This is a genomic window from Mesorhizobium sp. M0898, assembly GCF_040319695.1.
In the GTDB taxonomy this organism is placed as follows: domain Bacteria; phylum Pseudomonadota; class Alphaproteobacteria; order Rhizobiales; family Rhizobiaceae; genus Mesorhizobium.
On the sequence record NZ_JAMYOE010000001.1, the window covers coordinates 1 to 111,335 of the forward strand.

The 111,335-nt window shown below is 61.8% G+C and carries 110 protein-coding genes and 2 pseudogenes (1 of these 112 running past the window's edge); 52 read left to right on the plus strand and 60 right to left on the minus strand.

The genetic code is table 11. From position 1 onward, the window contains the following. The first annotated feature begins 311 nt into the window (after positions 1–311). From NKH90_RS00005 to NKH90_RS00015, 3 genes are all read left to right on the plus strand, one after another. The gene (locus NKH90_RS00005) at positions 312–2,051 is read left to right on the plus strand and encodes an adenylate/guanylate cyclase domain-containing protein (RefSeq protein WP_352766593.1); all 1,740 of its coding nucleotides are present in this window, start codon (positions 312–314) and stop codon (positions 2,049–2,051) included. A gap of 167 nt (positions 2,052–2,218) precedes the next feature. After that, positions 2,219–2,470: a PepSY domain-containing protein gene (locus tag NKH90_RS00010; protein ID WP_023675031.1), complete on the plus strand. Its 252-nt coding sequence runs from the start codon at positions 2,219–2,221 to the stop codon at positions 2,468–2,470. Positions 2,471–2,596: 126 nt separating this feature from the next. Beyond that, positions 2,597–3,073: a hypothetical protein gene (locus NKH90_RS00015; protein ID WP_352448896.1), complete on the plus strand. Its 477-nt coding sequence runs from the start codon at positions 2,597–2,599 to the stop codon at positions 3,071–3,073. Between the two features lie 11 nt (positions 3,074–3,084). On the opposite strand, the gene NKH90_RS00020 is transcribed toward NKH90_RS00015, so the two are convergent. Both NKH90_RS00020 and NKH90_RS00025 read right to left on the minus strand, forming a co-directional pair. After that, positions 3,085–4,977: a L,D-transpeptidase family protein gene (locus NKH90_RS00020; RefSeq protein WP_352816394.1), complete on the minus strand. Its 1,893-nt coding sequence runs from the start codon at positions 4,975–4,977 to the stop codon at positions 3,085–3,087. A 219-nt stretch (positions 4,978–5,196) separates the two neighbouring features. Continuing rightward, positions 5,197–5,943 (minus strand): 3-oxoacyl-ACP reductase family protein, encoded by a 747-nt coding sequence (locus NKH90_RS00025; protein ID WP_352816396.1) that lies wholly within the window; start codon positions 5,941–5,943, stop codon positions 5,197–5,199. 98 nt (positions 5,944–6,041) lie between these two features. Here NKH90_RS00025 and NKH90_RS00030 point away from each other — a divergent pair, with 98 nt between their 5' ends. Continuing rightward, positions 6,042–6,656, plus strand: coding sequence for a TetR/AcrR family transcriptional regulator (locus NKH90_RS00030; RefSeq protein ID WP_352816398.1), 615 nt, complete (start codon positions 6,042–6,044; stop codon positions 6,654–6,656). A gap of 34 nt (positions 6,657–6,690) precedes the next feature. On the opposite strand, the gene NKH90_RS00035 is transcribed toward NKH90_RS00030, so the two are convergent. Next, the gene (locus NKH90_RS00035) at positions 6,691–7,599 is read right to left on the minus strand and encodes an alpha/beta hydrolase (RefSeq protein ID WP_352816401.1); all 909 of its coding nucleotides are present in this window, start codon (positions 7,597–7,599) and stop codon (positions 6,691–6,693) included. A 47-nt stretch (positions 7,600–7,646) separates the two neighbouring features. On the opposite strand from NKH90_RS00035, the gene NKH90_RS00040 reads away from it, so the two are divergent. Next, positions 7,647–8,099, plus strand: a complete 453-nt coding sequence (locus tag NKH90_RS00040) for a MarR family winged helix-turn-helix transcriptional regulator (protein ID WP_352448891.1) — start codon at positions 7,647–7,649, stop codon at positions 8,097–8,099. A gap of 27 nt (positions 8,100–8,126) precedes the next feature. Here the strand turns inward: NKH90_RS00040 and NKH90_RS00045 are convergent, their stop codons facing one another. Then, positions 8,127–8,738 (minus strand): pyridoxamine 5'-phosphate oxidase family protein, encoded by a 612-nt coding sequence (locus NKH90_RS00045; RefSeq protein WP_352816404.1) that lies wholly within the window; start codon positions 8,736–8,738, stop codon positions 8,127–8,129. A 159-nt stretch (positions 8,739–8,897) separates the two neighbouring features. On the opposite strand from NKH90_RS00045, the gene NKH90_RS00050 reads away from it, so the two are divergent. Then, on the plus strand, positions 8,898–9,326 hold the full coding sequence (locus NKH90_RS00050; RefSeq protein ID WP_023675023.1) for a nuclear transport factor 2 family protein: 429 nt from the start codon (positions 8,898–8,900) through the stop codon (positions 9,324–9,326). Between the two features lie 24 nt (positions 9,327–9,350). On the opposite strand, the gene NKH90_RS00055 is transcribed toward NKH90_RS00050, so the two are convergent. Next, positions 9,351–9,704, minus strand: a complete 354-nt coding sequence (locus NKH90_RS00055; RefSeq protein WP_023717628.1) for a gamma-butyrobetaine hydroxylase family protein — start codon at positions 9,702–9,704, stop codon at positions 9,351–9,353. Between the two features lie 198 nt (positions 9,705–9,902). Between NKH90_RS00055 and moaA the strand changes: the two genes are divergently transcribed. Both moaA and NKH90_RS00065 read left to right on the plus strand, forming a co-directional pair. Continuing rightward, on the plus strand, positions 9,903–10,898 hold the full coding sequence (gene moaA, locus NKH90_RS00060) for a GTP 3',8-cyclase MoaA (protein WP_352816408.1): 996 nt from the start codon (positions 9,903–9,905) through the stop codon (positions 10,896–10,898). A gap of 95 nt (positions 10,899–10,993) precedes the next feature. Next, complete coding sequence (locus tag NKH90_RS00065) at positions 10,994–11,428, plus strand: hypothetical protein (protein WP_352682769.1); 435 nt, start codon at positions 10,994–10,996, stop codon at positions 11,426–11,428. A gap of 51 nt (positions 11,429–11,479) precedes the next feature. Here NKH90_RS00065 and NKH90_RS00070 read toward each other — a convergent pair whose 3' ends face one another. Further along, positions 11,480–12,208: a DUF1579 family protein gene (locus NKH90_RS00070; protein ID WP_198023531.1), complete on the minus strand. Its 729-nt coding sequence runs from the start codon at positions 12,206–12,208 to the stop codon at positions 11,480–11,482. A gap of 196 nt (positions 12,209–12,404) precedes the next feature. On the opposite strand from NKH90_RS00070, the gene NKH90_RS00075 reads away from it, so the two are divergent. The 11 genes from NKH90_RS00075 (at position 12,405) to NKH90_RS00125 (ending at position 20,473) form a co-directional block, all read left to right on the plus strand. Continuing rightward, entirely contained in the window at positions 12,405–12,761 is a 357-nt protein-coding gene (locus NKH90_RS00075; protein WP_352448884.1) for a hypothetical protein, read from the plus strand. Between the two features lie 122 nt (positions 12,762–12,883). Next, the gene (locus NKH90_RS00080; RefSeq protein ID WP_352816412.1) at positions 12,884–13,804 is read left to right on the plus strand and encodes a DMT family transporter; all 921 of its coding nucleotides are present in this window, start codon (positions 12,884–12,886) and stop codon (positions 13,802–13,804) included. 58 nt (positions 13,805–13,862) lie between these two features. Continuing rightward, the gene (gene mobA / locus NKH90_RS00085; protein WP_352471892.1) at positions 13,863–14,492 is read left to right on the plus strand and encodes a molybdenum cofactor guanylyltransferase MobA; all 630 of its coding nucleotides are present in this window, start codon (positions 13,863–13,865) and stop codon (positions 14,490–14,492) included. After that, positions 14,489–14,998 carry a molybdopterin-guanine dinucleotide biosynthesis protein B gene (gene mobB / locus NKH90_RS00090; RefSeq protein WP_352471893.1) on the plus strand — a complete coding sequence of 170 codons (510 nt, stop codon included), beginning with the start codon at positions 14,489–14,491 and terminating at the stop codon, positions 14,996–14,998. Before mobA ends, mobB begins: the two co-directional genes overlap by 4 nt. Before the next feature lie 212 nt (positions 14,999–15,210). Further along, a complete protein-coding gene (locus NKH90_RS00095; protein WP_352471894.1) occupies positions 15,211–15,993 on the plus strand; it encodes an ABC transporter substrate-binding protein in 783 nt (260 codons plus the stop codon). Positions 15,994–16,111: 118 nt separating this feature from the next. Continuing rightward, positions 16,112–16,825 carry an ABC transporter permease gene (locus tag NKH90_RS00100; RefSeq protein WP_352471895.1) on the plus strand — a complete coding sequence of 238 codons (714 nt, stop codon included), beginning with the start codon at positions 16,112–16,114 and terminating at the stop codon, positions 16,823–16,825. Next, the gene (locus NKH90_RS00105; RefSeq protein ID WP_352815594.1) at positions 16,822–17,649 is read left to right on the plus strand and encodes an ABC transporter permease; all 828 of its coding nucleotides are present in this window, start codon (positions 16,822–16,824) and stop codon (positions 17,647–17,649) included. The genes NKH90_RS00100 and NKH90_RS00105 overlap by 4 nt, the downstream gene beginning before the upstream one ends. 64 nt (positions 17,650–17,713) lie before the next feature. Beyond that, positions 17,714–18,583 (plus strand): NAD(P)-dependent oxidoreductase, encoded by an 870-nt coding sequence (locus NKH90_RS00110; protein WP_352815596.1) that lies wholly within the window; start codon positions 17,714–17,716, stop codon positions 18,581–18,583. A gap of 9 nt (positions 18,584–18,592) precedes the next feature. Further along, entirely contained in the window at positions 18,593–19,297 is a 705-nt protein-coding gene (locus NKH90_RS00115) for a DNA alkylation repair protein (protein ID WP_352816415.1), read from the plus strand. Beyond that, positions 19,257–19,838 carry a GNAT family N-acetyltransferase gene (locus tag NKH90_RS00120; protein ID WP_352816418.1) on the plus strand — a complete coding sequence of 194 codons (582 nt, stop codon included), beginning with the start codon at positions 19,257–19,259 and terminating at the stop codon, positions 19,836–19,838. The genes NKH90_RS00115 and NKH90_RS00120 overlap by 41 nt, the downstream gene beginning before the upstream one ends. 62 nt (positions 19,839–19,900) lie before the next feature. Next, entirely contained in the window at positions 19,901–20,473 is a 573-nt protein-coding gene (locus NKH90_RS00125) for a DUF3299 domain-containing protein (RefSeq protein ID WP_352816421.1), read from the plus strand. A gap of 11 nt (positions 20,474–20,484) precedes the next feature. On the opposite strand, the gene NKH90_RS00130 is transcribed toward NKH90_RS00125, so the two are convergent. From NKH90_RS00130 to NKH90_RS00145, 4 genes and pseudogenes are all read right to left on the minus strand, one after another. Then, on the minus strand, positions 20,485–20,976 hold the full coding sequence (locus tag NKH90_RS00130; RefSeq protein ID WP_023675006.1) for an Lrp/AsnC family transcriptional regulator: 492 nt from the start codon (positions 20,974–20,976) through the stop codon (positions 20,485–20,487). Positions 20,977–21,177: 201 nt separating this feature from the next. After that, a pseudogene (locus tag NKH90_RS00135) lies at positions 21,178–21,795 on the minus strand (uracil-DNA glycosylase family protein); the annotation flags it as partial. 13 nt (positions 21,796–21,808) lie between these two features. Next, entirely contained in the window at positions 21,809–22,420 is a 612-nt protein-coding gene (locus tag NKH90_RS00140; RefSeq protein WP_352540524.1) for a glutathione S-transferase, read from the minus strand. A 41-nt stretch (positions 22,421–22,461) separates the two neighbouring features. Further along, a complete protein-coding gene (locus tag NKH90_RS00145; RefSeq protein WP_352540525.1) occupies positions 22,462–23,085 on the minus strand; it encodes a thermonuclease family protein in 624 nt (207 codons plus the stop codon). Positions 23,086–23,160: 75 nt separating this feature from the next. On the opposite strand from NKH90_RS00145, the gene NKH90_RS00150 reads away from it, so the two are divergent. Next, positions 23,161–24,675 carry a sensor histidine kinase gene (locus NKH90_RS00150; protein ID WP_352540526.1) on the plus strand — a complete coding sequence of 505 codons (1,515 nt, stop codon included), beginning with the start codon at positions 23,161–23,163 and terminating at the stop codon, positions 24,673–24,675. Between the two features lie 4 nt (positions 24,676–24,679). Here the strand turns inward: NKH90_RS00150 and NKH90_RS00155 are convergent, their stop codons facing one another. Further along, a complete protein-coding gene (locus tag NKH90_RS00155) occupies positions 24,680–25,678 on the minus strand; it encodes a nicotinate-nucleotide--dimethylbenzimidazole phosphoribosyltransferase (RefSeq protein ID WP_352540671.1) in 999 nt (332 codons plus the stop codon). Positions 25,679–25,875: 197 nt separating this feature from the next. On the opposite strand from NKH90_RS00155, the gene NKH90_RS00160 reads away from it, so the two are divergent. Both NKH90_RS00160 and NKH90_RS00165 read left to right on the plus strand, forming a co-directional pair. Then, positions 25,876–26,109: a DUF1289 domain-containing protein gene (locus NKH90_RS00160; protein WP_352471906.1), complete on the plus strand. Its 234-nt coding sequence runs from the start codon at positions 25,876–25,878 to the stop codon at positions 26,107–26,109. A 13-nt stretch (positions 26,110–26,122) separates the two neighbouring features. Continuing rightward, complete coding sequence (locus tag NKH90_RS00165) at positions 26,123–26,827, plus strand: TIGR02281 family clan AA aspartic protease (RefSeq protein ID WP_352540527.1); 705 nt, start codon at positions 26,123–26,125, stop codon at positions 26,825–26,827. An 8-nt stretch (positions 26,828–26,835) separates the two neighbouring features. Here the strand turns inward: NKH90_RS00165 and dusA are convergent, their stop codons facing one another. Both dusA and NKH90_RS00175 read right to left on the minus strand, forming a co-directional pair. After that, on the minus strand, positions 26,836–27,828 hold the full coding sequence (gene dusA, locus NKH90_RS00170; RefSeq protein ID WP_352816427.1) for a tRNA dihydrouridine(20/20a) synthase DusA: 993 nt from the start codon (positions 27,826–27,828) through the stop codon (positions 26,836–26,838). 183 nt (positions 27,829–28,011) lie between these two features. After that, the gene (locus NKH90_RS00175; RefSeq protein ID WP_023674997.1) at positions 28,012–28,683 is read right to left on the minus strand and encodes a GntR family transcriptional regulator; all 672 of its coding nucleotides are present in this window, start codon (positions 28,681–28,683) and stop codon (positions 28,012–28,014) included. 140 nt (positions 28,684–28,823) lie between these two features. On the opposite strand from NKH90_RS00175, the gene NKH90_RS00180 reads away from it, so the two are divergent. The 8 genes from NKH90_RS00180 to NKH90_RS00215 all read left to right on the plus strand — a co-directional run bounded on the left by NKH90_RS00180 (position 28,824) and on the right by NKH90_RS00215 (position 37,644). Further along, on the plus strand, positions 28,824–29,411 hold the full coding sequence (locus NKH90_RS00180) for an amino acid synthesis family protein (RefSeq protein ID WP_352540529.1): 588 nt from the start codon (positions 28,824–28,826) through the stop codon (positions 29,409–29,411). Further along, positions 29,404–31,203, plus strand: a complete 1,800-nt coding sequence (locus NKH90_RS00185) for an alpha/beta fold hydrolase (RefSeq protein WP_352540530.1) — start codon at positions 29,404–29,406, stop codon at positions 31,201–31,203. The genes NKH90_RS00180 and NKH90_RS00185 overlap by 8 nt, the downstream gene beginning before the upstream one ends. A gap of 5 nt (positions 31,204–31,208) precedes the next feature. Continuing rightward, the gene (locus tag NKH90_RS00190) at positions 31,209–32,267 is read left to right on the plus strand and encodes an LLM class flavin-dependent oxidoreductase (protein WP_352540531.1); all 1,059 of its coding nucleotides are present in this window, start codon (positions 31,209–31,211) and stop codon (positions 32,265–32,267) included. Next, positions 32,264–33,739: an aldehyde dehydrogenase gene (locus tag NKH90_RS00195; protein ID WP_352816432.1), complete on the plus strand. Its 1,476-nt coding sequence runs from the start codon at positions 32,264–32,266 to the stop codon at positions 33,737–33,739. The genes NKH90_RS00190 and NKH90_RS00195 overlap by 4 nt, the downstream gene beginning before the upstream one ends. 83 nt (positions 33,740–33,822) lie before the next feature. Next, positions 33,823–34,842, plus strand: coding sequence for an ABC transporter substrate-binding protein (locus NKH90_RS00200; RefSeq protein WP_352816435.1), 1,020 nt, complete (start codon positions 33,823–33,825; stop codon positions 34,840–34,842). 66 nt (positions 34,843–34,908) lie between these two features. After that, on the plus strand, positions 34,909–35,769 hold the full coding sequence (locus NKH90_RS00205) for an ABC transporter permease (protein ID WP_502896503.1): 861 nt from the start codon (positions 34,909–34,911) through the stop codon (positions 35,767–35,769). A 1-nt stretch (position 35,770) separates the two neighbouring features. Then, positions 35,771–36,571 (plus strand): ABC transporter permease, encoded by an 801-nt coding sequence (locus NKH90_RS00210; protein WP_352816438.1) that lies wholly within the window; start codon positions 35,771–35,773, stop codon positions 36,569–36,571. Then, positions 36,568–37,644, plus strand: a complete 1,077-nt coding sequence (locus tag NKH90_RS00215; protein ID WP_352816441.1) for an ABC transporter ATP-binding protein — start codon at positions 36,568–36,570, stop codon at positions 37,642–37,644. Before NKH90_RS00210 ends, NKH90_RS00215 begins: the two co-directional genes overlap by 4 nt. A gap of 498 nt (positions 37,645–38,142) precedes the next feature. Here the strand turns inward: NKH90_RS00215 and NKH90_RS00220 are convergent, their stop codons facing one another. The 4 genes from NKH90_RS00220 to NKH90_RS00235 all read right to left on the minus strand — a co-directional run bounded on the left by NKH90_RS00220 (position 38,143) and on the right by NKH90_RS00235 (position 42,330). After that, complete coding sequence (locus tag NKH90_RS00220; RefSeq protein WP_352816444.1) at positions 38,143–39,180, minus strand: phosphatidylglycerol lysyltransferase domain-containing protein; 1,038 nt, start codon at positions 39,178–39,180, stop codon at positions 38,143–38,145. Positions 39,181–39,448: 268 nt separating this feature from the next. After that, positions 39,449–40,171 carry a glycosyltransferase gene (locus tag NKH90_RS00225; protein WP_352448862.1) on the minus strand — a complete coding sequence of 241 codons (723 nt, stop codon included), beginning with the start codon at positions 40,169–40,171 and terminating at the stop codon, positions 39,449–39,451. Between the two features lie 108 nt (positions 40,172–40,279). Continuing rightward, complete coding sequence (locus NKH90_RS00230) at positions 40,280–41,053, minus strand: glycosyltransferase family 2 protein (RefSeq protein WP_352502417.1); 774 nt, start codon at positions 41,051–41,053, stop codon at positions 40,280–40,282. 113 nt (positions 41,054–41,166) lie between these two features. Continuing rightward, positions 41,167–42,330 carry a glycosyltransferase family 4 protein gene (locus NKH90_RS00235; protein WP_352816447.1) on the minus strand — a complete coding sequence of 388 codons (1,164 nt, stop codon included), beginning with the start codon at positions 42,328–42,330 and terminating at the stop codon, positions 41,167–41,169. A gap of 221 nt (positions 42,331–42,551) precedes the next feature. Here NKH90_RS00235 and NKH90_RS00240 point away from each other — a divergent pair, with 221 nt between their 5' ends. Beyond that, the gene (locus NKH90_RS00240; RefSeq protein WP_352815625.1) at positions 42,552–43,532 is read left to right on the plus strand and encodes a glycosyltransferase family 2 protein; all 981 of its coding nucleotides are present in this window, start codon (positions 42,552–42,554) and stop codon (positions 43,530–43,532) included. A gap of 30 nt (positions 43,533–43,562) precedes the next feature. On the opposite strand, the gene NKH90_RS00245 is transcribed toward NKH90_RS00240, so the two are convergent. From NKH90_RS00245 to NKH90_RS00295, 11 genes are all read right to left on the minus strand, one after another. Then, a complete protein-coding gene (locus NKH90_RS00245; protein ID WP_352471922.1) occupies positions 43,563–44,258 on the minus strand; it encodes a sulfotransferase family protein in 696 nt (231 codons plus the stop codon). 14 nt (positions 44,259–44,272) lie between these two features. Further along, positions 44,273–45,052, minus strand: a complete 780-nt coding sequence (locus NKH90_RS00250) for a sulfotransferase domain-containing protein (protein WP_352471923.1) — start codon at positions 45,050–45,052, stop codon at positions 44,273–44,275. A gap of 301 nt (positions 45,053–45,353) precedes the next feature. Beyond that, on the minus strand, positions 45,354–46,532 hold the full coding sequence (locus NKH90_RS00255; RefSeq protein WP_352816451.1) for a glycosyltransferase family 9 protein: 1,179 nt from the start codon (positions 46,530–46,532) through the stop codon (positions 45,354–45,356). Beyond that, positions 46,522–47,709: a glycosyltransferase family 9 protein gene (locus tag NKH90_RS00260; protein WP_352816454.1), complete on the minus strand. Its 1,188-nt coding sequence runs from the start codon at positions 47,707–47,709 to the stop codon at positions 46,522–46,524. The genes NKH90_RS00255 and NKH90_RS00260 overlap by 11 nt, the downstream gene beginning before the upstream one ends. Before the next feature lie 9 nt (positions 47,710–47,718). Continuing rightward, positions 47,719–48,900 carry a glycosyltransferase family 9 protein gene (locus NKH90_RS00265; RefSeq protein WP_352816457.1) on the minus strand — a complete coding sequence of 394 codons (1,182 nt, stop codon included), beginning with the start codon at positions 48,898–48,900 and terminating at the stop codon, positions 47,719–47,721. Between the two features lie 6 nt (positions 48,901–48,906). Further along, positions 48,907–50,694: an ABC transporter ATP-binding protein gene (locus tag NKH90_RS00270; protein WP_352685742.1), complete on the minus strand. Its 1,788-nt coding sequence runs from the start codon at positions 50,692–50,694 to the stop codon at positions 48,907–48,909. 237 nt (positions 50,695–50,931) lie between these two features. Next, complete coding sequence (locus NKH90_RS00275; protein ID WP_352502411.1) at positions 50,932–51,474, minus strand: class I SAM-dependent methyltransferase; 543 nt, start codon at positions 51,472–51,474, stop codon at positions 50,932–50,934. A gap of 462 nt (positions 51,475–51,936) precedes the next feature. Then, positions 51,937–52,191 (minus strand): DUF6894 family protein, encoded by a 255-nt coding sequence (locus NKH90_RS34765; protein WP_352977186.1) that lies wholly within the window; start codon positions 52,189–52,191, stop codon positions 51,937–51,939. 215 nt (positions 52,192–52,406) lie between these two features. Then, positions 52,407–52,631: a hypothetical protein gene (locus NKH90_RS00285; RefSeq protein ID WP_352502409.1), complete on the minus strand. Its 225-nt coding sequence runs from the start codon at positions 52,629–52,631 to the stop codon at positions 52,407–52,409. Between the two features lie 261 nt (positions 52,632–52,892). Next, positions 52,893–53,438 (minus strand): hypothetical protein, encoded by a 546-nt coding sequence (locus NKH90_RS00290; RefSeq protein ID WP_352816459.1) that lies wholly within the window; start codon positions 53,436–53,438, stop codon positions 52,893–52,895. A 6-nt stretch (positions 53,439–53,444) separates the two neighbouring features. Continuing rightward, a complete protein-coding gene (locus tag NKH90_RS00295) occupies positions 53,445–53,972 on the minus strand; it encodes a hypothetical protein (RefSeq protein WP_352816462.1) in 528 nt (175 codons plus the stop codon). An 87-nt stretch (positions 53,973–54,059) separates the two neighbouring features. Between NKH90_RS00295 and NKH90_RS00300 the strand changes: the two genes are divergently transcribed. Next, positions 54,060–55,316, plus strand: coding sequence for a methyltransferase family protein (locus NKH90_RS00300; protein ID WP_352816464.1), 1,257 nt, complete (start codon positions 54,060–54,062; stop codon positions 55,314–55,316). Positions 55,317–55,349: 33 nt separating this feature from the next. On the opposite strand, the gene NKH90_RS34770 is transcribed toward NKH90_RS00300, so the two are convergent. After that, a complete protein-coding gene (locus tag NKH90_RS34770; RefSeq protein ID WP_502893790.1) occupies positions 55,350–55,922 on the minus strand; it encodes a DUF982 domain-containing protein in 573 nt (190 codons plus the stop codon). Between NKH90_RS34770 and NKH90_RS00310 the strand changes: the two genes are divergently transcribed. The 4 genes from NKH90_RS00310 to otsB all read left to right on the plus strand — a co-directional run bounded on the left by NKH90_RS00310 (position 55,908) and on the right by otsB (position 61,898). Then, the gene (locus NKH90_RS00310; protein ID WP_352540549.1) at positions 55,908–56,969 is read left to right on the plus strand and encodes a glycosyltransferase family 4 protein; all 1,062 of its coding nucleotides are present in this window, start codon (positions 55,908–55,910) and stop codon (positions 56,967–56,969) included. The two genes, NKH90_RS34770 and NKH90_RS00310, sit on opposite strands and share 15 nt — an antisense overlap. Positions 56,970–57,017: 48 nt before the next feature. Further along, on the plus strand, positions 57,018–59,180 hold the full coding sequence (locus NKH90_RS00315; RefSeq protein WP_352540550.1) for an amylo-alpha-1,6-glucosidase: 2,163 nt from the start codon (positions 57,018–57,020) through the stop codon (positions 59,178–59,180). Between the two features lie 178 nt (positions 59,181–59,358). Further along, positions 59,359–61,140, plus strand: a complete 1,782-nt coding sequence (locus tag NKH90_RS00320; protein ID WP_023674969.1) for an alpha,alpha-trehalose-phosphate synthase (UDP-forming) — start codon at positions 59,359–59,361, stop codon at positions 61,138–61,140. Continuing rightward, the gene (gene otsB / locus NKH90_RS00325) at positions 61,137–61,898 is read left to right on the plus strand and encodes a trehalose-phosphatase (protein WP_031211298.1); all 762 of its coding nucleotides are present in this window, start codon (positions 61,137–61,139) and stop codon (positions 61,896–61,898) included. The genes NKH90_RS00320 and otsB overlap by 4 nt, the downstream gene beginning before the upstream one ends. A gap of 17 nt (positions 61,899–61,915) precedes the next feature. On the opposite strand, the pseudogene NKH90_RS00330 reads toward otsB, so the two are convergent. Next, a pseudogene (locus tag NKH90_RS00330) lies at positions 61,916–62,125 on the minus strand (ABC transporter ATP-binding protein); the annotation flags it as partial. On the opposite strand from NKH90_RS00330, the gene NKH90_RS00335 reads away from it, so the two are divergent. After that, positions 62,121–62,513 (plus strand): MmcQ/YjbR family DNA-binding protein, encoded by a 393-nt coding sequence (locus NKH90_RS00335; RefSeq protein ID WP_352613817.1) that lies wholly within the window; start codon positions 62,121–62,123, stop codon positions 62,511–62,513. The pseudogene NKH90_RS00330 and the gene NKH90_RS00335 overlap by 5 nt on opposite strands. 193 nt (positions 62,514–62,706) lie before the next feature. Continuing rightward, on the plus strand, positions 62,707–64,164 hold the full coding sequence (locus NKH90_RS00340) for an NCS1 family nucleobase:cation symporter-1 (protein WP_352474257.1): 1,458 nt from the start codon (positions 62,707–62,709) through the stop codon (positions 64,162–64,164). A gap of 29 nt (positions 64,165–64,193) precedes the next feature. Here the strand turns inward: NKH90_RS00340 and NKH90_RS00345 are convergent, their stop codons facing one another. The 5 genes from NKH90_RS00345 to tpiA form a co-directional block, all read right to left on the minus strand. Further along, positions 64,194–64,733 carry a DUF1697 domain-containing protein gene (locus NKH90_RS00345; protein ID WP_352795444.1) on the minus strand — a complete coding sequence of 180 codons (540 nt, stop codon included), beginning with the start codon at positions 64,731–64,733 and terminating at the stop codon, positions 64,194–64,196. Positions 64,734–64,743: 10 nt separating this feature from the next. Then, positions 64,744–66,372, minus strand: coding sequence for a CTP synthase (gene pyrG, locus NKH90_RS00350; RefSeq protein WP_352448839.1), 1,629 nt, complete (start codon positions 66,370–66,372; stop codon positions 64,744–64,746). Positions 66,373–66,519: 147 nt separating this feature from the next. Further along, on the minus strand, positions 66,520–67,641 hold the full coding sequence (locus NKH90_RS00355; protein ID WP_352685756.1) for a L,D-transpeptidase: 1,122 nt from the start codon (positions 67,639–67,641) through the stop codon (positions 66,520–66,522). Positions 67,642–67,840: 199 nt separating this feature from the next. After that, positions 67,841–68,293, minus strand: a complete 453-nt coding sequence (secG, locus tag NKH90_RS00360; protein WP_352474262.1) for a preprotein translocase subunit SecG — start codon at positions 68,291–68,293, stop codon at positions 67,841–67,843. Between the two features lie 163 nt (positions 68,294–68,456). Further along, on the minus strand, positions 68,457–69,224 hold the full coding sequence (gene tpiA, locus NKH90_RS00365) for a triose-phosphate isomerase (protein ID WP_352474263.1): 768 nt from the start codon (positions 69,222–69,224) through the stop codon (positions 68,457–68,459). A 142-nt stretch (positions 69,225–69,366) separates the two neighbouring features. Here tpiA and NKH90_RS00370 point away from each other — a divergent pair, with 142 nt between their 5' ends. Genes NKH90_RS00370 through NKH90_RS00390 form a run of 5 tightly spaced genes read left to right on the plus strand, consistent with a single transcriptional unit; the run spans position 69,367 to position 74,798 of the window. Further along, positions 69,367–71,259, plus strand: a complete 1,893-nt coding sequence (locus tag NKH90_RS00370) for a SurA N-terminal domain-containing protein (RefSeq protein ID WP_352816471.1) — start codon at positions 69,367–69,369, stop codon at positions 71,257–71,259. Further along, positions 71,256–72,266: an anthranilate phosphoribosyltransferase gene (trpD, locus tag NKH90_RS00375; protein ID WP_352474265.1), complete on the plus strand. Its 1,011-nt coding sequence runs from the start codon at positions 71,256–71,258 to the stop codon at positions 72,264–72,266. Before NKH90_RS00370 ends, trpD begins: the two co-directional genes overlap by 4 nt. Before the next feature lie 5 nt (positions 72,267–72,271). Further along, positions 72,272–73,084, plus strand: a complete 813-nt coding sequence (trpC, locus tag NKH90_RS00380) for an indole-3-glycerol phosphate synthase TrpC (RefSeq protein ID WP_352474266.1) — start codon at positions 72,272–72,274, stop codon at positions 73,082–73,084. Positions 73,085–73,086: 2 nt separating this feature from the next. After that, on the plus strand, positions 73,087–73,593 hold the full coding sequence (moaC, locus tag NKH90_RS00385; RefSeq protein WP_352474267.1) for a cyclic pyranopterin monophosphate synthase MoaC: 507 nt from the start codon (positions 73,087–73,089) through the stop codon (positions 73,591–73,593). Beyond that, positions 73,593–74,798 (plus strand): molybdopterin molybdotransferase MoeA, encoded by a 1,206-nt coding sequence (locus NKH90_RS00390; protein WP_352816474.1) that lies wholly within the window; start codon positions 73,593–73,595, stop codon positions 74,796–74,798. Before moaC ends, NKH90_RS00390 begins: the two co-directional genes overlap by 1 nt. A 7-nt stretch (positions 74,799–74,805) precedes the next feature. Here NKH90_RS00390 and NKH90_RS00395 read toward each other — a convergent pair whose 3' ends face one another. Beyond that, positions 74,806–75,636, minus strand: coding sequence for a hormone-sensitive lipase (locus NKH90_RS00395; RefSeq protein ID WP_352816477.1), 831 nt, complete (start codon positions 75,634–75,636; stop codon positions 74,806–74,808). 93 nt (positions 75,637–75,729) lie between these two features. Further along, on the minus strand, positions 75,730–76,977 hold the full coding sequence (kynU, locus tag NKH90_RS00400) for a kynureninase (RefSeq protein WP_352816480.1): 1,248 nt from the start codon (positions 76,975–76,977) through the stop codon (positions 75,730–75,732). A 447-nt stretch (positions 76,978–77,424) separates the two neighbouring features. Here kynU and lexA point away from each other — a divergent pair, with 447 nt between their 5' ends. Next, positions 77,425–78,159, plus strand: a complete 735-nt coding sequence (lexA, locus tag NKH90_RS00405) for a transcriptional repressor LexA (RefSeq protein WP_023674949.1) — start codon at positions 77,425–77,427, stop codon at positions 78,157–78,159. Here the strand turns inward: lexA and NKH90_RS00410 are convergent. Beyond that, positions 78,153–80,618, minus strand: coding sequence for a ComEC/Rec2 family competence protein (locus NKH90_RS00410; RefSeq protein ID WP_352816483.1), 2,466 nt, complete (start codon positions 80,616–80,618; stop codon positions 78,153–78,155). The genes lexA and NKH90_RS00410 overlap by 7 nt on opposite strands. 96 nt (positions 80,619–80,714) lie before the next feature. On the opposite strand from NKH90_RS00410, the gene gltX reads away from it, so the two are divergent. Both gltX and gltA read left to right on the plus strand, forming a co-directional pair. Then, the gene (gene gltX, locus NKH90_RS00415) at positions 80,715–82,136 is read left to right on the plus strand and encodes a glutamate--tRNA ligase (protein WP_352474272.1); all 1,422 of its coding nucleotides are present in this window, start codon (positions 80,715–80,717) and stop codon (positions 82,134–82,136) included. 179 nt (positions 82,137–82,315) lie between these two features. Beyond that, entirely contained in the window at positions 82,316–83,644 is a 1,329-nt protein-coding gene (gene gltA, locus NKH90_RS00420; RefSeq protein ID WP_023674946.1) for a citrate synthase, read from the plus strand. A 111-nt stretch (positions 83,645–83,755) separates the two neighbouring features. Here gltA and lpxB read toward each other — a convergent pair whose 3' ends face one another. From lpxB to NKH90_RS00485, 13 genes are all read right to left on the minus strand, one after another. Further along, the gene (gene lpxB / locus NKH90_RS00425; protein WP_352816486.1) at positions 83,756–84,922 is read right to left on the minus strand and encodes a lipid-A-disaccharide synthase; all 1,167 of its coding nucleotides are present in this window, start codon (positions 84,920–84,922) and stop codon (positions 83,756–83,758) included. Continuing rightward, a complete protein-coding gene (locus NKH90_RS00430; protein ID WP_352816489.1) occupies positions 84,912–85,814 on the minus strand; it encodes an LpxI family protein in 903 nt (300 codons plus the stop codon). The genes lpxB and NKH90_RS00430 overlap by 11 nt, the downstream gene beginning before the upstream one ends. 6 nt (positions 85,815–85,820) lie before the next feature. Then, entirely contained in the window at positions 85,821–86,654 is an 834-nt protein-coding gene (lpxA, locus tag NKH90_RS00435) for an acyl-ACP--UDP-N-acetylglucosamine O-acyltransferase (protein WP_352474276.1), read from the minus strand. 13 nt (positions 86,655–86,667) lie between these two features. Then, positions 86,668–87,132 carry a 3-hydroxyacyl-ACP dehydratase FabZ gene (gene fabZ, locus NKH90_RS00440; RefSeq protein WP_352502391.1) on the minus strand — a complete coding sequence of 155 codons (465 nt, stop codon included), beginning with the start codon at positions 87,130–87,132 and terminating at the stop codon, positions 86,668–86,670. Beyond that, the gene (gene lpxD / locus NKH90_RS00445) at positions 87,125–88,183 is read right to left on the minus strand and encodes a UDP-3-O-(3-hydroxymyristoyl)glucosamine N-acyltransferase (RefSeq protein WP_352816493.1); all 1,059 of its coding nucleotides are present in this window, start codon (positions 88,181–88,183) and stop codon (positions 87,125–87,127) included. Before lpxD ends, fabZ begins: the two co-directional genes overlap by 8 nt. Before the next feature lie 179 nt (positions 88,184–88,362). Further along, on the minus strand, positions 88,363–90,717 hold the full coding sequence (gene bamA / locus NKH90_RS00450; RefSeq protein WP_352816495.1) for an outer membrane protein assembly factor BamA: 2,355 nt from the start codon (positions 90,715–90,717) through the stop codon (positions 88,363–88,365). Positions 90,718–90,934: 217 nt separating this feature from the next. Further along, complete coding sequence (gene rseP / locus NKH90_RS00455) at positions 90,935–92,077, minus strand: RIP metalloprotease RseP (protein ID WP_352816498.1); 1,143 nt, start codon at positions 92,075–92,077, stop codon at positions 90,935–90,937. 103 nt (positions 92,078–92,180) lie between these two features. Then, entirely contained in the window at positions 92,181–93,014 is an 834-nt protein-coding gene (locus tag NKH90_RS00460; RefSeq protein ID WP_352448820.1) for a phosphatidate cytidylyltransferase, read from the minus strand. 3 nt (positions 93,015–93,017) lie between these two features. Further along, entirely contained in the window at positions 93,018–93,740 is a 723-nt protein-coding gene (locus NKH90_RS00465) for an isoprenyl transferase (RefSeq protein ID WP_023674936.1), read from the minus strand. 32 nt (positions 93,741–93,772) lie between these two features. Further along, complete coding sequence (gene frr / locus NKH90_RS00470) at positions 93,773–94,327, minus strand: ribosome recycling factor (RefSeq protein ID WP_084640965.1); 555 nt, start codon at positions 94,325–94,327, stop codon at positions 93,773–93,775. Between the two features lie 91 nt (positions 94,328–94,418). Continuing rightward, positions 94,419–95,141, minus strand: coding sequence for a UMP kinase (gene pyrH / locus NKH90_RS00475; protein ID WP_023674934.1), 723 nt, complete (start codon positions 95,139–95,141; stop codon positions 94,419–94,421). A gap of 131 nt (positions 95,142–95,272) precedes the next feature. Then, positions 95,273–96,379 carry an aldo/keto reductase gene (locus NKH90_RS00480; protein ID WP_352816501.1) on the minus strand — a complete coding sequence of 369 codons (1,107 nt, stop codon included), beginning with the start codon at positions 96,377–96,379 and terminating at the stop codon, positions 95,273–95,275. 54 nt (positions 96,380–96,433) lie between these two features. Then, complete coding sequence (locus NKH90_RS00485) at positions 96,434–96,862, minus strand: nuclear transport factor 2 family protein (protein ID WP_352816504.1); 429 nt, start codon at positions 96,860–96,862, stop codon at positions 96,434–96,436. Between the two features lie 114 nt (positions 96,863–96,976). On the opposite strand from NKH90_RS00485, the gene NKH90_RS00490 reads away from it, so the two are divergent. After that, on the plus strand, positions 96,977–97,927 hold the full coding sequence (locus NKH90_RS00490; protein ID WP_352816507.1) for a LysR family transcriptional regulator: 951 nt from the start codon (positions 96,977–96,979) through the stop codon (positions 97,925–97,927). Here the strand turns inward: NKH90_RS00490 and tsf are convergent. From tsf to NKH90_RS00515, 5 genes are all read right to left on the minus strand, one after another. After that, positions 97,917–98,840, minus strand: coding sequence for a translation elongation factor Ts (gene tsf, locus NKH90_RS00495; RefSeq protein WP_352471655.1), 924 nt, complete (start codon positions 98,838–98,840; stop codon positions 97,917–97,919). The genes NKH90_RS00490 and tsf overlap by 11 nt on opposite strands. 119 nt (positions 98,841–98,959) lie before the next feature. Further along, positions 98,960–99,757 carry a 30S ribosomal protein S2 gene (rpsB, locus tag NKH90_RS00500; RefSeq protein ID WP_031211288.1) on the minus strand — a complete coding sequence of 266 codons (798 nt, stop codon included), beginning with the start codon at positions 99,755–99,757 and terminating at the stop codon, positions 98,960–98,962. A gap of 204 nt (positions 99,758–99,961) precedes the next feature. Further along, positions 99,962–100,240: a DUF4031 domain-containing protein gene (locus NKH90_RS00505; RefSeq protein ID WP_352682960.1), complete on the minus strand. Its 279-nt coding sequence runs from the start codon at positions 100,238–100,240 to the stop codon at positions 99,962–99,964. 42 nt (positions 100,241–100,282) lie between these two features. Then, positions 100,283–101,581 carry a lysophospholipid acyltransferase family protein gene (locus tag NKH90_RS00510; protein WP_352816510.1) on the minus strand — a complete coding sequence of 433 codons (1,299 nt, stop codon included), beginning with the start codon at positions 101,579–101,581 and terminating at the stop codon, positions 100,283–100,285. A 135-nt stretch (positions 101,582–101,716) separates the two neighbouring features. Continuing rightward, a complete protein-coding gene (locus NKH90_RS00515) occupies positions 101,717–102,544 on the minus strand; it encodes a cell envelope integrity EipB family protein (RefSeq protein WP_023674927.1) in 828 nt (275 codons plus the stop codon). A 138-nt stretch (positions 102,545–102,682) separates the two neighbouring features. On the opposite strand from NKH90_RS00515, the gene NKH90_RS00520 reads away from it, so the two are divergent. The 4 genes from NKH90_RS00520 (at position 102,683) to NKH90_RS00535 (ending at position 105,697) form a co-directional block, all read left to right on the plus strand. Further along, entirely contained in the window at positions 102,683–103,147 is a 465-nt protein-coding gene (locus tag NKH90_RS00520; protein WP_352448812.1) for a RidA family protein, read from the plus strand. A gap of 14 nt (positions 103,148–103,161) precedes the next feature. Next, on the plus strand, positions 103,162–103,890 hold the full coding sequence (locus NKH90_RS00525; protein WP_352816512.1) for a glycerophosphodiester phosphodiesterase: 729 nt from the start codon (positions 103,162–103,164) through the stop codon (positions 103,888–103,890). Between the two features lie 40 nt (positions 103,891–103,930). Continuing rightward, positions 103,931–105,145 carry a GNAT family N-acetyltransferase gene (locus tag NKH90_RS00530; RefSeq protein ID WP_352766614.1) on the plus strand — a complete coding sequence of 405 codons (1,215 nt, stop codon included), beginning with the start codon at positions 103,931–103,933 and terminating at the stop codon, positions 105,143–105,145. Between the two features lie 120 nt (positions 105,146–105,265). Further along, positions 105,266–105,697, plus strand: a complete 432-nt coding sequence (locus tag NKH90_RS00535; protein WP_023674923.1) for an HIT family protein — start codon at positions 105,266–105,268, stop codon at positions 105,695–105,697. Between the two features lie 96 nt (positions 105,698–105,793). Here the strand turns inward: NKH90_RS00535 and clpA are convergent, their stop codons facing one another. The 3 genes from clpA to NKH90_RS00550 all read right to left on the minus strand — a co-directional run bounded on the left by clpA (position 105,794) and on the right by NKH90_RS00550 (position 109,199). Further along, positions 105,794–108,262, minus strand: a complete 2,469-nt coding sequence (gene clpA / locus NKH90_RS00540) for an ATP-dependent Clp protease ATP-binding subunit ClpA (RefSeq protein WP_352816516.1) — start codon at positions 108,260–108,262, stop codon at positions 105,794–105,796. 6 nt (positions 108,263–108,268) lie between these two features. Next, positions 108,269–108,595, minus strand: coding sequence for an ATP-dependent Clp protease adapter ClpS (clpS, locus tag NKH90_RS00545; protein ID WP_023717744.1), 327 nt, complete (start codon positions 108,593–108,595; stop codon positions 108,269–108,271). A 274-nt stretch (positions 108,596–108,869) separates the two neighbouring features. Then, on the minus strand, positions 108,870–109,199 hold the full coding sequence (locus NKH90_RS00550) for a phasin family protein (protein WP_352471661.1): 330 nt from the start codon (positions 109,197–109,199) through the stop codon (positions 108,870–108,872). A gap of 298 nt (positions 109,200–109,497) precedes the next feature. Between NKH90_RS00550 and NKH90_RS00555 the strand changes: the two genes are divergently transcribed. Then, on the plus strand, positions 109,498–110,886 hold the full coding sequence (locus tag NKH90_RS00555) for an SPOR domain-containing protein (RefSeq protein WP_352613750.1): 1,389 nt from the start codon (positions 109,498–109,500) through the stop codon (positions 110,884–110,886). A gap of 48 nt (positions 110,887–110,934) precedes the next feature. Here the strand turns inward: NKH90_RS00555 and NKH90_RS00560 are convergent, their stop codons facing one another. Then, positions 110,935–111,335, minus strand: the 3' portion of a protein-coding gene (locus NKH90_RS00560) for a DnaJ domain-containing protein (RefSeq protein ID WP_352816520.1). 298 nt of this gene lie beyond the right edge of the window; the window shows 401 of its 699 coding nt (coding positions 299–699); its start codon lies off the right edge, out of view — the gene reads right to left on this strand; it ends in the stop codon at positions 110,935–110,937.

Below are 111,335 nucleotides of genomic sequence, written 5' to 3' on the forward strand. Positions count from 1 at the left end.
GCAAGCTCGAAAGCGCTTGACCTCAACATGCCGAATAGAGAAGTGCTTCAGGACTGCTGCAACCCGGACTTTTTCAACACTATCGACCCTGTGCTGCCCTTAGATGCTTCTGCTGGAAGGTCGTGATTGAGCCCGAAGCCGACAATCAGAAGCGGAATTGCCTTTCAATAAGTTGTCCATGCCGGCAGCCGAAATTTCCGCAGCCATCAGGAACCTATCGTGTAATCATCTTCCCATTTCCGTCCGCGCAAGTTCGATGCTTCGGCGGTGCGGATGTGTTATCTAGTTGCTTGTAGGAGTGGGGAGCGCCGATGGAACAGAAACTCTCCGTCATCATGGCCACTGACGTAGTCGGCTACAGCCGGCTGATGGAAATTGACGAGAAAGGTACTTTGTCGGCCCTGAAGAAGCATCGTCAGGAACTATTGGACGTCAAGGTCGCATTGCGTCATGGCCGCATCATCAAGCTCATGGGCGATGGCATGTTGGTGGAGTTCCGCGCCGTCGAGGAAGCGGTTCTCTGCGCGGTCGAAATCCAACGGGAGATGCGGACGAGGAACACGAACGTCCATCGCGATCGGCAAATAGAATTTCGCATCGGCATTAATATCGGCGACATCCTGTTCGAAGACGAAGACGTCTATGGTGACGGCGTAAACGTGGCGGCGCGCATCGAGAGCATCGCCAGGCCTGGGGGCGTCGCGGTCTCGGCATCGGTGCGCGATACTGTGGGCAACCGCCTGTATATCAGCTTCGAAGATGCGGGCGAGCAGGCGTTGAAGAACATTGAACGTCCGCTCCGGATTTTCAATGTCATCATAGATGATGACACGCCATCCAAGCACACGCCCACCGCCCTCATGGCACCGCCGTCGCTCAACGTTCAGGATAATCCTGCTATCGCGTCGAACAGAACGCTTCTCTATGTCTCGAGGTTTGTGAATTTGAGCGGCGATCCCGACCATGAGTATTTCGCCGCCGGCATAACCGAGGATATCGCTGCCGCATTGTCGCGCTTCTCCGGGTTAAACGTGATCGTTCGCTTGCCTCGTTCAGAGCCGCAACAGAATGCTCCGGCCACGCATTACACTCTTGAGGGGAGCGTGAGGCGGCTCGGCAATCGCGTCCGGGTCAATGCCAATCTGACCAATGCGTTACACGAACACATCTGGGCGGAGAAATACGATTTCGACCTTGTCGATATGTTCTACATCCAAGACGAGCTGTCCCAATCCATTCCGGCCGCCCTTAACATCAAGATCGAGGAGGCCGAGCGCCACCGTGTTCTCGGCAAACCGCTAACCGCACTGAGGGCATATGACTTTTACCTGCGCGGCAGGCATCTTGAGATGAGCTTGAATCCGGATGACGTCAGACTTGCCAGAGAGATGTTCGTCGCCGCGATCAACGACGATCCGGGCTACGCGCGCGGATACCTGGGACTCGCCTGGCTCGAGATACACAGGCTGAAATGGAATGAGCGCGTCGATCTGGAAACCACGCTGGCAAGTGCATTCGCTTCGGCGAGCAAAGCCCTTGAACTCAGTCCCTACGACGCCAACGTCCACTGGGCGCTGGGCGTCGTTTACCTCTGGCGGGGGGAAGCTGAAAGAGCAATAGGCTGTTACGAACGTGGCCGCGAGCTTGCGCCCAACAATTGCGATCTCCTCGCCGAATATTGCGATGCCTTGGGCTATCTCGGGCGTCTCGAGGACGCGACCAGAATCGGAGAACTGGCTTTACGGCTCAATCCCAGCCGACCCGACTGGTACCTTTGGAACATTGCGGCCAGCAAATACCTTTCCGGAAACTACCTCGAAGCCCTGTCCCTTTTGGAAAAGATGGCAGACATTGGTTCCGCCTACCGCTTGCTGGCGGCAACATATGCCCAACTTGGTCGCTTGGAGGACGCCCGTCGCGCCGCTAGCGAACTTCTCAAGCTCAATCCGGAATTCTCGATCGAGCGATACAGCTCCCGCGCGCCATATCGGGATAAGGCTCTCCTTGCCCGATACATCGAAGGGTTGCGGCTCGCTGGCCTCCCGGAATGAAACGCTGGGCATTCGTAGGTAAATCACCGATTTTAAGCAGTCGTCTTGTTCTTTCGGCGGCCATAAATCAGGCATGGCCGGCGCCTCCTTGTAGCGCAACGCCCGGCGCTCCGGGAACAAACCTGCATGGAAACGAGTTTCTGCTCATCGAGATGTGAGGGAAAGCCATGTCCAGACTTGTTTTGGCGGCCGCCGTGCTGCTTGTCGGCGGATCGGCCTTTGCCGCGGACGAAAATCCGGTGCCGCCGCAGAATGCCAAGAAGCTGTCGGAAATCATCGCCAAGGTCGAGCAGCGCGACGACTTCCGCTACATCAAGGAAATCGATTGGGACAGCGATGGCTACACCGTCATTTATTACACGAGCGACAAGGCCAAAGTTGAAATCACCTATGATCCGGTGACAGCCGCGCCGAAATGAAGCTGGCCGCCAACGGTCCAGATTCTAATAATGGCGCGCCTCGAAGGCCTCCGGCCTTCGGCAGACGCTTGCGTAGATATGACTTTGATGGCTGACTGGGTGCTATCATTGCGCGCGGGGGTGGGCATGGCGACGGTAAAGCACGTATTGAAACGCTTTCTGATGATGCTCGCGGGTTATTTCATAGCGGTACTGGTTGGGCTGATCGCGGTGGCGGCGATCTATGGCGGGCTGAGTTCGCTGCCAAATGCGCCGAATTATTTCGACGTCATGGGTGTCACCCCCGTTGCGGTGCTTCTGTTGCCGCCGCTCGGTATGTTCATCTATTTTCTGACGATCGTGCTGACCGGCCTGCAGACGCTGATCTTCGCACTGATTGCCGAGTTTTTCTCGCTGCGCAGTTTTTGGCTACACATGGTCTTCGGCGCGGCGGCCGCGGTTGGCGGCTTCGCCTTGATCTGGCCCAGTGTACCGGATGACACGAACCCGGAGCGCTGGGCCGATATCGGCATCATTGCCGCCGCAGGCGTTGTCGCGGGCCTGGTCTATTGGCTCATCGCCGGACGCGATGCCGGTTTCCGGCGTCCACTGTTTCAGCGCTAGAACCGCATTCGTCAGCTTGCCGGCGAACGCACCGCTTCCGTGCTGTCGAGCGCCTGCTGCAGCCTTGTATCGCGGCCGTAGACGTCGTTGAAGTATTCGACCTTGCCGGACAGGTCCGGCCATGCGGTGAAATAGGCGACATAGACCGGGATCTTGCGTGTCACGTCCTCGGTCGAATGTCCGTGTTTCAGTTTGTCCTCGATGTAGTCGACCGAGGTGCCGAGCACGGCAGCGGCCATGCCGCGCGGATCCTGCAAGCGAACGCAGCCATGGCTGAGCGCACGCATGTCGCGCTGGAAAAACGACTTCTGCGGCGTATCGTGCATGTAGATTGCATGCTTGTTGGGGAACAGTATCTTCAGCTCGCCCAGCGCATTGGCCTCGCTCGGCAGCTGGCGCACGCCGTAGGGTATCTTTGCGCCGTAGGCGCCCCAATTGACCGAGGACGAGGGAATGCGCTTGCCGCGGGCATTGACCACCTCGTAGCCGGCGCGGTCGAGATAGCCAGGATCCCGGCGCAGCCGCGGCAGCATCTCGTTGACCAGGATCGACTGCGGCACGCCCCAATAGGGATGGAAGTCGACCTGCTCTATCTGGTCATAGAAGAAAGCAGTCTGGTTGGTGGGCCTGCCAACCACGGCGCGGGTCTTCAGCTTCTCCTCGCCATCATCGATATAGCTCGCGGTGAAAGCCGGCTGGTTGATGAAGACGCGCGGGCTGCCAAGGTCGGAAGGCAACCAGCGCAACTCTTCGAGCGCAACCCGAACCTTCTGAACTTTGTCGGCCTTGGATGTTCCGGCCAACGATGCAACGGTACGCGGGCCGATGACGCCGTCGCCTTTCATGCCGGCCCGTTTCTGCACCGCCTGGATCACCGGCACCAGCTCCGGATCGTAGACCTCGCTGGTAGCGAGCCTCGCCAGGACCTCGCCATAGGCGCCGCCCATCTCGTCATCGAGATTGCGCGCGATCTTTGTCAAAAGCTTCGGCAGCTCGGGGCTGGTCTGCCCCGGCTTCAACAGCAGATCGGGATCGATGGTGATTTCGTCTTCGGCGCTGGCCTGGAGCGCTTCCAGTTCGACGCGCAGCGCCTGATACTCGGAATTCTGTGGATGCCGTGACTCGAGATAAGTGCGCACTTGCTGGGTATGGGCCAGCGTCTTCAGCACCCCTTCCATGTCGAGCGGCTTCGGCGGAAAATCGTAGTAGCCGGTCATGCGGTTGGGATCGACGCGGCCGCTTTGTGCGTCACGGGCGTAGCGCAGGACACGCGCCGACAGCGCCATCTCGAAGCGGACCAGCTCTTTCAGGCGCTCATCGACATTGCCCGCCGATGTGCCTGCTGCCGGAACTTCAACGGTGTAGTCGGCGGGCGTCAGGCCGTAGCTCGCGGCCTCGCCCAGCACCCGCACGGCATCCTGGGCACGGCTGCTGGGACTGGTTCCCGTCACCCAGATGAAATCCGGATTGGCCGAGTAATAGGCGATCAGCGCCTTGGCGACGTCCTTCTCGGCGTAGAGGTCATAGCCGTCGAGGCCGGCAATGGCTTCGCGGAATGCAGCCCCGGTGGCCGCCGGCTCGAAAGCAGCGTCCTGAGGCGTTGCTGGTTCAGGCGCTGCCGACAGTGCCGAAAAATCGACGCGCACCAGCGGATCGCTCTTGTAGGTATAATAGGACGGGCCGCTGATTTGCGCACCACCACCGGAAGCGGCCGGCGCCTTGGGCTTCGGCTTGTATTTTGACGGTGGCGGCGGAAAGTCACTTTTCGGCGGTGCGTGTTTGACGCCGCCGCCGAAAAGCATGTCGAAGAACCCTTGCGCTTCAGCCTTCGGCGCCCCGAAGGCCAGCATTGCCGCGGCCACCGCAAACGGCAGCACGGTTGCTTTGTTTCCAAGGACTTTCATGGATCACCCGCTCCGGTTGAACCGGATCCCGTTCCGCACCGCTTTCACGGTCTCGCCCACCGCATGGCGGATGTAAGGCGTGACTACACTGATTCATACTGATTTCGTTAAGCTTTCATAAATTTCGGAACGTCTGTTGCAGAAGGGTTTCACAAGATCGTGACGGGTCGAGTCAATCCGTCATCGCCCCCGTTAATGATAGCGCCCGTGAGCCAAGCCTCAAGCGTTGGCGCCGCCGTCGATGGTCAATGCAGCGCCTGTCACGAAGCGCCCTTCGGGGCCGGCAAGCCAGGCGACCATGCCGGCGATCTCGTCGGCCGTGCCGAAGCGAGGCATCGCCATCTTCTGACGCTGATGCTCGGCGTGCGGGCCGGCTGCCGGATTCATGTCGGTATCGGTCGACCCCGGATGGACGACATTGGCGGTGATGCCGCGCGGACCGAGATCGCGTGCAAAGGCCTTGGTCAGGCCAACCAAGGCAGCCTTGCTGGCCGAGTAGGCGCTCAGGCCGGCGTCCGTGGCACGCTCGGCCAGATTGCTGCCGATCGAGATGATCCGGCCACCCTCGCCCATATGCGCTGCTGCCGCCTTGGCGGCGACGAACGGGGCTCTGAGGTTGACCTCCATCGTCTCGTCGAAATCGGCAAGCGACAGGGCATCGATCGGCGCAGCGCGCCAGATGCCGGCGCTGTTGACCAGGATGTCGAGCCGTCCGAAGGCTGTTGCTGCCTCATCGACTGCCGCCTCGATCGCCCCAGCATCGCGATTGTCGGCCTCGATGGCAAAGGCCCGGCCGCCGGCCGCCTCGATTTCCCTGACCACCGCACACGCCCCTTCCTCGCCATTCACATAGGTGATCGCCACGCCTGCCCCGTCGGCCGCGAGCCTTCTTGCGATCGCCGCACCAATGCCGCGGCTGCCGCCGGTGACGAGGGCGGCCTTGCCGTTCAAGTTTCTGGATGACATCTGCTTCTCCATTTTGTAGTGATTGATACATAAATATCTGCCAGCCTTGCTGAACCACGTCAACCGAATTATGTATCGATCAATACAGAAAGGATGCCATGCCGGAACGAGGCCGCCCCCGCACCTTCGATCGAGCCGCCGCCTTGCGGCGCGCAATGGAAGTGTTTTGGGCCAAGGGTTATGAGGGCGCGTCGATAAGCGACCTGACCGCTGCAATGGGCATCAACTCTCCCAGCCTCTATGCCGCCTTCGGCAGCAAGGAAGCACTGTTTCTCGAGGCAACCGAGCTTTACACGCGGGTCGAGGGAACCGAGATCTGGTCCGCGCTGGAAAAGGCGCCGACCGCGCGCGAGGCCGTCGAACGGTTCCTGCGGCAGACTGCCAGGGCCTATTCACAGACCGGTCGTCCGCAAGGCTGCCTTATCACGCTCGGCGCATTGCACCAGGATTCAAGCCGCGGCGCCATCTGCGATGATCTGCGCCGTCGCCGCGCCGAAAACCGCGAAGCCTTGCTGACACGCCTCGAGCGTGGCGTCGCCGAGGGAGAGTTGCCGGCCGATTTCGACTGCGGTACGGCCGCGACCTTCTACGCGACCGTGCAGCACGGCATGTCGATCCAGGCGCGCGACGGCGCGTCGCGCTCGGCTCTTCTGGCGACGGTGGCCGGGGCAATGGCGGCTTGGATAGCGATGGCCAGCACCGGGGCAGCGTGACGGTCGAACCCGGCTGACAAGAACGATATTCAGGTCACTGCAGAGACGACTCCAGCCTGCCGGCAACGAAGCCAACGGCACGCTCCGCCACACCCCTGTCGGCGAGAATGCGGCGGTGGCCGAGCCCGTCGGCCCAGTAAAGCCGCACATGGTCGCCGGCGCGCGTGTAGAGCCTTGCATGCTCGGCGGACACTTCGCGGTCGTCCGGCGCGTGGATCACCAGCGTCGGCAGCGGCGTGCTTGCGAGCTGGCGGTCACCGGTGAACTCGTGCAACGGCCGGCCGGCGATGCGCTCGACCCGGTCGGCCATGGCGGCCTGCGAGCGCGAGCCGACATTCAGCATGCGGCTGAAATCAGCGAAGATCGCCGGCAGCGAGCTCGGCGCGGCGATAAGCACCAGCCGCCCGGCCGCCAATCGCGGGATGTTCCTGATCGAACCGGCGACGGCGTTGGTGGCAACGGTACCACCGAAGGAATGGCCGACAATGGCCGCGAACGGGCCGAACCATTCGCCGGCAACCCGTGCCGCATCGACCGCACTGACCAGGGTAAGCCGGCGGCCCTGCGACTGGCCGTGGCCCGGCAGATCGAGCGAGACCACCTTGTAGCCGGCATCGCGATAGGCTTCGATCAGCGTGCGCATGTATTCGGTGCGCGAACGCCAACCATGGATGACGAGCACGGTGCCGGCAGTCGCCCTGCCCGGCTCGGGCCGGAATTCATGCACCATGACGCAGCCGGTTCTGGTCTTTAGCCGGTGATGGCGTGCCTGGGTCATGAAATCGGCGGCGCGATCAATTGCGCGGCGCTCGCCTTTGCTCAAGCTCTTCTCGTGCGGCGTGCGGCAGAACAGCTCGAATGCAGCACGCCCGGTGAGTCGCGGTGCCACATGCTCAGCCACGCCGAACGTGCCGCGGATGACCTTCAGTCCAAATGATGCCATAGTGGCGATCCATTCATTGGTTCAAGCATGAACATAATAGTTCAAACATGAACATTAAGCAAGACCTGCCCTGGGACAACCCGCGTTTTCGCAACTGGGTCGCGGTGGCGCGCGCCTGCCATGTGGTGGAACGCACCCTGGCGGTGAAGCTTGCGCCGCTCGACCTGAAGCCGGCGCAGCTCGACGTGCTGATGAACCTCTACCGTCATCCCGGCATGTCGCAGCACGACCTTGCTCGTCGGCTGCTGGTCGGCCGCTCCAACATCACCATGCTTTTGCCTCAGCTGGAGACCCGTGGCCTGCTGCGCCGCGAGGGCGACGAGAAGGACAAGCGCGTGCTGAGGCTGACCTTGACAGAGGCCGGCGAGGCACTGCTGATGCAGGCGCTGAAGGTCCATATGGCGCTGATCGAGAAGGCGATGAGCCAGTCGACGCCGGAACAATGTGACATGATCGGCGAACAGATGCGTAGGATTGCCGAGGTTTTGAAGACCGCCTGACAGCCCAGTGCTCCACCACCAAATGCTTCACCACATCGATTTTTTCGCGCGCTCGGGCCATTCCTTGTCGTAGACCTCGCCGTCAATGTTCTTGCGGCTGGTGATTTCCAGGATTTGGCCGGGAGTCGGCAGCGATCTCGGGTCGACATGCCTTGCCAGATTCCACAGTTCCGATCGGTGGATGGCGCGGGCGCACTGGAAATAAACCGCATCGATCTCGATGATCGTCACCGAGCGCGCCGGCTTGCCCTCGACAGCGAACGAGGCGCAGAGCCCGGTATCGGTGGTGATGTGGGCGCGGCCATTGACGCGCAGCGTCGTGCCGGAACCCGGCACCAGGAACAGGAGCGCGACGCGCGGATCGCGAAGGATGTTCCTTAGCGAATCGGCACGGTTGTTGCCGCGCCGGTCCGGCATCATCAGCGTTTTCGGATCATGGATGCGGACGAAGCCGGCGAGATCGCCGCGCGGCGAGCAGTCCAGCCCTTCTGGCCCGCAGGTTGCGAGCGCGGCAAACGGCGAAGCCTCGATGATAGCTGCGTATTCGCGAATCAGCTGGTCGAGTTCCTTGACCACTGACGCTTCACCAGGCAGGCCATAGAGCGCTTCGAGCTGTTCGACGCTGGTGATTATCGACATGTTTTCGTCTCCAAACCGTTGCCGGCGCTACTCCAGATGCATGACGTTTTCACGACAAGTGCCCGTTTGCCGGTCATCAGGAAACGGGTGTCGAGGCAACGCAAACAAGGGCAAACCGCTTTACCTGCATGATCGTGCCAACGGATACGGAGGTCAAAAATGGATAAACCGCTCGACCGGCGACGCACCGCCATGGAACTTATTGAAAACATGTTCAATGTTGAAATGCGTTTCCTGCAATCAGGGTCGGAGAGCCTCGATGTGCTTGCCGGCGCATTTCATGCCGAGATTGTCGTGCATGAGCCGCGCTCCCTGCCCTATGCCGGTGACTGGAACGGCCTCGACGGCGTTGGCGCCCTTTTCCGCAAAATGCGGGAAATCTGGAGCGACGTGGCGGTGGAGGACCTTCAGGTCGCCCAAAACGATGACACGGTGTTCATGAGCTGCTCGCTTTCGCTGACATCGCGGGCCAATGGTGCAACCATCAAACAGCCGTTTGCCGAAGTCTTGCGCTTCAAGGATGACCGGCTGATCGAAGGCACGCCGTTTTATCACGACACCAGCGAGATACTGGCGATCCTGCGTTGACCTGAGAGTCCTGCGGGATCCCATTCAACGGTCGCGGCTCAGCCCCTTCTCTTCCAGTTCGGCGAGATAGGCGGCCCAGCGTGCATCCTTCTCATGACCCAGCGTATGCAGGTAATTCCAGGTGAAGATGCCGGTATCATGGAAATCGTCGAAGGTGATGCGCACGGCATAATTGCCGACCGGCTCGATCTTCAGAATCGCTACATTGCGCTTGCCGGGAACGGTGACGCGCTGTTCGGGCGAATGGCCCTGCACCTCGGCCGATGGCGAGGCGACGCGCAGAAGCTCAGCCGGCAACTCGAACGGCTGATGGCCCGGAAAGGTGACGGAAAGCAGCTTGCGGTCCTTCGAGACCCTGAGTTCCTTTGGCGCTGTCATGCTGGTGGATCCTGCGGAGAACTGCCCTTCCTACGCCGCTTCGCGTCGAGGGAAAAGGCCGTTTCAGAACTTCCGACATGATCTGTCGGCGTCGGAATGTTACCGAAGATCACGAGCTTCTATCTTGAATGCCAAGTTGGTTCGTATCACATAGCCATATATAACGAAGCCGTTCACGGCCACGGGAAGCGCATAAGCATGGATATGATCGATCCTTTCGGTCGCACGATCACCTACCTGCGCGTGTCGGTCACCGACCGCTGCGATTTCCGCTGCACCTATTGCATGGCCGAGGACATGACGTTCCTGCCGAAGAAGGACCTGCTGTCGCTGGAAGAGCTCGACCGGCTCTGCACGGTCTTCATCGAAAAGGGTGTGCGCAAGCTCCGCCTCACCGGCGGTGAGCCGCTTGTGCGCAAGAACATCATGCACCTGGTACGCCAGCTTTCGCGGCATCTCGAGAGTGGTGCACTGGAAGAGCTGACGCTGACCACCAACGGATCGCAGCTTTCCCGCTTTGCCGCCGAGCTCGCCGACTGCGGCGTCAAGCGCATTAACGTCTCGCTCGATACCCTCGATGCCGACAAATTCCGCCAGATCACCCGCTGGGGCAATCTGGACAAGGTCATGGACGGCATCGACGCCGCGCAGGCGGCCGGGCTGAAGGTAAAGCTCAATGCCGTGGCGTTGAAGGACTTCAATGACGCCGAATTGCCTGAAATGCTGCGCTGGGCGCATGGCCGCGGCATGGATCTGACGATCATCGAAACCATGCCGATGGGCGAGATCGATGCCGACCGCACCGACCAGTATTTGCCGCTGTCGCTGCTGCGCGCGGCTCTCGAACGCCAGTTCACGCTAAGCGACATTCCCTACAAGACCGGTGGCCCGGCCCGCTATGTCCAAGTCGCCGAGACCGGCGGGCGGCTGGGCTTCATCACACCGATGACGCATAATTTCTGCGAAAGCTGCAACCGGGTCCGGCTGACCTGCACCGGCACCCTTTACATGTGCCTCGGCCAGGAAGATGCGGCCGACCTGCGCGCGCCGCTGCGTGCGTCGGAAGGCAACGAGCTGGTCGCCGATGCCATCGACGAAGCAATCGGCCGCAAGCCCAAAGGCCACGACTTCATCATCGATCGCCGCACCAACCGTCCGTCGGTGTCGCGGCATATGAGCGTCACCGGCGGCTGATTTTTCGCCGATTTCGTGCAAGAATAATCGCCTTGGTATCGGCGCGAGGCAAGGCGTGCAGCGGTTTTTTTGCAGTCCTGACGTTTTTCGGAGTGATGGCGGGGACCACGGCAGTTGCCGCGCCATTTACCTATACGAACGAGCGCTTCGGTACCATCTGCACCTTTCCGGATGAAATCTTCACTCTTCGCCAGCCTGAGCCGGACAATGGCGATGGACAACAATGGCTCACTGCCGATGGCGCCAGCCTGATCTGTTCGGGTATCCTCAACATCGATGACGACACCCCGACAGCCTTCGTCTCCGCCGAGAGGGCCGGCAAGGAACCTGGCTACAGGATCACCTACAGCAAGACCGGCAAGGACTGGGCGGTGCTGTCGGGCATCAAAGGCGAGAACATCTTCTACGAACGCCGCCTGTTCGGAAAAGACGGTGTCATCCGCACGGTCTGGATCGACTACCCGCCAGCCCTGAAATCGAAATACGACCCGCTCGTCGATGCGATCGCCGGCAGCCTCAGGGGACCGTGAGCATCCGGCGACGTCAGAACTTATTGGCAGCCTATTGTTTTTGCTAGCGAGTCACGGTTGTTGGCGCGTGTAGTCATATCGTACGGCAAGCCATTTTTTGCCGCTGCCATTGGCCTGGAGGAAATGTTGCTCGGCCACTTCGTGATTGTCGCCGTCCCTGGAAATGACGAAATCGGAGGCCGTGAACCGCCCTTCGACCTCGGGGCCGAAGCCGACGAAACCAAGCGGCTGGAACAGGAGTGAAATCTTGCCGTCCTCCTCACCACCAAAACTCCAGGCGGGCATGATCCCTGCCGGGAAACGGGTGTCCATGGAGACATACTTCCAGCGGCCCTCCACTCGGTCATAGCTCAAATAGGCTATCCGCTGGAAGTCCGGCATTTTCGACCCGGGCGCCGGGCGCATCACCTCCTGCATGAAGGGACCGATCATCGTGCGCTCGGCCACCAGCCCGGTCATGACGATCGGCTGCGCACCGGGCGTTGGCCAGATCGTGTTGACGACGGACCATTTCCCGACGCGGCGAGCGAGCTCATCCGCTTCGTGACCCGGCGTGGACATCCGTTCGACTGCCGACGCCGAAGCGCCGTTCTCGGCGAACGCAGGCGCTATCGCCATGAGGATGACGGCCAGGGCAGAAGAGAACCGGAAAGCCGACGAAACATGCCGCCTGCTGCCTGTGCCAAGCCAGTCCGCATTGCCTCGTGCATTCATCATGGACCATCTCCCCAACACGATCAGAAGCTTACAATGACCAATTTGGTGAATCTTGCCGAGCAAATTTGATCTCGTCGAAATATTTCCTCGAGCCGCAATGTGATAAATTTGCCCTCCGGACCTATCCTTTAGAACGGCACCTTTTTTGGGTCACACCCAGAAAAGGTCTCGTCCGCAAACGGTCACCGGATTTACCGCAAGCCCATTCGGGCCTAGCCTCTGCTCTGGAGCGGTTCTTCGCCCAGTGGGGGAATACGATATGCGCAAACTCATTCTTTCTCTTGCATTGCTCAGCCTCGCGGCCCTGCCCGCGGCGGCTCAGTCGATCGGCGGCACCTATGCCGTGGCCGGCACCAATTTCGATGGGTCGTCCTATGGTGGCGACGCGACGATCACTCTGACCAGCGAGACGACCTGCACGATCCATTGGGAGACAGGCGGCTCGTCCTCGGACGGTATCTGCATGCGCAATGATGATGCCTTCTCCGCCGGTTATGTCATGGGCAAGGCGGTCGGTCTTGTCGTCTACAAGGTGCAGGACGACGGCTCGCTGCGTGGCCTGTGGACGATTGCCGGCAAGGAAGGCAACGGCACCGAGGTACTGACGCCCAAATAAGCCCTGCCGCTCTTGCGCGACAGACGTTACGGGCCATAGAAAGGCTGTGGCCCAGCCCTTTGACGTTGCTGTTTTGCGGGTGCCTGCTAGACGCTTGCTGCAGGACTCACCCGGTAATCGCCTTGCCTCTTTCGCCAAACCTGCGCGGCGCGTTGTTCATGATGGTGGCCATGGCTGGTTTCACCCTCAACGACGCTATCACCAAATTCTCGTCGGAATCGATGAACATGGCGCAGGTCATGCTGATCCGCGGCGCCTTTGCTTCGCTTTTCGTTGGCCTGCTTGCGTGGCAACGCGGCGCGCTTGCCCGGCCAGGTTCGATGCTGCAGCCGACCGTTGCGCTGCGCGTCGCCGGCGAGGCCGGCGCCACGGTGTCCTTCCTGGTTGCTCTGGCGCATCTTCCGATCGCCAATGTCTCCGCCGTGCTGCAGGCGCTGCCGCTGGCGGTGACGATGGGCGCAGCGCTTGTGTTCAACGAGGGCGTCGGCTGGCGGCGCTGGCTGGCTATTGCCGTCGGTTTTGCCGGCGTGCTGATCATCGTACGGCCGGGCTTCGAAGGGTTCAGCGTCTTTTCTCTGCTGGCGCTGGCCAGCGTGGCATGCTGTGCAGTGCGCGATCTCGGCACGAAGCGGATACCGCAGGCAATTCCGACATTGCTGGTGTCGAGCGCCACCGCCCTTGCCATGACGTTTCTGGGCGCGGCATTGCTTTCACCGATGGGCGGTTGGACACCGATGACAGGACAAAGCACGGCGTTCCTGGCGCTGGCGGCGGTGCTCGTGCTCATCGGCTACCACTTCATCATCACGGCGATGCGGGTGGGCGATATCTCCTTCATTGCGCCGTTCCGCTACACCGCCCTGCTCTGGTCGATCCTGCTTGGCTTCACGATCTTCGGCGATGTCCCGGATCTGCCGATGATCCTCGGTGCCACGATCATCATCGGCTCAGGCCTCTATGCACTCTACCGCGAACGGATCGTCGGCCGGCGAAAGACAGCCGCCGAAAGCACTGGACCGGACATGGCGCCGGACGGCATATAGAGTGACTGTCGACGACTGTCTGATTTGAAAACTGGATTTTGGGTCTAGGCAGCAAACGATGGGCCGAGATATCGCAGGGATCATTCTAGCCGGCGGCCGGTCGAGCCGGATGGGCGGCGGCGACAAGACGTTGCTTGCGCTTGGCGACGGTACCCTGCTCGACCATGTCGTTTCGCGCCTTGGCCCGCAGGTCGGACCGCTTGCGCTAAACGCCAATGGCGATCCGACACGGTTTGCCGCGACGGGGCTTCCGGTGCTTGCCGACACCGTCAAAGGTTATGCCGGGCCGCTTGCCGGGATCCTGACCGGCCTCGAATGGGCTTCCGACACGACCTGCCAGGCGCTGGTCACGGCTGCCGGCGATACGCCTTTCCTGCCGAGGGATATGGTCGAGCGGCTGCTCGCGGCAGCCTATGCGCGCTCCGGCTCGATCGCCGTTGCCTGTTCCGGCGGCAAACGACATCCGACCTTTGCACTCTGGCCGCTAGGGTTAGATCAGGCCTTGCGACAATTTCTCGTCGAGGAAGACAACCGGCGCGTTGCGGCGTTCATCGACCGGCACGGTTTTGTCGAGGTGGAATTTCCCATCCTGAAATCCGGCGGGGCCGAGATCGATCCGTTCTTCAACATCAACACTCCCGACGACCTTGCCCAGGCCGCGCATCTGTTGCGGAGCATCGAGCCATGAAAAGACGTGTCTTCGGCATCACCGGCTGGAAGAACTCCGGCAAGACGACATTGACCGAAAAGCTGGTGGCCGAGTTCGTCCGGCGCGGCTGGAAAGTGTCGACGGTAAAACACGCCCATCATGATTTCGACATCGACAAACCCGGAGCGGACAGCTTTCGCCACCGGCAGGCGGGAGCAGTGGAGGTCGCGGTCGTGTCGGGCAGGCGCTGGGCGCTGATGCACGAATTGCGCGGCGAGGACGAGCCGACGCTGGACGCGATCCTGTCACGGCTGGCACCCTCCGATATCGTGCTGGTCGAGGGTTACAAGCGCGAGGCGCACAAGAAAATCGAGACGCGACGGCTCGAGGCCAAGGACCGGACACCGCTCTCGGCAGGCGATCCACACATTGTCGCCATCGCGTCCGACTTCCACATTGTCGGCGAAGACCTGCCGGCCTTCGATCTCGACGACACGAATTCGATAGCTGACTTCATCGAGCGCGCCACCGGCCTGACGCGCTGAGATCGCGGCCGCAGGGGGCTTCCGGCCACTTTCTCTCCATTCAGGCGTTTGACCCAGCGTCACCGTTTTCTGAACATGACCTTCCCTCAAGCGACGGTTTTGCAGTTGCTTTTTCTTGGGAAAGAATGGGAGTATCGCGCCAGCGGGCGGTCAAAAGCACCGCCCACAGAGCCGTTCGGGAACGACGGCCGGGACCAACAGAGAGGACCATTATGCGTATTGCACTGCGTATCGCGCTCGCCGCTTCGGCTGCGCTGCTGACGCTTGGCGTTGCCCAGGCGCAGGAAAAAACCTTGAGGATCGGCACCGAGGGAGCGTATCCGCCATTCAACAACCTCACCGCCGACGGCCAACTCGTGGGCTTCGATATCGACATCGCCAAGGCGCTTTGCGACGAGATGAAGGTGAAGTGCACCTTCGTCGCGCAGGACTGGGACGGCATCATTCCAGCCCTTCAGGCGGGCAAGTTCGACGCCATCGTCGCGTCGATGTCGATCACGCCGGAACGCGCCGAGAAGGTCGACTTCACCCACAAATATTACAATACGCCGCCGGCGATCGCCGCGCCCAAGGACACCGACATCAAGGGTGTCACCAAGGAAGATTTGGCCGGCAAAACGATCGGCGTGCAGGCGTCCACCACGCATTTCAACTATTCGACCAAGACTTATACCGACAGCACCGTCAAGCCGTACCCGACCGCACAGGAATACCAGCTCGATCTGGCCAATGGCCGGCTCGATGCCGCCAACGACGACGTCGTCGTGCTGCAGCAATGGCTGGATTCGCCGGACGGCGCCTGCTGCAAGCTGGTCGGCACAATCAAGCCGGTTATCGAAATCCACGGTCCGGGCGCCGGCATTGCCGTGCGCAAGGGCGAGACCGATCTGGTCAACCAGTTCAATGCGGCGATCGACGCCATCCGCGCAAACGGAAAGTACAAGGAAATCAACGACAAATACTTCAAATATGACGTTTATGGCGGCGAGTCCTGATCGACCGACATAGGATGACGTGAACGGCGGGAGATTCCCGCCGTTCTTATAAGGACGCCGCGCGCGAGGGGTGATGCGGTACGGGTCTCGAAGAGCCTCAAGGAGAACAGGCAGGCGGATGCAGAGCGCACTGACGCTTCTCAGTTGGGGACCCGAAGGCTGGCTCGACGACATCGCCGCGGGTGTATTTGTCACGGTATGTCTTGCGCTGGCCACTCTGCCTTTCGGGCTGACGCTCGGCTTTTTCGTAGCGCTGGCCAAACAATCGGAAGAGCCGTCGCTGAGACTGGCCGGGAACATCTACACCACGATTTTTCGCGGAATACCCGAGCTGCTCACCCTATTTCTCATCTTCTTCGGCATCCCATTGATCCTGCAATACATTGTCCGGCTGGTGAGCCCTGGCACCTCCGCCGACGTCAACAGCTTCGTCGCCGGCATGATCGCGCTGTGCTTCATTTTCTCCTCTTATTCCAGCGAGGTGTTTTTATCCGCATTCCGCGCCATTCCAAAAGGGCAATATGAGGGAGGCTATTCGGTTGGCCTGTCCAGCGGCCAGACGATGCGGCTGATCGTGTTGCCGCAGTTGATCCGCATCGCGTTGCCCGGACTTGCCAATCTCTGGCTTATCCTGCTCAAGGACACCGCGCTCGTCTCGGCCGTCGGGCTCAACGAGATCCTCCGGCAGAGCGGGGTTGCCGCTCGCGTCACCAAGCATGCCTTCCTGTTTTACGGTTTTGCCGGCCTGATCTATCTCCTGCTGGCGATCGTCTCCTCCTTCGGCATCAATGCGATCGAACGAGCGGTCGGCAGCAGCGAGGTCAAGAGATGAGCCTGGCCACCGACACGCTGAAGGTCGACCGGCCGCCGCCGCCCGCACGCGGCTGGTCGCGCCAACGCGTCCTCGGCCATGTCCTGGTCGGCCTGTGGATCGCTCTCGGCATCGGCATGGTCGTCTACCTGGTCGCTGCGTGGAACCCGGAGTTCTTCCAGAAATATGCACCCGGCTACATATCCGGCCTCGGCATCACCCTGTTGCTGGTTGCCATCTCGATTGTGCTTGGCGCGATCCTGTCGGTGCCGATCGCCTATGCACGTATGTCGAAGAACCCGATCCTCTCGGGGTTTGCCTATGCCTATGTCTATTTTTTTCGCGGCACGCCGCTGTTGGCGCAGACCTTCCTGGTCTACTACGGATTGGGCTCCTTCCGGCCGGAACTCGAGATGGTCGGCCTGTGGGGTTTCTTCCGCGAGGCGTTCAACTGCGCGATCTTCGCCTTTTCGCTGAATACGGCCGCGTACCAGGCCGAGATTTTGCGTGGCGCGATCGAGAGCGTACCGAGGGGTCAATGGGAAGGTGCCGCCTCGCTCGGCCTGCACAAAGTGCAAATCCTACGGAAAATTATCCTGCCGCAGGCGCTGATCGTGGCGCTCCGCCCGTATGGCAACGAGATCATCCTGATGATCAAGGGCTCGGCGATCGTTGCCATCATCACCGTCTATGATCTGATGGGCATCACGAAGCTCACCTATGCGCGCACTTTCGACTTCCAGTCCTTTATATGGGCGGCGATCATCTATCTGATCATTGTCGAGATCCTGCGTCACGCGGTCGAATGGATCGAACGGCGCATCACCATCCACCTGCACCGCTGACTCCCATCGCATTGCCTGATCCGGTAAGAAGACCGCAAAGCAGGCTTCTAGGGGATTCGAAAACATGGCTTCGGTGGCATTTCTTGGTCTTGGCGTCATGGGTTATCCGATGGCCGGACATCTCAAGAACAAGGGCGGTTACGATGTCACCGTCTACAATCGTACCAGCGCCAAGGCCGAGCAGTGGGTTGCCCGGCACGGCGGCAGCTTCGCTGTGACGCCAGCGGAGGCGGCGGAGGGCAAGGACTTCGTCTTTTCCTGCGTCGGCAATGACGACGATCTGCGCTCGGTGACGACCGGCGCCGGAGGCGCCTTCAATTCCATGAAGAAAGGCGCCATCTTCATCGACAATACCACAGCATCGGCGGAGGTCGCGCGCGAACTGGCGCAGCAGTCGCAAGCGCTCGGGTTTGCGTTCCTCGACGCCCCGGTCTCCGGCGGCCAGGCAGGCGCCGAGAACGGAATGCTGACCGTGATGGTCGGCGGCGAGCCCGACGCCTTCGACAGGGCCAAGCCAGTCATAGATGCTTATGCCCGCATGGTCGGATTGATGGGACCGGCCGGGGCTGGCCAGCTCACCAAGATGATCAACCAGATCTGCATCGCCGGCCTCGTTCAGGGCTTGGCCGAGGGCATCCATTTCGGCAAGAAGGCAGGGCTCGACATCGAAAAGGTCATCGAGGTGATTTCCAAGGGTGCGGCCGGTTCCTGGCAGATGGAGAACCGGCACAAGACGATGAATGCCGGCAAATATGATTTCGGCTTCGCCGTCGACTGGATGCGCAAGGATCTTGGCATCTGCCTCGCCGAGGCCGACCGCAACGGCGCCAAACTGCCGGTGACGGCACTTGTCGACCAGTTCTACAAGGACGTGCAAGCGATGGGCGGCAAGCGCTGGGACACGTCCTCGCTGCTGGCGCGGCTGGAGAAATAGGATTTCACTGTGGCCGAGCTTTCGCCTCAATCCAGCGCCGATGAAATTGTCGCTCATCTGCGCTCGATCGCCTCGGAGAAAAATCGACTTGGCATGCTGCGCTACGGCATCAAGATCGAACGTGCGCTAGGTATCTCGCATGGCGTGCAGCGGCAGATTGCCAAGAAAATCAAGCGCAACCATGAGCGTGCCTTTGAGCTTTGGCAGACAGGCATCATGGAGGCGCAGTTCATCGCTTCCGTGACAGCCGATCCGGAGCGGTTCTCCGGCGCGGATGCAAGACGATGGGCGGCGACTTTCGACTCGTGGGATATCGTCGACGGGGTCTCCGATCTCTTTGTCGACACGGATTGCTGGAAGGAATTGATCGCCGAATTCGCGGTCGACGAACGGGAATTCGTTCGACGCACGGCTTTTGCGATGATGGCCTGGTCGGTAGTCCACCGGAAGAAGGAACCCGAGACGACCTTCCTCGAATTCCTGCCGATCATCGAAGCGCATGCGACCGACGGCCGCAATTTTGTGAAGAAGGCCGTGAACTGGGCGCTTCGTTCGATCGGCAAGCGATCGATGAATTTGCACGGCCCTGCCCTTGCCCTGGCGCTAAAACTGGCGGCCTCGACAGACAGGACCGCACGCTGGATCGGCAAGGACGCCGTGAAGGAACTTTCCGATGCCAAGACGCTCGAGCGGCTCGCCGCCAGAAAAGCTTGACCTGAGCGAAGCGCGCTTCACGGAGGTGACGCAATCGACGCGCGCCGATTTCGAAAACCTGTTCGAGCAACCCGGCGGGCCGAAATACTGCTGGTGTATGGCTTGGCGCAATCTCGACCGCCGCGAGCATGTCGAGAACGACGAGAAGAAACGCGCGATGATGACGCTGATCGACGCCGGCACGCCGGTCGGCATTGTCGCCCAGATCGATGGCCGGACCGTCGGCTGGTGCTCGATTGCGCCGCGCGAGACCTACCGCAAGCTGTCACGGCAGCAGGACGATAGCGAGATGGGCATCTGGTCGATCGTCTGCTTCTATGTACCGAAAGCGCTGCGCGGCGGCGGGCTGGCAAGCGCATTGCTTGACGCGGCCATCGATCACGCCTTTGCCAAAGGCGCCAGGACGATCGAAGTCTATCCCGTCGACCAGGCTTCGCCGAGCTACAGCTTCATGGGTTTTCGCGACATGTTCGTCGCCCGCGGCTTTCGCGAGATCGGCATGACCGGCTCGCGCCGGCATGTGATGCGGCTTGAGCGTTGACCTGTGAGGCAGCGGCAGCTTTACTCGATGTCCGCAGATCAAGGCTCAACGGCGGAGCAGCGATGAGCAACCGTTTTAAATCAGGCACGATCATGGCAACTGCCTTGTTGGCGTCCGCGATCGCGGCAAGCGCTTCCACTGGGACCATGCACATTTTCTGGAAGGATCTGCGCCCGGCTACCCAGGCAGCCGCCGAAAGCGTCGGACTGCCGATGATCGCGGCCAAAATGCCGGATCGTGGCGAGACGCTCTCACTCGACTTGCAGGACAAGACCGTGCAACTCGCAGGCTATGCGCTGCCGGTCGACCGCGATGGTGATCTCGTCTACCAATTCCTGCTGGTGCCGTGGACGGGAGCCTGCAGCCACATGCCGACGCCGCCGCCTAACCAGATCGTCCTCGTCACGCCTGCACGGCCTTACAGGATGTCCGAGGCCTACCAGCCGGTTTCGGTGACCGGCGCATTACGGCCGGGCATGGAGAAGAGCCAGCTTTTCATCCTCGACGGCGTCAGTGTCATCCAGTCGGGCTACACCGTGCGCAAGGCCGAGGTGGTTAACGTCGGCGCCGTGCCGGACACGATCACGCTGCCGGTCAACTCGCCCTGGAGTTTCCTCAACAAAAAGAAGAACTAAACAGAAGAATCTCAGGCGGCGTTCGCGCCGGACTCCTTGTCGAGCATCATGTAATCCAGCGGCATCTCGGTCGTGTATTTGATCTGCTCCATGGCGAAGGAAGACGACACGTCGCGGATCTCGATCTTGGCGATCAGCCGCTTGTAGAAGGCGTCGTAGGCGGCGATATCGGGCACCACGACGCGCAAGAGATAGTCGACGTCGCCGCTCATGCGATAGAATTCGACCACTTCCGGGAATTCCTGGATGACCTCCGAAAAGCGCCGCAGCCATTCATGGCTGTGCGAATTGGTGCGGATCGAGACGAACACCGTTACCCGCACGTTGACCTTTTCATGATCGAGGATGGCGACGCGCCGCTTGATGACGCCCTCTTCCTCGAGCTTCTGGATGCGCCGCCAGCACGGCGTCGTCGACAGGCCGACCTTCTTGGCGACGTCGGCGACTGCAAGCGTCGCATCCTCCTGCAGGAGGCGGAGAATTTTTCTATCAAGGCGGTCCATTGGGTGCTCCCCTGATGCAAGTCGTCCAAGTGCGCAGCGGCCTTGGCACAACGACATGCATAAAAACAAGAATTTAACGCGCGTCCCCTCATGCGCGGCGCGCTTCGAGGAATGGATTACCATAATCCCTCTTGCTCGAGCCTATTACAAGAAAGAAATTCTGCCGCATAGTGCGAAAGCGAGTGATTTCTTGCTGAATGCCTAGCCGAGGCGATAGCGGATTTCCGATCTCAGAAAGGGCAGCAAATCCATTTCAAACCATGGATTGCGCTTCAGCCAGCCGGTGTTGCGCCAGGACGGGTGCGGCAGCGGCAGGACTTTCGGGTCGGTTGCCGCCGCCCAGATGGCACGCCAATCCATGACCGTTTCCGTCAGCGAGGGACGGCGCGCCGTGCCCATATGCCAGCTTTGCGCGTAGATGCCGATCATCAGCACCATATCGACTTGCGGCATCAGCGCCATCAGCGATGTGCGCCAGGCCGGCGCACATTCGCGGCGCGGCGGCAGGTCGGCGCCCCTGGCGTCCTGACCGGGAAAGCAAAAGCCCATCGGCACGATGGCGAATTTGTCCGTGTCGTAAAATTCCTCGCTGCCGACGCCCAGCCAGCTTCGCAGCCGGTCGCCGGAGGCGTCGGTGAACGGCATCCCTGTAATGTGAACCTTGGTACCCGGCGCCTGGCTGGCGATCAGGATACGCGCACTCGACGATGGCCTGAGCACCGGACGCGGCTGGTGCGGCAACGGCCTGCCGGCCGGGTTATCGACGCAGATGCGGCAGGCGCGTACCCTCGCCGCCAAGGCTTCCAGCTCTTCGCTCATTCGGAACTCGTTGTCAGGCGGCGGCACTCGGCCGGCTGGAGATTTCCCGATGCCAGCGCAGCACGTTCGTGCACTCTTCGGGTACCTTGATGCGAGCCGGCTTCATGAAGTCGATGGCGACCAGCCCGGTGATGTCGGCGATCGAATAGGCATCGCCGGCGACGAATTCCCTGCCGGCGAGCTCAGTGTCCAGAAATCTCAGGAATTCGATCGCCTTCGGCTTGTTGGCCTCGCCCCATTCGGGGATTTGCGGGATCTCCCATTCCCTCATTGCGGGGTGGATGTGCCGGAACGCCGCAGCGACGCAGCCGAACAGATTGAACTCCACACGTCTTTGCCACATCTCGACGATCGCCTTGCCGAGCGCGCCACGCCCGAACAAAGCCGGCTCGGGGTGCAGTTCCTCGAAGTAACGACAGATTGCGACGGATTCGGTGATGACTGTGCCGTCGTCGAGCTCGAGCACCGGCAGACGCTTCAGCGGATTGCGCGAGCTAACCGGCTGCTCTTTGTGCTCCAGCGCGCCCATGTCGACGGGCACCAGCGGAACCTGAAGTCCCTTTTCGGCCAGAAAAATCCGAACCCGGCGTGGATTGGGCGCCCGCCCGCCGTCGAACAGCTTCATCTCTATCCTCCTCGTCCGTCTCGACGAACTATAGGCACAGCTCACCAGAAGCGAAAAATTTCGCGCAAGGCGTCGCCGATCGACGCCAAGGTACCGTGCTTTCTTTCAACCAGCTCGTGGCCGTGGCTCTCGCGCCAGTTCTCCGGCTCGTCGAAAGTTCCGCCCCAGATGCCGGCTTTGCCCGCGCGCGCAGCAGCTTCCTCGGTCTCGAAATCGCCAAAGGCGACCGCCCAGCCGGCCTCGACCTGTGCGCGGTTGAGATCCTTGCCGCCGGCCTTGCAGTCGCCGAGCAGCCTGCCGTAGCGGTCGCGCTGCCAGCCGCTGCAGGAGACGGCTTTGCCGGCGATCAACCGCACCAGGGACTGCCGCGCGAGCTTGCCGCAAGGATAGTCGGCACCGTCCTTGCGACAGATCTGCGAATATTCCGGCGCGTCGATGCCACGCATGCGGATGCGCTCGCCGCCGAGCGTGATGCTATCGCCGTCATTGACGGTGGCCGCGCCCTCCGTCTTGCGCGTCTCGATCCGGTCGAGGCGCGCCGCCAGGAGGATCGCCAGGCCGAGCACGATGAGTGTCAGCCCATAGTCCATCAGTCGGCGCCACAGGCTTCGCGGACGCGGCGCATAGTATCGCTGGCGCGGCCATCGCGACCACGAACGGCTCATATGGCAAACCGTTGGTTAATCATTCGAACGTAGCTTAACGATTTGAAATTGCTGCCCGCGTAAATTGAAGACTTCATGCCCCTGCAACGCTCGACCATGGCAGACAAGTTTATTGTGGACCGCAGGAAACGCCATCGCAACAGCGATGTCGCGCGCGCGGTGCGCAAGACGCGCGACCGTCTTTCGCAGCAAGCCGGAAATCCCGACTTCGACCGCGAGCTGTTGAAGCTCCACGCGCTTTCGATGACCGGCGGCGTGATCGTCATTCCGCTGCTCATCCTGGCAACGGCCGCGGCAGGCTTGTTCGCGGGCATCGGCAAGGAGATCGGCGTCTGGGCGCTGTTCACATTCATCTGCTATACCATCGTTGCATTCATGGCCAGACGCGTCACTCAAGCGTCCGAGCTCAACCCGCTGGAAACGCATAGGGATTTCCTGATCGGCCATTTTCTGTGCGGGCTTGGCTGGGCCTGGTTCGCATGGCTCGGCTGCGAAACTTGCCAAATGGATCAGTTCCAGGTCGCCAAGGCGGTGGTGCTGCTGCTCGCCATGTCGGCAACCGCGATCCTGGCCTCGTCCCTGCGCGGTGCGCTGTTGGCGACCTTCGCCCTCCCGGTCGCCATCTATGCTTATGCCAGTGCGAAATTATGGATGCCGGTCGAGGCGATCATGGCAGGCTTGCTGATCGCCTCGTTGCCTTTCTTCGCCTATGTAGCGCGCCAGCTCAACCGTTCCTCGCTGATGCTGCTGTCGTTCCGCTCCGAAAAGGATGCGCTGATTGCCGAACTGGAGACGGCGAAATCGATGTCGGACGAGGCACGGCGGCGGGCGGAAGACGCCAATCTGGCGAAATCGCGTTTCCTGGCCTCGATGAGCCACGAACTGCGCACGCCGCTCAACGCCATTCTCGGCTTTTCCGAAGTGATGGCCAACGAGGTGCTCGGCCCGATGAGCAACCCGACCTATCGCGACTATGCCCGTGACGTGCACGACTCCGGACAGCATCTGCTCGACCTGATCAACGAAATTCTCGATTTGTCGCGCATCGAAGCGGGCCGCTACCAGCTCAACGAGGAACCGATGATGCTGCTCTCCGTCGTCGAGGATTGCTGCCACATGATGGAGCTGAAGGCGCGCAACAAGGACATCCGCATCGTCCAGAATTTCGAAAACGCCTTGCCGCGCTTGTTCGCCGACGAACGCGCGGTGCGGCAGATTGCGCTCAACCTGTTGTCCAATGCCATCAAGTTCACCGCCACCGGCGGCGAAATCCGCGTGCGCGTCGGCTGGACGGCGGGCGGCGGGCAATATCTCTCCGTCAAGGATAATGGGCCGGGCATACCGGAAGACGAGATTCCGATCGTGCTTTCGGCCTTCGGCCAGGGCTCGATCGCCATCAAGAGCGCCGAACAGGGCACCGGGCTTGGCCTGCCGATCGTGCAAGGCTTGCTGGCCATGCATGGCGGCGAATTCCAGCTCCATTCCAGGCTGCGCGAAGGCACCGAGGCGATCGCCATCTTCCCGCTGAGCCGGGTGATGGAGGAACTGCCGGCGCTGCCGACCAAGGCGGTGGCCTCGCGCCGGCGCTGAATGCTCAACCGCGGACCGCCGCTGCCATGCCGGAGCTGGTCAGCGCGGCCGCCTTGATCAGGCCGGCGGCAAGAGCCGCCCCTACCGCCTCGCCTTGACTGACGCCCAGATCGAGCAGCGGGCGAAGGCCGAGGCGCTCGGCGGCCTTGGCATGACCAGGCTCCGGCGACAGGCTTGCGAGGAGACAATGATCGAGCGCGGCGGGGTTGGCGGCATGTAGGACACCAGCGGCGGCAGTCACCGCAAACCCATCGAGCAGCACCGGGATCTTCTGCATCCGCGCCGCCAGAATGGCGCCGCAGATCGCGGCGAATTCCCGCCCGCCGACCCGGCGCAGCGCTTCCAGCGGGTCCTTGAGGCTCGCGCCGTGAAACGCGACCGCGGCATCGACCACCTCCGCCTTGCGCCTCTGCATCGCCGCGTCTGCCCCTGATCCAGGTCCGACCCAGTCGGCGCCGGTGCCGCCGAACAGTGCCGTGCAAAGGGCCGCAGCGACAGTCGAATTGCCGACGCCGAGGTCGCCAAGGCAAAGCAGGTCGGTGCCGCCGGCAATCGCTTCCATGCCGAAGGCCATGGTAGCGGCACAACCGCGCTCGTCCAGTGCCGCATCCTCGGTAATGTCGGTTGTCGGGATGTGCAGAGCCAGATCGAACACCTTCAAGCCGAGATCGTTGGCGATGCAGATCTGGTTGATTGCTGCACCGCCGGCGGCGCAGAGCTCGACTGCATTTGCCGTGGCGGCGGCCGGGCGCGGCGAAATGCCGTGGCGGGTGACGCCATGATTGCCGGCAAAGATCGCCACCAATGGCCGCGTCACCGCCGGCGGCGCGCGGCCGCTCCACCCGGCAAGCCAGGCGGCGATGTCCTCGATGCGGCCAAGCGACCCTTTGGGCTTGTCTGCCTTGGCAAACAACTGGCGCACGCGGGCCTTGGCCGCCATATCTCCCGGCGGCAGGCTCACCAGGAGGTCGCGAAAATCGTCGAAAGGCAGCGTGCTGGTCATGTCGATGGCGATCGTCCGTGTGAATTGGTGAGCGGCATAGCCGCCTTGGCCAGCCGGCACAACCTCAAGCCGGCACAAGCTCCAGGCCTGGTACAACTTCGAGGTATTGACGCGAAAGCACCCGTTGGCGGCGCTTCCCGGAGGGCTTGTATTGACTTTGTCGTTGCACCATGTGGAGGCTAGCCAAGGAAATCCTTATGACGGCCATTGAATCCCCGTGCATCCTGGTCTGCTCGATCGATATGAAAACCGGCTTCTGTTTCGGTTGCGGGCGCACGCGCGCGGAAATCGCCGCCTGGATCGACATGACCCCGCAAACCCGCCGCAGCGTCATGGCCGAGCTGCCGGCAAGGCTGGAAACGGTCGAGCGACGCCCCCGCCGGGAAACCCGTCGCAGCCGCATGGCACGCGAACGCGACGCCCTCTCGTGAACCGGCCGCAGAGATGAACCGACTGCTGTGGATTCTGATCGTCGCGATCGGGGCAGGTGTACTCCTGCTCATGCTCAACGATTCCGCCGGCAGTACATTCGGCATTGAGAATTACGATTTCAGCCAGCTGATCTGGCTTAGCGCTTTAGCGGCGCTCGTCGGCGCCGGCCTGCTCAGATCGGGCAGGCCGTTAGGCACCATGGCCCGCAGCCTCGGCGCCTGGGGCGCAATCGTGCTGGCGCTGATCGCCGGCTATCAGTACCGCTATGAGTTGCAGGATTTCGCCAGCCGCGTCACCGCCGGCCTTGTTCCCGGCAGTCCGCTGGCGCTGGGCGTGGAAGAAGGCCATGCCACCGTCACCCTGGACAAGGCCGGCAGCGGCCATTTCGAAGCGCGCGTCACGATCAACGGCACGCCGATCCTGACGGTTGTCGATACCGGCGCGACCAGCACCGTTCTGACCGCCGAGGACGCGCTGGCGGTCGGGTTCAATTCGGCGGCTCTCCGCTTCACCATACCGATCTCTACCGCCAACGGCATGACACGCGCGGCGGCGGTGCGAACCGACGAACTGTCGATCGGCGGCATCGTGCGCAAGGACATGCCCATCATGATCGCCGCACCCGGCACGCTCGGCCAGAGCCTGCTCGGCATGAATTTCATCGGCTCGCTATCGGGCTTCGACGTACGTGGCGATCGCATGATTTTGCGGGATTGAGTTTTTCCTCAGGCCGCCTCTGCGGTCCGGCCGAAATCGACCTCTGCAAAAGCCGCCTTGAGCACCTGCGGTCCGGCACCCGGCCCTGTCGCATCGGTGGACAGGATCTGCCGATAGCGGCGTGCACCGGGCAGGCCGTGAAACAGCCCGACCATGTGCCGGGTGACATGCCCGAGGCGTCCGCCCTGCTCGATATGGCGTGACGCGTAATCCGCCATGGCATCGATCAGTGCGACAAAATCGAACGACTCAGCTGTGCTGCCGTAAAACGCGGCATCGATGCCGGTGAGTATCCCTGGCGTGTGATAGGCGGCGCGGCCGAGCATGGCGCCATCGACATGGTCGAGATGCGTCAGCGCCTCTGCGAGAGATTGAATACCGCCATTGATGCCGATGAATTTGTTTTGTTTTCTGGCTTTCAGCCGATAGACGCGGCCATAGTCGAGCGGCGGGATGTCGCGATTTTCCTTTGGGCTCAGTCCTTCCAGCCAGGCCTTGCGGGCGTGCACCCACAGCGCGTCGGCGCCGGCCGCGAAAACACCATCGGCCAACGCATCGAGTGCCGGTTCCGGATCCTGCTCATCGACGCCGATGCGGCACTTGACGGTGACCGGTATTTTCACCGCCGCCTTCATTGCCGCGACGCAATCCGCGACGAGCACGGGCGTCTTCATCAGGCACGCGCCGAAGGTGCCCGACTGGACGCGGTCGGACGGGCAGCCGACATTGAGGTTGATTTCATCATAGCCGAAGGCTTCGCCGATGCGCGCCGCCTCGGCCAGCTTTCCCGGATCGGCGCCGCCGAGTTGCAGCGCCAACGGATGTTCGTTGTCGTCGAAGCCAAGCAGCCGCTCGCGTGCGCCGTGGATGACCGCATCGGCCACCACCATCTCGGTATAGAGCAGCGCCTCGCGCGTCAGCTGGCGATGGAAGAACCGGCAGTGCCGGTCCGTCCAATCCATCATCGGCGCCACGGCAACTTTGTGGCGTAACATGTTCATTTTACTACTTTTCTGTCTCAGTCCGTTCGAATGACAGAGCAATTTGGCAAAAGATGCACACCTAACTGACCCGATATACGATTTTGCCGCCGCAACTGAAAGCAAATTGGCATGTCACACATGTCACTGTACGCACCAGTTAGATGCCTGCCGTGGAACGATGAACCGCCGGCGGCATACCAGTCAGCCAAGGCGAAGCGTGTTGCGGGCGATCTGCCACGCGGATTCGACATGCCGCCGCGCCGCCTCCTCCGCCTCGTCCGGCTTGCGCGAGCGGATTGCATCCATGATTTCGGTCATTTCGGCGATCGCCGGCTCGCGGCGGTTCTCCGACGCGATCGTCATTGAGCGGAGCTGGTTGATGCGGACATTCAGCCCCGTCACGATTTCCCAGGCAATGCGCTTGTCCGCCGCCTCGAACAGCGTTTCGTAGAACTTGGTCGTTGCCCGCATCACCTCGACAGGCGCACCGGACGCCCACGCCTCAAGCAGGTTCGTCAAGGCGGCATCGAGCGAGGCGATCTGCGCGTCCGTGGCTGTCAGGGCGCAAGCCCGCGCCGCGATGCCCTCGAGCAGCGCCCGCAATTCATAGATTTCGTCGGTGCGGCCGAGATCCGGCTTGGCCACGGCGGGTCCGTGGCCCGGTATCATCTGCACCAGGCCTTCCGCCTCCAGCTGCCGCAGCACCTCGCGCACGACGGAACGGCTTACCCCGAGCTGATCGCATAGCGGCCGCTCGACCAGCCTTTCGCCAGGCTGGAAATGGAAGCCCATGATCGCCTCACGCATGCGCTCCAGCGCCAGCGTCCTCAGCGTCTTGGCAGAGCGGTCGATCCGCAGCGTATCGCCTGACATTTTCTCTCCCTACCCCGATCCGGCCACAAAACAGATTCCATAGCCGATTGACAAGGCTTCTGGTGCTCCATAGTATGGTATACCATAAGATGATGTAAAGATTTCGGCGTTCCACAGCGCCGCGGCGACCGAGGACTTTCATGAAACCAGCCATTCGAAAGATCGTCACCTACATCGAGAACACGCTAATCGAGGGCGGCAAGGAAGCCCCAAAACCGCTGCGTCTGATCGGTGTCGCCGCTGTGCTGACAAATCCTTGGGCCGGCCGCGGTTTCACCGACGACCTGTCGCCGGAGATCCGCGCCATTGCTCCCGTCCTCGGTGAACTGCTGACCCACGAGATTATCGCCGTTGCCGGTTCCGGCGAGGCGATAGAGGGCTACGGCAAGGCCGCGGTCTGCGGCACGGAGGGCGAGATCGAGCATGCATCGGCGCTGATCCATACGCTGCATTTCGGCAACCATTACCGTCGCGCGGTCGGCGCCAAGACCTATCTCGCCTTCACCAATCTGCGCGGAGGGCCGAACACCCCGATCATGATCCCGCTGATGGACAAGAACGACGAAGGCCGCCGCTCCCACTATCTGACCGTACATTTCCAGATCGGCGACGCGCCCGCGCCCGACGAGCTGGTGGTGGCGCTTGGCGCTTCGATTGGCGGCCGCCCGCACCATCGTATCGGCGACCGCTATCAGGACCTCAAGGAGGTCGGAGACCTGCATGGCTGACGTCGCTGCCACCGCATGGGTCCGGGACACGGCTCCGGACGGCACCGGCTTCATCCGCGCCGGCTCCGGCGCGCCGGTTCTGCTCATTCACGGTGTCGGCATGAACGCCGCGATCTGGCACGATCAGATCGCGGCGATGAAACACCATCATGACCTGATCGCCATCGACATGCTCGGCCACGGCGTTTCACCGCTGCCGCCGGAAGAAGCCAGCCTGTCGGATTTCGCCGATCAGGCGGTTCGCCTTCTCGACCATCTCGGCGTGGCGTCGGTATCGATCGTTGGCCATTCGATGGGCGCGCTGGTCGCTCTGGAGATCGCCCTTCGCACCCCATCGCGCGTTCGCTCAATCGTCTGTCTCAATGCGGTATTCCGCCGCCCCGCGGCCTTGGCGCAGGCCGTACGCGAGCGTGCGGCCGCGCTCGGCACCCATGGCAACCCTTCCGCCATTGCGGCTACGCTTGCCCGCTGGTTCGGCGACCCGCTGCCGGCGAATCTTATCGGGGCGGCCTCTACCGCGCGCGCCGCCCTTGAAAGGGTCGACCCCGAAGGCTACGCGCGCACCTATCGCCTCTTTGCCCATGCCGACGCCGAGCATGCCGATGCCCTCCCCGGTCTTGCCGCGGCGGCCCTGTTCATGACCGGGTCGCAGGACAGCAATTCGACCCCGGCCATGTCGGCGGCGATGGCGAGGCTTGCGCCGCACGGCCAATGCCTCGTGCTCAATGGAGAAAGGCATATGATGGCAATGGCTTCACCTGAAAAAGTGACCAAACACATCATGGAATTTCTCGACACGGCAGGAGACGCTGGCGTGAAGCCGGAGACGGATGCAGTCTTTGACAGCGGCGAATTCCGGCGCGCGCTCGGCTCGTTCCTGACCGGTGTCACCATCGTCACAACGATCGGAGCGGAAGGCGAACCGCGCGGCTTCACCGCCAACTCCTTCACCTCGGTCTCGCTCGAGCCGCCGCTGGTGCTTGTCTGCATCGCCAAGAGGGCCCTGGGGCACAGTGCTTTTTCGACATCGAGAGGTTTCGCCATCAACATCCTGTCGGAGGACCAGAAGGCCCATTCCGGCATCTTCGCTTCCAAAGCAGCGGACAAGTTCGCGGCCGTGGCCTGGCAGCCGGGCCGGACCGGCAATCCGCTGATCGACGGCTCCGTTGCGGTGTTCGATTGCGGCATGGAGCAGCTGGTCGATGCTGGCGATCACTCGATCCTCATCGGCCGCGTCCGCGACTTCAGCCACAACGGAGCCCAGCCCCTCGGTTATTGCAGAGGCACCTACGTCACGCCCGGCCTCAGCCAGGAGGCGCTGGCGGCGGCGCCCCCCGATACGGAGGTCGGCGCCATTCTCGAGCACGAGGGCCGTGTGCTGTTCTTCGCAACGGCCGACGGGTTTCACGAATTGCCTGCGGGGCGCGGACTGGGCACGCCCAACGATGCGCGCAGCCTCAAGGGGCGCCTTGCCGCCAGGGCCATAGACGCCCAGCTCGGCTTCCTGTTCGCGGTGTGGGACGATGCCGCCGAACCCTGGCGCACGCATGTTTATTATCGCGGAACGGCCGAGGGGTCCTATTCCGACGATCGCCAGATGCGGCTTGTCGACATCGAGCAGATCGCCGATCTGGAGATCGCCGATCCCGCGGTGCGTTCGATGCTTGCCCGCTATGCGCGCGAACGCACGGAAGATGCATTCGGCGTCTATGTCGGCAACGAGGTCGAAGGCGAAGTCCGGCCGCTCGCCAAGCCCTCGCCTTCTCAAATTCCTCTTTCCGGCCGCGGGTGAAACCGATGAAGTTTTCGCTTTTCGTGCACATGGAGCGATCGGATCTGGCAAAGCCGCATTCCGAGCTTGTCGGCGAGCTGGAGGAGCTGGTTCTGCAGGCGGAAGAGGCAGGATTCGAGACTGCCTGGATCGGCGAGCATCACGGGATGGAATTCACCATCTCGCCGAACCCGTTCATCAACATCGCCTGGCTCGCCGCCAAAACCAGGCGCATCCGGCTCGGAACAGGAACCATCGTCGCGCCGTTCTGGCACCCGATCAAGCTTGCCGGCGAAGCAGCGATGGCCGACGTCGTCACCGGCGGCCGTCTCGACATCGGCATTGCGCGCGGCGCCTACGCTTACGAATACCAGCGACTTTTCCCAGGCCTCGAGGCCTGGGTCGCCGGGCAGCGTATGCGCGAGATGGTGCCGGCGATCCGGGGCCTTTGGGATGGTGATTTCGAACTCGCCGGCGAGTTCTGGTCGTTTCCTTCAACCACCTCGTCGCCCAAGCCGCTGCAAAAGCCTTATCCGCCGATCTGGGTGGCCGCACGCGATCCGAACTCGCACGACTTTGCGGTTTCGAGCAAATGCAACGTCCAGGTGACGCCGCTTGCCTCCGGCGATGGCGAAGTGGCCAGCCTGATGGAGCGTTTCAACGCGGCGTGCAATGCCCACCCCGACGTACCAAGGCCGGAGATTATGCTGCTGATGCATACTTTCGTCGCCGAGGATGCAACGGAGGCTGACCGGCTCGCGCAGGATCTGTCGCAGTTCTACTGCCAGTTCGGCGCCTGGTTCCAGAACAAGAAGCCGGTGCACCAGGGCATAATGGAAGCGCTGACCGAAGACGAGATCGCGGCCATGCCGCAATATGCGCCTGACAAGATCAGGCAGAACCTGGTCATTGGCGAAGCCGACGAGGTGATCGCCAGGCTGAAGGCCTACGAAGCGCTCGGCTACGATCAGTATTCGATCTGGATCGACAGCGGCCTTTCCCATCGGCGCAAGAAGAAATCGCTGCAGCTCTTCATCGACAGGGTGATGCCGGCCTTTTCCGAACCGAAAGCCGGATTGCGATGAGCACCACTCAATTCAGGAACTATATTGACGGCAGCTTCGTCGAAGTGGCGGCGACCTTCGACAGCATCGATCCCTCGACGGGCGCGCCATGGGCGAAGATGCCCGCTGCATCGTCTGATGACGTCGACCGCGCCGTCGAAGCTGCTCACCGGGCGCTTGGCTCCGGCACGTGGCCGGCAATGACGGCAACGGCACGCGGCAAGCTTCTGGTGCGGCTCGGCGATCTGGTGGTCGCCAATGCCGACCGGCTGGCGGAACTCGAGACGCGCGATACCGGCAAGATCATCCGCGAGACCCGCGCCCAGATCGCCTATGTCGGCGACTATTACCGCTATTATGGCGGGCTGGCCGACAAGCACGAGGGCTCGTTTGTTCCCATCGACAAGGCCGACATGGAAGTGACCATCCGGCCGGAGCCAATCGGCGTCGTAGCCGCCATTGTGCCGTGGAACTCGCAGCTCTTCCTGTCCGCCGTCAAGCTCGGGCCGGCGCTGGCGGCCGGCTGCACCATCGTTCTGAAAGCATCGGAAGACGGCCCTGCCCCGTTGCTGGCCTTCGCTGAACTCGTCCATGAGGCGGGATTTCCCGCCGGGACCGTGAACATCCTGACCGGCTTCGGCCACGATTGCGGTCACCGGCTCACCAGTCATCCGCTCGTCGCCCGCGTCGCCTTCACCGGCGGTCCCTCGACCGCTCAGCAGATCGTCAGGAATACGGCGGAAAACCTCGCCTTCACGACGCTCGAGCTCGGCGGCAAAAGCCCGGTCGTGGTGTTTGCCGATGCCGATCTGGACAGCGCCGCCAACGCGGTCGTTGCCGGCATCTTCGCTGCCACCGGCCAGAGCTGCGTCGCCGGCTCGCGGCTGCTGGTCCAGCGCTCCGCGAAGGACGAATTCCTCGCCCGGCTCAAGCGCAAGGCCGAGGCGATCAGGATTGGCGATCCGCAGGATCCCGCGATCGAAATGGGACCGCTCGCCACCTCGCGCCAGCGCGAATGGATAGAGAAGATCATTGCTGAAAGCCTGGCCGCGGGCGGGCAACTGGTCACCGGCGGCATCCGCCCCGCGGGCATGGCGGACGGCTTCTATTACGCGCCGACGATTATCGACGCGCCTGATCAGACGCTTGCCTGCGTGCGCGAAGAGCTCTTCGGCCCGGTGCTCTGTGTGCTAGCCTTCGACAGCGAAGCTGAAGCGCTTTCGCTCGCCAACGACACGAAGTTCGGCCTGGCGTCCGGCGTGTTCACCACCAATCTGGCAAAAGCCCACCGCATGGCGCGCGGCATCCATGCCGGCGTGGTCTGGATCAACACCTATCGGGCGGTCTCGCCGCTGGTTCCGTTTGGCGGCTACGGCCAATCCGGGCTCGGCCGCGAGGGCGGCCTCGATGCGATCCGCGACTACACGCGTTCGAAATCGGTGTGGATACGCACCTCCGACGACCCAATTCCCGATCCTTTTGTCATGCGGTAGCCGCCGCTGGCCGGAGATGCGCGATCAAGGCGAAAACGACCGATCGCGAACAGACACCAACGAAAACAACAGAGGAGAACGACATGAAACTGATCATCACCGGCTTCCTTGCCGGATTTATTGCAACGACAGTTCTGGCAACGACGGCCGCAAAGGCCGAGGACATGGTCTTCACCAGCTGGGGCGGGACGACCCAGGAAGCGCAGACCAAATCCTGGGCCGAGCCGTTCACCGCTGCATCCGGCATCAAGGTCATGCAGGACGGCCCGACCGACTACGGCAAGCTGAAGGCGATGGTCGACAGCGGCAGTGTCAACTGGGACGTCGTCGACGTCGAGATGGATTTCGCCATCAAGGCGGCCAAGGACGGTCTGCTCGAGCCGATCGACTTCAAGGCCGTGCCGAAGGCCGACCTCGATCCGCGCTTCACCACCGATCATGCCGTCGGCAGTTTCTACTATTCCTTCGTGCTCGCCTGGAACAAGGGCGCCGTTTCGGGTGAACCGGCCGGCTGGGCCGACATGTTCGACCTGACGAAGTTCCCGGGCAAGCGGACCTTCTACAAATGGTCGGCGCCCGGTGTCATCGAGATCGCGCTGCTGGCCGATGGTGTTCCGGCGGACAAGCTCTATCCGCTGGATCTCGATCGCGCCTTCAAGAAACTCGACACCATCAAGTCGGACATCGTCTGGTGGGGCGGCGGGGCGGAGTCGCAGCAATTGATCGCATCCGGCGAAGCAACATTCGGCCAGCTGTGGAACGGCCGCGTCTTCGCACTGGACAACGATGGCGCCGATGTCGGCGTCTCCTGGAACCAGAACCTGACCGCAGCCGACGTTCTGGTGGTACCGAAGGGTGCCAAGAACAAGGATACGGCGATGAAATTCCTCGCCGCGGCGAGCAGCCCCGCCGGCCAGGCCAAATTTGCCGAAGCCAGCGGCTATGCGCCGATCAACACCAAGGCCAAGGCAGAGATGCCGGCCGATGCCGTGAAATCGCTGCCGGACGCTCATGTCGACGGACAGATCAATCTCGACATGAACTACTGGGCCGCCAATCGCGACACCATCGCCGCGCGCTGGTATGCCTGGCAGGCGAAATAAGCCCGCCCCTGAACCGCAATGGACGAGACGGTTCGCGCCGTCTCGTCCCGTAGCCGGGTCGCTGTCATGTCGGTCGAAACACGCCGGAACTTTGGAACGGTGCGGGTGCCGGCAGGTCTCAATGGCCTGCTGCCGGCCCTGATTCTGATTATGCTGTTCTTCGTCGTCCCCGTGCTGGCGCTGCTTTTGCGCAGTGTCACGGAGCCCGAGCCAGGCTTGCAGAACTATGCTGCCCTGCTCGGTGACGGCACCTATGCGCGGGTGTTCTTCAACACATTCCTGGTCGCGGCGTTGGTCACCATCGTCACGGTCCTTGTCGCCTTTCCGGTCGCCTGGATGCTGGCGATCATGCCTTCGGGACCGGCCTCGATCATCTTCGGCATCATCATTCTGTCGATGTGGACGAACCTGCTCACCCGCACCTATGCCTGGATGGTGCTCCTGCAGCGTACCGGCGTCATCAACCGGACGCTGATGACCATCGGCGTCATCGACCACCCGCTGCCGCTCATCAACAATCTCACCGGCGTCACCATCGGCATGGTCTATATCATGCTGCCCTTCATGATCCTGCCGCTGGTCGGCACGTTACGGGCGATCGATCCGATGACGCTGCGTGCGGCGTCGCTGTGCGGCGCAAGCCCTTTCCAGGCGTTCCGCCGCATCCTCGTGCCGCTGTCGTTGCCCGGCGTCGCCGCCGGTGGCCTGATGGTCTTCGTCATGTCGCTCGGCTACTTCGTAACGCCGGCACTGCTCGGCGGCACGTCGAACATGATGCTTGCCGAAATGATCGCGCAGATGGTCCAGTCGCTGCTCAACTGGGGGCTCGGCAGCGCCGCGGCCTTCATCCTGCTTGTCGTCACCATGGCTCTCTACGCGCTGCAACTGCGCCTTGCCGGTGCCAGGCGCATGAGCGGAGGCATCTGAGATGCTGCTCGACTATGACCGCATGGGTGGACTGCGGGTTGCCCTGCTCGGCTTGACCGCGCTGGTCGCCGGCTTTCTTCTGTTGCCGGTGGTCTTCATTGTCCTGCTCTCCTTCGGCTCGTCGCGCTGGCTGGCCTTTCCGCCGCCCGGCTGGACGCTCAAATGGTACCAGGAGCTTTTTGCCGATCCGGCCTGGCTCGGCGCCGCACTGACCAGCGCCCGGATCGCCACCATGACGGCGATCCTGGCAGTGGCGATCGGCCTGCTCGCCTCCTTTGCCCTGGTTCGCGGACGGTTTGCTGGACGTGAGATCGTGCGTGGCCTGCTGCTGACGCCGATGGTGCTGCCCGTCGTTGTCTTCGCCATCGCCATCTACGCGTTCTTCCTTCGCCTTGGCCTCGGCGGCACCACCATCGGCTTCGTCATCGCCCACACCGTGCTGGCGCTGCCCTTCGCCATCATTCCGATCGCCACCGCGCTCGAAGGGTTCGACAAGTCGATCGAGGACGCGGCAATCGTCTGTGGGGCAAGCCCGCTCGAGGCCAGGCTCAGGATCACCTTGCCGTCGATCCGGATCGGCATCTTCTCCGCCGCGATCTTTTCCTTCCTCGCCTCGTGGGACGAAGTCGTGGTGGCGATCTTCATGGCCAGCCCCAGCTTGCAAACCTTGCCCGTCAAGATCTGGGGCAGTCTGCGGTCGGACCTCAGTCCGGTGATCGCTGCTGCCTCCAGCCTGCTGGTCGGGCTGACGCTTGCCCTGATGGTGATGACGGCGCTGCTGCAGCGAAAGTTCCGGACATGACCCACCCTTTCCTCTCCATCGGCAATCTGCGCAAGGCGTTCGGGGCGATCGTCGCCGTGCACGACGTCACGCTGGACATTCCCAGGGGCGAGTTCCTGACCTTCCTCGGGCCCTCCGGTTCGGGAAAATCGACGACGCTGTACGCGATCGCCGGCTTTCAGGACCCGACTTCCGGCGATGTCTTGCTGGAAGGAAAGTCGCTGCTTGCGGTGCCCCCGCACAAGCGCAACATTGGCATGGTCTTCCAGCGCTACACGCTGTTTCCGCATCTGACGGTGGCCGAAAACGTCGCTTTTCCGCTGCGGGTTCGCCGCCGGCCGGACGCCGAGGTGAAGAAAAAGGTCGCGGACATGCTGGCCCTGGTGCGGCTCGAAAGCTTTGCCGGACGCTTACCCGGTGCGCTGTCGGGCGGCCAGCAGCAGCGCGTCGCGCTGGCCCGGGCGCTGGCCTACGATCCTCCGATCCTTTTGATGGACGAGCCATTGTCGGCGCTCGACAAGAAGCTGCGCGAGGAAATCCAGGGCGAAATCCGCCGCATCCATCGCCAGACCGGCGTCACCATTCTCTACGTCACCCACGATCAGGAAGAGGCGCTGCATCTGTCGGACCGAATCGCCCTGTTCAAGGATGGCCGCATCGAGCAGACCGGCACCGGCGAGGATCTCTATCTCAGGCCGGCGACTGATTTCGTCGCCGGCTTCATCGGCAATTCGAATTTCCTCGCCGCCGAACATCTCGGCACCACCAACGGCACGACAACGATCCGCATGACAGACGGTTCGGTCATATCCGGAGTCAGGGCCAACGGCACGTTCGGCAAAGGCCAGAAGACCAGGCTGATGATCCGGCCCGAAGCCTTTAGCATGGAGCGGAGCCCGGCGAGCGCGGAACTGAATGTCGAGATCGTCGACATCGCATTTTACGGCGAGCGCCGGCGGATCGTCGCGCGCATCGCCGCTGGACAGGAGGTTGACATCAGGCCGACCTCCGCCGCCCTGCAATCGCAGGATGTGTGGCCCTGCAGCCGGCAGGTCTTTTTCGATCCCGCTGCTGCATTCCTGTTTCCGGCCTGACTAAGCCGCGGTGGATCGCCGCCCTTCAACGCGTCGCAGCTGATTGGATGGCGGGCGCAACTCCTGTACCCATTGACAGTCGTCATGCTCGGTTGGAAGATGAAGAAGGTCCGCGGCGATAGCCATACGGGAAGGCAATGGTCCAACCGCCAGATACCGGACACCATCCTGGCAGCGTCGTCGCGGTCATCGTCATTTGTTTGATCATCGTTGCTTTGTTCTTCATAGGCTTCAGATACTCAAGGCCAGGCCAGGGTACCCTCGTAATTCCCGGCGGTACGCTGCAGCAACCGTGAATCCGACCCCTTGGCGCTGACGCGAAGCCGTTCTCAGGCTGCAACGTGCCCCGGCGGGACTGGGGACGCCGCAGAATAGGCCGGCGGTTCGCAGCCGGTCTTTTGCTTCCCGCCGCGGCATTCCTTTCCCACCTAAACAACCAAGCCTGACCGGTGTGAGGTCGACCATACCAGGAGACGACGAGCGCTCAGCCACCAGGCACTAGACGGCCCTGATCAGCCGGAGCAGAGAAAGCGCTTCGAAAAAGGTCCCCTTACGAAAGGCAAGATAGGTCGGCTCTTCGACACCATGGAACCGGCGCTTGAAGGCCGCCTGCCCCTGCAGATTGAAGCGGGTGCGATTGACCCAGGGGGAGTCATAGGCACGCTGGAAGGCGTGCCGCCAGAAATCGCTTTCGGCAAACCCGCTAGGTCCGATTTCGACAAGCGGCGACAGGCCTAGGGTGACGACGGAAACACCTTCATCGCGAAAGCGGTCGACCGCGAATTTGGTCAGGCCGATCTCGGCATGCGCCGAGGCATCGATGTGCTTGCGCTTGAACGAGGTGGTGTAGCCGATGACCTTGCCGTCGCTGAACAGCGGATCGAAATCCAGCAAGGCCACGAGTTCCCCATCCGGACCGTGCAGGACGAAACGGCGCATATCGACGCCAAGGTGATCGGCAAAGGGCCTGTTGAGAAATCTCATCTCCCAGCGCTTGACAATGCGGTCGGCCCGCCAATTTTGGGAGAGCCTGGCAATCTCGTCGAGGAAGACAGTCCCGTTGTCCTCTGCGAAGGAAAAACCCTTCTTCAAGAGCCAGCGTTCGGAATAGCGCACTGTCTCATTGCGCTTTCCGGAAAAGTCGTGTCCGGGCAGGACAAGCCTGGTATCGACGCCGAGGCGGTTGACCTGATAGCCAAGCCCGGCAAGCACGCGCGCCGTCTGGTCGCCGATCTGCACGAACCACGGGCTGCCGGCAACCTCGATGAAACGTCGGATATAGTCGCGCCGATCGGCCGGGGCAGCCACTGGATCACCGAGCGCGAAATGATGTCGCGTTTTGCTGCCGTAAGCGATGTAGCCCTGGGCATCGCCGAAGTAGTGAAGCCCCCTCTGCACGGCGGTCGAATAGGCAAGGGAAAAATCACCATGGCGACGGACCAGCGTCAGGCGCTCGACATGGTTCAGCTGCAGCCGCGGTATTTTAGGCCCGCGGTTCTCCAGGAAACGATCGAGGCGTCTTCGCAGTGACGGCATGGTCGACTTTCGCGTGCCGGCTAGGCCGATGAAAGAGCTGACGGACTCCAAACCGATCATATTGGCGCGAGCTGAACCTTATCTCAGCGCGGCATGGTTACCCGGCCGGTGCCGCCAGATTCGTAGGCGCAATCTGCTCCGGTCCCGCCCCCCGGCGGCAACACGTTGTCGACGCCCAGCACCTGACGGCTGGTTGCTGCGCCCTTGGCGACACGAAAATCAATGCCACTTTCGGAAGCGCCCAGGTCACCTGCCAAACACGATGTTCTTATCGAACGGCGCTCTGAGAAGATTCCGCTTGATCGGAAGCCAGGAACTCGTCGCGTTCTGCTATCCACAAATCGGCGTAGTCGACATTCTGCCATTCGGCAAACCACGGGCCGCCGCTGGTATAGTGGACCGCCTTAGGTGTGCCGACCGCAGGCTTTTCATTCCAACCTTCGAGCCAATTCCACTCTACCGGCAATGAGCCCAAATCTTTGTCGGCAACCCACTGCATTCGGTGAAGATAGGCGCCACTTTCCTGATTCACGACCTCTGGCGTGAGCGATCTGACCGAAGGATGCGCGCAGTTGAACAGCATCAGCGACGACCAGTTTTTCCGAGGATAGGACGTCTGGACCACACCATCCATCTTGGTTGTGGCCTTCGGCGTATAGTCATGCTGGACGCAATAGACCGCCTTGTCTGAGTCCGTATATTTCAGCAGGCCTGCGACGTCACCAAGCCACAGGAAATCGCAATCGCAAAACAGGGCCCAACCCGTGTAGTCGGCGAGAAAGGGCGTGAGGAAGCGCGTGTAGGTGAACTCCGTTGAGGCGAGCGGGTCTTTTTCCCGCCAATATAGCCCGCGGGCACGCATCTCGTCCTGTTTGATCGGAATGACGGAGACAGGCGCCGACGCATGTTTGAGCAGCGAGTGTCGCGCGACGTCGTACGCGATCGGCTCACGACTGTCCCATCCGATAAATACCCTAAACGCATCAGTCATATTCACTACCCTGGCTTTCGATTTTTACGGTCGTACACTAACTAGTTGGCGATGGCTCGGCAACAATTGCGGTCAACCAAGCCGGTTTCTCACAGATTTGTCCTGGCCTCAGCCTTGCGTTTTTGGGTGGACCTGGCCTCGCATTCCCAATGCGACACGAGCCCATTTCTGATAGGTGTAGCTGGCCGAATACGCGGCCACCATCGCACCAATGGAACCGTCCAGAAATCCCAGCCGGAAAATATAGCTGCGCACATAGGCCCAGACCGAGCGCAAGACCGCCTTGCCTATCGAGCTTTTTTTGCCCTCGGCAAGCAGTTGCGCGGCGGACGCTTCTGCGTACCGGCCGATCTTGTCGTGGGCATCTGCCAAGTCGGTAATGGAATCGTGCTCGATCGGCTGGGACAATCGGCTGACCTTCCCGTTCACCAATACCTTCTCGTGCACGGTGTCGTCGCTGAACCGCCCGGAGCGGCGACGGAAGAGCCTGAGCACCAGATCGGGCGACCAGCCGCTATGGCGGACAATGTGCCCGCAAAAGCGCGATCTTCTCGGTATTTCGAAGCCGTCATTGGCTTTTGGGTCGGCGATTGCGGCCCTTATTTCCGCGCCGAGCGGCGCCTCCACCCACTCATCGGCATCCAGCGACAGGATCCAATCCCCCGTTGCCGCGGCCAGCGCACGGTTTTTTTGCGCGCCAAAACCGGGCCAATCGACGGTCATCAGAACCTTTGCCCCCAGAGCACCGGCAATCTCCCTGGTTCTGTCGCTGCTGTTGTTGTCGAGAACGACGATCTCATCGGCAAAATGGACCGACTGAAGGCATTGCGCGATGGACGCCTCCTCGTTGCGGGTGATGATAATGACCGAGAGCGCCGGCACGGTCAGAATGCTCCGGCATCAAAGCTGCCACTGTCATTCGAATGCATCTGCAGCATCGGCTCCCGGCCCGTTAGCACACTGAGGGTACTAACCTAATTCAACAAAGTCGAAAATCATTTCAGATCAAGGCTTTCATAAAGCGCCATCATTCGCTTGATCATGACATTGAAATCATAGTGTTCGGCCGCCGCTCTCACCCGGGCTGCGGTGTCAGGTCGTGACGACAACTGCAGCGCGTGCGCGAGCGCTGCAGCGAGGTCGCTTTCGCTGGCCGCATCGCAAACGAGCGTCGGCTCGAACCGCTCGACAAGCTCGCGCGCTCCACAGCCGGTGCTTACCACGGCGGGCAAGCCGCTGGCCATCGCTTCGATGACCACTGTGCCGAAAGGATCATAGATGGAAGGCAGCACGGCAATATCGGCCGCGCCGTACCACGGCAGCATGTCTTTCTGCGGCCCCAGCATCTTGAGCCGTGCGCCGAGACCGAGCCTGTCACCGGCCTGCCTGAAAGCGTCGGCGCGCGAATCATGGCCGATGACCCACAATTCAGGCTCGCCATCGAGCCTGGCGGCCGCCTTCATCAGTGCAAGCAGTCCTTTTCGCGCAAAGCCCGAGCCGACAAACAGGACGACCGGCCTGTTTTCGTCGACGTCGAGCCGCGCGCGGATTGTCGCCCGATGCTGCTGGCGAAGCTGCGGGTTGAAGCGGTCGAGATCCACCCCGTTGGGAATGTGGTGCACATTTTCCGCCGGATAATCGTAGTGACGGACAATGTCCTCTGCCACCATCTTCGAAATGGCAATGACAGCTTTGAGCCTCGGGCTGGCGTAGGTTGCACGTTCAAGGCGCAGCGTCTGGCGGTGAAAGGGGCTCAGCGCCATTGCCGCCCTGCCAAGCCGCGTCTCGAAACGCCGCCGCTCGGCAAGATAGGCGGCATGAACGCCCTCCCCGGCCCGGAAGACATCGCAGCACGGGAGGCGATCGTTGCTCTGCACCAGCGCCGGCGGCATCTCGGCGATCTTGCGGCAGGCAGCTTGAGCAAAGGACGCCGCCCGCAGCGAACGCGGAAAGCGGCGGCCGGCACAATGGATGAATTCTATGCCTTCATAGCGCGGCCAGTCGCCGGAGAGCACGGCCACCGGCCGCTGACGCGCGGCGAATGCGGCCATCATGTTTTCCAGCATGATCTCGCCTCCGCCAAAAGGCGCATAACGCTGGCGCACGAACAGGATCGGCCTGTCGAATTGAATTTCGGTGCCACGAATGCCGGCGTACATAGGGTCTGGGCTCCGGCCTTGTTGCCATCTGACGATGTCTATAGAGGCCAGCTCGCATCGGCAACACTTGGAAAGCTCCCCCGCCGGAACTCAGAACAGGCCTGTGTCGATTGTCCGCAACTGCTTGCGATTTGCCTAACGGTGCTGCATGTAGAAATTAACTGCAAACAGCGGATCAGCGCCAGCTCCAGCCGGTGACCGCCATGAGGGGAATCGATGGCTTGAGCAAAGCAACCTGGCCCGCCATTGTCCGCCGGACGATTACCGACACCGCCATATATCGGCTGAGACACACCTTCGGAAGACGGGCAGAAGTGTCATCGCTGCGGCCGATAACGCCCCTTAACGCGAATGACCTGCCTTTGATCCTCGTCATCCGCAACGAGGCGGACAGGCTACCCCCGTTCCTGAAGCACTATCGCGAACTCGGCGTCACCAGATTCGCCGTCCTCGATGATCGCTCGACCGACGGCACAGCTGAGCTTCTGGCCGAGCAGCCAGATGTCGATCTATTCAGCTCGCCGGTCACCTATTCGCAGTCGGACCTGGGAAACCTTTGGCGGCAGCGGATTGTGCAGATCTATGGTCAGCCTCGCTGGTATCTGACCGTGGATGCGGACGAATATCTTGTCTATGACGGCATGGATCAGCATCCGCTCGGTGCGATGGCCGACTGGCTCAAGCGGCGCGGAATGACACGCCTGCTGGCGCCGATGATCGACATGTATCCGAGCGGAAACATCTGGGACGTACCCTTCGATCCCATCGTGCCGCCATGGCAAGTTGCGGACCATTTCGACGGCAGCGGCTATGAGGTGACGAGGAGCCCCCGGCATCTCAAGATCACAGGCGGCCCGAGAACCCGGCTTTTCGCCAGGCAGCACAAGTTGACCAAGTTTCCTCTGATATATGTTGATCGCCAGACGATTTTTACGTCGATTCACTCACCGCTGCCCTACTGGCGAAACTATATAAAGGGATTGGCTGGCCTGCTTCATTTCAAGTTCTTCGCCGATTTCAACGACAAGGCGCAGGTCGCGGTGGCGGAAGGTCAGTATTGGAACGGCGCTTCCAAATATCGCCAGTATCATGAGGTATCGAGCGGTAAAGCCGCTCTCAGCGCGATGAGCGAACAGTCAATGCTGTACGAAGGAGCTCACAGCCTGTTCAAAACGGGTTTGATCGACAAAATTGATTGGTAGACGGCAGTTCAAGCAGATGCCGAGCCGAGATCATGCATAACCGAATGCTTTCATAAGCTGGGCACCTCGTCCCTGTACCAGGTCCTGTAGCTCGGCGTTTCCAAGTTCGGAGCGCCATCTTCCGCTCCCGTCATAGATCGGCTGATTGACCTGTTGGTTCCGGAGCACCGCATGTGGCGTCTCGCCGCTGGCGTCGGTCGGCTTGAACCACTGCTGCGGGTTCTTGTGATAGTCGAGGAGATCCGGCCTGAAGGTTACATCGAGAAAGCCGCATATCTGCTCGACGACTTTGGCCGGATTCTCGACCAGGTCCTCATAGCGATAGATCAGCACATCCGGCTTTCCCCGTTCCGCAAGAACCAGCGCATTGTCGTTGATCCAGCGGTCGAGAGCCTCCGTTGGGTCGCCAAGTCGTTTGATCAGGGACGCTACGACGTCGCGTCCATCTCGCACCGGCATGACGAAACGCGCACCGGGCACGAGCCGGCGAATGCGGGCGACACGGCGGATATGCCGCGGTGTCTTTTCAAGCAGCACGTTCTTTCCAGCATCGAGCGCCGCCCGCTTCAGTTTCCAGAAGCGGAACATGGCCAGTGGCGTCCACTTGAAGAAAATGTTGGTTTCCTGGAGCGGCAGGTAGACGTCGGGATGCGACGCAAGGATCGTCGCAATCAACGTCGTCCCGCTATGGCCGCAGCCGCAAATGAATCCGGTCCGCATCACCATGTCGGCAATGCTCCCTAACCCAAGGCGACCCGGGCGCGGTTATCGACGCGAGCGTAGCACAAGCCGTTCGTGCTAAAAACCTTGTCCAGCTTCTCCCAATATTCGAACTTAGCCAACTGCTCGTCACAATAGGCCACATCGTCCTCGGAAAGATATTCGCCGTAACCGCCTATCTTGCCCTTGCGCACCTTGAAGCTTTCGGGATCATTCGCATCGCGCGGCTGTAATATCTTGCCGTATCGATCGGACAGATCACCGGTCGATTCACTCACTTTCATCTTGTCGAACGTTCGGTTGTTCGCCACCTCGACAAGCGTCCGATCGTCAGCCTGCTGGTTCAGGAATCCAAGGATCGCGCGAAGGACACCAGCGGTATCCCGATGCATATCTTCATATTGAAGATACCGGATTTCGCGCATCCGGGGCATGGCCGCGAACCAATGCAGATTGAATCTGATGATCTTTTCAATCCCATGATTGTCGCTTCTGATAAAATCACTGAACGATCCCGCTGGAAGCATGTGGCGCTTCTGAACCTGAAAGTACCCTGAGACCACCGTATCTCTTGGATCGCGAACAAGCATTATTGTTCTTCTCTTCTTGTATCGAGATTTATTCTCCTTGAGGCTCGATTTCGGTCGAAGTAACTTGTGGTCGGTTCCGTCGTGAATGTATTGAACTTCAACTCCGAGATCGTCCAGCATGACACGTAGCCACGTGCGCCCCGATTTTGGAAAGGATACGATAAGAGGAAGAGGCGGCGCTTTGGCCTGGAAAAATTTTAGAAAGGACATGGGAGAGACCTCCTTTAGATTATCAGAGCTGGCGCCCGAACCGCTGCCGGCCAGACCAACCCCATTACTGGGCGCCTAAGCCTACGGCTAATTCGAACACAAGGCAGAAATGCCAGCAAGAATTGCGATCCTCTGCGGGGCGAATTGGCCTTTACTATATCCCGGTTCGGAATGCCTTATGTTTTTTGGCCTGTTGCGACGACTGTTCGACGCGGGCGCTCCATTCCACGATCCGTCGGCCGAACCCTTAATGCGGATCGCGTCGAAGCGTCTTCAGTGACGCCCTTTCGGACGACATGCATTAGCCACTCACTTTTGTGAGCCATGGCGCCAGGATGGCCTCGGCCTCGCCCATCACCACGGACCAGGGGCGTTCCCGTTTCGAGACCAGCACGGCCGATGGATAGTAGGGCGTGCGGTCGCCCTCGACCGGCCAGGAGCGCTTGAAGCCGTCGCCCAGAATGAAAATCGAGGGGATGCCGAGCGCGCCCGCCAGATGCGCTCCGGTATTGCTGATGGTCACCACGGCGTCCATCGCGGCAACCTGCGCGGCGAAAAGGTCCATGTCGACGAGCTGATCGACCGATCTGTCATGAAGAATGCGCTCCGGCTCACCGTCGGTCAGGAACTTCAGATCGGTCTCGATCTGGCCGTACTGCAGCGAGACGAACCGGAGGTCCGGTCGGCCGATCAGGTTTCGCCAAGCGGCTAGCGGCGGCAGGTCTTTGCCGGGATTGGAGCTGCCCCATGCGATACCGACCAACGGCCGTCGTTCATGCCGGTAGCGGGCGCGAAGTTCAGCGACCCGGGCCGGATCCGGCTTAAGCGGCACGAAATGCTCGCGGATCGTCGCCTCGTCGGTCTCGAAAACGGCAGTCAGATGCTGGACGCCGGCGAAGGCCTGCGCCTCGCCATAGGCAGCCTTGCCGTCAGCGCCGACCGGCCGCACATCGGCGGTCGGAAAAGTGCGCTGAAAGAGCGGTACCAGGCGGCGCTCGACCAGGACGATCGAACGGGCGGCGCGCCCCAACGCACAGCCGACGGAACTCGCATGATGGATCGCGGTGGCCAGACCCTGCTTTTCGGTTTCCATCAGATCGACCAGCAGTGTCTGGCCCGAAATATCCTGGCCCAGCCACTCGCCATCGACGCGGCCGTTGACGATGTGGCGTCGGGCGATCCTGAGTTCGGCGGCTGGGCCATAGGCGCCCATCCGCATCAGCGCCTTGCTGAGCTCGTCGATCAGGTGGACCTCGCCCCTCGACTTCGCAATGGATCCAAGAGCCAGGGCTTTCGGCAGTGCCGCTGGCCAATCGCGGGACTCGACGCTTCGCCGATAATCCGCCATCTGATCGGCAATGTCGCCGTCGCGCCAGCGAAGGAAGAGCTGCCGCCGGTGACGTCGGAACCAGACCTTGTATCTGTAGCCTGCAAGCGCGACAGCGCGGCGCAACCGGCCGAGAAGTTGGCTACCCTCCATCGCCAGCTCCGCCGATGATTTGCATGACCCGTCCGCCTGCTTCCTGGACTGCCGACGCCCAGGCTCGGCCGCCTTTTCGGACCAGTCGAACGCTCGGATATGCGGCGACGGTCTCACCGAAAGCAGGCCAGGACAGCCGAAATCCATCGTCGAGCATGACAATCGTCGGCACGCCGAGCGCTCCGGCGAGGTTGGCGCCGGTATTGCTGATCGTGACCACCGCGTCGAGCGCCGCAATTTGGGCGGCAAAGCGGTCCATGTCCGTCAACTGGTCGACTGAAGCGTCATGGATGATGCGCCCCGGAGCGTGGCGCTCGAACTCGGAGAGGGCCGGCCCGACATCGCCATATTGCAAGCTGACCAGGCGCCCCGGCAGGCTGCTGAACAGCGTCCGCCAATCGTCCAGAGCCGGCAGATCCTTGCTCTTGTTCAGGCTTCCCCAGGCAAATCCGATCAGGGGACCTGGGCCGCCATCGAGATAGGTGCCGCGCAGCTCGGCAACCAGTCGGCGGTCCGGCTCCAGCGGAACGAAGGGCGCGCGTGCCGCCGGGTCGTCCGGCCAGAAATGCTTTGCGAGTGTCTCGAAACCGGCAACGACATCGGCGTCCACTGCCGCCATGTCCTCTTCCCCTTCAATCCTGACATCAAGCGCAGGATATGTTCTGCGATAAAGCGGTGCCAGTCGCGGCTCGACGAAGACAATGCATCGACCAGCAGCCACAGCTGCTGGACCAAGCAAAGACGCGAACTGGAAAAAGATCGCCAGGTCGCCTTCGCGACGATCGACGAGAAGCGTGCGACCCGCAAGATCACTGCCATCCCAATCGGGCCTGCCGCGCAGCTGCTTGCTCGCCGCCATCAACTGCCAGATGCGATTTCCTCCGTCGAGACGCCTCAGTCCACGCCCCGCTTTCTTGATCAGGCCGAGATCGCCAAGCTGCTCACCAAGCACCCCAAGCGCCAGTGCATGGTCGCGAGCAGTTTGCCAATCACCACGCTGCACGCTTTCCTCCATCAGCCTCATATGCCGTTCGGCGCTTTCGTCGGCGTGGCGCGAGGGACGTCTAAGAAGTTCCTTTGCCCGCTCGAGGACCTTCTGCAGCCGCTTGCCGACGGCGCCCTGCGGGCGCAGATCGGCGGTTTTTGCCTTCTGAAGGATGGTTCGTCTGTTCTGCACGGCGATGTTCTATCGTCCCCGGGGAGCGTCGGAAAGCGTCGTCAGGATCGACGAGAGCCGCCGGCCAGCCTCGTCGAGCACCAGCGACCAAGGGCGCCCCTCCTTGCGAATGACAATGCCCTTCGGATACCAGGGTGTCCGGTCGCCGGTCACTGGCCATGCCGTCTGAAAATTGTCGTCGATGAGGAAAACAGTCGGCACGCCAAGGGCTCCCGCAAGATGGGCCGCCGTATTGCTGATCGTCACGACAGCATCGAGTGCAGCGACCTGTGCGGCGAAACGGTCCATGTCGACCATCTGGTCGACGCTATTGTCAAAGATCAGACGCGCGCCGTTGCCGTTGCGAAGGCGCCGCAACGCCGGCTTGATCTGTCCGTACTGGAGCGAAACGAATGTCGCTTGTGTCTGGGCGATGAACCGTGCCCATTCAGAAAAATCAGGCACGTCCTTGGTGTGGGATTTGCTGCCCCAGGAGAGACCTGCCAGCGGCAGATCCGTCATCGAGCGATAGCGCTTGCGGAATGTCTCGACGAGTTCAGGATCTGCCTGCAGCGGTACGAAGTCGGCAGCAAGCCTTTCGGCGTCGCGTCCGAACACCCAGGCGAGATCTTCGAAAGTCGCGTGTTTGTCGCCGACCACATCCCGCTGCGCCGGGACCACGGTCGCCTTCGGGAACGTTCGCTGCAGAATTGATACCAGGCGCGGCTCGACCCGGATTGTTGCGCTTTGCGCATAGGCAGCGGCAGCGCCGGCCAGTCGCGCGTGGCGGATAACCCGGCCAAGGCTGCGCGGGTCATCCTCCACAAGATCGATCAGCAGTGTATCCGATCCGAGATTCTCGCCGGTCCACTCGTTGGCGCCTTTCCCTTTCCGCAGCCGGCGAGCGGAAAGCCGAAGCTCAGCTGCCCGCGCAAAGTTGCCAAGGCGTTCGAACGCCTGGCCCGCCTTCTGCATCAGCTCGGGGTCGCGATTATGATCGGCCGTGACAGCCATCTCATTGGTACCGGCTTCAAGGCCTTTCCAGTCCCTGCGCACAATCAGGGCCGCAACCTTGGCCTGCAGCTCAAGAATGGAACGAGGCTGCTTGCGACCGGAAAACAACCCGCGCACCGCCTTTTTGTACCGGCGCACCTGAAGGCCCAGTCCACCAATCACATACCGGACATAGGAACCGTGATAAAAGCTGGTCATCGGCCTTCAGCGCAATACGCTCTGCCGCAGCTTTTTGCCGCTTTCGACCATCGGATCGGGCGTCTCCAGGTGGAATATCGAACGATATATCTCGCTGTGCTTGGCAAGCTGGTCATGCGTTCCAGCATCGACAAGCTGTCCGGCGTCAAACACGAGAATACGATCGGCCGCCTTGATTGTAGACAGCCTGTGCGCAATGCAGATCACTGTGCGCTGAAATGTGTTGTCGAAGGCTGCCTCCATAACCGCCCGTTCGTTTTCACCGTCAAGCGCGGATGTCGCTTCGTCATAGACGATTACCGCAGCATTCTTGAGCAGGGCGCGCGCGATGGCAACGCGTTGTTTCTGGCCGCCGGACAGGTTGGTGCCGCTTGGCCCGACAAGCGTGTCGAGCCCGTTTTCGAGCGCCGAAGCAAAGCTGGTGACCCGGGCGAGGTTCGCAGCGGACTCGATTTCCTGATCCGTGGCATTCGGGCGGCCGTCGCGAATGTTGTCGCGAATCGAGCCTTCGAACAGGAAGACGTCCTGGGATACCAGTGCGATGTTATCGCGAACGTCGGCCAGGCTGATCTTCGAAATGTCCTTTCCGTCGATCAGGATCCTGCCCTTGTCCGGCTCCATCAGACGCAGGATCAGATTGACGATGGTGGTCTTGCCGGCGCCGGAGCGGCCGACGATCGCCAGCTTCTCACGAGGTCGCACGTCGAAGGAAACACCCTCGAGCGCGGGGCTGTTGCCGTCATAGGAAAAGGCCACATCTTCAAAGCGGATACCACCATCGACGTCGGTCAGACGCTCGCCCGCAATCGCGAGTCGCCGCTGCTCGGGCGTGTCGATCAAGTCATACATCTGCTCGACGGCGACCATTTGCTTCTGAATGTCGACATTGACCCGGGCCAACCGCTTGGCAGGCTCATAGGCAAGCAGGAACGCGGTAATGAAGGCCATGAATTCGCCGGGCGTCTTGCCGTTGCCGAGGGTCTGCCAGCTGGCGTACATAACGAAAAGCCCGATGATCACGCCGCCGCCGGTCTCCATCAATGGGCTCATCAATGCTGACGTCCGGTTGATCTGGATGCCACGTCTTTCCATCTTGCGGACGGCCTTTGCAAAGCTGGCGACGGCCTTGTCCTCGAGCTGGAAGGACTTGATGGTGCGGATGCCTTCGACGGCTTCCGTGCCGATCGACTGGACCTGCGCGGCCAATTCCGTCTCGCCCCTCGCCAGCGCCTTGAGCTTCCTGGTTATCGCGCCGACTGACAGGAACAGCATCGGCAGAACCGCCACGGATATCAGCGACATCACCGGGTCCTGCTTGACCATGACGCTGGCCAACGCAATCAGGGTCAGCAGATCAGAGACGGCGCTGCTCGTGAGGGTGAGAATAACGGTCGCCCCGGCGCGCGCGTTGAACATGATTTTGGAGATGAATTTTGCCGGATGCTGGTTCGCGAAACGGCTGATGTCGAAACGCACCATTCGAGAAAATTGCCGGTTTTGCAGGTCCGAAACGATAGCCCGGCGAATCTTTCCCGTTGTGACGGTCTGGCAGTAGGCAGCTATGCCCTTGACCAGGAAAATGCCGATGATGACGACGCTGATACCCGATACAGCGGCAGCATCTCGCTCGACATAGATGGTGTTGATCATGACTTTCATGATCCAGGCCGTCGCGCCGACCGCGGCAGCAGCAGCGATCGAGCACAGCAAACCTGTCACATACAGCATCTTGTGCGGCGGCAGATTTTCGCCAATCAGACGCTTGATCAGCGGATATGCCGGGACCGTTGACACTCGTTTCTTTGCAATCATCTTGTCGCCGCCCGTTGCGATCCCGTCCGGTCTTCGTGTTGTCTTGAAGCACGAGACGGTTTCGATCACCTGTCTGTGGCTTCGTTCCCGACCGCAGTCAATGCCGAACCGGATCCTTGCACGTCATCGGCTTATGACTGTCGGTCCCTCGCGTCCGAGCATAGCGGATCCCAGCCACGCGGCTCTTGCGCCATTCGCCGTCGGCCGCGCTATGCCCGGTCAGTGTTTCGCGAGGACCATGAGATGGCTTCCAAGAGGCGATGTGTGATTGCTTTTGATTGAAAAGCCCACATCCGAAAGCACCGCGATCATCTCCTTATCCTTGCCAGGAGGGACGCGGGCAACGATCGTTTGAGCACGCCCGGCGATATCGCACAGCACGCGTCGCGCCTTATCCGCGCCGAGGCTCCACTGCATGTGATGGTAGACCGCCAGCAGCATGACGATGTCGTACTGCGGTTTGAGAACATTTTGCAGCTTCCGGCTGCCAAGATCGAGACAATCGAACTGGCTTTGGACCGGACAACCCAGGAAGATCATCCTGGCCGTCTCGATATGCGGCTTGAGAATGTCGATCCCATGGATCGAACTCGGTCCTAGCTTGGATATCTCATAGGCGACAATACCCATGTTGCAGCCAACATCGAGAATGGATTTCCCGGCGTAGTCGACCTCTGCTGAGAATAGGCCGTCCAGTCGGTCGTCCCACGTTCCCTTGAATCTCTTTTGCTTATTTGACCACCACAAATCATTGTTCTCCAAAAACGGCGCCGGACTGGTTTCCTTGACGGAGGGGACTGTGCGCCCGGCCTAACTCGGTCTAGTAGCTGGCGCGCAAACGACACTGTCCTGAGCGTCCTGTAAACGCAACCGCGGGAGAAAGGAACTCCTGATCACAGCATCCTGCGAAGACGTTTCGGTAAGTTGACGAACACCCGGCCCGACAAATCGACATACTGGTTGGAAATGGCAACGTCGCTTGGCGCCCCTATCCGTGCCTGCCCTCGAGTTCCTGAAACGCACGATAGCCCGGGCCGGCACACGCAGGGACATAAGTAATGCCCCGTAGGCAAGGCAAGCCATATTTGTTCTTGCTTTGTGCCGGCAGCTATGCTACTAATTTGGCTACGGTGCTGATTTGCACTAACGACCGTCTTGCCGCGACATGCGGTTTTTCAGCCAGGCTCGATCAAAGCTCGCCCGCATCGCGGGGCTTTTGGCCAATCACGGCCGAGTGCCGGCCTTTTCGGCAGCTTCCGAGAATGGAAATCGGAAAAGCAGCTTTCGGTTCTCGTCGCAGATTTCGAAGGAAAGACCTGTCAGGACCGGGCTGCCGCTGAGCAGGCCCTCGGCCAGGATTTCCTTGGCCGAGGCCATTGCGTTATCCTGAGCCGCGGACAAACCGTCCAACTCCTGACCCTCGAAATCTTCCGTCAAGCGGCCCTCATTGTTTCGGAAATGGAAAAAATATCTCGGCATGGCTGCTCCGGTCGGTCGGTTTCTCTAATGCATGTCGCGCAAAACTGTGCAGCGGTTTTGCGGCAACGACATGCACAAAAACAGGCACTTACAGCGCATCGCATGAGGCCGATCGACGCGATGCGCATTAGTCGCGAGCGCCTCAGGAACAGCGTCGGATTTGTGCACGACAGCAACGTGCGATTTTGGCGTTGGGATTCATGGCATTTAGGCCTTCATGCGTCAGGTCGATCGAACAGCACCCCCAGCCCGTGTTCGAACGCACATGCCGCAATCATGTCGTCCAGGACTTTTCCGGAGGCCGGGCAATTCGGCATGACAGCCCTGATCGCGATCTCAGCCGCTGCGGTGGAAACCGCATCGTGGCGCCTCTTCCTGGTCTCCATGTATTGCTCGAGCAGAATTTTCAGGCGCCGCGCGGCAATCTCGTCAACGACCATCGTTCTCCCTCGATTCGGCACAATCCGTCTTCCGGGTCTGTCCTCCGGATGAAGGTCCGCTGCCATTGGGTAGCAGCGGACCACTCGGCTGGGTGAGCCAATGACCCGAGGCGGGGGTGTCTCGGACCGACACCACAATAGCTTCGGCAGGCCACTCGTTCCACAGACCGCTGTCGTTGGTAATTTTCGTACACTGAGCATTGCCGCAGACAGTCTGCGACGGTGGGATTTTTGCGTTATGCCCGTAGCCTGATAACCGGATCAGCTTCGGCTTCGATCGACATAGTTGTAGATGCCCGCGCCGATCGCGACCGCTCCTACAGTGATCAGAATCGATGGCACACCCATTAACGTGGCGATGATCCCCCAGACAATGGCGACGGCAATTGCGCCGGCCGTTCCCAGCACCAGTCTAAGCCGTTTCGACATTTTCCGTTTCCCCCAAAGTGCATCTTCCTTTTTTCTGGTCGAAATACCGCAATGCGGCAGCATTGTCTGCGCTTTGTTCAACTTTTTTCGCCGCCCTGAGCCCGACCGCTGAGGCGTAAGCGATCCGTATGCGGCCTTGTTGCAAATACCCGCTCGACAATCAGGAAGCTTGGGCGCGAGCCCGAGAAGCGAGGCGTCAGAAAGCGAGGTATCTATGCAAAATTTTCGGAATTTACTCCGGTTCTCGATCATGGCCATGGCGGCCACGACAACCGCAATAGTGATCACCGGCCTTACCCCCGAGACGACCGAAGCGAATTTGATTTGCCATAGGTTGGTCTGCAAGAAGGCGAGCAATGAACACAGTGCTTTCGGCACCAAATATCAGCGCAAATGCACCTGCGAAAATACAAACGAGGGCGCCAACAACCATCGCTCGCCACACAACCTCAACAACAGGCCCATCGGTGGCTCAAGCAGCAGCAGTGGTTCGAGCGGCACCAGCAGTTCGAGCGGCAGCAGCGGTTCGAGCGGCAGCAGCGGATCGAGCGGCACCAGCGGTTCCAGCGGCACCAGCGGTTCGAGCGGTAGCAGTGGTTCGAGTGGCACCAGCAGTTCGAGCGGCAGCAGCGGTTCGAGCGGCAGCAGCGGTTCGAGTGGCAGCAGCGGTTCCAGCGGCAGCAGCGGGTCGAGCGGCAGCAGCGGTTCAAGCGGCAGCAGCGGTTCGAGCGGCAGCAGCGGCTCCAGCGGCAGCAGCGGTTCGAGTGGCACCAGCAGTTCAAGCGGCGGCAATGACGGAACAAGCAGCGGCGGCTCAAGCGGATCGAGCGGTAGCAGCGGATCCAGCGGCGGCAACGACGGGACAAGCAGCAGCGGATCCAACGGCAGCGGTGGAGTGTAGCGGCTGCTCAAGTGGCACCAGCGGCGGCGGGTGGGCACACTACGTGACCCGTCGCGGCCGCCGACGACGATCAACCCTCATGCAACGGGAGTAGCAGCTTGACGCTCCAACCGAAATCCGCGACCGCGCCCCTCACCGGCCTTGCAGGACTGTTTGGTCTTGCGCTGGCCGTCGGAGTGCTCGTCAACAGAAGCTGGCCTGTACATTTGCAGGCCATGACTGTCATTGCAGCTACCGCGGCAGCGATGATCGCGGTCGACACGGCCTATTTCCAGACGTTCCGGAGGCGTTCGACGGGATTGCAGGCGAAGCCGATGCGAGTGCTTGAAGTCGAGCGCGTCGTGCGCAAGCTTATCGGCTTCATCGTCACGCTCACGACCATTGCCGCAGTCTACTGGATAGTACCGGAATACCGGCGCGGGTTTTACGCCCCCTACTGGGCGGCGCTTTACGACACCTTGCCGGCGCTGCTCGTCGCCGCGCCGTTTTATGTTGTTTATGTCGACCGCCGGCAGACCGATCCGGAAGATTCATATGCCGAAATCGGTGCATTCGTCCTCAGCGGCGCCGTGCCGCAAAGGACCGAGCAGATACGCCAGCACGTGCGGAGCTGGATCGTCAAAGGCTTCTTCCTGCCGCTGATGTTCGTCTATCTGTGCTCCACACTGGGTTCGATCCTTGCCGGGCTGGAACAACCGTATCGATTCGACATCATGCGCTGGCACGCTTTTGCAATCGATCTCCTGTTCATGGTGGATGTTCTTGTCGCGGTCGTCGGCTACGTCTTCACGCTGCGCGTCCTCGACAATCATATCCGCACGGTCGAGCCCACCGTATTCGGCTGGCTGGTTTGTCTTGCCTGTTATGAACCCATCAACGCCGCCACCCGTGCCTACCTGAACTACGAAACGGGCGCCAACTGGACGGCGGTGATGCCCTCACCGGCGCTCCAGGTTTTCTGGGGATCGGCGATCCTCTTCTGCATCTTGATTTTTGTCTGGTCCACCGTGAGCTTTGGCCTGAGATTTTCCAATCTCACCAATCGCGGAATCATCACCTGCGGACCGTATCGCTGGATCAAGCATCCGGCCTATGTTTCGAAAAACCTCTCCTGGTGGCTGGTCTCCCTACCTTTCCTCACCGCCGCAGGACCCGCTGAAGCGCTGCGGCACTCCGCCATCCTGCTCGCGCTCAATGCCATCTACGCACTCCGCGCCATCACCGAGGAATGCCATCTGTCACGCGACCCCGATTACGTCGCCTATCGCGATTACATCAGCGAAAACGGCGCCGTTGCTCAGCTCAAACGACTGTTCGCGAAAGCGAGTCGGTCGCCGATCAGGCGCTCAGGCTGAATGCCCTTGCTCGGACCATCTGCGGCAGCTGGCCTATCGCCTCAAGGCGTGATCGCGATGCCGATCCTCGCCGCTCATCGGCAACGGCCGATCGCCCTCGAGCAGGCGGGTGATCCGGGCGAAGCCGGCAAAAGCCTTTCTCGCTTCCTCGGCCGACATCCGGCCGGCCATGGCCGCAGCGCAGCAATTCACGGCGCACTGGTAAACCGGCCCGCGCCGCCCGGCCGGCCATTTTCGCAAGAATGCCATCGCTTCGGCAACGCTGTCGATCTCCTCCACGGGCTGTCCCTGTCCGCGCAAAATCCGCACGGGCGAAAAGAATTGCAAGCGGTCCATCATTTCCTCCCCGTCGACCGGATGCGTGCGATCGAACCCCACTAAACTCGCGAACCCGACTTTGGTTCCCGGCAAAACATGGCTTGGCCTGAAAAATGTTTGCTGGACGAGACGAGCAACGGTCGACGCGCCCGGCAGCTCCAATTGGGTGACATCTTGCCCCAATTGGGTGGCATCTTGCCATTGTACGGGAACGTTAGCGCGGCTGATGCATTTCGATGCCACGAGCAGTCTTTTTGAGGGAAATGCCAAAACATGAGAATAGCCCATGTGGCGCCGCTCCATGAATCCGTGCCACCCCGGTTCTATGGAGGGACGGAGCGCATCGTCTCCTATCTGACCGAAGGATTGGTCGAGCTTGGCCATGACGTGACCCTGTTCGCCAGCGGCGATACCAAGACGTCGGCGAAATTGGTGGCGTGTCGCGAGCGCGCGCTCCGTCTCGATCCGCGCCCGCACAAATCCGAAACCGCGGCGCATCTCTCGATGCTCGCCGAGGTGAGGAGCCGTGCGCAACAGTTCGACATCATCCATTTCCATCTCAGCCACTTCCTGCATTTTCCTTTCTTCGAACACATGCCCGACCGGACGGTGACGACACCGCATGGCAGGCTCGACTATGTCGACCTGGCCCCGGCCTACGAACATTTTCCGCGCTTTCCGATGATCTCGATTTCGTGTAGCCAGAGAACCGGGCTACCCAGGGCAAATTGGCTGGCGACCATCCATCACGGGCTACCGATCAATACGTATGAGCCGACTTTCGAGACGGAGGTGGACGAGCCGTATCTGGCCTTTCTGGGCCGGCTGTCGCGCGACAAGCGCCCGGACCGTGCCATTGAGATCGCCTTGCGCTCCGGGCTGAAACTGAAGCTTGCGGCAAAGATCGGCGACGACGACCGCCCTTTTTTCCACGACACGGTCGAGCCGCTGATCGACGGCGACCGTGTCGACTATATCGGCGAGATCGAAGAGGACAGAAAAGCGGAATTCCTCGGCAAGGCGGCCGGCCTGCTGTTTCCGATCGATTGGCCGGAGCCGTTCGGTCTTGCCGCGATAGAGGCTATGGCCTGTGGCACGCCGGTGATCGCCTGGAAATGCGGTGCCCTGCCGGAGATCATCGACCACGGCGTGACCGGGTTCCTTGTCGATACGGTCGATGCTGCGGTCGCCTCGATACCGGAATTGCTGCGCCTCGACAGGCGACAGGTGAGAGCCGTGTTCGAAAACCGTTTTTCTGCCACGAGAATGGCCCACGACTATGTGGCTGCCTATGCGCGCCTGATCGGTACTCCCGGTGAAGCGAGAGCGTCCTGATCGGCGTCATTGTGGACGTTGGAAACGAAACGACAGAGCTTGTGACGTATGAATCAACTCGACGAGCGTAAGCTTGATCCCGCCGTAGCCCTTGCCTCCCTCGACGAGGTTGCGCCCCGGGAGCCGCACCGGCTGTTCGCCCTCAAGCAAGCCGACTGCTTCGCGGTGGCCGACGCCTATGGCGACATCCGCGGCGCCGGCGATGGCTTTTTCCGAGACGACACGCGTGTGCTTTCGGAATTCCGGCTGACGGTCGGTGGCCGGCAAATGTCGTTGCTCGGCGCCTCGCTCAGCCAGGACAATGTGCTTTTCACCTCGAACCTGACCAATCTGCCGATCCAGAGTGTCGGTGGTCGCGACATTCCGCAGGGCGCGATCCACATAGAACGCGTCAGGCTGCTTTGGCAGGACCGGCTGTTCGAGCGCATCACCCTTTCCAACTACAGCCAGGAATCGTCGGCCATTCGGGTTTCCTTGCATTTCGCAGCAGATTTCCGCGACATGTTCGAGGTGCGCGGTTCGACCCGGCTCAAGCGCGGAATAGCCCACGCCGCCGAGACCAGTCCGACATCCGTGGTGCTTCGATATGACGGGCTGGACCAACTCGTGCGCCTGTCGGCGATCTCGTTCTCGCAGGCGCCGGACAATTTGACCGCCAGCCGCGCGGATTTCCTGGTTGCGGTGACGAAGCGCAGCAGCGAGGTCCTCTATATCGAGGTCGGCCCGGAAGTGGCGGAGACACCCGACCGCGACCGTTTTCGGGCTGCAGCCGCCCGCGCTCGCTTCGGCATGCGCGCCAAACGCCGCCACGGCGCGACGGTGCACAGTTCTGGCCGCGTCTTCAACGACTGGATCGAACGCGCGCGCGCGGACGTGGCGCTGCTGACCACCGAGCTTGCAACCGGACCTTACCCCTATGCCGGCATACCCTGGTTCTCGACGGCATTTGGCCGTGACGGGGTGATTTCCGCATTGCAGATGCTGTGGTTGAATCCTGGGCTGGCGCGCGGCGTACTCGCCTTTCTCGCCCAGCATCAGGCGACCGAAACGTCGCCGTTCAGCGATTCGCAGCCCGGCAAGATCATGCACGAGACCCGCAAGGGCGAGATGGCGGCACTGCGGGAGCTCCCGTTCGGCCGCTATTACGGCGGCGTCGATACCACGCCGCTCTATATTCATCTCGCTTGCGCCTATGCGGATCGTACCGGCGACATGGCGTTCGTCGACAGCCTGTGGCCATCGCTCTGTGCAGCGGCCGAATGGACGGAGGAGACAAGCCGCGCGACCGGCTTCGTTACCTACCAGCGCGGCGCCGAGACCGGCCTTGCCAACCAGGGCTGGAAGGACAGTTTCGATTCCGTCTTCCATGCCGATGGCCGCATGCCCAAGGGGCCGATCGCCCTGGTCGAGGTGCAAGGCTACGTCTTTGCCGCGTTCCGTGGGCTGGCGGCGCTCGCCCGCCGCCGCGGCGAGGACGACAAGGCCGATCATTGGGAGGAACGCGCCGAAACCATGCGCGCCGCGGTGGAACGCCATTTCTGGATGGACGATCTCAATTTCTATGCACTGGCGATCGACGGTGCAGGCGAGCTCTGCAAGGTACGGACGTCGAATGCCGGCCATCTTCTCTTTGTCGGGCTGCCCGAGCCGGAACGGGCGCAGATGGTCGCCGATCAGCTGCTCTCCGCGTCGTTCCACTCTGGTTGGGGCGTGAGGACGCTGGCCGACGATGCGATATTCTTCAATCCGATGTCCTACCACAATGGTTCGATCTGGCCGCACGACACCGCCATGTGCGGTGCAGGCCTGGCACGTTATGGCGTGCGCGACAGCGTGGTCCGGCTGATGAGCGGCACGTTCGAATCGGCTGTCCATTTCAACATGCGGCTGCCTGAACTGTTCTGCGGCTTTACCCGGTCGCCGGGCGAAGCGCCCATCGCCTATCCCGTCGCGTGCCTGCCGCAAGCCTGGTCAGCGGGATCGGCCTTCATGCTGATGCAGGCCTGCCTTGGGCTCGAAATCGACGGCTGGAACAGCGAAATCCGGGTCACCCGCCCAAGGCTGCCGATCGGCATCGACACGCTGACATTGCGGCATCTGGGTGTCGGCTCGACAGTGGTCGACCTCACATTCCAGCGTGTCGGCGACCGGGTCGTTGCCTTTCTCGCCGATCGGTATGAGGGGATGGTGCCGCTCATCGTGCGCACTTGATGCCGCCGCGCTGCGGCGCATCGAAAATGACGCGCGCGTTGCAATCGTCCGGAACCGATAGCCTCTTTGTGCGTTGCAAAAATGGGCGGGGTGGGGACGCTGTCGTTGTCATACGGCGGCGAACCAGAAAACAAATAAAAAAACGGCTATCGGCCGGCCGGAGGCGAGATCACATTCCATGTCAGATTATACTGTAAACCTGCTCTGGGTTTTGCTGATTGCAAGTTTTGGCTTTTCCGCTTTTGCCATTCTCCTGTCGATATCCCGCCAGCGCCGCGGTCGCGCAACGGCCGCCGCATACACGCCGAGCGAGGATGTCGCCTCGGAAGCGGCACGCAAGGTGCTGCGCGAGTTCGAAAAGAACGGCCAGTCCGCCGATGCGGCACTGGTCACGTGGTCGCCGGACACGTTGCGCAAGATCCTGGCCGACGACCTGCCGGACGCACAGGTCATCGTGGTGTCCAACCGCGAACCCTACATCCACAACATCAAGGACGACGGGGTCCAACTTTTGGTGCCGGCCAGCGGCCTGGTTTCGGCACTCGAGCCCATCACCCGCGCCTGTGCCGGCACCTGGATCGCCTATGGCGGCGGCACGGCAGACCGCCTCACCGTTGACAAGGACGACCGGGTGCAGGTGCCACCGGGCAATCCGTCCTACACGCTGCGCAGGGTCTGGCTGACGGAGGAGGAATATCAGGGCTATTATCTGGGTTTCGCTAATGAGGGCCTATGGCCGCTTTGCCATATCGCCTTCACCCGCCCCGTGTTTCGCGCCTCGGACTGGGATGCCTACGAGGCCGTCAACCGCAAATTCGCCGATACGGTGGTTGCCGAAGCCCGCAACGAACGGCCGATCGTGCTGGTGCAGGACTATCATTTCGCGCTGCTACCGCGCATGATCCGCCAGCGCCTGCCGGACGCGATAGTCATCACCTTCTGGCATATCCCGTGGCCTAATTCGGAAGTATTCAGCATCTGTCCGTGGCGTGAGCGGATCCTGGAAGGACTGCTCGGCAGTTCGATCATCGGCTTTCATACCCAATTCCATGCCAACAACTTCACCGAAAGTGTCGACCGCTTTCTGGAGAGCCGGATCGAACGGGCAGACGCGGCAATCTCCTATGGTGGGCAGACCACATTGGTCCACGCCTATCCCATTTCCATAGAATGGCCGGCCCAATTGCTGGCAAAACTGCCGTCTGTGGAGGAGTGCCGCGCCAGCGTGCGCGACAGATTCGGCCTGTCTGCGGATACCAAACTATGCGTTGGCGTCGAGCGCCTCGACTACACGAAAGGCATTCTCGATCGCTTCCATGCCTTGGACGAATTGTTCACGAGATATCCCGAATGGATAGGCAAGGTGGTTTTCCTGCAGATCGCCGCGCCGAGCCGGGGGACATTGCCCGCCTACCAGCAACTCCACGACGAATGCCGCCGCTGTGCCGAGGAGCTCAACCGGCGCTATGGCAGCGAGACATACAGCCCTATCCTGATGGTCGCCGAACATCATCGGCAGGAGCAGGTCTACGAGGTCTATCGTGCCGCCGACATCTGTATGGTCACCAGTCTGCATGACGGCATGAACCTTGTCGCCAAGGAATTCGTCGCAGCGCGCGACGACGAACAGGGCGTGCTTTTGCTCAGCACCTTCGCCGGTGCCTCGCGCGAATTGCTGGAAGCACTGATCGTCAACCCCTACGATGCGGCCATGATGAGCGAGGCGCTGTTGCAGGCGCTGACGATGACGCCGGAAGAGCAGCGCGAACGTTTGCGGCCGATGCGCGAGATGGTCCGCGACAACAATGTCTACCGCTGGGCCGGCAGCATGCTGCTGGACGCCGCGCGCCTGCGCAAACGCGGCGATCTCGACAGGGTGACCGGAACCGGCGAGCGCCCGCCATCGAACACCAACAACGTCATCTCGATGTTCGAGCGGGCTCGGAAGGCAGCGTCGTGAAAAGCTTTGAACAACCACCGGCGTTGAACCTGTCGGAAGGGCAATGGGCGCTCTTTCTCGACATCGACGGAACCCTGCTGGAACACGCTGCCCATCCCGACGCGGTGTTCGTCGGCGAGGAATTGCGCAATCTGCTCGAACGCATCGAGCGGCGGCTGGATGGTGCGGTCGCCTTCATCACAGGCCGATCGATTCCCGCCGTGGACAAGCTGTTCCACCCGCTGAAGCTGCGGATTGCCGGACTGTATGGGCTGGAGCACCGGCTGACGCCGAGCGGTCCGATCGATGCCGCCGACGCGCCGGCCGACATCGCCGCCCTTGCGGACGAGATCGAGGCCGAACTGGGCAGCGGCAAGGTCTATGTCGAGCGCAAGGGGCCGGTCCTTGCCGTTCATACAAGAGCAGCACCGCAACTGCTTGCACCCGCAATCCAGCTCGTCGAACAGGCATTGGCCCGGCTTCCGAAGGGTTATCGGGTGCTTCCGGGAAACGCCGGCGTCGAGCTCATGCCTTTGGAAGCCGTCAAAGGTGCTGCCATCCGGCGTTTCATGGACATTCCGCCCTTTGTTGGCCGGCGGCCGATATTCCTCGGAGACGATACATCGGACGAACACGGTTTCGAGGCGATCAATGAAATTGGCGGCATCTCCATCCGCGTGAAGCCGAACGGACCGACGGCCGCAACCTATGTCCTCGACGACGTGACGGGCGCAATAGCCTGGCTCGAGGCCAGTTTCGAGACGTCGGCGGTGGCCTGATCGCGCCGTGGCCCGGTTCAGCTGATCTTCCCGTCCACCATGTGAATGCGGCGATCCATGCGTGCGGCCATGTCGAGGTCATGCGTGACTGCCACGACCGTCTTGCCGCGTTCGCGCACCAGATTCTGCAGGATTGTGAACACCTGCTCCGAGCTCTTGCTGTCGAGGCTCCCCGTCGGCTCGTCTGCCAGGATAGCCACCGACAGCGATGGAGGAGAGTTGATGAGTAGGAAATCGCGCGCTTCGACCGATGCCGTTCTCAAGGAACTGCGCGCCTTCGGCCTCACCTATCCAGGCGCCGAGACAAAGAGTCCGTGGCCTGGTCACGACGATCTCGCGGTGAAAGGCAAGACCTTTGCTTATTTGAGCCTTGAAGGCGAACGGTTCAGCATCTCCCTCAAACTCCCCTACAGCGGCGACGAGGCGAGAAAGCTCCACTATGCGTCGCCGACGGAGTACGGCCTTGGCAAGAGCGGATGGGTGACGTTCGAACCAGCACCGGACGAACTGCCACCGATGGGACAACTGAAGTCATGGCTCGATGAGAGTTATCGCGCACAAGCGCCCAAAAAGCTTGCCGCCCTGATCACGCACAAGGTGGACTCTGGAGCTTAGGTCGAGCGATTGGTGTCACCCCACGAATCGCCGGCGCTAGAAGCTCAACGACGCCACGCCGATAAGCGCGTTTCTCATTGAATGACTTTAAGCCCAAAGCCGGCAAATCGTCTGCTTGCCGGTTCCCCTGCGTCAGGCTTAACCTGCGTGCCATGCGTGGAGGCGCGTGCGGTTGCAAGGGGAGGACATAGCAATGACAATACAAGGCGCATCACCGGACCTGTACAATGAGGATCTCGCTCCGGCGAAGGTTCGAAACTGGGGACCGTTCTCGATCTTCAACGTCTGGACGTCGGACGTCCACAGCCTGTGGGGCTACTATCTCGCTGCCAGCCTGTTCCTGTTCTGCGGCGGCTTCGTCAACTTCATCATCGCCATCGGTATCGGTTCGCTGATCATCTATGCGTTGATGAACATGGTCGGCTATGCCGGCGTGAAGACCGGGGTGCCCTACCCGGTCCTGGCGCGTGCTTCCTTCGGCATCTGGGGCGCCAACATACCGGCGCTGGTGCGCGCCATCGTCGCCTGCTTCTGGTACGGCGCGCAGACGGCGGCCGCCTCCGGGGCGATCGTAGCCCTGCTGATCCGCTCGCAATGGTTCGCCGACTTCAACCAGAGCACCCATTTCCTCGGCCACTCCGGGCTCGAGGTGATCTGCTTCGCCGTCATCTGGGCGCTGCAACTCCTGATCATCCAGAAAGGCATGGAAACGGTGCGCCGCTTCCAGGATTGGGCCGGACCGGCGGTGTGGGTGATGATGCTGATCCTGGCGATCTATCTTTGCATCAAGGCAGGCACCTTCGCGTTCACCAGCGACATCCCGATGGATGTGCTGCTGGAAAAGACAAAGGACGCGGGCGTGCCGGGCACGCCGGGCTCCTGGACCTCGCTGTTTGCGGTGGCCGCGATCTGGGTGACCTATTTCTCCGCGCTCTATCTCAACTTCTGCGATTTCGCGCGCTACGCCCCCGACAAGGCATCGCTGCGCAAGGGCAACATCTGGGGCCTGCCGGTCAATCTTATCCTGTTCTCGCTGGTCGCCGGCGTCACCACGATCGCCGCCTTCGACGTCTATGGCGAGGTGCTGCTGCATCCCGACCAGATTTCGGCGAAATTCGACAGCTGGTTCCTGGCGGCGCTCGCAGCCCTGACCTTTGCGGTGGCGACGCTCGGCATCAATGTGGTGGCGAACTTCGTGTCGCCGGCCTTCGACTTCTCCAATGTCTTTCCACGCCAGATCGACTTCAAGAAGGGCGGCTACATCGCGGCGCTGATCGCGCTGGTGCTCTATCCATTCGCGCCCTGGGAAGGCAGTGCCGCCTCCTTCGTCAACATCATTGGCGCGACGATGGGGCCTATCTTCGGCGTGATGATGGTCGACTATTACCTGATCCGGAAGGGCGAGGTCGACGTCGAGGCGCTCTACAGGGAGAATGGCGAATTCCGCTTTCAGGGCGGCTGGCATGTCAATGCCTTCATCGCCGCCGGTATCGGCGCGGTCTTCTCCTCGATCCTGCCCAATTTCACCAGCCTGCTGCCGTCATGGTGGGGCGTCTATGGCTGGTTCTTCGGCGTGGCAATTGCCGGCGTCATCTACTACGTGCTGCGCACGATGGCACTCGGTGCCGGAGCCAGGATAGCCAAGGCCTGAGCGATTTGGGGCGGCGCGAGCCGCCCCGTTTATTCTGCGACCATCTTGGCCAGGCGGCGCACCGTATTCCAGTTGCGCGAGGTGCCGATGCCCAGGCGTTTGTGACTGACCGCCGCAAGCAGCCGCGAACTCGGCGTCTCGCTGGAAAAGACGATCCAGATGTCGCCGCCGACAATCCGCAGCTTCTCGTCCTTGCCGGCATACGCCTCAAGCGCCGCGGCGGTCTCGGCGGGAACGGGCGCCCGCATCACGCGCACCGCCACCTGGTCCGCGGCCTCAGCCGATTCGGCTGGGAACGGATTGCCGGCCGCCATCCTCAGCCAGCCGTCGGCGCGGCGCACGATGATGTCGACGTGGCGGCCGAAAGTCTTTGCGAACGCCGCCTCCAGCCGCTGCTCCAACGCCGCAAGTTCTGTTTCTTGCGCCTCGAAAACCAGATTGCCGGTCGCCACCAGCGTGCGCGGGTTATTCAGACCCAGGCCTTCGGCCATCGCCTTCAGATCGGACATGACGACCCGCCGCCCCTCGCCCAGGACAATGCTGTAGAGCAGCGCGACGTAAGTTTGCATGGGCGGCTAGTTAGACCAGCCGCGACTGCTCTACCGCCGCCTCGATGAAGCTGGCAAACAGCGGGTGCGGATCGAGCGGCCGGCTTTTCAACTCGGGATGGTACTGCACGCCGATGAACCAGGGGTGGTCGGGATATTCGACCGTTTCCGGCAGCACGCCGTCCGGCGACATGCCGGCAAACACCAGGCCGCAATCCTCGAGCCGCTCCTTGTAGTCGACATTGACCTCGTAGCGGTGGCGATGGCGTTCGGAAATCTGGGTGTCGCCATAGATCTCGGCGATCTTCGATCCCTTGGCGAGGTCGGCCTGGTAGGCACCGAGCCGCATGGTACCACCAAGGTCGCCGGTTTCCCTGCGCTTTTCCAGCATGTTGCCCTTCAGCCATTCGGTCATCAAGCCGACAACCGGCTCCTCGGTTGGACCGAACTCGGTCGATGATGCGTGCTCGACGCCGGCCAGCGAACGCGCCGCCTCGATGCAGGCCATCTGCATGCCGAAGCAGATGCCGAAATACGGCACCTTGCGTTCGCGCGCGAACTTCGCCGCCAGGATCTTGCCCTCCGAGCCGCGCTCGCCAAAACCGCCGGGGACGAGAATGCCATGGACCTTCTCCAGCCACGGCGCCGGGTCTTCCTTCTCGAATATCTCGCTTTCGATCCAGTCGAGCTTGACCTTGACCCGGTTGGCGAGGCCGCCATGCGACAGCGCCTCGATCAGCGATTTGTAGGCGTCCTTGAGGCCGGTATATTTGCCGACGACGGCAATGGTCACTTCGCCTTCCGGATTGTGGATGCGGTTGGACACCGCTTGCCACCGTTCCATGCGCGGCTTCGGCGCCGGATCGATGCCGAAGGCCGCCAGCACTTCCGAATCCAGCCCTTCATTGTGATAGGCCATCGGCACGTCGTAGATATGCGGGACGTCGAGCGCCTGGATGACGGCGCTTTCGCGGACATTGCAGAACAGCGACAGCTTTCTGCGCTCTTCCTTGGGGATCGGCCGGTCGGCGCGGACCAGCAGTATGTCGGGTGCAATGCCGATGCCGCGCAACTCCTTGACCGAATGCTGCGTCGGCTTGGTCTTCAGTTCGCCTGCCGTCGGAATGTAAGGCATCAAGGTCAGGTGGACGTAGACGGCGTTGTTGCGCGGCAGGTCGTTGCCGAGCTGGCGGATCGCCTCCAGGAACGGCATCGCTTCGATGTCGCCGACGGTGCCGCCGATCTCGCACAGCACGAAATCGTAGTCGTCATTGCCGTTGAGGACGAAATTCTTGATCTCGTCGGTGACGTGCGGAATGACCTGCACGGTAGCGCCGAGATAGTCGCCGCGCCGCTCGCGCTCGATGATGTTCTTATAGATGCGGCCGGTGGTGATGTTGTCCTGCTGGTTGGCCGAGCGGCCGGTGAAGCGCTCATAATGGCCAAGATCGAGATCGGTCTCGGCCCCGTCATCGGTCACGAAGACTTCGCCGTGCTGATAGGGCGACATCGTGCCGGGATCGACATTGAGATAGGGATCGAGCTTTTTGATGCGTGCGCGATAGCCCCGCGCCTGCAAGAGAGCCCCAAGGGCCGCTGCAGCAATGCCTTTTCCAAGTGAGGAAACCACGCCGCCTGTGATGAATACATATCGCGCCATGGGAGTCATCGCTTAACGCGGCCGAATTGATTCCGCCAGAGAAAAAACCGCCGCGAAGGCTTTTTCCCAAGAAGGCGCTCTGGTCGTTGGCGTATCAAAACAAAAGGGCCGGCGAGGCCGGCCCTTTTGGCACGATCTGTCAAAGCGTCAGATGATGACGACTTTGGTGCCTACTTTCACCCGGCGGTAAAGGTCCATGACGTGCTCGTTGATCATACGGAAGCAGCCATTGGAGGCGCTGGTTCCGATTGACTGCGGCGCGATGGTGCCGTGAATGCGCAGGTGGGTATCTTTCTTGCCGTCGTAAAGATAGATGGCGCGCGCACCGAGCGGATTGTCGCCGCCGCCGGGCATGCCGTCCTTGTACTGGCCATAGTGCTTGGGTTCGCGCTTTTGCATATCCAGCGTCGGAATCCAGCGCGGCCATTCCTGCTTGTCGCCGACGGCAACCGTACCCTTGAACTGCAGGCCTTCCCGGCCGACCGCGATGGCATAACGGCGGGCGGTTGACGATGATTCGACGAGGTAGAGACGACGGGCGCTGGTATCGATGACGATGGTGCCGGGGTTGTAGCCGGTGAATTCGACCTCCTGCGGCACGAATTCCGGCTTGACCTTGAACTGCCGCTTGGCCTGCTTCCTTTCGAGCGCGGCGTCGAGCGCGCGTGTTTCCGGAAGCAGCGACATCGACGAAGAGGATGTGCCGCCGAACAGTCCCGCGAACAGCCCGACGCTCTGCGGCTTCTGCCCGACCGGTTCGCTGCGCAACTCGCCATTGTTGCCGGTCAGCGCAACGTTCATGGCCTCGGCCGGGATCGGCTCGGCCGACTGGATCGGCGCAATGGGCGTAATCGGTTCGATGATGTTGACGGTCTTCTTCTTGGCCGGCGTGGCGTCAGCCACCTTGGCCGTTGCGAGCGGCTGGCTCTTCTTGGCAAGGAACGCCTGGCGTTCCGCATCGGCTTTGGCTTTCGCCGCCTCGCGCATCGCCAGCTTCCTGGCTTCGAGTGCCTTGGCGCGAGCGGCGTCCTTGTCGGCTGCGATCTTGGCTTCGATCTTGCGGATCTGCGCAAGGTCGTCCGGCGTCGGATCTTTCTTCTTCTTGAGAAGCTTCAATTGCGCTGCATCGCTTTTGGCAGCGACCTTGACGACGTCGGTTGTTGTTGCGGCTTTGTGGGCCGAGTTTGCCGTCGGCATGGCCGCGAAAGCGGGCGCACCTAGGCTGAGCACGGCACAAAGGCCGGCAAAAATGAAGCTGCGAAGCTGCATGGGGAAGATCCGATCGTTCAATGCTTGTTGCCCACGGCGTCGCCCGGCGCCCCCCAAGGACGCCGAGAATGCCGCGTGCAACGTATAATCGATTAGCCGGAAGCGCCTCAAGCGTGAGGCGCAGTCGAATCTTCGTGATCGTGCGGCATTTGCCGCGACTGTGTTCAAACGACAACAGATCGCGGCATAAGTTGCCCTATTACTGGTTGGGGACCTGCGGCGTAGCCGGCGCGGTGGCGCCGTTTGTCGCTGGCGGCGTCGCCGGAGCGGTTGGCGGCGGCGTCGTTGCCGCGCCATTGCCGGACGGCGGGGTCGGCGCCGTGGTGCCCGACGGCGGCGTCGGCGTCGTGGTTCCAGGCAATTGGTTGAGTACGCCCTTGCCTGCTCCGTCCGAGGTCGCCGGCACGCGATCGAGAATGTCGATCGGCTTCTCGCCATAGCGCGCAACGATCGACAGTGTCAGCGAAGTGACGAAGAAAGCGGCAGCCAGGATCGCCGTCGCCCGCGTCAGCGCATTGGCGGCGCCACGCGCGGTCATGAAGCCCGATCCGCCGCCGATGCCGAGGCCGCCGCCTTCGGAGCGCTGCAGCAGCACCACGCCGACAAGCGCGAGCACGACCATGAGGTGGACGACGATCAGTACGGTTTCCATAATTTACCCTGGCAAGGCCTTGTGCGGCCGCTGATTTGGAGGCGGCTCAATACAATGCTTTGACGGCATTTCCAAGCCCGTGGCCGGAATATGGGAAGCAATGCGTCCTTTGCAACGATTTCGACGCCGGCCGTCCGCTCAAATGCAGCAACCAGCCCTTGTATCAAGCGATGTTTCGATAGGCTTCCGCGATGCCGAGGAAGTCCGCCGCCTTTAGGCTGGCGCCGCCGACCAGCGCGCCATCGACATTCCTGACGCCGAGCAACTCGATGGCGTTGGACGGCTTGACCGAGCCGCCGTAGAGAATGCGCATCTTGGCCGCCGTATTGCCGAGCTTCCGTGCCAGTTCTTCGCGGATATGCGCATGTGCCTCGGCGACGTCGGCGGCGGTCGGGGTCAAGCCGGTCCCAATCGCCCATATTGGCTCATAGGCAATGACGGTGTTGGAAGCCGTGGCGTTTGGCGGGACCGAGCCAGCGACCTGGCGCGACAGCACGTCGAGCGTGGCTCCTGCTTCTCGTTCGGCTCTTGTCTCACCAATGCAGATGATGGCCACCAGCCCGGCGCGCCATGCGGCGGAGGCCTTGGCCTGGACCAAGGCATCGTCCTCCTTGCGATCGGCGCGGCATTCGGAATGGCCGACGATGACATGGCTGGCACCTGCATCCTTCAGCATCTCGGCCGAAATGCAGCCGGTATAGGCGCCGCTCTCCTCGGTGTGGCAATCCTCTCCGCCGGCCCGCACCGGCGTGCGCGACAGAATCTCGGCGGCGTGCGCAAGCAAGGTCGCCGGCACGCAGACCACCGCTTCGGTCTCGGCGTCGAGCCCACTCATGAAGCCGTTGCCGATCATCCTGATCTCGTTGAGCGAGGCGCTGGTGCCGTTCATTTTCCAGTTGCCGGCGACGAGCGGGCGGATTCCAGTGGTCATGGGATTTGTTTCTCCGGGCAATTTCCAGCTGGCCCTCACTATCAAAATCAGGCCACAAAGCAATCGACAGTGGGCAGGAAGGGCGCTATTGCGCTTGTTTCAGACTCGGCGCATGCGAAATGCGCAAAAATCGGAAGTACTCATGCTTGGTATGTTGAGAAGCGCGGCGGGGACCTGGGTCGCGAAACTGCTGCTGTCATTGTTGGTGTTGAGCTTCGCCATCTGGGGCATCTCGGGGCGGCTGATGGGCGGTCTTGCCGGCCATGACGCCGTGATTACGGCCGGAGGCACCAAGGTCTCGATCAACGAATACCGCCTCGCCTACGATCGCCAGCTCAGCGTCATGTCGCAGCAATTCGGCCAGCGCATCAGCCGTGAGCAAGCGACGGCGCTCGGCATCGACAACCAGGTGCTGGCGCAACTCGTGTCGGGTGCCGTCCTCGACGAGCAGGCCCGCAAGCTCGGCCTCGGCCTGTCCAAGGACCGGCTCGCCGAACTGACGCGTGAAGACCCGGCGTTCAAAGGGCCTGCCGGAACCTTCGACAGGAGAACCTTCGAGTACCTGCTTCGGCAGGTCGGCATGCGGCCGGAAGACTATTTGAAGAACCGCGCCCAGGTCGCGGTCCGCCAGCAGATCGTCGAGGCGGTTTCGGACGGCCTCAAGGTCCCGGATACATTCTTCAAGGCGGTCGCGCTCTATCGCGGCGAAGATCGCACCATCGACTACCTGACCTTGCCGAAATCGCTGGTCGAACCGATAGAAGCGCCGTCCGACAGCGCGCTTTCGGCCTATTTCGAGGAAAACAAGAAAACCTACGCCGCTCCCGAATACCGTAAGTTCTCCTATGTCAGGCTCGAACCGGAAGACATCATGGATTTGAGCGCGGTGACCGACCAACAGGTCAGCGACGACTACAATAAGAACAAGGCGCGCTACACCACGCCGGAGATGCGCACCATCGAGCAGCTTGTGTTCAAGACACCTGATGCCGCAAAGGCGGCGCTCGATTCGCTCAGGACCGGCGCGACCTTCGACAAGATCGTCGCTGCCGAAGGCAAGACGCCGGCAGACACGCTGCTCGGCACGCTGGCCAAGGACAAGATCGCCGACAAGGCGGTCGCCGATGCTGCCTTCAAACTGAACGTCAATGAGGTCAGCCCGGTCGTACAGGGCGCCTTTGGTCCCGTTCTGCTGCGCGTCACCGACATCAAGCCCGAAGTGGTGAAGCCGCTGGCCGAAGTGTCCGAGCAGATCCGCAAGGACCTGGCACTGGGCGAGGCAAGCCGCATCTTGCTGGACGTGCACGACAATTACGAGGATACGCGCGCCTCGGGCAGTTCGCTCGCCGAGGCTGCCGCCAAATTGAAGCTGAAGGTCGTCACCATCGATGCCATCGACCGCACCGGCCAACGGCCGGATGGAAGCATTGTCAAAGACCTGCCGGAATCGCCGGCACTCATCAAGGCGGTGTTCGAATCCGAACCCGGAACCGACAATGAAGGCCTCACCACCGCCGATAACGGCTTCGTCTTCTACGACGTGAGCGCGATCACGCCTGCCCGCGACCGCACATTGGACGAAGTCCGCCAGAAGGTCGTGGCCGACTGGACCGCGGCGGAGACCACCAAACGGCTCACAGCAAAAGCACAGGAGCTCGAGAAGCGTCTCAAGGCTGGCGTCACGCTCGAGGTGATCGCCGGTGAGCTCAAGCTCGAAAAGCAGACCAAGCGCGGCGTCAAGCGCGATGCGGACGACGTCGATTTCGGCAAGGAAGGCGCCGCCGCGATGTTCGGCGTCGGCGAAGGCGGCACCGGGTTGATCCCCTCACCTACGGGCGACGGACAGATCCTGTTCAAGGTTGCCGAGGTGTTCGAGCCTGCCGGGGCCGATGCCAGCTCAGTGCCCCAGGACGCACAGAAGTCCTTCACCTCGGGCATGTCCGACGACCTGCTCGACCAGTTGGTCGCGCAGTTGCAGACGCAATATGACGTCCGCATCGATCAGGCGGCCGTAACCCAAGCCTTGGCCAGATGAGCGCGCTGAAGATCCACATCGCCAAGGTCGCCGCCGGCAGCGCTCTTTCCTTCGAGGAGGCGCGCGAGGCCTTCGACATCATCATGTCCGGCGATGCTACCCCCGGCCAGATCGGCGGCTTCCTGATGGCATTGCGCGTGCGCGGTGAGACCGTCAGCGAGATCGCCGGCGCCGTCGCCACCATGCGCGCCAAGATGCTGCGTGTCGAAGCTCCCGAGGGTGCCATCGACATTGTCGGCACCGGCGGCGACAATTCGCACAGCGTCAATATTTCGACCGCATCCGCTTTCGTCATCGCCGGCAGCGGCGTGCCCGTCGCCAAGCACGGCAATCGCGGACTGTCCTCGCTGACCGGCGCCGCCGATGTGCTGATCGCATTGGGCGTCAAGATCGACATCCCTCCGGAGACGATCGGCCGCTGCATCCACGAGGCCGGCGTTGGCTTCATGTTCGCGCCGGCGCATCACCCGGCGATGAAGCATGTCGGCCCGACCCGGGTCGAGCTCGGAACCCGCACCATCTTCAACCTGCTGGGGCCGCTTTCCAATCCGGCGAGTGTCAGACGGCAGATGGTCGGCGTGTTCCTGCCCGAATGGATCATGCCGGTGGCAGAAACGTTGAAGGAACTTGGTGCCGACCATGCCTGGATCGTCCATGGCGACGGCTATGACGAGATCACCACCACCGGCGAGACACTTGTCGCCGAATTGGCCGGCGGCGAGATCCGCAGCTTTACGCTGACCCCGGAAGCCGTCGGACTGAAGCGGCACACCAAGGACGAGTTGCGCGGCGGCGACGCCGCCCACAACGCCCAGGCACTGCGCGACATGCTGGGCGGCGCCGCCGGCGCCTTTCGCGATACGGTGCTGATGAATGCCGGCGCCGGGCTGGTGGTGGCCGGCACAGCGACGACCCTCGCCGACGGCATGGTAACGGCGGCGCAGGCCATCGACAGCGGCCGCGCGCTGAAAGTGCTCGACAGGCTGATCGAGATTTCGAACGGTTAAAAACCATGTCCGACATCCTGCGCAAGATCGAGGCTTACAAGCGCGACGAGATCACGGCGGCCAAGGCGCGCGTGCCGCTGGCTGAGATCAAGGCACGGGCGACGGATGCCGACGCGCCGCGCGGCTTTCTTTCCGCCCTTGAAGCAAAGCGCAAATCCGGCAGGTTCGCGCTGATTGCCGAAATCAAGAAGGCTAGCCCATCCAAAGGCCTGATCCGCGCCGATTTCGATCCGCCGGCGCTGGCCAGGGCCTATGCGAAGGGCGGTGCCGCCTGCCTTTCGGTGCTGACCGACGCACCCTCCTTCCAAGGCGCGCCCGAATTCCTCACCACTGCGCGCGCTGCCGTCGAGCTGCCTGCCCTGCGCAAGGATTTCCTGTTCGACCCCTATCAGGTCTACGAGGCCAGGGCATGGGGCGCCGATGCCATCCTGATCATCATGGCCAGCGTCGACGACGCGTTGGCAAGAGAACTCGAAGCGACAGCGTTCGGGCTCGGCATGGACGCGCTAGTCGAAGTGCATGACGAGGCTGAAATGGAACGCGCCCTGCAGCTGTCGTCGCGACTGATCGGTATCAACAACCGCAATCTCCGGACCTTCGAAACCAGCCTGCAGACCTCGGAGCGGCTGGCAGCGATGGTGCCGGCCGACCGCCATCTGGTCAGCGAGAGCGGTATCTTTTCGCACGACGATTGCCGCCGGCTGGAGCAGAGCGGAATTGCGACTTTCCTGGTCGGCGAGAGCCTGATGCGCCAGCAGGACGTGGCCGCGGCAACGCGCCTGCTGTTGACGGGCAAGGCGCCGGCAGAGGCCGTTTGAGGATGGCGGCCACCCTCACCCATCTTGGCGCGCAGGGCGAAGCCAACATGGTCGATGTCGGCGACAAGGCTGTGACGGTGCGCACGGCAGTCGCAGAAGGCTTTGTCGCGATGCGGCCCGAGACGCTGGACATGATCCTCGCCGGCGACGCCAAGAAGGGCGACGTGCTGGGCACCGCGCGCATTGCCGGCATCATGGCGGCCAAGAAGACGCATGAACTGATCCCGCTTTGCCATCCGCTGCTGCTGACCAGGATATCTGTCGATATCGAGGCGGACGCCGCGCTGCCCGGCCTGAAGGTGACAGCATTGACCCGCGTCACCGGCAAGACCGGCGTTGAGATGGAGGCTCTGAGTGCCGTCTCGGTCGCTTGCCTGACCATCTACGACATGGCCAAGGCGGTCGACCGCGCCATGGTCATCTCCGGCATAAGGCTGGTTGAAAAGACCGGCGGCAAATCCGGCGACTACAAGATCACCGGAGACGGGGCCACCGAGGCAGGCCGATAATGGCGCTGGTCCCAGTTGCCGAGGCGCTCGAGCGCCTGCTGGACGGCGCAGCAGCGCTGCCGGGCGAACGCGTCGCACTGCTGGATGCCGCCGACCGCGTGCTGGCGGAGCCGGTTGTGGCGCTCCGCACCCAGCCGCCGTTCAACGCCTCCGCCATGGACGGCTATGCCGTGCGGGCGGCCGATATCGCGTCCGTACCGGCAAGGCTTTCGGTGGTCGGCATGGCGCCGGCCGGACGCGGCTTTGCCGGAACGGTGCAGCAGCGGCAGGCCGTGCGCATCTTTACCGGCGCGCCGCTTCCCGAAGGCGCCGACACTATCGTCATCCAGGAGAACGTCCGCGATCTCGGTGGCGGCAGCGTCGAAGTGACGGAACGGACGGTGCAGGGGCGCAACATCCGCCGCCTCGGGCTCGATTTCGCCAAGGGCGATGTCCTGCTGCCCAAAGGCCGCCTGCTCGACCCGGCGGCCTTGTCGCTGGCGGCATCGGCCAATCACCCCGAGGTGCGCGTGGTCAAACGGCCGCTGGTCGCCATCATCGCCACCGGCGACGAATTACTGCCGCCGGGCAGCGATCTTGGCCCCGACCAGATCATCTCCTCCAACGCCTATGGTGTCGCCGCTGCCGCACAATCGGTCGGTGCACGCGCGCTCGACCTTGGCATCGCGCCGGACCGCAGGGAGGCGATCGCTGCGCTGGTTGAAAAGGCCGTGAAGGCTGGCGCGAACGTCATCGTCACGCTGGGCGGTGCCTCGGTCGGTGACCACGACTTCGTCCATGAGGTGCTGACCGGGCAAGGCATGACGCTCGATTTCTGGAAGATCGCCATGCGGCCGGGCAAGCCACTGATGTTCGGGCGGCTGGGAGACATTCGCTGCATCGGCCTGCCCGGCAATCCGGTGGCAAGCCTGGTCTGCACTCAGCTCTTCCTGAAGCCGCTGCTGGCGCGGCTCGGCGGCCGCGCCTTTCAGCAGGATATACGTCGGGCACGGCTCGGTGCCGCCATGCCGGCCAACGATCTCAGGCAAGATTATCTGCGGGCTGTTGTCATAGATGACGCCGGTACGCTCGTGGCGACGCCGTTCGGCATCCAGGACTCCTCGATGCTGAAAATGCTGGCCGATGCCGACGGGCTGATCGTTCGCGCGCCGTTCGCGCCTGCCGCGGCGGCGGGCTCCCCCTGCGACGTACTGATGCTACGCTGAACCTGCCTCACTCCGAAATCAAGGTCCGGGTCAGCGGATGGTCTGGATCGGCCAAACCGTCGATGATGTTGAAATGATGCCGGTCAGGCTCGACCACCGAGCTGGTCGCGGTACCCAGGCCGATCCAGATGTTGGCCAGCAACGCGCTCTGACGCAGGAATTCGGCGCGCTCGCCGCCGCCGGCCCAGCAGGTCAGGCGGGCCTTGTCCATCGGGCGCAGCAGCACCGGACTTTCGGCCTGCGCCTCGGCCTCATCGATCGCCAGCGTCTCGTTCATGCCGGTGCGCATGATCGGGCGCAAATCGTGCACCCCCGAGATCGACACCACATGACGAACGCGCCGGACGACTTCGGGCGCCAGCGGCGTCGTCGCCGTGACCATCCGGCTAACAAGATGGCCGCCGGCCGAGTGCCCGGTCAGCATCAGCGGCCCTGCAACGATCGCCGCCGCCTTGCCGATCGCCGCGCCGACTTCCTTGACGATGCCGCCGATGCGTATCTGCGGACAGAGCGTGTAGGACGGCATCGCCACCGCATAGCCGCGATCAACAGGGCCAGCGGCAAGATGCGACCAGAAATTCTTGTCGAATTCCATCCAGTAGCCGCCATGAACGAACACCACGAGTCCCTTGGGCTTGATGGCCGGCAGGAAAAGATCGAGCCGGTTGCGTGGGTTGTCGCCATAGGCCATGTCGAGCCGCGCCCTGCCCTCGGTCGAAAGCACGTCGCGGAAAACCCGCGCGGGCTCGATCCAGGCCGCCGGCCAGCGATCGCTGCCGGCTATGTTGGCGCCGTTGGCATAGGCGTTGTCCCAATCGGCAATGTGACGTTCGAACACCCTGCGCCCTCCCTGGCATGGCCTTGCAACGTAGCCGTGAGCATCGCGCGGCGCGTCGTCGCCAGCCTCACGATTCCAGCTCTTGCATCAATCTCAAGTGACAGCTGCTTTGATGGCGAAGCGCGCATCCTTCCACGCACCGGTGTGCAGGATGTCCTCAAGCACTTTGACGGCCTGCCAGACATCGGCATAGCCGATATAGAGCGGGGTGAAGCCGAAGCGCATGGTCGATGGCGCGCGAAAATCGCCGATCACGCCACGTTCGATCAGCGCGCGCATGACCTGGTAGCCATGCTCATGCATGAATGAAATCTGGCTGCCGCGTTTTTCCCCATCGCGCGTGCTTTCGAGCGTGAGCCCGTACGTGCCGCACTTTGCCTCGACAAGCTCGATGAACAGATCCGCCAGCGCGATGCTCTTCTTGCGCACCGCCGTCATGTCGACATCGTTCCAGATGTCGAGCGCGCCCTTCAGCGTGCGCATCGACAAGACCGGCTGCGTGCCGCACAGAAACCGGCGGATGCCGGTGCCGGCCGCATAGCCTGGCTCGAAGGCGAAGGGCCGTGCATGGCCCCACCAGCCGGTGAGCGGCTGCTGGATGTCGGAAAGATGCCGCTCAGCCGCATAGATGAAGGCAGGCGCGCCCGGGCCGCCATTCAGATATTTGTAGGTGCAGCCAACGGCAAAATCGGCGTTTGCCTTGTCGAGTTCGACTGGCATCGCGCCGGCGGTGTGGCAGAGATCCCAGACGATCATCGCCCCGGCTTCCTGAGCCCTGCGCGTCAGCGCCGGCATGTCGCGCAGTTCGCCCGACTTATAGTTGACGTGGTTGACCAGCACCACAGCGGTGCGTTCGTCGATCAGCTCTTCGATGGTCGGCGCGTCGACTCCCGAGAGGCGCAGCAGCGTATCTTTTCGCGTCGAAACCACACCCTCAGCCATGTAGAGGTCCGTCGGAAAACTATCGCCCTCGGCGACGATGACCTGCCGCTCCGGTCGCATGGCCATGGCGGCGTGCAGCAGCTTGTAGATGTTGACCGATGTCGTGTCGCAGACCACCGTCTGGCCGGCCGCGGCACCGATCAGGCGCCCGAGCTGGTCGCCAAGTTCAAGCGGCATGTTGAACCAGCCGGCGGTGTTCCATGCGCGGATGAGATCATACGACCATTCTTCGGTCGCGGCCTTGTGCAGTTCATCGAAAGCGGCACGTGAAGCAGCTCCTAGCGAATTGCCGTCGAGATAGATCACTCCTTGCGGCAACACAAAGCGGTCGCGCATCGCGCGCAGCGGATCCGCGGCATCCATCGCCTTTATGGCCACGAGATCGGGAATTCCTGTCATGATTTGTCTGCTCCCCCAAGATCCAACGCAACGTCGGACACGCATCGACTGTTCTTCCATTACTTGGTTGCGCGCAGCAAGGCTCCACCGGCGAGAAGCAGCCTGACCAGGCGGTGGAAACCGGGACTTAACCCGAGGTTGGCGTTTTGAGTTCGTTTCGTTCACGGTGCATTGACCAAACCGCACAGTCGATACGGGTTCAATTCCGTGCCTTTTGCCGACCGACGGCCGATGCCAGTGCCGCCTTCTAGGAGGCCAGAAGGGCGCAAACGAAAGCAGAATCAAGGCGATGAGGCTCGCGGCGGTGAAAATGCGGTACGCCGGTAGGGGACGTCGTTTGTTTCCCGAGCCTTAACGCATTCATTAAACTTTAAACAGTTGCGGAACACAACTGGAACAGATAGTGTTTGTTCTGGGTTTGTTTTTCTGATTCTGTTGGGGGTCGCTATGCTGACACGCAAACAACACGAACTGCTTATGTTCATCCACGAAAGGTTGAAGGAAAGCGGTATCCCGCCTTCATTCGACGAGATGAAGGAAGCGCTCGACCTGGCTTCCAAATCCGGAATCCACCGGCTGATTACGGCGCTGGAGGAGCGCGGCTTCATTCGCCGTTTGCCCAACCGGGCCCGTGCGCTGGAGGTGCTACGCCTGCCTGACTCGATCGCCCCCGGCCTCAATGCGGCACGCAAGTTCTCGCCGAGTGTCATCCAGGGCAGTCTTGGGCAAGGCGCCCCTCGGCAAGGCAAGCCGACATCGTCGCGCGTGCCCGCAGCCGGAAATGACGACGATGTCGTCGCCGCCGTTTCGATCCCGGTGATGGGCCGCATCGCTGCCGGTGTGCCGATCGACGCCATCCAGCACCAGACGCATTCGATTTCGGTGCCGCCGGATATGATCATGGGCGGCGAGCATTATGCGCTGGAGGTCAAAGGCGATTCGATGATCGAGGCCGGCATTTTCGACGGCGACACGGTGATCATCCGCAATGCCGATACGGCGAGCCCCGGTGAGATCGTGGTGGCACTGGTCGACGAGGAGGAAGCGACGCTGAAGCGGTTCCGCCGCAAGGGCGCCTCGATCGCCCTGGAAGCCGCCAATCCGGCCTACGAGACGCGCATCTTCGGACCAGACAGGGTCAAGGTGCAGGGCAAGCTCGTCGGACTGATCCGCCGCTACTGAGCTCCGCCCTTGGCGCCGGCTTTGGGGTTGTCGGCCCGGCGGTATGGCGGCAGGCCCCGTGCCGCGCGTGAAAATTTCCGCTGCACGTGCCAGGGCCGGTATGATTTTTCGACGGCGAAGCGGATCTCGGCGCGTGTTGCCGCTTGTGGATCGAAATAGACGGCGGCACTTCCCGCGCGCGCCAGTTGCCGTTTGGTGACGACGAGGACCAGCCGGTCGTAGTAGCAGGGGTTATGGGCGGTGGCGTCGTCGATGACGATCAAGCTGGCAAAGGCGCAGGCTGGCCGCGCAGTATCGCGGTCCTTGGCTTGCGCGATGATCGCGCCGGATGGATGCCTGGCAAGGCAGAGGCCGTCCGTGCAAATGAACGGCATGCCCGGCGGTAGGTCGGCCGGATCGGCAATGTCGAATTGCGGGTCGTTCTTTCCAGGTGTTTCCGGCGCGACGATAGCCTCTGATGTGAGCGCGCGTTTCCAGTTGTCGATGGTGAACTCATTCGGGCGTGCCCGGTTGACCGCGAGTTCACCGCTGCCGATCGGCAGCGCGACCAGCCGTGCGTCCTCCGAGACCAATACGTCGGGTATGCGTGTCTGCGTTGCCGTCAGCAAGCCGGCGAGCGCAAAAGGAAGTGCCGCCAGCCGCAACCACGTCGTCGCCATGCTGGCAATGACGAGGGCGATCGTCACCAGAAGGACGGATCTCAGCGAAATCAGCCCGACCGCATCGATCGGAGAGCGCTCCGAGATCCACCCGGACAGGGCGATCATCGCCGTCAGCCCCTTGCCCATGACATAGAGAAAAGGGCCATCCGCACCGAACGGCATCGCCAGCGCGCTGAGAACGGCGAAGGGCATGACGACCAGTGACACGATGGGCATGATGGCCAGATTGGCGAACAGGCTGAGCGGCGCCACGCGCTGGAAATGCCATATGGCGAAAAGCGCCGTGGCGCTCCCTGCAATGATCGAGGTCATCGCCAGACCGCACATGCCCAGCAGGACCTTTCGAGTGGCAAAGCGTAGCGGCGACTGCCGCGGCGGCGGCGTGGTGGCCCTGCCGGCGCGGTAATCGGACCAGCCTGCATAGGCGCCGACAAGGGCCGCCGTCGCGGCGAAGGACATCTGGAAACTCGGACCGACCACCTCGTGCGGCGACACCAGGATGACCGCGATGGCCGAGATCGCCAGGTTGCGCATGGTGAGCGCGGCCCGGTCGAACAGCACGGCGATAAGCATCACCGCCAGCATGATGAAGCTGCGTTCGGCCGCCACGACAATGCCGGAAAAGACGAGGTAGGCCGCAATCGAAAAAAGCGCGGCGGCCGCGGCATATTTCTTGACCGGCCGTCGCGATGAGAAATCGGGAAACAGCGCGAAGGCACCCCGCAGCAGCGCCATGATGGTGCCGGCGACCAACGCCATATGCAGCCCCGAGATGGAGATGATGTGGTAGATGCCGGTGCGCCGCATCGCTTCGTTGATCTCCTCGGGAATGCCGGCGCGCACGCCGACGATCAGCGCAGCAGCAATCTCGCCCTCGGCACCGCCGATGCGGCTGCGGATATGGTCGGCGATGGATTCACGCGCGTCTTCGATCGCGGAAGAAAGCTGCGCGGCAAGCGGCATGCTGTCCGACGACACGATTTTCGGATTGCCGAGAAAAAAGCCGCTGCCGCCGATACCGGCGAAATAGCTGTCGAAGGAGAAATCATAGCTGTCGGGCCGCACCGGGCCGGTCGGCGGCAGCAGCCGCACATAGCCGGTGATCTCGGAACCGGCGGTCAGCTCAGCCGGTATCTTCATCGCCGAAACGCGGACCCGTTCCGGCATGTAGCGCAGTGTCGGCCTGGCGGTTGAGATCACATCGATTGTCAGCCTGATGCGGCCGCTCGCCATGGGCTCGTACGATACGACGCGACCCGTCAGCCGCGTCGAGATTTCGGAGCCGAGCATATGCGTTCCGACACGCCATGTTTCGAACTTGGCGGCAAGTACGCCAAGCGCGCAGAGCAGCGCCACCATGAAGCACAGGCGCGTCCTGGGCCATGACCGCGAGACGACGGCACAAAGGGTCGCGAGGAGCGCGATTGCGATCGGCTGTGGAAAGGCCGGCTCCACCGACAGCCCGAAATAAACGACCACCCCGCATGCGAGGAACACCGGCACCAGCAGGAAGGCGATGCCGCGGTCGAGTTCCAGACCGGCCGCTGTGGTTACGCTGTTGCGGATACGGGACGGTGACGGGAGGCGGAAACGCCTGCGCAGGCGTACGATAGGCTCGCCCGCGGGCACGAGAACCGTTGCTGGGTCGCTGGCCGGCAGCGACGGAGCATCGAAGCGCGGAGCAGGTAGCAATGCCGGTGCCGGCAGGACAGGCGGGGGAGCGGCAAACAGCAAGCGTTCGCTGACGTCGCTGCCAACGTCCTCGCCCTCGCCCGCACCACGGCCTCGCACAGCCATCGGGTCTGCCCCTTGCGCCCTCGACCTCCTATGCTACATGAACGCGCAACGCGCGAAAGTCCGCAAACCCACTTCCTTCGCCCGCCTGAGAGTTCCATGCCCGATAAGGTCGTCACCCGTTTTGCCCCCTCGCCCACCGGCTATCTGCACATTGGCGGCGCGCGCACGGCGCTGTTCAACTGGCTGTACGCCAAGCACACGGGCGGCACGATGCTGCTGCGTATAGAGGATACCGACCGTGAGCGGTCGACGGATGCGGCGACGGCAGCCATTCTCGACGGGCTTTCCTGGCTCGGACTCACCTGGGACGGCGCGCCTGTCTCGCAGTTCGAGCGCGCGCCGCGCCATCGCGAGGTGGCCGAGGAGCTGGTGCGCGTGGGCAAGGCCTATTACTGCTACGCGACGCCGGCGGAGCTGGAGGCGATGCGCGAGGCAGCGCGAGCCAAGGGGCTTCCGCCCCGCTATGATGGGCGCTGGCGCGACCGCGACCCGTCGGAGGCGCCGCCCGGCGCCAAGGGGGCGATCCGCATCAAGGCGCCGACAGACGGCGAGACGGTGGTGCATGACCGCGTCCAGGGCGACGTGCGCTTTCCCAACAAGGATCTCGACGATTTCATTATTCTGCGCTCGGACGGCAATCCCACCTACATGCATGCCGTCGTCGTCGACGATCACGACATGGGCATCACCCACATCATCCGCGGCGACGATCATTTGACCAACGCCGCACGCCAGACCGTAATCTATCACGCCATGGGCTGGGAGGTGCCGTCGATGTCGCATATCCCGTTGATCCACGGTGCCGACGGCGCCAAGCTGTCGAAGCGGCACGGTGCGCTTGGCGTCGAAGCCTATCGCGCCATGGGCTACCTGCCCGAGGCGCTGCTCAACTATCTGGCGAGGCTTGGCTGGAGCCACGGCGACGATGAGATCATGTCGATCGCCGACATGATTACATGGTTCGACATTGGCGACGTCAACAAGGGCGCCGCCCGTTTCGACTTCGCCAAGCTCGAGGCGCTTAACGGCGTGCATATGCGCCGGATGAACGACGCGGCGCTGCTCGACATCTTCATCGCCACTCTGCCCTATCTAGAAGGCGGCCCGGCAATCGCCGCTCGCCTCGACGACAGACGCAGGGCGCAACTGCTTGCCGCGTTGCCGGGCCTGAAGGAGCGCGCCAAAACGCTGGTCGAACTTGTTGAAGGGGCTGCATTCCTTTTCGTCGAACGGCCGCTGCCGGTCGACGAGAAGGCGGCGGCGCTGCTCAGCGGTGAGGCGCGCGCGATCCTGCGGGGCGCTCATGCGGCACTAGCCACGGTTTCGGAGTGGTCTGCCGCCTCAGCCGAAGCCGCGATCCGCGACTATGCGCAGGCCGCCGGCCATAAACTCGGCGCCGTGGCCCAACCTTTGCGCGCCGCGCTCACCGGCAAAAGTACCTCGCCAGGTGTCTTTGATGTGCTTGCCGTGCTTGGCCGCGAGGAAAGCCTGGCGCGGATCGCTGATCAAATCGATTAGCAAACTGGCCCAAGAAGATTGGCATTGAAAGGTGTGTTTCGCAGTGCAACATTGGGTCTTGGCCTAATCTGCCGCGCAGATTCAATTGCGGGCGCAAATGTGCGTATTCCGATGCTTTTGACGTGTTGGGTTCAGATATTTTGCCTTTGCCGGCCTGAGGAAACAAAAAGGAGTTTGCTATGACCGAACCTGCGACAAAAATGGAATTTGGCGGCAAAACCCAGGCATCGACGGCCAAGCTGGAACTCGGCGGCAAAACCCATGAATTCAAGATACGAAGTGGTTCGGTAGGACCTGACGTCATCGATATCGGTTCGCTCTACAACACCGCCGGCGTCTTTACCTACGATCCCGGTTTTACGTCGACGGCGAGCTGCGAATCGGAAATCACCTTCATCGATGGCGATGCCGGCATTCTTTTGCACCGCGGCTACCCGATCGACCAATTGGCCGAGCACGGCGACTTCCTCGAAGTCTGCTATCTCTTGCTCTATGGTGAACTCCCGACCAAGGCGCAGAAGGACGATTTCGACTACCGGGTGACGCGCCACACTATGGTGCATGAGCAGATGTCGCGCTTTTTCACCGGCTTCCGCCGTGATGCGCATCCGATGGCGGTGATGTGCGGCGTGGTCGGCGCGCTGTCGGCCTTCTATCACGATTCCACCGATATCTCGGACCCCTATCAACGCATGGTCGCGTCAATGCGGCTGATCGCCAAGATGCCGACGATCGCGGCGATGGCCTATAAATACCACATCGGCCAGCCATTCATTTACCCGAAGAACGAGCTGAATTTCGCAGCCAATTTCCTGCATATGTGCTTCGCCGTGCCTTGCGAGGAATACAAGATCAATCCGGTGCTGGCCCGCGCGATGGAGCGCATCTTCATCCTGCACGCCGATCACGAACAGAACGCCTCGACTTCGACCGTCCGCCTGGCCGGCTCGTCGGGCGCCAATCCTTTTGCCTGTATCGCTGCCGGCATCGCCTGCCTGTGGGGTCCCGCACATGGCGGCGCCAACGAGGCAGCCCTGAACATGCTGGGCGAGATCGGTCATGTCGATCACATCCCGGAATTCATTGCGCGCGCCAAGGATAAGAACGATCCGTTCCGATTGATGGGATTTGGCCACCGCGTTTACAAGAATTACGATCCGCGCGCCAAGATCATGCAGAAGACCGCGCACGAGGTCCTGGGCGAGCTCGGCATCAAGGACGATCCACTGCTCGACATCGCCATGGAGCTGGAAAGGATCGCACTGACCGATTCCTATTTCATCGAGAAGAAGCTCTATCCGAACGTCGATTTCTATTCCGGCATCACGCTGAAGGCGCTGGGCTTTCCCACCACCATGTTCACCGTGCTGTTCGCGGTCGCCCGCACCGTCGGCTGGATCGCGCAGTGGAAGGAGATGATCGAGGACCCGCACCAGAAGATCGGTCGCCCGCGCCAGCTCTATACCGGCGCGCCGGAACGGGACTACGTACCAATCGCGAAGCGGTGAATGGTGAATGGTGAATGGTGAATGGTGAATGGTGAATGGTGAATGGGAGTAGCGAAGCGTCGCTCCCTGTCCATAGAAACCGCTATTCACAATTCACAATTCATAATTCACTCACTTCCTCACCATCCCCATCACCACACCCGCGGCAATCTCGCCTGACGGCTTGGCGGTTGCCATACGCCCGGCAATGTCGGCAAAACCGTGCTTCTGCCAGGTGCGGTAGGCGGTATCGGAGCACAGCGCTTCCAACTGCCGCGCCAGATAATGCGGCCGCACATATTGATTGTAGTGTTCCGGCACAACCGGCCGGTCGGCAATGAGATTGGGCAAGGCTGCGCTCCATACTTTGATCAGCGGCTGCGCCATGCGCATGACCGGATCGAGCCGGTAGCAGGAGATCATCGGCACACTCGCCAGTGCCAGTTCCAGCGATACCGTCCCCGACGCGATCAGCGCCGCATCGGCCTTGCCGAAGGCCTGCCATTTGCGTTCGGCATCAAGTATGATCTCCGGCTTCTCGTCCCAGCTCGCGACCGAGGTCCTGACCAGGTCGGCGACGTGCGGCACCGTCGGCAACAGCAGGCGCAAGTGGTGCCCGCGCGCCCGCAGGATCGACACCGTCTCGCCGAACGGCCCGACCATGCGTCGCACCTCACCACGACGCGAACCTGGCAGTACAAGCAACGTTTTGACGTGATCTGCGGACAGGTCACGCGGCTGCGCCTGCGCCCTTGCGGCACTGATTATGCCCGGATCGTGTGCAAGGCGATGCCCGACATAGGTGCCGGGCGGCCCGCCCAGGCGAGCGAGTTCCTTCACCTCGAACGGCAGGATGCAAAGAATGTGATCGACATATGGCTTCATCGCCGCCGCCCTGCCCGGCCGCCACGCCCACACGCTCGGGCAGACATAGTGGACGATCGGGATAGTCGGATCGGCGGCACGCACCTTCTTGGCGACGCGCAGCGAGAAATCCGGACTGTCGATGGTGATAAGGCAATCGGGCTTTTCACCGGCTATCGCGTTTGCCGTCTGGCCGATCCGCCGCATCAGGCGCGGCAGGTCGCGCAGGATGGCGCTAAGCCCCATCAGTGCGATCTCGCTGCCGTCGAACAATGGCGCCAGGCCAAGCGCCTGCAAATGGCGGCCGCCGATGCCGACAAGCCGAACTTCGCGCCCGGTCATGCGCTTGAGCGCCTGCACAAGGTCGGCGCCAAGCAGGTCGCCGGACTCCTCGCCGGCGACGACGGCTATCTTCAACGGCCGCTCATTCGCCATGCGCCGGCTCCGCAGCAGGCAGGCCGATCACGAACAGGCCGAGCGCATTGGCACGTCCGATGGTGGCGGGACCTTCGAGCACTAGGGAGCGACCGGCTTCGACGGCAATGCCGGCCAGTCCGGCGGCATGCGCCGCCTCGACGGTCAGCGGGCCGATGGAGGGTAGATCGGCACGCAGTTCCTGACCGGGCTTGGCGCATTTGACCAGAACACCGCGGCTCCCGCCGGCCAGCCTGCCGTGCCCGCGCAACTCCCTTGTCCGCTCGAGCAGCCCGTCGGTGCCTTCGACGCCTTCCAACGCAATGGCGCGGCTGCCGACCGCAACAGCCGCTTGGCCGATATCCAGCGCGCCGATGGCTTTTGCCGCCGCGTACGCCGCCTCGATGTCGCGCCAGTCGGATTTGCGTGGCGCCGTCTTGGTCAGCAGGCCTTCGGCGGCGACCAGCTCCGGCACGATCTCGTGAGCACCGACGACCTTGATGCCGCTGCGCTCGATCCTGCGCACGAACAGTTTCAGCACCGTATCGTCCCCCCGGGTTACACCGACGAAGAGGCTGGGTAGCCACGCGAGCAGGCCCAAATTGAGGCGCATGGCGCTCAGCCTGGGGCGGCGCGTGATATGACCCGCGGTTACGAGATGCGTGACGTGGTGCCGCTTAAGGATCGGCAGCAGCGAGCCGACGTCTTCCAGCCTCAAGGTTGCCTGCTCATAGGGCTCGAAATCGGCTATGCGATCGACCTCGCCGGCCGCCATCACGACGAAGGGCAATTTGCCTTGCCGGGCGAGCGCTCGGGCAATTTCGACCGGGAGACTGCCGCCGCCGGCGATGATGCCGACCTTGGCATCTGGCGCGAGATCAAGGCCTTTTCCGGCAGCCTCAATCTTCGTCATCTGCCCTCAGTCTTCATCATCGGTGTCGTCGCCGTCGCTACCCTTGAGGGACGGCACGGCGTAGTGCCGCTTGCCGCGACCGGCGATGAAGTCGACGATCTTCATGGCAGTCGGCGACGAGGCGAATTCCGCCTTGGCAAATTCGATGTTTTCGCCGACGGTCCGGGAGCGATCGAAGATCGTCTTGTAGGCTTTGCGCAGCAAGTGGATCTCCGAACGCGGCAGGCCGGCGCGCTTCAGGCCAATGATGTTGAGGCCGCGAAGGCTGGCACGGTTGCCAACGGCGATGGCATAAGGAATGACGTCGCCGACGATCGCCGAGCAACCGCCGAGAAAGGCGTTATCGCCGATGCGGACAAACTGATGAACTGCGGTAAGGCCGCCGATGTAGACATTGTCACCGACTTCGCAATGCCCGCCTAACGTCGCTTGATTGGCGAAGGTGGCGTTCTTGCCGACCACGCAGTCATGGGCAATATGGGCATAGGCAAGGAAATTGCCGTTGTCGCCGATCGTCGTCTCGCCGCGGCTGGAATCGGTGCCGACATGCATGGTGACGCCTTCGCGGATCGTGCAGTTCTCGCCGATCACCAGCGTGGTACGGCCGCCCTTGTGCTTGGTGTTCTGCGGCGGCCCGCCCAGTATCGCCATCGGATAGACCTTGGTCGATGCACCGATGGTGGTCGCGCCAATCACCGAGACATGGCTGACCAGTTCGACGCGGTCGCCGATCACGGCGTCGGGGCCGACGTGGCAGAAGGGCCCGATGCGGGCGCCTTCGCCGATTTGGGCGCCTGCCTCGATGACCGAGGATGGATGGATGACTGTCTGGATTTTCATTAGCATTCGTTTGTCAGCCGCTTGCGACCATCATCGCCGAGATCTCGGCTTCCGCCGCCTTGGCGCCATCGACGAGGGCCTCGCAAGCGAATTTGAGAAGATTGCCGCGTTTCTTGATTTTCTTCACATGAATTTTCAGCTGGTCGCCTGGAACGACCGGCTTCCGGAACTTGGCATTGTCGATGGTCAGGAAATAAACCAGCGACGGCTTTTCCGTACCAAGGCTGCGGATGCAGATGGCGCCGGCCGTCTGCGCCATCGCCTCGATGATCAGCACGCCGGGCATGACCGGCTGGTCGGGGAAATGACCTTGGAAATGCGGCTCGTTTATGGTGACGTTCTTGATGCCGACGGCGGATTCGTCGCCATCTATGTCGACAATACGGTCGATCATCAAGAACGGATAGCGGTGCGGCAGGAGCTTCATCAGCCGCATTATGTCAACCGCTTCGAGCGTCGCCGCTGCGATGTCAGCCATTTCCCCCCTCACCCTGTTTGCGCGTCCGTGCAAGTCTGCGCAAGGCCGCTATCTCGCGCATGGCTTCCGCCATCGGCTGCGCCGGATATCCTCCCCAAATCTCACCGGCAGGCACATTGCTCATAAACCCGCTTCTTGCCGCAAGCTTGGCCCCGGACCCGATGGTCAAATGATCCGCAAGGCCGACACCGCCACCCATGGTGACGTTGTCGCCTACCGTCACGGAACCGGAAATACCCGAAAGCCCGGCTATAATGCAATTGCGGCCGATGCGAACGTTGTGCGCGATCTGCACCAGATTGTCGATCTTGGTGCCCTGGCCGATGATCGTGTCGGACATGGCGCCGCGATCGACGGTCGTATTCGACCCGATCTCGACGTCGTCCTGGATGATGACACGGCCGATCTGCGGAACCCGCTCCGGACCCTTGGCGCCGGCCACGAAACCGAAGCCATCCTGGCCGATCCTGGCACCGCCATGGATGATGACGCGATTGCCAATCAACGCATATTGCACGCTGGCACCTGGACCGACATAGCCGTCGCGGCCAATCTGCGAGGACGGACCGATGACCGCATGCGGGGCAATGACGGTCCCGCTGCCGATGGCAGCGCGCGGTCCGATGATCGCACCCGCTTCGATGATCGCACCGGCCTCGACATGGGCGGTCGCATCGATATGGGCGTGCGCCGAGATACCGGTTTCGCCGGTCATCGGTCCAGGCGTTGCAGCCGCCGGAAAAAGCAGACGCCCGACCATTGCGAAGGCCTGCTGCGGGCGCGGATGCACCAGCACCGCGATGCCCGCCGGCGCCTTGCCGGCAAATTCGGCAGGGCAGAGAACCGCCGCCGCCCGCAGTGACTGCATCAGGGCGAAATTGCGCCTGCCATCGACGAAGACAAGGGCGTTCTCGCCGCCTTCGTTGGCGGGCGCCAGAGCCTCGATCGATACATCGGAGAGACCGGAATCAACAAGCATCGAGCCGGTCAGATTCGCGACTTCGCCGGCCGTATACCGGCGTGAGGGCGCGAAGAACACCGGATCGGTCATTCCAGAAGCAATATCCAGCTAGCGCATGACCCCGAAATCGGAAATCGACCCTCGGAAAGGATCATGCGCAAATCAAAATGCTACAACGTCCTTTGCGCGTCCGATAGGACGCGCTGCGCTGTAGTGTCGGATCACTGCCATCCGGATCCAAACGAGCCGGAAGCATCATTGCCCGCACATCAGAAGCGGGTCGATATGCCGAAGTTGAATTCCTGCACGTCGTCGGTCTTTTCCTTCTTGACCGGGATCGCATAGTCGATGCGGATCGGGCCGAAAGGCGATGCCCACATCAGGCCGACACCAACCGAGGCGCGCCATTCCATACCGGTAGTCGACGTGTCGACAAGGCCACTAGCGAGCTTGCTGCCATAGAGCGTCGCCGCATCGGCGAACACAGCGCCACGCAAGCCGAAGCTTTCCGGGATGACCGGCAGCGGGAACTGGGCTTCCGCCGAGGCATTGAAGTAGGTGGTGCCGCCGAGGTGATCACCGCTGGGGCCAGATGCCACCGGGCCGATGCCGCCATATTCGAAACCGCGGATCATGCGGTCGCTGCTCTGGAAATGGTCAAAGACACGCAGATCGCCGTTGCCATAGCCTTGGACATGGCCGGCGCCGCCCGAAATGAGGCCCACCAGGTCCAATTGTTCGGACAGCGTCTGATAAATGCTGCCGCGGGCCGTGACCTTTATGAATTTGGCGTCGCCGCCGAGACCGGCTACTTCCGTGCCGACATTGGCATAGAGGCCGTCATGCGGGTTCTTCATGTCGTCGATGGTGTTGTAGACCAGGCCGAGGCTGACCGACGATTTGAGCCACGGGCTCTCTTCAACGCCGTTTACAATCGCTTGCGAGACGTTGCAACCGGCGCTTGGGTCACAGCCCTCGTCGAACTCGTACTTCTCTTGCGCAATATTATAAGCCAGCTGCGTCGAGATATTGTCTGTGATCGGCAGGCCGAAGCGAACGGTCGCGCCTGTCGTGTCGCTGTCGTAATGGTCGTAGTTTCGGCTCTGCTTGTAGATGTCGAAGCCGGCCGCGATCCGGCGGCCGAGGAAATAGGGTTCGGTGAAAGAGAAGCTGTAGTCGCGCGAGTTCTTGCCACCGCCCGCCGCCACCTTGATGAATTGGCCGCGACCGAGGAAGTTGCGCTCACTGACGGAACCTTCGACGGACGGACCTGACGTTTCACCGCCGCTCGAATAACCGGCGCCGACCGTGAACTCACCGGTCGATTTCTCGACCACATCCACCACCAGCACAACCTGGTCCGGCTCAGAACCCGGAACGGTGGAAATTTCGACTTTTTCAAAATAATCGAGCGCTTCCAGCCGCCTCTTCGCGCGCTGGATGAGGACCTGATTGAAAGCATCGCCTTCGCTGACATCGAACTCGCGGCGAATGACGTAGTCGCGCGTCCGATCGTTGCCGCGAATCTCGATGCGCTCGATATAGGCCTTGGTACCCTGGTCGACCGTATAGACGACCGAGATCGTGTGGTTCTCGAAGTTGCGGTCGCCGCGCGGCGTCACCTGGGCGAAGGCATAGCCGGATCCAGCGACCTTTTCGGTCAAGGCGATGATCGTGTCCTCGACGTTCTTGGCGTTGTAGACATCGCCCTTGTGGGTCTCGACCACCGATTCAAGTGACTTGGCGTCGACCTCGGGGATCGTGCTTTCGACGCTGACATCCCCGAACGTATAACGCTCGCCCTCCTGCACCGTGATGGTGACGGTGTATTTGTTGGTGGTGTCGTCGAGTTCGCCGACAGCCGAGACGACCTGGAAGTCGGCATAGCCGTGATTATAATAGAAGCGGCGCAGCAGCTCCTGGTCGGCGCGCAGCTTGTCCTCGTCATAGACGTCGTCGCGCAGCACGAACGACAGGAAGGACGAACGCTTGGTGGAGATGATGTCCGACAGCCGGCGGCTCGAATAGGCGCTGTTGCCGACGAAATTGATCGCTGCGATCTGGGTGCGGCCGCCTTCGTTGATGTTGAAGACCACGTTTACCCGGTTGTCGCCGAGATCCATGATCTGGGTGGTCACGGCGGCATCGTCGCGGCCGATACGCCGGTATGCGGCCTTGACCGCCTCGACATCGGCATCGAGCTGCTGTTGCGAGAAGGTGCCGCGCGGCTTCAATTGCACCGCGGCCTCAAGCGCGTTGTCCTTGAGCTTCTTGTTGCCCTGGAACAGCACCTGGTTGACGACCTGGTATTCGGACACCTTGATGACCAGCGTCGATCCGACCTGGTTGATCTGCACATCCGAAAACAGCCCGGTGCCAAACAGCGCCTTGACCGCATCGTCGATATCCGAACTGGAAAACGCCTTGCCGGGCTTGATCGTCACGTAATTGCGGATGGTGTCCGCGTCGACACGCTGATTGCCGGTGACTTCGACTCTGGAGACGACAGCCGCCTCGGCGGCCGATGTGGCAACGAACTGCACTGCGAGCGCGCCTGGTACAACCAGAGCGGCGGACATAGCCACCGCGGACGCGGCGCTCAGAAACTTGGATGCTGCCTTCATCGGGCTTTTGTACCTTTTCTCGAAGTCCCCACGGCGAGAAAACCGGACGTGCGGTAATTTCCCCTACCGTATTAACCGGATTTTCCCTACACGCAAGGCTTCTGGTTAATTTGTATTTACTTAACCCTGCGGCGTGGCTTTCGCGTCACGCATATCCCCACGCATGGTAAACGGCGTCTCAACATTGCTCGTGCCGAAGCCAAATTCCTTCATGATTTCAGCACCCAAACAGATCGTTCCAGAAAACAAAGCCCATGAACCCGAGCACCAATATGAGGCCGCTTCGGTAAGCCATTTCCATCATGCGTTCGGACACCGGCCGCCGGATGACAGCCTCCACGCCGTAGAACAGAAGATGCCCTCCGTCGAGGGGGGGAATCGGCAAAAGGTTGAGAATCCCTATCCCGACTGACAGGAATGCAACAAGCTGCACGAGCCATTCAAAGCCGAGCTTTGCCGCCTGACCCGACATCTTGGCGATCTTGATGGGGCCGCCCAGCTGGCACTTGTCCTCGCGACCGACAACGAAACGTTGCAGGAACTGGCCGGTACGCTGGATGACGTGTCCGGTTTCCTGGACCGCTGCCCCGATCGCCCCGGCCGGACTATAGGTGATCAGCCGCGGCTGGCCGAGTTCCTTGTTGTTGACGACGCCGATCACGGCCACCTGGACCTTGTTGCCCAGTGCGTCTTGTTGTTCCATCAACCGCGGCGTTGCCGTGACGGTGATTTCCTTGCCGGCGCGTAGCATGACGAAGGTGATGCTGTCGCCGGCGCGGCCAGAGACCAGACGCTGGACGTCGGCGAAGGTCTCGACCTTGCTGCCGTCGACGCTGACGAATCGGTCGCCGGGCATGATGCCGGCCGCGGCGGCCGGACTGCCGACAGTGACCTCAGCCACCATCGGCTCCAGCACGGGCCGGCCATGGACGGAAAACAGCACGGCAAAGACGGCGATCGTCAGCAGGAAGTTGAACAGCGGCCCCGCCACGACGGTCGCCGCCCGCTTCCAGATCGGCTGCGTGTGGAAGGCGACCTTGCGTTCCTCGTCGCTCAGCGCCTCGATCTCCTCGGAGCTGGGCTGGCTCGACGTCGCGTTCATGTCGCCGACGAACTTGACGTAGCCCCCGAGCGGTATGGCGCAAAGCTTCCAGCGCGTGCCGCGGCTATCGTTGAAGCCGATGATCTCTGGGCCGAAACCGATCGAAAAGGCTTTTGCGCCGATACCGCACCAGCGCCCGACGAGGTAATGGCCCATTTCGTGGACAAAAACGACCACGGTCAGCACGAACAGGAAAGGCACCAGCGTGCCGAGGACAAAGCCCTCTGTGCTGAAAACCGCGTTAAAAATCTCGTTCAATTCATGCCCTCAAATTCATCCACGGCACAGATCACGCCGCGACTGTGACATCAATCCAGGCGAATCCATGGCGCAGCCTGCGCCGGCCCACCGACGATGCCGTTCAAACCGGAAACAGCCCCTGTGCCGGATGGTCGGCGGTCGCGGAAATCCAGCCGATGACGTATAGGGCGAAAGCCGCCGCGACAAGCCCATCTACCCGATCCATGATGCCGCCATGGCCGGGTATCAGCGTGCCGGAATCTTTACGGCCGTGGCGTCGCTTGACCCATGATTCGAACAGGTCGCCGGCCTGCGCGACAATCGAAAGCACCAGTGCGACCACGCCAAGCACGACGAGGTTGCCCGTTCCGGCTACGGCGGCCAGAAGCAGCCCGGCCACTACGCCGCCGACCAACCCACCGAGCGCCCCGCTCCGCGTCTTGCCCGGCGAGATCGACGGCGCCAGCCTTGGACCACCGATGGAGCGGCCGACGAAATAGGCAAAGATATCGGTCGCCCAAACCACGGCGAATAGGAACAGAATGGCCAGCAGCCCTGAATGGTCGCCGTCACGCAGGAAGGCCAGCGACAAGCCGGACACGGCCGCATAGGCAAGGCCGGATGCTTCCCACGGTCCTGCCCTGCGCATGGAAGAAGCGACGGCAGTGACAGCAACCAGAGCCGCGACGAGCGGCAGCAGCAAAGACGCAGGCAGGCCGGCGACGAGGGCACCAATAAAGACCACGATCAGCGCCTCGGGCAGAAAGCCGAGACCTGCCGTAGCACCAGCACCTGCCGGGGCAACGGGGCGGCTCATCCGCGTCCACTCGTAGAAGATGACCGCCGCCATGGCAGCGCAAAGCAACCGGAAGGACAGTCCGCCGAGCCAGGTCAGGGCAAGCGTGACGATGGCAAGCACGACGGCCGAAATGACCCGGAGTTGGAGGTTGCTCATTCCTCAGCCTGAGGCGACATCTTGGGCGGCAAGTCCGCCGAAGCGGCGCTCGCGGCCGGCGAAATCGCGCAGTGCATCGGACAGGTGCTCGCGACTGAAGTCGGGCCAGTAGCAAGGCAGGAAAACGAGTTCGCTATAGGCTGCCTGCCATAACAGAAAGTTGGACAGCCGAAGCTCGCCGCTGGTGCGGATGACCAGTTCCGGGTCCGGAATGCCCTCTGTATCGAGCGAGCTGGCAAAGGAATCGGCCGTGATCGCCTCGCTCTCGATCTCACCGCGCGCCACCGCCGCTGCGAGCTTGCGCGCGGTGCGCACGATCTCGTCGCGCCCGCCGTAATTGAAGGCAATGACCAGTGTCAGCGCCTCGTTGCTGAGAGTGAGCGTTTCGGCTTCCTCGAGCAGCCCCCTTATGTCGGGCTGCAGCCCCGCCCTGTCACCGATGACCCTGATCCGCACCCCACTCTGGTGCAGCTCGGCGAGGTCACGTCGGATGAAAAGCTTAAGCAGGCCCATGAGGTCGCTGACTTCGGATTTCGGCCGTGACCAGTTTTCCGACGAAAAAGCGTAGACGGTCAGGAAGGAGATGCCGAGGCCGGGTGCGGCGCGCACTGTCTTGCGCAGCGCCTCGACGCCGGCGCGGTGACCGGCCAGCCGCGGTAAGCCGCGCGCCTTGGCCCAGCGTCCGTTTCCGTCCATGATGATCGCGACATGCGCGGGCGTTGCCATATTCTCGCTTCCGGGCCAGGCGTGGCCAGACCCTAGACCTGCATGATTTCCGCTTCCTTGTCGGAAAGCAGGTGGTCGATGGTGCTGATTGTCTCGTCGGTCAGTTTCTGAACCTGGTCGGCCCGTTTGCGATGGTCGTCCTCACTGATGTCGCCGTCCTTTTCCGCCTTTTTCAGAAAGTCCATGCCGTCCCGGCGAACGTGGCGTGCGGCGACGCGGGCATTCTCGGCATAACCGTGCGAGATCTTGACCAGCTCCTTGCGGCGCTGTTCGTTGAGCTCGGGCAGCGGAATCCTGAGATTGGTACCGTCGACGATAGGATTGAAGCCGAGATTGGCTTCACGGATGGCGCGGTCGACTGCGCTGACCATCGACTTGTCCCAGACCGAAACCGAAATCATGCGCGGTTCCGGCACCGACACTGTTGCCACCTGGTTGATCGGCATGGTGGTGCCATAGGCCTGCACCTGGACGGCATCGAGCAGGTTGCTCGACGCGCGGCCGGTGCGCAGCGAAGCCAGATCATGCTTGAACGCGGCGATCGCCCCGTCCATGCGCCGTTTGAGATCGTCGTACTCGCCACTCATCATCGTCTCCTCGACCCGTTAACCCGGGTTCACTGCTTAGGCCCTGTTCGAGCCTCATCCGCAACCGGTCCCTTTCGGGTTCATGGTCCGGTCAATCGTCTGCGACAACCGTGCAACGGCCGCCGCCCCTCAGGATATCGCCGAAGCCACCCTTCTCGTGGATCGAATAGACGATTATCGGAATGTTGTTTTCGCGCGCAAGTGCAATCGCCGCCGTATCCATGATCGAAAGCCCGCGTTTGATGACTTCGTCATGGCTGATCCGCTCGAAACGTGTCGCATGCGGGTCCTTCTTGGGATCAGCCGAATAGACACCATCGACCTGGGTGCCCTTGAACAGAGCATCGGCGCCGATCTCGGCGGCGCGAAGGGCTGCAGCCGAATCGGTGGTGAAGAACGGATTGCCGGTGCCGCCGGCGAAGATGACGACCTTGCCCTGGTTCATGTAGGCGGTCGCCTGACGCTGCGAAAAACTTTCGCAAAGCTCGGGCATGGCGATCGCCGACAGCACCACGGCGTCGACGCCGATCTTGTTGAGCGAGGTGCGCAGCGCCAGCGAATTGATAACCGTGGCAAGCATGCCCATATGGTCGCCGGTGACGCGGTCTCCGCCTTTTGACGCAACCGCGACGCCACGGAAGATGTTGCCGCCGCCTATGACGACACCGACTTCGATGCCCAATGCGCGGGCCTCGGCGATGTCGGCGGCGATGCGGTCGACCACCGATACGTCGATGCCGAAATGCTGCTCGCCCATCAACGCTTCGCCCGACGCTTTCAGCAAGACACGTCGGTAGAGGGGCTTCACCGTCATCTGGTCCTCGTCATCGTGCGTGTGACGCGTTTCGGTGCGCCCCGAAACACTGGGCGTTCCGATACACGAAGGGCGCCGCTAGGCCCCCCGGCGCCCGAGCCGGAAGTTGAGATCGTGGACCTGGATAGCCGTCAGCTCACGCCGGCAAAAGTGCCTCGCATGAGCAGATCCGGCAGATAGCTTGCCGGCTTACCGCCAACCGCCTGCCCACCGGTCAGGCCGCCTTGTATTTCAGGGCCGAAGAACGAATACGGAAAGGGCGTGACCGGCCGGCTCACCGCATCGAGCCGTGCCCGAAGATCTTCGGGAATGTCGAAATCAAGCGCGCCGAGATTGTCCTTGAGCTGGTCAAGCCTGGTGGCGCCGACGATGACGGACGCAATGCCTGGCCTGTTGGCCGTCCAGTTCAGGGCGACCTGGGCCATGCTGCGGCCGAGCTGGCCGGCAACCCTCTCCAGTTCGGCGACGATTTGCCAGTTGCGATCGGTGAATTTCTGGAAACCGGGATTGGTCGAACCACGCATTGTCTCCAGCCGGCCACCATCCTCGACGACTGTATCGAAACGGTATTTTCCGCTGAGCAGGCCGCTGGCCAATGGACTCCAGACCATGATTCCGGCGCCATAGCGCGTGCCGAACGGTACGAACTCGTGCTCGATGTTGCGCTCGGCCAGCGAATATTCGAGCTGAAGCGCCGAAACCGGTTCATAGCCGCGATGCTCGGCGACGGCCTGCGCCCGGCTTGCGTACCAGGCCGGCACGTCGGACAGACCGACATGCCGGATCTTTCCGGCGCGCACCAGATCGTCCAGCGTCCGCATCACCTCCTCCGGCGGCGTCAGCCTGTCCCAGGTATGGAGGATGTAGAGATCGATGTAGTCGGTGCCGAGCCGCTTCAGCGAACCGTCTATCGCCCGCAGGATGTTCTTGCGGCCGTTGCCCCCGGCGTTCGGGTTGCCCGGTTCGGCGTTGTAGGTGAATTTGGTACTGATCACCGACTTGTCGCGCAGCCCACGCTCGGCGATGAATTCGCCGAGCCAGGTTTCGGCCGTGCCACCGGTATAGAGATCGGCGGTATCGAAGAAATTGCCACCGGCTTCGACATAGGCATCAACCAAGGCGCGCGCGGTTTCCTTCTCCGCGCCCCAGCCCCATTCCGTGCCGAACGTCATGGTGCCGAGCGCCAGGCGGGTGACACGCAGCCCGCTGTTGCCGAGCGTGTAGTAGGACATGGTCATGGATTTCTCCTGCAGTTTGAAAAGCGGGATTGAGGTCTTGCCTGGGATACGCAGTCAGGCCTTGGCCAGCGCACCGACCACCACCTGGAAGCGGCGCGGATCGAAATAATCGTGGTAGGCGCTGATCAGACCGCTCTTGAAGTGGAAAATCGCGATATTGCTGTTGGTGTATTCAGTGCCGCCGATCAGCACCGCGCGGTTCTTGTACTCAACGACGATCGCGTCCGAATCCGCTGCCGGATAGATGGCTGTCAGCTGCGAATCGAAGGATTCGAAATTACCGAAGAGGCCTCGGAAGGCCGCCAGGATCGCGGCCTTACCATCGATGCTGTTTCCAAATCCTGCCGGTGGGTAGAAGACAAGTATACGGCCATCTTCAGCCCAAAGGTCGCCCCATGCCTCAATGTCGTTGCGGTGCATCAGATCAAAGAATTTACGCACGGTCTCGAGATTACGGGTTCGTTCGGAATCGAGGTCGGTCATTAGACGTCTCCTTGGCTGCTCGGCGATTGCCGTGTGATGCAGCCAAAGATGCGCCCTCCTTTCCCCACCGATAAGATTGCATTATCCGAATGGACTATGCGATATCATGCATGAATGGACCGCGATCTGCTTAGCCACCTACCTATAATCGTTGCCGTCGCGCGACGTGGCGGCTTCGCGCCGGCAGCCGCCGAGCTCGGCATGAGCCCGTCAGCGGTCAGCCATGCGGTTCGGCTGGTAGAGGAGCGAATCGGCCAGCCGTTGTTTGCCCGCACCACGCGCAGCGTCTCGCTGACCGAGGCTGGCACCGCGCTTGTCGCTGCGGCGGAGCCGGCGCTGGAAGACATTGCCGACCGGATCGAACGTATCCGCTCTGTCAAAGGCCGGGCAAGCGGACTGCTCAGGATCAACGCGCCGCGTTTGGCGCTGCCTCTGGCGCTGATGCCCATCCTGACGGCGATGGCGGAACGTTACCCTGACGTGACGGTGGAGATCGTCACCGACGAACGTCTGAGCGATATCGTCGGCGAGGGTTTCGACGCCGGCATCCGGCTGGGCGAGATGATCGCCGAGGATATGGTGACGGTGCGACTGACAGGGCCTTTCCGCAGCATCATCGTTGCCTCGCCGGCCTATGTCGGCGGGCGCGGGCGGCCATGGGCGTTGGCCGATCTCGCCGCGCACAACTGCATCGGCTATCGGCTGTTGCGATCACGTGCGCTCTATCACTGGGATCTATCCGATCAGGGCAAGGATATCAGCGTCGAGACACGCGGCAGCGTGGTCGTCAGCGATCCGCTGTCGGCAAGGGAAATGGCGCTTGCCGGCATCGGCCTCGCCTATCTGTTCGAGCCGCTTGTCAAGCCTGACATCGAGGCAGGCCGGCTGGTCGAAGTCCTTGGCGAGGCATCGATCGAGGAACCGGGACTGTTCCTCTATTTCCCGCGCCGCGCCGCGATGGCCCCGAAGCTCCGCGCCTTCATCGACACCGTGCAAGAAATCGGCCGGGCATCCTCGCGGATACCCGGCCGAAAAAAGCCTTTCAAACGAATAGTTACTTCTTGACCGCTGCCGCGACTTCCGCCGCGAAATCGGTCTCTTCCTTCTCGATACCCTCACCGAGCGCGAAGCGCAGATAGGCAGCGATTTTGGCTGGCGCGCCTATTTCGCTCTCGGCATCCTTCAGCGCCTTCTCGACGGTAATGTCGGGATTGAGCACGAAAGCCTGCTTGAGCAGCACGACCTCTTCATAGAACTTGCGCAAACGGCCTTCGACCATCTTCTCGATGATCGCTTCCGGCTTGCCGGACTGGCGCGCCTGGTCGGCGAAGATCGCCTTCTCGCGTTCTACTGCGGCCGGATCGAGCTCTTCGGTGGTCAGGGCCATCGGATTGGTGGCAGCGACATGCATGGCAACCTGACGGGCGAAGGCGTTGGCGGCATGCGCGTTGCCTGTCGTCTCGATGGCCACCAGCACGCCGAGCTTGCCAAGGCCGTCGGCGACCGCATTGTGAACGTAGGTTGCGACAGCGCCGTGCTCGACGGTGAGCTTGGCCGAGCGGCGGAAGCCCAGATTCTCGCCGATGGTGCCGACAGCGTCCTTGATGGTCTCGGCGACCGACTTGCCCGAGCCCGGATAGGGAGCGGCGGCAACGGCCTCGGTCTTGCCGCCATAGGCAAGCGCGACCTTCGCGACATTGGCGACGATCTCCTGGAACGCAGCATTGCGGGCAACGAAGTCCGTCTCGGAATTGACCTCGACGATCGCTGCCTCGCGGACGCCGGAATCTACGCCGATCAGGCCTTCGGCAGCGGTACGGCCAGCCTTCTTGTCGGCCTTGGAAATGCCCTTCTTGCGCAGCCAGTCGATGGCTTCTTCCATATTGCCGTTGGTCTCGTTCAACGCCGCCTTGCAGTCCATCATGCCCGCGCCGGTCAAGTCGCGGAGTTCTTTGACCTGTGCAGCCGAAATGCTCATTGTCGCCTCTTTGTCTAAATGCACTGACGCACCATCGATTTTCGATGATGCGCCTGGTGCTGGTAGCGCTTACCGCGCCAACATATTGGAAAGATGAAGGCCGCAGCCGGCCTTCGCTACTATGCTTCCGGGGTCTGGGCTGCCGGGCTCTCGGCGGCCGGGGTCTGATCGAGCGCCGGCTCGACCGGAGCCTCGACCGATGCGCCGATATCGACACCGAGCGCGCCCTGCTGACGGGCGATGCCGTCGATAGCTGCCTTCGCGATCAAATCGCAATACAGCTGGATGGCGCGGGCCGCGTCGTCATTGCCGGGGATCGGGAAGTCGATCTTGTCCGGGTCGCAGTTGGAATCGATGATGGCAACGACCGGGATGCCGAGACGCTTGGCCTCGAGAATGGCGATCGCTTCCTTGTTGGTGTCGATCACGAACATCAAATCGGGCGTCGAACCCATATCCTTGATGCCGCCCAGCGCCTTGTCGAGCTTCTCACGCTCGCGGTCGAGGTTGAGGCGCTCTTTCTTGGTCAGGCCCTGAGCCTCGCCGGCCAGCATTTCGTCGAGCTTGCGCAGGCGCTGGATGGAATTCGAGATCGTCTTCCAGTTGGTCAGCATGCCGCCGAGCCAGCGCGAGTTGACATAGTACTGGGCCGAGCGCTGCGCGGCATCGGCGACGATGTCGGAGGCCTGGCGCTTGGTGCCGACGAACAGCACGCGGCCGCCCTTGGCAACAGTGTCGGAAACCTGCTTCAGCGCCTGGTGCAGCAAAGGCACCGTCTGCGAGAGGTCGATGATGTGTATGTTGTTGCGGGCGCCGTAGATATAGGGCGCCATTTTCGGGTTCCAGCGGTGGGTCTGGTGGCCGAAGTGAATGCCAGCTTCCAATAGCTGGCGCATGCTGAAATCAGGCAGAGCCATTCTTATTTCCTTTCCGGTTAGCCTCCACGGACACAGGCATTTTTGGACTTTGTCCTCGAACGCCACCGGAGGTTTCAGCCGGATTTCTCCCGGGCAGACACCAAAGTCCGTGTGTGGAATGAGCGCGCATATAGAGGGGAAGCGCGACAAACGCAAGCGTTGTGGCATCTTGTGGTTCAGCGCGCGGCGATCAGCGCACCAGTGTCATCCCCGCATCTTCCCCTTCGGCACCCGCACACGCCGGAAAACGGCGACGATCTCCTCGCGGCTGCACTCGATGGCGCCTAACCGCACTGCGCGGTCGCGCTCGAACCCGGTTATGTCATAGTGCGGTGCCGATGTCTTCGGCGGTCCTTGGTAGGACGCGCGCTTGATGCCGAGCTGCCCGGCAAAGCGATGCAGCTCGTCGGTGTCGTCTGCCAGCAGATGACACCAGCGGTGGCCGACCCATTTCCAGATCGCCGCATCGACATAGACCGCCACAGGCTTGCCGCACTCCTTCATCTTGCGCCGACCAACACACCGCTAACGATGATAGAAGGGATTGGCATAGAAAATGAAGCCGCCGCCAGCCTCGAGTTGCGTCATCGTCTTGGTGACGGTCTCCTGCATCCGGTCGTGCAGTTCGGCGAGTGCCTCCTCGACGGAGCCTTGATAGGCGTGCAAGCCTAGCGGCTCCGGTACCCGGACATAGGCGCGGCGTGGGCCTGCCGGCTGCGGCACGAAACGGTTGATCGTATCGCGCAGCGTACCCTTGCAATAATCGTTGCGGATCCGCTTCAAATGTTCGGCGATCTCCTCCTGCGTGATGCGCGGGTTGGCTGAAGCCCACCGCCCGACACGCTGCAGGCGCTGGATTGTATCCGCCAGCATTCGGACCTGCTTCTGGCTTCCGCTGCCATCCGTGTTTTCCCGCAGCCAGCGCCGCGAACGGCGCAAAAGGTCGGCATTGTCGAGCGTGCCGGCGTCGACCGAGACAAGTTCGGCAAGGCGACGGCCGAGTTCGGTCAGCAGGTCCTTTTGACGTGCGTCATACGAAGCCCGCTCATCGGACCGCAGGCCATATGCAGCCTCATCGCGCGACAGCAACGTCGCATAGATATGATGGATGCGCTCCGGCAGCGAATCGGCGGCACGGCGTTCGATCTTCAGGCTGTGCTCGACATAGGCGCATTCCTTTGCCAGCGCTGCCTCGACATTCCCCGTGAAAGCAAGCTTCCAGATCACGGGCGCGATCCAAACCTTGAAATCCGGATCCGTCAGGCGGCCGCGCTTCAACGCCTCGAACCCCATTTCGACCGCGCCCGGCAGCAGCGGGGCAATGATGTTGGCATGCCAGCCGACACCGCCTTCGGGATGCAGGAGCACGCCGTGCCCCTTCAGCGCCCAGGCCACCGAATGTTCCTTGGCGGCCGCGCTGTTGCCCGGGATTTGCGCGATCAGATTGTTGGCCAACCAGAATTTCTGCATCAGCCGGCCAAGCCCGTTGACGACGCCGTGCGTGGCCCAGGATGCCGCCAGCGGGCTTACCCGCGAGACGACCTCCTTGTCGATCATCCAGTCGGTAAAGAATTCGGGATGGTTGGGCGTGATGAACGTCGCCTTGCCCGCGCCGCAACAAGCCTTCAGCCTTTGCCGGTCATCCTCTGGAAAATCGATGTGGCGGACATTGGCGACGCCGCGCAAACCGGCCAGACGGTTGAATGGCAACAGGTCGCGAAAGCCTGGAATGCCGTGCAGCATGACAATCCGGTTGACCAATGTCATAGCGTTGATCAGCATCGCATTGGGCCGCGGCGCCACAAAAACGTCGATCCTGCTCAACCTGCTCCCCCGCGGCGCATACCGTCATAAGACGTTGATAGGCAATTGCGGCATGCTCAAGTCGATGCGACTTGCCCCGCAAGATTAAGCGCTACTATCCCGGATAGCGGCCGGCGGCTTGCCGTTCACTCGAGCTTATTTAGACGGGCAGGTCTTAGGCTGATCGAACAGTGACAGATTGACCAATTTGCCGGTCATCGAGAACTCGCCATAGTCCATGACGAGATCGCGCGTGATGCCGTTCTTGTGCAGCTTGAAGCTGATCCGGTATTCCGGCACCTCCTCGCCGCCTTTGTCGGCATCATCGAAATAGGCGATGTCGACCGGCCAGTATTTGTCGGTGGCGAGCTTGGCCAGCGCCGGCGCTTCCGGATCGGCATTGTCGGCATCGGCTTGCTTGCCGACGACGACGGTGGTGGTCACCACCTTGTTGGCGTCCTCAGAGCCGTCGAACAGGTTGGTTTCGTAGAAACGCTCGCCCTTTTCCGCCTTGCCGATCATTTCGACCATTTGCTGGGTCGGGAACTGGGTCGGCGCGAGTTCCAGGCTGTTCTTCTCGGGCTTGTCGATATCGACCTTGAGACCGTTGGCTTCCTTCGTTGCGGTACCCTTGACCTCCTTGTCGAGGTTCTGGTCGACAAAGGATTTGTTCACGAAGGAGAAGGTCTTGCCCTCGGCATCCTCGAAGGTGGTCATCTGCTGGTCGGTCAGCCTTGTGTTGTCGCTGGTTACGATCTGGGTCACCAAACGGAACTTTACCGTATAGCCCTCGCAAGGCGAGCCGTTGAACTCGTAGACCATGCGGCCGGTGATGCCGGTAATGCCGGAACGGTCTGAAGCCTTGTCGAGTGAAATGTCGTAAACAGCACGATGCGCCTGCAGCGCAGGCACCGCAAAAGCGGGAGCCGCCCAGGAAGCCGCTGTCAAGAGAACGGCGTTGAATGCGAGGCGCGTTGCGCGCATGGGGTGCTCCGATCATCGCGGCTAGTGGCAAGCCGCATGGAAAGATGGTCCAGCTTAAAAAAAGTCGTGGCGGAAGCGAGGCAAAAATAGCAATTTCGGCCCGGCCTGCGCGGCACCTTCAAGCAATAGGGAAATAGCATGAGCGAAACAATCGAAAAGCGGCTAAGCGATCTCGGCGTGACGCTGCCGGCCGCCGCCGCGCCCGCCGCCAATTACGTGCCCTATTGCCGGACCGGCAATCTGCTGTTCACCGCCGGGCAGTTGCCGCTCAAGGAGGGCAAGCTCCAGGCGAGCGGACTGCTTGGCCGCGATGTCGACACCGCGACCGGCAAGGAAGCCGCAAAATACTGTGCGATCAACATATTGGCCCAGGCTCAGGCGGCACTTGGCGATCTCGAGAAAATCCGTCGCTTGGTGAAGATCACCGTCTTCGTCGCCTCGGCACCGGATTTTGTCGAACAGCATCTGGTTGCCAACGGCGCCTCGGATTTTCTCGCCGCCGTGCTCGGCGATCGTGGCAAGCACGCTCGCTCCGCCGTCGGCACCGCCTCCCTGCCGCTTAATGCCGCAGTGGAAATCGAAGCGATCTTCGAAGTCGAATGACCGGGACTGCAACCATGACCGATCTTTCCTGGCTGACCGCCCGGCCCGTCGCCCATCGCGGCCTCCACGACATGAACAAGACGCGCTGGGAGAACACCCTTTCCGCCTTCGTTGCGGCGGCCGAGCGCGGCTACGCGATCGAATGCGATGTGCACCTGTCATCCGACGGCGTCCCCGTCATCATCCACGATGGCGATCTGCGGCGGCTGACCGGCGAGGACGGCTTCGTCTGGCAGCGTACGGCTGCAGAGATCACGGCGCTGAAGGTCGGCGGCACCGCCGACCATTTGCCGACGCTGCAGCAGGCGCTTGATCTGGTCGACGGCCGTGTGCCGATGGTTGTCGAACTGAAAGGTGCTGCCGGGCATGACGAAGGCCTGGTCGAAAGCGTCGGCAAGATGCTCAAGCATTACAAGGGCAAGACCGCGATCATGTCGTTCGACCATTGGCTGATCCGCGAGTTCCCGAAATATGCACCCGGCATACCCGGCGGGTTGACCGCCTACGGCAACGACAACCACCTGATCGAGGCGCATTTCGCCATGCTGGCGCATGACATCGCCTTCACCTCCTACGCTGCCGGCGACCTGCCGAACCGGTTCGTCTCCTTCGTGCGAGAGAGACTCGGTATGCCGGTGATCACCTGGACCGTGCACGACCAGCCTGCCGTCGACCTGACCTTCAAATATGCCGACCAGATGACGTTCGAAGGATTCGAGCCCGATCTGGTACGGCTTGCCTGAGCGGGCTTGTATGGGTCCGCAGCGAGCTTAAGTAAGCCTCATGGATCAAGGGGACGACTGTGAAAGACAAACGGCGAATGCGGAGCTGTCGATCCGCATCGCCGCGGGCATCGGCGCTTTTACCAGCGCTGAATGGGACAGCCTCGGCGGCACTACACGCGGCGATGCAGAATACGGCTACAACCCGCTTGTCTCATTCGCTTTTTTGAGCGCGCTGGAAGATTCCGGCTGCGCTGTTCGGCGCACAGGCTGGCAAGGCCATCACCTCAGGCTGGAAACCGCGCGAGGCATGTTGCTCGGAGCGGTCCCCTGCTATCTGAAGTCGCACAGCCAGGGCGAATATGTCTTCGACCATGGCTGGTCGGACGCGTTCGAACGCGCCGGCGGGCGCTACTATCCGAAGCTGCAATGCGCGGTGCCGTTCACACCCGTCACCGGCCCTCGCCTGCTGGTCGGCAGGGGCGAGGACATCCCCACCGTCAAGGCCGGTCTTGCGACCGGCCTGAAGGCGGTGACGGATAAGCTCGGCGTGTCTTCCGCGCATGTTACTTTCGCGCCGGAGGACGACGTCCAGGTATTGGCGGCGGCCGGCTTCCTGCATCGCACCGACCAGCAGTTTCACTTCTTCAACGAAGGCTTTTCGAGCTACAACGATTTTCTCACAACGTTAGCCTCGCGCAAGCGCAAGGCAATGAAGAAAGAGCGGCGCGAGGCCCTCGCCGACGGCATCTCGATCGACTGGCTGACCGGCAAGGATCTGACCGAAAAGGCCTGGGACGACTTTTTCGCGTTCTACATGGATACCGGCAGCAGGAAATGGGGCCGGCCCTACCTCAACCGCGATTTCTTCTCACTTATCGGCGAACGCATGGCCGACGACATTCTGCTGGTCATGGCCAAACGCAGCGGGCGCTACATTGCAGGTGCCATCAACTTCATCGGTTCAGACGCGCTCTACGGCCGCAATTGGGGCTGCATCGAGGACCACCCGTTCCTGCATTTCGAGGTCTGCTACCATCAGGCGATCGATTTCGCCATCTCGCGCAAGCTGAAGGTGGTTGAAGCCGGTGCGCAGGGCGAGCACAAGCTGGCGCGCGGCTACCGGCCCGTGACGATGCATTCGGCGCACTACATCGCCCATCCAGGTCTGCGCAATGCAGTGGCCGACTACCTCCAGCGCGAGCGGCGCGAAGTCGAGCGGATGAGCGAATATCTGGAAGAGCACACCCCGTTCCGCAAGGACATGGCGGAGTAGAGTAGCGAGCCCCAATCGCTCAGCCGAGCGGGCCGGCACGGCCGATGTCGACCGATCGTCTTGCCCGCCCGGAACAGCTTCGCTACACGAGACAGCGAGCCAAGAATCGGAGCGCGCGCCATGGCCGAAGCAACCTATGACAGCAGCAACATCTTCGCCAAAATCCTGCGCGGAGAAATCCCTTCGCACCGCGTCTACGAGGATGACGCGGTCATTGTCTTCATGGATGTGATGCCGCAAGGACAGGGTCACACGCTGGTGGTGCCGAAAGCGCCGTCGCGCAACTTGCTTGACGCGGATCCGGCGGTGCTTGGCCCGCTCTTCGTTCACGTCCAGAAAGTTGCGCGGGCCGTAAAGAAGGCCTTCGATGCCGATGGCGTCACGGTTATGCAGTTCAACGAACCAGCTTCGGGGCAGACTGTCTTTCACCTTCACGTCCATGTCATTCCGCGCTTCGACGGCATTCCCCTGAAACCGCACAGCGGACAGATGGAAAAGCCTGAAGTCCTGGCCGAAAACGCCGGCAAGATACGGATGGCGCTGGCAAGCTGAACCGGCGCAACCGCCCTGGCGGGCGCCGGGCGGTTAACCGGAAAATGTCATAAAAAAAAGCCCCGGTGCCGGGGCTTTTTTTGACTTGTGGATTCGTCAGTTCTTACGCGGCAGTTGCGGCACAAGGCTGCGCTTGCCACCATCCTTGCCTTTCGGCTCCGGCTTCGGCGCTACCGCCTTTTTCGCGGCGGGCTTCTTCGCCACGGCCTTCTTGGCCTTCGGCGCGTCGTCCGGCTCTTCCTTCTTCGGCTTCACCGGCGCCTCGTCGGCGAGCGATTCGAGCTTCAGGCCGGTCTCGCCGGTTTCCTTCTTCTCGACGGTGACACGCACCGTGCCGCCCTTCTTGAGCTTGCCGAACAGCACCTCGTCGGCCAGCGGCTTCTTGATGTGCTCCTGGATGACACGGCCAAGCGGCCGGGCGCCCATGCGCTCGTCATAGCCCTTGTCGGCCAGCCATGCGATTGCATCCTGCGACAGGTCGAATGTCACGCCGCGCTCGGAAAGCTGCGCTTCCAGCTGCATGACGAACTTCTGCACCACCTGATGGATGACCGGCACCGGCAGCGAGCCGAACGGAATGATCGCATCGAGACGGTTGCGGAACTCCGGCGTGAACAGCCGGTTGATCGCTTCGACATCGTCGCCTTCGCGCTTGGTCGAACCGAAACCGATGGCCGCGCGCTGCGCATCGGACGCGCCCGCATTGGTGGTCATGATCAGGATGACATTGCGGAAGTCGATCTGCTTGCCGTTATGGTCGGTCAGCTTGCCGTGGTCCATGACCTGCAACAGGATGTTGAACAGGTCCGGATGCGCCTTCTCGACTTCGTCCAGCAACAGTACGCAATGCGGATGCTGGTCGACGCCGTCGGTCAGAAGGCCGCCCTGGTCGAACCCGACATAGCCGGGAGGGGCACCGATCAGCCGCGAAACGGTGTGGCGTTCCATATACTCCGACATGTCGAAGCGGATCAGCTCCACGCCGAGCGACGCGGCGAGTTGCTTGGCCACTTCCGTCTTGCCGACACCGGTCGGACCCGAGAACAGGTACGAGCCGATCGGCTTTTCCGGTTCCCGCAGGCCGGCCCGCGCCAGCTTGATGGCCGAAGTCAGCGCGGTGATCGCGGTGTCCTGGCCGTAGACGACGCGCTTCAACTCGATGTCGAGGCCTTGCAGCACCTTCTCGTCGTCGGCGGAAACCGTCTTCGGCGGGATACGCGCCATCGTGGCGATCGTCGCTTCGATCTCCTTGATACCGATGGTCTTCTTGCGCTTGGCTTCCGGCACGAGCATCTGCGAGGCGCCGGTCTCGTCGATCACGTCGATCGCCTTGTCCGGCAGCTTGCGGTCGTTGATGTAACGCGCCGAGAGCTCGACCGAAGCCTTGATCGCCTCGCTCGTGTAGCGGACCTTGTGGAACTCCTCGAAATAGGGCTTGAGGCCCTTCATGATCTCGATGGCGTCCTCGACGGTCGGCTCGTTGACGTCGATCTTCTGGAAGCGCCGCACCAGCGCGCGGTCCTTCTCGAAGAACTGGCGGAACTCCTTGTAGGTGGTCGAGCCGATGCAGCGGATCGCGCCCGAAGACAGCGCCGGCTTCAACAGGTTCGACGCATCCATGGCCCCGCCGGAGGTGGCCCCTGCCCCAATCACGGTGTGGATTTCGTCGATGAACAGCACGGCGCCGGGATAATCCTCGAGCTCCTTGACGACCTGCTTCAGCCGCTCCTCGAAATCGCCGCGATAGCGGGTGCCGGCCAGCAACGTGCCCATGTCGAGCGCGAAGATGGTGGCATTGTGCAGCACTTCGGGAACGTCGCCCTCGACGATGCGCTTGGCGAGGCCTTCGGCGATTGCCGTCTTGCCGACGCCGGGATCACCGACATAGAGCGGGTTGTTCTTGGAGCGGCGGCACAGCACCTGGATGGTCCGGTTGATCTCGCTCTCGCGACCGATCAATGGATCGATCTTGCCGGCCTTGGCCTTGTTGTTCAGGTTGACGCAATAGGCAGTCAGCGCGTCCTGCTGCTGCTTCTTCTTGCCGCCTTCCTCTTGCGGCTCGGCTCCGCTCTGGCTGCCTTGCTCGTCGTCGGCGCCGCGCGGCGTCCGCGTCTCGGAAGCACCGGGGCGCTTGGCGATGCCATGCGAGATGTAGTTGACCGCGTCGTAGCGGGTCATCTGCTGTTCCTGCAGGAAGTAGGCAGCGTGGCTCTCGCGCTCAGCGAAGATGGCGACGAGCACGTTGGCGCCGGACACTTCCTCGCGGCCTGACGACTGCACATGGATCACCGCGCGCTGGATGACGCGCTGGAAACCGGCAGTCGGCTTGGAATCTTCATCGTAGCCGGTGACAAGGTTGTCGAGCTCGGTGTCGATATAGGTGAGGACCGTATGCTTCAACTCGTCGAGATCGACGTTGCAGGCACGCATGACGGCGGCCGCCTCGGTGTCGTCGATCAGGGCGAGCAGCAAATGTTCAAGGGTTGCATATTCATGGTGCCGCTCATTGGCGAGCGTCAGCGCTTGGTGAAGCGCCTTTTCCAGGCCTTGGGAGAAAGCCGGCATGTTACCTCACTTCTTCTCCATCACGCATTGCAGCGGATGCTGATTCTGTCGGGCGAAATCCATGACCTGAGACACTTTGGTCTCGGCCACCTCGAATGTATAGACCCCGCACTCGCCCACCCCATGATTGTGAACATGAAGCATTATGCGTGTGGCGGCTTCGCGGTCCTTCTGGAAAAAGCGCTCCAGCACGTGGACCACGAATTCCATGGGTGTGTAGTCGTCGTTAAGAATGAGGACCCGATACAGACTGGGCTTCTTGGTCTTGGTTTTTGTGCGCGTGATGACGGCCGTGCCGCGACCGGCCTCATTGCCGTTGCTGCCGTTCTGCATTCGCACCACGTAGCTCGTGGCAGTCAAACCTATAGTCACGTAGTCCTGCCTCTTTCGAATCCTCATGCATGCTCGACATGTAGGTGTTCGATGGACGATTTTAAGCCCTTCTGTTTAGCTGACAATATGGCTAGGTGGCCAAACTTGACCGATTTTTCAAATCGTGAAGACCGCAGGCCCCCGATTTCGAGCTGGCATGAAAAAACCCGGCCGCGCGTTCGCGACCGGGTCTGTCTTTGCAAGCCCAAGGGCCGGCTCGGAATGTTCGTCGAATTTACTTCGCCTTGGCGACGATCGATTCGAACGGCTTGTAAGCTTCCTTGGCGAGTTCGGCATAGAGATCGCCAAGCTTGGTGGCCTCGGTGACGAAGCTCTCATAGGACTGCTTGGCATAGTCGGACTGGATATCGATCGCCTTGTCCAGCGACTTGGCGGAAAAGAGCTTCTCGACAGCGGCGCTACCGGCTTCGAAGCTTTTCTTGGTGTACTCACCCGCCTCGGCGGCGATAGCCTGCGCCCCCTTGGACAGCGAGGCGAAGCTCTTCAATCCGGTGTCCGCAAATTCCTTGCCGTATTTGCTGAAATCTTCATAGGTCTGGGTCATTTCACGCATTCCCTTGAACGGTTGCCTTGGACGATAGACGCGGCTTGTCCGGGCCGCGTTGTGCAATGCGTGTAAATATATTGTGCAGTGCACAAAAGTCAAGATTCCCGCTGCAATGCGGATCGTGAGCTGCCGGCAATCGCTAAGATTCGAATAAAGAGAAGCTCAATCCCACAGAAAATGGTGAACGCGGCGGTTACCATAAACGGATTGGTAACGCTGCCCGCGTTAGCGTGGCCGGAGGTGAGGCAGGACCCTTTGCCGCCTCCAAGGCAACGGAAATTCAAAGGAACTATCAGTGCGTAAGGCGTTGTCGGGCTTCGTTTCCAAATCCGCGTCCCCCCTCAAAACGATCATGATCCTCGCCATGGCGATGAGCTTCGTCGTCGCGGACGCGGCCTCATCCATGGCGGCCAAGTCGGCGGCCATCGTCATCGATGCCAAGACCGGCAAGGTGCTTTATTCGTCGGATGCCGATGGCCGGCGCTATCCGGCTTCGCTTACCAAGATGATGACGCTCTATCTGACGTTCGAGGCGTTGGCGAAGGGCAGGATCAGCAAGAATTCCCCGGTCGTGTTCTCGGCCAATGCCGCTGCCGAACCGCCGACGAAGCTCGGCGTCAAGCGGGGCGGCTCGGTCACGGTCGAGACCGCGATCCTGTCGATGGTGACCAAATCGGCAAACGATTCCGCAACGGCGCTTGGCGAGATGCTCGGCGGCAACGAAGCCAATTTCGCCCGTATGATGACCGCCAAGGCGCGGGCGCTGGGCATGAGGGGAACCGTTTTCCGCAACGCCAACGGCTTGCCTGATCCCGGCCAGTTCACGACCGCGCGCGACATGGCGATGCTCGGCATCGCCCTGAGAGAGCATTTCCCCCAATACTACGGCTATTTCTCGCAGCGCTCCTTTCTTTACGGGCGGCAGCGCATCAACGGCCACAATCGTCTGCTCGGACGCATCAAGGGCGTCGACGGCATCAAGACCGGTTACACCCGCGCCTCCGGTTACAATCTGGTCTCCTCGGTCTCGGATGGCGATCGGCGCATCGTAGCGGTGGTCATGGGCGGCAGGTCCGGAGGCAGCCGCGACAGCCAGATGGCCGGGTTGATCAATGCCTACATGCCGCAGGCGTCGTCGCGCGGCGGCGGCGTGCTGATTGCCAAGGCCGGCGGCGGCAATCCGATTTCAGCCTTGGCCAAGGTGCTTCTACCGAAGCATGACGCGCCGACACCGGACAGTAAGCCGGACGACGATGCCGTTGCCTCTCTTGTCGAGGAAAATGCGCCCGTCGTCGAAGAGACCGCTCCGGTCGTTCAGGCCAAGAGGGTCAAGACGGCGGCTGTGTCGACGGTGGACGACGTGGCGACAGCCCGGGTCGCCGCAGCCTATGCCGAACCGGCGGCAGAGGTCGATCCGGTCAGCACGGCGTCGGTGCCATCCGGCTGGGCAATACAGGTCGCCTCTTCGCCAAAACAGGCCGAAGCGAAGGCTTTCCTCGACAAGGCGACGAAGCAGGCGCCCTCCGTTCTGACCGATGCCTCCGGTTTCACCGTCGCCTTCGACAAGGACGGTGTCACCTACTACCGCGCCCGGTTCGGTGGTTTCGGTTCGAAGACGGCTGCCTGGAAGGCCTGCAACGCTTTGAAAAAGAAGAAGATCGAGTGCTACGCCGTCCATCAGTAAGCGGCGCGCGAAACGATATCTGTCCCGAAGTTCTTGCGTCGAAGGAGACTAGTTGTGATTGGAGAGCAAGACGTCCTTGGCTTCATTGATCCGCGCCGCCAGGAAAGACGTGCCACCGATATCGGGGTGCAGGCGCTGCATCAGGCGGCGGTGCGCCTTGCGGACATCCGCCGCGGCAGCCCCCGCTTCAAGACCAAGGATCTTGTAGGCCTCCTCCTTAGTCATGGCGCCAGAACCTGGCGCAACACCCAGCCCTTCGCCACCATTCGCATCAGCGTCTTTGCGCCAGATGGGAAATCGGCCGTCAAGATACGTCTCTAGCAATTGGCGGCTCTCCGGATCGCCGGAGAGTTCGCGATAGAGTTGCTGCAATTCGGCAAGCCCCATCGAGCCAAGCATCTTGCCTTCATGGCGCCCGGCCAGCACAAGGCCTTCGAGGCCGCCGGTAT

What these genes read in the sequence shown, in the direction of transcription:
- NKH90_RS00200 (WP_352816435.1), top strand. Translation starts at nt 33,823, where the DNA reads ATGAAACTGATCATCACCGGCTTCCTTGCCGGATTTATTGCAACGACA.
- mobB (WP_352471893.1), top strand. Translation starts at nt 14,489, where the DNA reads ATGAAAAGACGTGTCTTCGGCATCACCGGCTGGAAGAACTCCGGCAAG.
- NKH90_RS00245 (WP_352471922.1), bottom strand. Translation starts at nt 44,258, where the DNA reads ATGGTGATGCGGACCGGATTCATTTGCGGCTGCGGCCATAGCGGGACG.
- NKH90_RS00370 (WP_352816471.1), top strand. Translation starts at nt 69,367, where the DNA reads ATGCTTGGTATGTTGAGAAGCGCGGCGGGGACCTGGGTCGCGAAACTG.
- NKH90_RS00485 (WP_352816504.1), bottom strand. Translation starts at nt 96,862, where the DNA reads ATGACCGACCTCGATTCCGAACGAACCCGTAATCTCGAGACCGTGCGT.
- NKH90_RS00340 (WP_352474257.1), top strand. Translation starts at nt 62,707, where the DNA reads ATGACAATACAAGGCGCATCACCGGACCTGTACAATGAGGATCTCGCT.
- NKH90_RS00175 (WP_023674997.1), bottom strand. Translation starts at nt 28,683, where the DNA reads ATGTCAGGCGATACGCTGCGGATCGACCGCTCTGCCAAGACGCTGAGG.
- NKH90_RS00225 (WP_352448862.1), bottom strand. Translation starts at nt 40,171, where the DNA reads ATGACTGATGCGTTTAGGGTATTTATCGGATGGGACAGTCGTGAGCCG.
- NKH90_RS00410 (WP_352816483.1), bottom strand. Translation starts at nt 80,618, where the DNA reads ATGGCTGTGCGAGGCCGTGGTGCGGGCGAGGGCGAGGACGTTGGCAGC.
- NKH90_RS34770 (WP_502893790.1), bottom strand. Translation starts at nt 55,922, where the DNA reads ATGGGCTATTCTCATGTTTTGGCATTTCCCTCAAAAAGACTGCTCGTG.
- NKH90_RS00490 (WP_352816507.1), top strand. Translation starts at nt 96,977, where the DNA reads ATGGACCGCGATCTGCTTAGCCACCTACCTATAATCGTTGCCGTCGCG.
- NKH90_RS00335 (WP_352613817.1), top strand. Translation starts at nt 62,121, where the DNA reads ATGAGTAGGAAATCGCGCGCTTCGACCGATGCCGTTCTCAAGGAACTG.
- NKH90_RS00150 (WP_352540526.1), top strand. Translation starts at nt 23,161, where the DNA reads ATGCCCCTGCAACGCTCGACCATGGCAGACAAGTTTATTGTGGACCGC.
- NKH90_RS00005 (WP_352766593.1), top strand. Translation starts at nt 312, where the DNA reads ATGGAACAGAAACTCTCCGTCATCATGGCCACTGACGTAGTCGGCTAC.
- NKH90_RS00140 (WP_352540524.1), bottom strand. Translation starts at nt 22,420, where the DNA reads ATGAAGCTGTTCGACGGCGGGCGGGCGCCCAATCCACGCCGGGTTCGG.
- NKH90_RS00220 (WP_352816444.1), bottom strand. Translation starts at nt 39,180, where the DNA reads ATGCCGTCACTGCGAAGACGCCTCGATCGTTTCCTGGAGAACCGCGGG.
- NKH90_RS00460 (WP_352448820.1), bottom strand. Translation starts at nt 93,014, where the DNA reads ATGAGCAACCTCCAACTCCGGGTCATTTCGGCCGTCGTGCTTGCCATC.
- NKH90_RS00045 (WP_352816404.1), bottom strand. Translation starts at nt 8,738, where the DNA reads ATGTCGATAATCACCAGCGTCGAACAGCTCGAAGCGCTCTATGGCCTG.
- lpxD (WP_352816493.1), bottom strand. Translation starts at nt 88,183, where the DNA reads ATGACCGATCCGGTGTTCTTCGCGCCCTCACGCCGGTATACGGCCGGC.
- NKH90_RS34765 (WP_352977186.1), bottom strand. Translation starts at nt 52,191, where the DNA reads ATGCCGAGATATTTTTTCCATTTCCGAAACAATGAGGGCCGCTTGACG.
- pyrH (WP_023674934.1), bottom strand. Translation starts at nt 95,141, where the DNA reads ATGACGGTGAAGCCCCTCTACCGACGTGTCTTGCTGAAAGCGTCGGGC.
- NKH90_RS00465 (WP_023674936.1), bottom strand. Translation starts at nt 93,740, where the DNA reads ATGGCAACGCCCGCGCATGTCGCGATCATCATGGACGGAAACGGACGC.
- pyrG (WP_352448839.1), bottom strand. Translation starts at nt 66,372, where the DNA reads ATGGCGCGATATGTATTCATCACAGGCGGCGTGGTTTCCTCACTTGGA.
- NKH90_RS00355 (WP_352685756.1), bottom strand. Translation starts at nt 67,641, where the DNA reads ATGCAGCTTCGCAGCTTCATTTTTGCCGGCCTTTGTGCCGTGCTCAGC.
- NKH90_RS00525 (WP_352816512.1), top strand. Translation starts at nt 103,162, where the DNA reads ATGACCGATCTTTCCTGGCTGACCGCCCGGCCCGTCGCCCATCGCGGC.
- NKH90_RS00185 (WP_352540530.1), top strand. Translation starts at nt 29,404, where the DNA reads ATGGCTGACGTCGCTGCCACCGCATGGGTCCGGGACACGGCTCCGGAC.
- NKH90_RS00030 (WP_352816398.1), top strand. Translation starts at nt 6,042, where the DNA reads ATGCCGGAACGAGGCCGCCCCCGCACCTTCGATCGAGCCGCCGCCTTG.
- clpS (WP_023717744.1), bottom strand. Translation starts at nt 108,595, where the DNA reads ATGCAGAACGGCAGCAACGGCAATGAGGCCGGTCGCGGCACGGCCGTC.
- frr (WP_084640965.1), bottom strand. Translation starts at nt 94,327, where the DNA reads ATGAGTGGCGAGTACGACGATCTCAAACGGCGCATGGACGGGGCGATC.
- moaC (WP_352474267.1), top strand. Translation starts at nt 73,087, where the DNA reads ATGGCGGCCACCCTCACCCATCTTGGCGCGCAGGGCGAAGCCAACATG.
- NKH90_RS00025 (WP_352816396.1), bottom strand. Translation starts at nt 5,943, where the DNA reads ATGTCATCCAGAAACTTGAACGGCAAGGCCGCCCTCGTCACCGGCGGC.
- fabZ (WP_352502391.1), bottom strand. Translation starts at nt 87,132, where the DNA reads ATGGCTGACATCGCAGCGGCGACGCTCGAAGCGGTTGACATAATGCGG.
- NKH90_RS00550 (WP_352471661.1), bottom strand. Translation starts at nt 109,199, where the DNA reads ATGACCCAGACCTATGAAGATTTCAGCAAATACGGCAAGGAATTTGCG.
- NKH90_RS00055 (WP_023717628.1), bottom strand. Translation starts at nt 9,704, where the DNA reads ATGACAGCGCCAAAGGAACTCAGGGTCTCGAAGGACCGCAAGCTGCTT.
- trpC (WP_352474266.1), top strand. Translation starts at nt 72,272, where the DNA reads ATGTCCGACATCCTGCGCAAGATCGAGGCTTACAAGCGCGACGAGATC.
- NKH90_RS00095 (WP_352471894.1), top strand. Translation starts at nt 15,211, where the DNA reads ATGCGTATTGCACTGCGTATCGCGCTCGCCGCTTCGGCTGCGCTGCTG.
- moaA (WP_352816408.1), top strand. Translation starts at nt 9,903, where the DNA reads ATGGATATGATCGATCCTTTCGGTCGCACGATCACCTACCTGCGCGTG.
- NKH90_RS00210 (WP_352816438.1), top strand. Translation starts at nt 35,771, where the DNA reads ATGCTGCTCGACTATGACCGCATGGGTGGACTGCGGGTTGCCCTGCTC.
- NKH90_RS00035 (WP_352816401.1), bottom strand. Translation starts at nt 7,599, where the DNA reads ATGGCATCATTTGGACTGAAGGTCATCCGCGGCACGTTCGGCGTGGCT.
- NKH90_RS00190 (WP_352540531.1), top strand. Translation starts at nt 31,209, where the DNA reads ATGAAGTTTTCGCTTTTCGTGCACATGGAGCGATCGGATCTGGCAAAG.
- NKH90_RS00215 (WP_352816441.1), top strand. Translation starts at nt 36,568, where the DNA reads ATGACCCACCCTTTCCTCTCCATCGGCAATCTGCGCAAGGCGTTCGGG.
- secG (WP_352474262.1), bottom strand. Translation starts at nt 68,293, where the DNA reads ATGGAAACCGTACTGATCGTCGTCCACCTCATGGTCGTGCTCGCGCTT.
- NKH90_RS00480 (WP_352816501.1), bottom strand. Translation starts at nt 96,379, where the DNA reads ATGACCATGTCCTACTACACGCTCGGCAACAGCGGGCTGCGTGTCACC.
- NKH90_RS00250 (WP_352471923.1), bottom strand. Translation starts at nt 45,052, where the DNA reads ATGTCCTTTCTAAAATTTTTCCAGGCCAAAGCGCCGCCTCTTCCTCTT.
- NKH90_RS00075 (WP_352448884.1), top strand. Translation starts at nt 12,405, where the DNA reads ATGCGCAAACTCATTCTTTCTCTTGCATTGCTCAGCCTCGCGGCCCTG.
- NKH90_RS00020 (WP_352816394.1), bottom strand. Translation starts at nt 4,977, where the DNA reads ATGAAAGTCCTTGGAAACAAAGCAACCGTGCTGCCGTTTGCGGTGGCC.
- NKH90_RS00130 (WP_023675006.1), bottom strand. Translation starts at nt 20,976, where the DNA reads ATGGACCGCCTTGATAGAAAAATTCTCCGCCTCCTGCAGGAGGATGCG.
- NKH90_RS00345 (WP_352795444.1), bottom strand. Translation starts at nt 64,733, where the DNA reads ATGCAAACTTACGTCGCGCTGCTCTACAGCATTGTCCTGGGCGAGGGG.
- NKH90_RS00285 (WP_352502409.1), bottom strand. Translation starts at nt 52,631, where the DNA reads ATGGTCGTTGACGAGATTGCCGCGCGGCGCCTGAAAATTCTGCTCGAG.
- NKH90_RS00160 (WP_352471906.1), top strand. Translation starts at nt 25,876, where the DNA reads ATGACGGCCATTGAATCCCCGTGCATCCTGGTCTGCTCGATCGATATG.
- mobA (WP_352471892.1), top strand. Translation starts at nt 13,863, where the DNA reads ATGGGCCGAGATATCGCAGGGATCATTCTAGCCGGCGGCCGGTCGAGC.
- NKH90_RS00145 (WP_352540525.1), bottom strand. Translation starts at nt 23,085, where the DNA reads ATGAGCCGTTCGTGGTCGCGATGGCCGCGCCAGCGATACTATGCGCCG.
- kynU (WP_352816480.1), bottom strand. Translation starts at nt 76,977, where the DNA reads ATGACAGGAATTCCCGATCTCGTGGCCATAAAGGCGATGGATGCCGCG.
- NKH90_RS00120 (WP_352816418.1), top strand. Translation starts at nt 19,257, where the DNA reads ATGCCAAGACGCTCGAGCGGCTCGCCGCCAGAAAAGCTTGACCTGAGC.
- NKH90_RS00125 (WP_352816421.1), top strand. Translation starts at nt 19,901, where the DNA reads ATGAGCAACCGTTTTAAATCAGGCACGATCATGGCAACTGCCTTGTTG.
- NKH90_RS00195 (WP_352816432.1), top strand. Translation starts at nt 32,264, where the DNA reads ATGAGCACCACTCAATTCAGGAACTATATTGACGGCAGCTTCGTCGAA.
- NKH90_RS00515 (WP_023674927.1), bottom strand. Translation starts at nt 102,544, where the DNA reads ATGCGCGCAACGCGCCTCGCATTCAACGCCGTTCTCTTGACAGCGGCT.
- NKH90_RS00015 (WP_352448896.1), top strand. Translation starts at nt 2,597, where the DNA reads ATGGCGACGGTAAAGCACGTATTGAAACGCTTTCTGATGATGCTCGCG.
- NKH90_RS00155 (WP_352540671.1), bottom strand. Translation starts at nt 25,678, where the DNA reads ATGACCAGCACGCTGCCTTTCGACGATTTTCGCGACCTCCTGGTGAGC.
- lpxA (WP_352474276.1), bottom strand. Translation starts at nt 86,654, where the DNA reads ATGAAAATCCAGACAGTCATCCATCCATCCTCGGTCATCGAGGCAGGC.
- NKH90_RS00105 (WP_352815594.1), top strand. Translation starts at nt 16,822, where the DNA reads ATGAGCCTGGCCACCGACACGCTGAAGGTCGACCGGCCGCCGCCGCCC.
- NKH90_RS00180 (WP_352540529.1), top strand. Translation starts at nt 28,824, where the DNA reads ATGAAACCAGCCATTCGAAAGATCGTCACCTACATCGAGAACACGCTA.
- NKH90_RS00310 (WP_352540549.1), top strand. Translation starts at nt 55,908, where the DNA reads ATGAGAATAGCCCATGTGGCGCCGCTCCATGAATCCGTGCCACCCCGG.
- lexA (WP_023674949.1), top strand. Translation starts at nt 77,425, where the DNA reads ATGCTGACACGCAAACAACACGAACTGCTTATGTTCATCCACGAAAGG.
- dusA (WP_352816427.1), bottom strand. Translation starts at nt 27,828, where the DNA reads ATGAACATGTTACGCCACAAAGTTGCCGTGGCGCCGATGATGGATTGG.
- NKH90_RS00390 (WP_352816474.1), top strand. Translation starts at nt 73,593, where the DNA reads ATGGCGCTGGTCCCAGTTGCCGAGGCGCTCGAGCGCCTGCTGGACGGC.
- NKH90_RS00535 (WP_023674923.1), top strand. Translation starts at nt 105,266, where the DNA reads ATGGCCGAAGCAACCTATGACAGCAGCAACATCTTCGCCAAAATCCTG.
- NKH90_RS00265 (WP_352816457.1), bottom strand. Translation starts at nt 48,900, where the DNA reads ATGACCAGCTTTTATCACGGTTCCTATGTCCGGTATGTGATTGGTGGA.
- NKH90_RS00100 (WP_352471895.1), top strand. Translation starts at nt 16,112, where the DNA reads ATGCAGAGCGCACTGACGCTTCTCAGTTGGGGACCCGAAGGCTGGCTC.
- NKH90_RS00050 (WP_023675023.1), top strand. Translation starts at nt 8,898, where the DNA reads ATGGATAAACCGCTCGACCGGCGACGCACCGCCATGGAACTTATTGAA.
- NKH90_RS00530 (WP_352766614.1), top strand. Translation starts at nt 103,931, where the DNA reads ATGGATCAAGGGGACGACTGTGAAAGACAAACGGCGAATGCGGAGCTG.
- clpA (WP_352816516.1), bottom strand. Translation starts at nt 108,262, where the DNA reads ATGCCGGCTTTCTCCCAAGGCCTGGAAAAGGCGCTTCACCAAGCGCTG.
- NKH90_RS00110 (WP_352815596.1), top strand. Translation starts at nt 17,714, where the DNA reads ATGGCTTCGGTGGCATTTCTTGGTCTTGGCGTCATGGGTTATCCGATG.
- NKH90_RS00315 (WP_352540550.1), top strand. Translation starts at nt 57,018, where the DNA reads ATGAATCAACTCGACGAGCGTAAGCTTGATCCCGCCGTAGCCCTTGCC.
- NKH90_RS00235 (WP_352816447.1), bottom strand. Translation starts at nt 42,330, where the DNA reads ATGTACGCCGGCATTCGTGGCACCGAAATTCAATTCGACAGGCCGATC.
- NKH90_RS00165 (WP_352540527.1), top strand. Translation starts at nt 26,123, where the DNA reads ATGAACCGACTGCTGTGGATTCTGATCGTCGCGATCGGGGCAGGTGTA.
- tsf (WP_352471655.1), bottom strand. Translation starts at nt 98,840, where the DNA reads ATGAGCATTTCGGCTGCACAGGTCAAAGAACTCCGCGACTTGACCGGC.
- trpD (WP_352474265.1), top strand. Translation starts at nt 71,256, where the DNA reads ATGAGCGCGCTGAAGATCCACATCGCCAAGGTCGCCGCCGGCAGCGCT.
- NKH90_RS00205 (WP_502896503.1), top strand. Translation starts at nt 34,909, where the DNA reads ATGTCGGTCGAAACACGCCGGAACTTTGGAACGGTGCGGGTGCCGGCA.
- NKH90_RS00320 (WP_023674969.1), top strand. Translation starts at nt 59,359, where the DNA reads ATGTCAGATTATACTGTAAACCTGCTCTGGGTTTTGCTGATTGCAAGT.
- rpsB (WP_031211288.1), bottom strand. Translation starts at nt 99,757, where the DNA reads ATGGCTCTGCCTGATTTCAGCATGCGCCAGCTATTGGAAGCTGGCATT.
- NKH90_RS00065 (WP_352682769.1), top strand. Translation starts at nt 10,994, where the DNA reads ATGGCGGGGACCACGGCAGTTGCCGCGCCATTTACCTATACGAACGAG.
- NKH90_RS00040 (WP_352448891.1), top strand. Translation starts at nt 7,647, where the DNA reads ATGAACATTAAGCAAGACCTGCCCTGGGACAACCCGCGTTTTCGCAAC.
- lpxB (WP_352816486.1), bottom strand. Translation starts at nt 84,922, where the DNA reads ATGGCGAATGAGCGGCCGTTGAAGATAGCCGTCGTCGCCGGCGAGGAG.
- tpiA (WP_352474263.1), bottom strand. Translation starts at nt 69,224, where the DNA reads ATGACCACTGGAATCCGCCCGCTCGTCGCCGGCAACTGGAAAATGAAC.
- NKH90_RS00520 (WP_352448812.1), top strand. Translation starts at nt 102,683, where the DNA reads ATGAGCGAAACAATCGAAAAGCGGCTAAGCGATCTCGGCGTGACGCTG.
- NKH90_RS00430 (WP_352816489.1), bottom strand. Translation starts at nt 85,814, where the DNA reads ATGACGAAGATTGAGGCTGCCGGAAAAGGCCTTGATCTCGCGCCAGAT.
- NKH90_RS00255 (WP_352816451.1), bottom strand. Translation starts at nt 46,532, where the DNA reads ATGGAGGGTAGCCAACTTCTCGGCCGGTTGCGCCGCGCTGTCGCGCTT.
- gltA (WP_023674946.1), top strand. Translation starts at nt 82,316, where the DNA reads ATGACCGAACCTGCGACAAAAATGGAATTTGGCGGCAAAACCCAGGCA.
- gltX (WP_352474272.1), top strand. Translation starts at nt 80,715, where the DNA reads ATGCCCGATAAGGTCGTCACCCGTTTTGCCCCCTCGCCCACCGGCTAT.
- NKH90_RS00010 (WP_023675031.1), top strand. Translation starts at nt 2,219, where the DNA reads ATGTCCAGACTTGTTTTGGCGGCCGCCGTGCTGCTTGTCGGCGGATCG.
- bamA (WP_352816495.1), bottom strand. Translation starts at nt 90,717, where the DNA reads ATGAAGGCAGCATCCAAGTTTCTGAGCGCCGCGTCCGCGGTGGCTATG.